Below are 104803 nucleotides of genomic sequence, written 5' to 3'. Positions count from 1 at the left end.
CCGTTGGTTCTCCAAATTGTTTCGTCAACCTTTTTATAAAGGCATATGCTGCTTGATGATCTCGTGTTTTTCGAAGTTGAAAATCAAGTGTATATCCATCACTATCAATCGCACGATACAGATAAGACCACTCCCCTTTCACTTTGATGTACGTCTCATCTACATGGCCTCACCATACATGCCCATCAACTTAAGAATTTTCACTACCCCCAAGTACCAAAAAACGTTATTCTTTCTTACATAATATAAATGAGAAAGGGTGACGTTTTTTTATGAATCTCTCGATTCAAGAGGAGTTACAACCATTTGTAGAAGAATTACAGCGCTATATCACACCTGAATTTTTGGAAGAACTGGCAAGAGAGATGAAGTTTGTAAAGAGAAAACGCAAATTTTCGGGATCAGATTTAGCTACCATTTGTATTTGGATTAGCCAAAGAGTGGCCAGTGATCCTTTAGTACGATTATGTAGTAGGCTTCACGCAGTTACAGGTACTGTACTTAGCCCGGAGGGCTTAAATAAACGATTTAATGAAAAATCAGTGTTATTTTTAAAACATGTCTTTTCTTTGTTGTTACAACAAAAAATCTGTGAGCAAACTTACATTTCTAATCAACTTCTTTCCCATTTTAAACGCATTCGTATCATGGATGCCACCATGTTTCAGGTACCTCATACTTTGGAACATATATATCCTGGTTCAGGTGGTTGTGCGCAAACAGCTGGAATCAAAATTCAATTAGAATATGATTTACATAGTGGCCAATTTTTCAATTTTCAAGTGGGCCCTGGAAAAAATAATGATAAAACATTTGGAACAGAATGTTTAGATACGTTACGACCAGGCGATTTATGTATTCGTGATTTAGGGTATTTCTCATTAGAAGATTTAGATCAAATGGATCAACGGGGGACATATTATATTTCGAGGTTAAAGTTAAATACGAACGTATATGTAAAAAATCCAAGTCCGGAATATTTTAAAAATGGTGCCATTAAAAAACAATCAGAATACATACAAATCAATGTCATACAAATTTTGAATCAACTCCAACCAGGTGAAACAATAGAATACCAGCAAGCTTATATTGGAGATAAACAGCAGTTATTTTCACGTCTCGTTTTTCATCGTTTAACAGCAGCACAATTACAAAAACGCCTGAAAAAAATTGCAGAAAAAGAAAAGTCGAAACACAGAACCTATTCAGAGAAAAGTAAATTAGTAGCAGGATTAAATGTGTATGTGACAAATGCACCTTGGGAATGGGTTCCGATGGAACAAGTACATGAATTGTATACATTACGCTGGCAGATAGAAATTGTTTTTAAAACGTGGAAATCATTATTTGATATAGATCATTGTCGCACTGTCAAACAAGAAAGAATAGAGTGCCATTTATACGGGAAACTGATCGCTATTTTCTTATGTTCTTCTACTATGTTTAAAATGCGTCAACTTTTATTACAGAAGAAGAAAAAAGAATTAAGTGAATATAAAGCAATTGGAATGATTCAGGACCATCTATTTCTCCTCTATCAATCCATACAAAACACCCAAGAGATAACAAAGCTTCTAACCCGCCTGTTCCACCTTCTACAACAAAACGGACGGAAATCTCATCGATACGAGAAGAAAACAGTCTTTGATATCATGGGTGTTATCTATGAGTATAGTGGATGCAGCAAGCAAAAGAAAGCTGCATAAGAAAAAAATGAAACCCGTTAGGGTTTATTTTGCGTGCTTATTTTTAATAAATCCCTCCATTTGGGGAGATTTTAGTTCAAATGAACAATATTTGGTTTTGTATCCATCCTTAAGTTGATGGGCATGGGNTTGCGTGCTTATTTTTAATAAATCCCTCCATTTGGGGAGATTTTAGTTCAAATGAACAATATTTGGTTTTGTATCCATCCTTAAGTTGATGGGCATGGGGTCACCATACCAAAAAAAGAAAATTGTACGTTTAGACACATTTTGGGCACAATTTAAGGGGCTTACTGTACGTTTAGACTATTTTTCTGTGAAATAGGAGTTAATTTAGTGCTTGGAATTTGATATTTCTTTAAATGTTACCCCTTTGTTACATTGCTTGTTTATTTGTTTATTAATTGGTAGTTTCTGTCTTATTCCCCTTTTTCGGGGGGATGGGCAAAGTTACCCTTATACGATAAAAGAGGGAGTTTGATGGAAAATCAATAACAAGTAATTTTTTTATTGTTATTGATTTTCCATTCCCTATTGCAGAATCCTTATGATAAGGATTCTTTTTTCGTATCAAAGATCCACAAATAAAAATAGATAAGATTGGCGTTATCTCCTAAAGTTACATAATAATTTATATTCGTATCTCCTTATTTTAGTTTTGTAAGTGGCTCCAAAAAGAAGGAATCGTTGCCGTACCTCATTTAAAAAGAACTTATTTTGGTAAATAAATCCTTTTAAAATATTGTCTTGATTTCTCGTGATTACAAGTGTAATATCATTATCAGGATTACAATTGTAATCACGAGAAGGGAGGTCAATATGAATAGTTTACCTAAGATATCAGAAGCAGAATTAGAGGTCATGAAAGTTCTTTGGGATACAGCATCCCCACTTACTGCAAATGAAGTAATCCAAGCTCTTGAGAAGACAAATGATTGGAGTCCTAAAACTGTTCGAACATTGCTCAACAGATTAGTACGCAAAAAAGCCATTTCTTCTCATCAAGAAAAAGGAAAAATGTATACATACATTCCTTTAATTTCTCAAGATAAGTATTTACAAGTAGAAACACAGTCTTTTCTAAAACGTTTTTACGGCGCAGCATTAAAACCATTACTTGTAAATTTTATAAAAGAAGAAAAGTTTTCTTCAGAAGATATTGATGAATTGAAACAACTTTTAAATGATAAAGTCGAATCAAATCACAGAAAGGATAGATAATTATGTTTCATCCGTTATGGAATAGTTACCTTTCTTCTATCTTTGATTGGGTAATAGAAACTTCTATCCTTGCGAGCGTGTTAGTTGGTTTTATTTTATGCATAAAAATTGTATTAAAAAATTGGCTAACTCCTCGATGGAAATACGCATTATGGCTTATCCTTATTGTAAGACTTATACTACCTTGGCTTCCTGAAAGTTCTTTTAGCATATATTCAATACTTTCAAAAGGTTATGAGTCTTCCCAGTTCTTTATTCAGGAAAATACAAGCATTTGGCATGTAAAAGAAAACATACATGAACCAAAAACATCAATTTCAACTCAAAAAATAACTAAGGAAGTTCCTACGGGAGGCAAAAACAACAACTGGAACCTATCCGTATATAATATCCTGTTGTTGTTTTGGATTCTAGGAGTCTTGGTATCTGTATTTTTCATGATACTGATAAATAGACGGTTATACATTTATGTAGGCAAACAACCAGCTATAACAGAGAAAAGAGTTTTGGACATTTTTGAAAAATGTAAAAAAGATATGTTAATAAAGAAGGACATCTCTTTATCTCTTTCTGGAAAGATTTCAAGTCCTACACTTTTTGGGATTAGAAACCCTAGAATTTTACTTGATGAAAACCACGTGAAATACTTAAATGATAACCAACTAAGATATATTTTTTATCATGAATTATCTCATTTTAAGAGAAAAGATATAATTATTAATTTACTTATGCATTGCTTACTTATTTTAAATTGGTTCAATCCTATTCTTTGGTATGCATATTATGCAATGCGTGAAGACCAAGAAATAGCATGTGATAATTTGGCTCTCACTTTTATTAATCCTGAAGAAAAAATTGCATATGGACAAACCATTATTACACTATTAGAACAATATTCTACTTATTATCGAACACCTACATTAGCTAATTTCAGTAGAAATAAAGCAATATTGAAAAGGAGAATTATAATGATTAAAAAATTTAATAAAAACTCGTACCGTTGGTCTGCAGTAGGATTGGCTACTATTTTAGGATTATCTACATTATCTTTAGTGAATATAAACGCTGAAGAAACTTCTTATAAGAAAAACATAGTAGAACAGCCTAAAAAAGAAGTAGAACAACCTAAAGAAATATAAAATTACAGATAAAATGAAAATGTTATGAATTAAAAACTTAATGGGGCCACTATACATGCCCATCACCTTAAAAATATTAACTCTCCCCAAAAGTAAAAAAAAGATGATGTATTTTCATATAGGTGATTATTTGTGGAGGTTAAACCCAAAAAACAAATTTCAATAATCTAAAAGAATTACGAGACAAAAATTATATAAATAAGCTATAAAATCAATAACCGGTTAATTTGTATCTAAAATGTGTCTAAACGTACAATTTTCTTTTTTTGATATGCTGAGGCCATCCCGGTGGACAATATTTTTCTAGCAATCTATCAATTCTGATGAAATTGATAGATTGCCGGAAAGTGGAAAATGATTATCCGCATATTCCGAAGCAGATGTAACAGAGTATTCTTCCATAATTAAGTGTAAAACCAAAATACGTTGTTTTAAAAAGTTATTTGTTAGAATTGGTTATAAGTAATAAAACAGAAAAGAGGATTACATGTTAGATAATTTAAAGAGAAGCGAGAATTTTTTTTTTTATTATGTCTTATTTTTTTAGTGCTTTTAACCGCTTGTGGTAATACAGATGTTAAGACATCTAAAGCTTCATTACCACCAGCTCAATCAAATACAGATAAATCATTAAAAGCACCAAATTGGGTAGATAAAAGTCCTATTCAACAGTCTCCTAATTTTATTGAAGATAAAAAAGTAAAATCGGTTGTGAATTTAATAGCAACGGGTGATAATTTATATCATGACGCAGTAATTAAAGATGGCAAACAAAAAGACGGTTCATATGATTATCACTATATTTATGAAAATATAAAAAAAGCTGTTCAATCAAGTGATCTTGCTATAGTGAATCAGGAGACTCCAATTGCAGGGAATAATCTAAAAGTACAGGGATATCCGACTTTCAATACACCTGAAGAAGTAGGCCAATCTTTAGTGGACACTGGATTCAATATAGTGACTCAAGCGACAAATCACGCTATGGATATGGGGATTAAAGGTGTTGCGAATACAAGAGAATACTGGAAGAAATATCCGGATGTTATCTCATTAGGCATTAATGAGAGTCAAAACGAGCGTAATGAAATAAAAATGATTACAAAAAATGGTATTCGCTTTGCGTTACTCAATTATACATATGGTACGAATGGAATTAAAATTCCAGCTGATAAGTCTTGGGCTTTAAATTTAATTGATAAAAAAGCGATACAAAATGATGTGGAAAAGGCAAAGAGTAGCTCTGATATGGTGATTGTTATGGTGCATTGGGGAGTAGAATATACCTTTACACCTGCAAATCAACAAAAAGAAGTTGCTCAATATTTAACAGATTTAGGTGTAGATGTAGTAATTGGAAATCATCCACATGTAATTCAACCAATTGAGTGGAAACAAAACAAAGATGGACATCAAACGCTAATCTATTATTCTCTTGGAAATCTTATTTCTGCTCAAGAGAAATTAGAAACATTGGTTGGAGGACTATCCTATATACAATTTGTCAAATATGAAGATGAAACTTTTGGTATACGACAAGCTGCAGTCGTACCGACAGTAACCGACTATGCTGATGGTAAGAAACATTTTAAAATTCAATTTTTAAAAGATTATTCGGATGAAAATTCTAAAAATCATGGAATTAAAGAATTTGTTGGCCCCGTTTCTTTGAAGAATTTCAAGGATATTCCTAGAGATGTGTTGGGAAATTGGTATAAAGACTAATAAACAAGAAGGGAGTAAGATATAATTAAAAAAATCATAATTATAGCATTGGTATTGGCATTGGGATGGAGTTTTGCTGCTTGTAGTGGAAAACAAATATCTCAGGAAACTACTAATAATAACAATAAAAATAAAATTGAGATAAATGCGAATAAAAACGATGTTTTACCTATCACTGATCTTAATGATTGGAGAATTCTTCTTGTAAATAGAGAGCATATGTTACCAAAGGAACTAGGGATTGAATTAACAAGTATCAACCAAAATGCTAAGCCCAATATGAAAATAGATAGCAGAATTTCAACTTCCTATCAGGATATGGTAACAGCTGCAAAAAAAGAGGGGATCAACCTTTATTTAAGATCAGGTTATCGAGCTATAAAATTACAACAAACTTATTATGATGCCTCAATTAAAAGCTATAAATCTCAGGGTTTGTCGGATAAAGAGGCTAGTGCTAAGGCATTGGAATATCTTCAGTATCCTGGTGCAAGTGAACATCACACTGGATTAGCGTTAGACATTATTTCAGTTGAATGGCAGAATACTGTAGAAGATTTAAATGCAAACTTTGATACTACCGATGCATTCAAATGGCTAGATAAGAATGCTGCAGAGTATGGGTTTATTCTCCGCTATCCAAAAGATAAAGAGAATATTACAGGCATTAAGTATGAGCCATGGCACTATCGTTATGTAGGAAAAGAAATTGCTATTTATCTAAAAGAAAAGGGGTTAACTTTAGAAGAGTATTGTCAAAAAATTAAGCCTAACAAGTAAAAATACAATTTGCTTCTATTCTTTCCTGTGAGTAATTGTAACTATTCACAGGAAAGACGGTTAAATAGAAAAGCTATCCTAATTTATAAACTAAGATAGCTTTTTTGTTTTTGGGGAACAATAGATATCTTAACTTGATAGCGATGGGGTACCACCCACATTTTTACGAAAATATACGCTAAGCAAATTTCAACAAAAAAGAAGCCGATTTTTCTACTCTAAGAAGCTTTCGGCCCTAATTCGTTATAAGTTAGTTGCTACTTTGTTTTCTTCATACTCTTTCACTATTTTATAAAAAGTATTTTTCTTCAGTTCTAATAGCACCATAAACTTAACTCCTGTTATTTCTCTGTTTTTCCACTTTGGGTAAGTTTCTTCTATTATAAATAGTTGCTTTTTGCTTAATGTCGAAAGGTTAAGTTGAGGACGTCCTAAGTGCTTTCCTTGAGATTTAGCTACAGCAAGCCCTTCCGCTTGTCGCTGATGAATTGTTAACCCCTTTTTCATGTCGGAATAATCTTTACATTGTTCAGGAAGGAAAAATAAATATGTTCTAAATTATGACTCTGCTGTTCTAGATAATGTTTTAAAGATACGTCAGGTAAATAATTTTCCATGCGATAGTATTTAAAATTAAAAAGATGGTGGGGTTACTCCAAATATAACAGTGACTTTGTGTAAAGAAGTGTTTTCCCATTTATGTTTTGCATATGGGGGTATTTTAACACTATCACCTTGATTAAGAAGTAAAACCTCATCATTTACATATAGTTTTACTTGTCCTTCCATAATAAATGCTATTTCTTCCCCTTTATGTGCCACAGGCTCCATAGATGAAGCGGTTTGAGGTAGCAGATTCATTAAAGCCAATTCCAGTGATCCATCTAAATTAGGAGATAATAACTCATACGAAACATTACCGCTTTCAGGGAAAGTCATTTTTTTTCTTTGATTCGCTCTTACAACTAATTCTTCTGTATTGGTATCTTCCAAGAAAAAATTAAATAAAGGAATATTTAATGCTACAGAAATTAACTTTAGTGTTTGTAAGGATGGATTCGTAATCCCTTTCTCAATCTGACTTAACATGGAAGGTGTTATATCAGCTAATTCAGCTAAACGTTTACTAGTTAATCCTGCATCTTTTCTAAATGCCATAATCTTTTGACCAACATTAATATTGTTCATATACATAATCCCCTTTAAATTAGTAAAAATAATTAAATTAAAATTAATTTTATTTACTTATACTTAAAAAATTGTTAATATATACTTAATTATAATTAATTATAATTAATTTTCAAACGTTTATGTCGTTGTAAGAATATTAAATACGACGAAAATAATTGAAATAGGTCAATTATATTTTGAAGGGGGATTATGAATAAGTGAAATTTCTATAGAAACAAAAGAGAAGTTGAAAAAGAGATTTCCATTGATTCAAAAATTAATTGAAACTGCGGAATTTATTTTGTTTAATCTAAATAAAACGATTTGCTCCATAATAATGCAAAAGTTTTTTCTGAAACACAAGAGGCGGAGTATATGAGGTATTAAAACACGCCAAAGATTTAGCTTTGAAAGATTATTTATTAACTAAACAAGATGATTATTCCGTATTAGATAGTGACATGTTTAGAACATTCTTTTCAAATTATTCAATTGCAGTAGGTTCGACCGGAAATTTAGGGTTAAGCATTGGAATTATGACTGTAAAGTTAGGATTCAATGTAACTGTCCATATGTCAACTGATGCGAAAACGTGGAAAAAGAATCTACTTAGAAGTAAAGGGATTACTGTTATTGAATATACAACAGACTATAGTAAAGCGGTAGAAAAAAAGAATATAAGCTAATAATGTATTCTTAAGTTTTTAAAGGATGTGAAATGAACATGAAACCAGTTTTAAAAAATATAATTATTTCCCTTGTTTTTTCAATAGTAGGGGTGTGTTGGTCGCTGTTTGTCTTCTTTATGCTAGATGCAGACTGGTTATTGACTTGGATAGGTGTATTAATGGCCTATATATCGTTGTACATTGTGATAGGTCTATATAGCAGAAAAACGTACGACTCAAAATTCGCTAAAGTGCTTGTAAAAACAATAATTACAACCTTTAGTTTTGGGGCATTAGGAATCATGGTATTGGTTTATAATGCTATTTTTATATTTAATACCCATAATATTATTAGTGATTTTAGTATTGGTAAATTGTAAAAATCATAATTTCCCTGGGATATATAGTATACTTATACTTGCAAATATACTTCTTACGTTATGGCCGTTATTATGGCCGTTATTTATTACTTTTGTGGGAGCTGGTATGAATGCAAGTGCAGGATGGTAGCAGCTCCACAGATTATAAAAGGGTTAAAAGAAAAAGGTTATGAACTTGAAGCTTATAACCAGAATAATCATTTTCCAATAAACTTCTGGCTTGATAACCGAATATAAAAAATTATGTATTAGTTAAATGAATGGAATAAGAAATTAATGCAGGGTTTAAATATTTGTAAGAGCGTTTTTAGCTAAATATATAACAACACGCTCTTTTAACCGGCTATTTTTTATTATTTAAATTTAAAGAAATATAATTGATTAAATGAAAAAGAGGGTTTTACTCTCTTTTTTTGCATTTCGGCAAAAACTAATTAAATGTGAAGTGAAAATTCATTTGGAATTTATATTAGTAACGAAAGATATTCATGAAGTATCTACTTTCATGTCTTTCTACATCAGTGAATTCTTTTAAACCAACGAGAGTGGGAATTACTCCCACAGTTCATCGCTCCATATTTGATAAAAGCCGCCACCAACCGTTTCAAGCACATCATCATCTTGTTGCGGGAATACTCCATACCAATATGCAGTTTTGATAACTTCACCATCTAAAGTTTCGATTGTAATTTTTTCTTACTTGTAGGCAATACCTTCTTCAAAAGGTACCCCTTTTAGAGCATATTTAATATTTGTAAATCGAAAATGAATTTTACAAAACATACAAAATGTTAAACTCAAAAAAACCAGCGATATTATACTCATGTACTGATATCACTAGTTTTTTATATGGATATTTGATGGTCAATTTTACAAATTATAAAAAATTACAAGCTCAGTTTTACATTTTCATAACAATATTTTTGTAATATTATCTTTCTTTTCCCTCTGTTTGATTGGCTTGGAACTCCATTTTTAGCGCAATACTATCCCCTTGGAAAACGTTTTGATCTGTTCCGTTGTCCTCAAATATAAACTTTATCCAAAACCAATCCATTTTCCCAGGTTTTAATCCCCCTGTTTCAGTCCACTTAGAATGAAATACTTTTTTGGAGACAATCTCTGAACTTTGTGATTTTAGTTCTGCAAGGGTTGTCTCGTATGCAGGGCTTTTTGCAGGATCCCAATCCCAAAGAAATTGTACTTTAATATGTTTACCGAAATCTTCTGTAGTATTATTTTGTTTTAAGTCGTTTACAGTATAGTCTATTTTCATCATTAAATCTTTAATATCTAATGTACCACTATTTTTTAAATTGAATTTCTTTAATATTTTGTCCCCAGGTTTTAAATTTTCTAAGTTAAGTGAAGTAGTTGGTTGCATAGCTAAATCCAATGTACCTGCAGCAAATGAATTATTTGTTACAACTTGATCGCTAAAATATGCATATGTTCCCCCACCAATTAAAGATAAACCCAGAGCGGCTGAAACCACTCCAACACCTAATTTCTTTTTCAATGACATTTTTTGTTCCTCCCATATCATTTTTATAATCTTTCTCCCTAATCAACCGAAAAGGTCCCCTTAATTCAGATATACCATGAATTGTTAAAAAATCATATTAAAAGAATAAAATCCCTTATTGAGAAAATTATGTTATTTCTATCTTCTATAAATGAAACGTCCCAAAAATAGGAAAGTTGAATTTGTAATTACCGAAAATTCTGCCAAAAACAAATTAATATTAACTCGCTTTTATGATTAGAATTATTTATTTCTTCAGGAGTATTCTAACGCTTCAAAAGATACACAATTCGTGTATAGATAGAGTTTACTTGAACCATGTGAGATATAAAGTCTTGCCAGCCTACATGTACATGGTCATAGTGTCCTGTTTTATCTGAACTGTGTGGGATATAAACTTATGTAACAGGACATCAATGTAGATTTGTTTCCTGTTTTGTCTAAACGTAGTGGGATTTAAAGTATTGTTACAGCGATATAACTTATGTTAACAAGGGATTTTATCTGAACTATGCGGGATATAAAACGGGGAATAAATCCTAAAGACATCAAAAAAGGAAGTATTATTTGAACTTTGCAGGATATAATTGCAAAAGTTCATAATGAAACCATAGAAATAAAGTCCTAATTAAAAGGGGCTCTATTTCTATGGTTGATACATTCAAATGTTTTATCTATCATTAGATCTATTTCACATTCGAGTTCTTTAGTGTTTATATTTCAAAAAATCATTTTTATTGCAAGAACTTTTCCATCGTTCTCTCTCTTAGATTCCCATACTTTGCGAAGGAGCTTAATTTCCCATGACTTTTTTGAAACATCTTCGTATGACCACATTGCAATTCTAGAATTTGAATGTTCACTTTCCACATCTAGAGCCACCTTTGGAAGAAATAAGTTAGGTGCAATTCCAATAGATGCGGTTATACCCGTTATATCATATATCTCTTTTTGAATTATTTTAGGAATTACAATTGGATCATGTCCGAAAAGATGCGCTGTTTGTTGTATGTCTAGAAAGCACACATCTATTGAGTAAACGTGTAAATCTTCAATTGCTACATATTTTGTATAAATTTCCGTAATTTAATTGAAATTTCAACGAACCTTCTCATTGTAGCATTCACAATTGCAACTAGATAGAAAATTAATCAAATAAAAAAAGTACCTATGGAATAAAATGTACCCTATAGAATAGACACTTGAAAAAAGTCTATTCTATAGGGTATTTCTTGTATAATAAAAGGAAAATCGGGATCGGAGAATGTTAAAAATGACAAAAAAGCTATTTACAGAAAGAGAAATTCAAATTCTATCAAATAACCTATACGTAAAATCTGTAAGTCAGAAAGGTATCACTTATACAGAGGAATTTAAGCATATTTTTATTGAGGAAAATGAAAAAGGAAAGCTACCTCGAAATATTTTTGAAGAATGTGGTTTTGATATAGATATGATTGGAATGAAACGGGTTATGTCATCGGGAAGTAGATGGCGTGCTGCTTATAGAAAAAATGGTGTTTTGGGTTTAAGGGATACACGTATCGAAAACGCTGGAAGAACTCTTGAGAGAGAGCTTACGTTAGAAGAAAAGTATGCCCGTTTAGAAGCCGAACGAAACTTACTAAAGGCGGAAAATGAATTGCTAAAAAAAATCAAACTTATGGAAGGGAGGGTGAAAAGGAAATAACACTACCACCTAGTCAGAAATTCATCTTGATTCGTTCTGTCATCATGAAATACAACTTAAGGAATATGGTCAGTTATTTGTGTAAAGTAGCTGGTGTATCCCGTTCGGGATACTATAATTACTTTTCAATTTCAGCTCAAGAACAACGGAAACAAAAGAATGATCGAGATGAAATATTGAAGAAAACCATATTAAAAGCACTTCGATTTAGAAATAGAAAGAAGGGGGCTCGTCAGATAAAGATGACATTGGCGGGTCAGTTTCAAGTTGTCTACAATTCAAAGCGTATCCGTAGAATCATGAAAAAATATGAGATTGTCTGTCCGATTCGGAAAGCAAATCCTTATAAAAGAATGCTGAAAGCTTCAAAAGAACATCGAGTAGTGCCGAATCAATTAAATCGAGAATTTAAACAAAATATCCCAGGAAAAACGCTTCTTACAGATATCACTTATTTAATTTACGGTAAGAATAAAAGAGCTTATTTATCTACAATTTTAGATGGCTCAACCAATGAAATTTTAGCTTACCATGTTTCAGAACAGATGACATTAGACCTCGTAACAACAACTCTTCATAAACTACAACGGAATAAGAGGATTCCATTGACTGAAGGCGCATATATTCATTCAGATCAAGGAGCCCACTACACAAGCCCTACCTACCAAAAATTAGTCAAAAAGCTAAAGCTCGGACAATCTATGTCAAGAAGAGGGAACTGTTGGGATAACGCTCCACAAGAATCATTTTTTGGTCATCTGAAAGATGAAGCACATATAAAACCTTGCGAGTCTTTTACTGAGTTGAAACAAGAGATTAAGAAATATATGAAGTACTATAATCACTATAGATATCAATGGAACTTAAAAAAGATGACTCCTGTTGGATACAGAAATCATCTTCTTGATGTTGCCTAACTTTTTTCAAAATGTCCTTTACAAAGGGTACAGATTAGAAATAGGTGCTTTTTTTATTGTATATAAATTACACATTAATTTATATTTGAAACAATATAAAAAGAACCTGCAAACCCGCAGATTCTCCTGATAATGATTTATATAAGTAAGACCTGAAAATATAATACAATAATTTGAAAATGGGTTTAAGTAAATAAAAAGGACCCACTGGAGTTTGGGTCCTTTCAGAAGTGATGATGTTTTCTCGGTTTAGGAACTGAGAAAATACAAAAATATAATACATCGAGATTTAGAGGATTTCAAGACCTAAATTAAAAATTACCGTGGGGTGGATGAACATGGATAGTGGCTATCGTGGAGCGGTTGGAGGTGTTGGTAGATAACACTGAAAGACCAATAAGTTTAAATATGAAAGCTCATGTAATCAAAAAAGGTACACGCATCGCTCAAGGCGTCATAGCGTCAGTAGTAACAGCTCATTTTGTTGAGGTGGACGAGCTATTGGTTAGTGAACGAGGTGTTGGCGGATTTGAATCTACGGGAACGAAGTAAGACAAAATTTGAATTTTATTAAAAAGAAGGAACAGAGGAATTTGTAAATGAGTTTGAAAGGTCCATAAAAAAAGAATTCAGTAAAACTCTGTATTCTTCTACACGTATTTTTATTTGTTAATCCATTTAGAAATAATAGGATAATGAAAGTCTTTTTCCTGTAGCACATATAAAATTCCTTTTATAGGTCCGAAAATTAACAAAAGAAACAGTATTAGATATAAAGGAGGTATACCGAAAATAATCAAAGCGTTATTTGGCGTTAAGTCTAAATTAGACAAAGATAACATTAAGATTCTTATTATGAATAGATTCCAAATCATTGTAATTACCCAAATGAATAGTTGGTAAAAAACAGCTTCAAGGATATTTTTTCGAATGTCTTGTGATTTGCATATGAAATAAAAAATCAATGGTATATAAAAAATTGTGACGCTAAAGAAAATAAGAAGACAAAAAGATAATAGGGTAAGAAAATGCATAATTAATTTTATGTTCTTTTCTTGAGTTAGGATTATTAAGGTCCTCCTATATGTATGAGATTTGTTGTGCTTATTAATATATATGCTATAGATAACTATAACATAAAAATTAATTGTAATAGAATACCGCATCGAAAAGAACACGTATTAAATTAAACAAAAGCGTTATTTGAAACTGTTCATGAAAAAAGAGCACTACCGAAAGTGCTCTTAGAAAATACATTTTATATTCTGTTTTGAGCTACGATTTTAATGTTCTCTGGTGGAATGATATCTCGAATTTTTTCTTTTAAATCTACTTGGACCATTTCTTCAAGATGTTCAAGTGAAACTTCAAAGTTTATGCATTCCGCAGTTGCGATGCTTAATAAAGAATAATTTTCATTCTTTTTAACAACAAGATATTTCGATTGATCTGTTATTACTATACACCCTTGTTGAATGCCTAATTTACGATTGTCTTCAAAAGTCATAAATGTTTCTCCTTTTATATGTATTGCCGATAAATAGTTTACTACATAAATATATTGGTTCATATTGAGAAACCTTACATTAGTATTACAAGTTTATAAGGTTTCTGAATATCTTGTGGCCTAGTAACAGGGAGAGTGTAAAAAGGTTTAATTGAATATTTAACAAAATCCTTATTTGAAAACAAGAGGCCCTAGAGTTAGGGCTCTAGGGCTTCTTATTTTGGTATTCTCACATGGTTTTTCAAAAAGAATAGAACATATTGAAGATACCATGTGAATGTTTCATAAATGTATCAAAAAAGTGAACAAAATTGCTATTGCAGAAGAATCAGAAATGAAGTTTCTAATACGTAAGTACGTGAAAGATATTATTTCTAGTGGATAAAATGGGCATGGGACACCTAATCATTATTTTATCGGGGGAAAAGAATATGTTACGAACTTGGTTGAATGAAAAAATGAAAATTTTACTTTAAGCGAAGTTAATGAAATATATTTTTGGGGTTATATCAATGATTGTTATCTTGATGGACAATTTAACTTTATAAAAGTCATAGAAGAAAACACAACTATGAGGAATAGTAAGCTTTGAACTACCCCCACTTTTACTTTGTTTAGAAGTGAGGGATTCCTAAGTAAAGAGTTCTATCGAACTCTAATTGATTAGGCTAACCCCGCAGTCCTTGCGGTTAGAAGCCTTATCGCTTCATAGGGATTCCTAAGTAAAGAGTTCTATCGAACTCTAATTGATTAGGCTAACCCCGCAGTCCTTGCGGTTAGAAGCCTTATCGCTTCATTCTTTAGATTGATGCTTGCGTTAATATCCCTATCATGGTGTGTACGACAAGAAGGACAGTCCCATTCACGTAGGTTTAGATTTTTAACGTCTTTATTTTGATATCCACAGCAAGAACATAATTGGCTGGAAGCAAATGTTTTCGATACGACAATGACTTGTTTGCCATACCATTTTGCTTTGTATTCTAACATGGATCGAAATTGCAACCAAGATACCTCACTAATTGCTTTTGCTAACTTATAATTCTTTAACATATTCGATACTTGCAAATCCTCTATACCGATAACATCGTGGTTTTTGATGATTTCAGTTGAAATTTTGTCCAAGTAATCTTTTCTAGTATTTGATATGTATTCATGAATTCTAGCTACCTTTACTCGTTGTTTATTCCAGCGAGAAGATCCTTTCATTCTTCTAGAAAGAACACGCTGTGCCTTCGCCAACTTATCTTCTAATGATCGGAAAAATTTCGGATTTTCATAGTGTGTTCCATCTGACAAAATAGCGAAATCTTTTAGTCCTACATCTATTCCAATGTAAGAATGTGTTTTCGGAAGTTTTTGTACTTCTGTTTCAACTAATAGTGACACAAAATATCTACCAGAAGGGTTCTGTCTAACTGTAGCATTTACAATACGCCCCTCTACTTCGTGACTTTTGGCAAATCGAACAAGGCCTAGTTTCGGCAACTTTATTTTGTTCCCTACAACGGCAATATTTTCATTTGTTTGTTTTGTGGTATAAGATTGTACGTTGTTCTTCTTAGATTTAAAGCGCGTATAAGCATCCGCAAGGTTGCGAACAGACGACTGAATCGCAATACTATCCACTTCTTTTAGCCAAACAAGCTCTTTCTTCATGGCAGGTAGTTTGGCAGAGCATATACCATAGGTCAAGCCTTTTCCTGTCTCTTTGTATGCGTGATTCCATAAGGATAGGAAATGATTGAATACAAAGCGAGAACACCCAATCGTTTTGTTGATTAGAATTGCTTGTGCTTGATTTGGATAGATACGAAACTTATAGGCTTTATTCATCATTATTTGATTCACCTCCATTTCGGTATATGACTATTATACACCAAACGTATATTCGATAGGTAGTGGAGTAATACTTTCTATATGTCGAACAATTAAGATGGCTTCCTGCTATCCCTTGTTCGAAGCCAATTCATCTCCCACCTACTCACTGGACTGTGACCCTTCACGCTCCTTGAGGAAGGAGTCTTCTTGGCTAAAATGATAAAAATGAAAAAAGCCTCTCATTGAGAGACTTTTGAAAATGTTTATATTTTCAACTATCTTAAAAATCTTTTCTTGATATCCGGAGTAGGAATAAGACATTGGTTTTGTTTGCCAAACCATTTGTATCTATTTTCTGCAACTTTTTTGTAATAAAAGTTTCGAATAGGTTTTGGAATTATTAAAAGGATAAATAATAATTTACAACTTCCTTTTAAGTATTTACAAATATTCAGTATGTCATCGGATTCTGTATAAGCCCTATTATTATCAATTAAAATCACACTATCTATTGTTTCGCTAATGTTGTATTGATTTAATAACTGAATGCCAATACTACTTTGGCGTGATGCAAATTTAAAATATTCTTTAGGATCTCTTTTAATAATAAACTGAACACTTTGATTACATAAGTTGCAGTCCCCATCAAAAAGTATAATTCGTGTCATTAATAATCCCTTCTAAAACGTTTATTTAATCTTTTTTATTTTAACGGAAAAGAGAATTTAAATACACTCATTTTAAATTATTGAATTCCAAAGAACTTTTAATAAAAACGCTATTTTATTAGAAAAGGGGAATGGATATAAATTTATTAGAGCAATACATTGAAGAAGTGATCAGTGAGGAACCGTACACTGAGGAATGGACAAAAGATTTTGATAAAAAATTTGTAAAGGTAAAGTTGGTTACCAATTGCTATGTTCGGAAACGCAATGAAGACCCAATTTTTGATGTTGATAAATGGGAAAAGGTAAAAGAACAAGGTTATTACATGGGATAAGTAAAAAAGCAGCTAGCAATAGCTAACTGCTCATATAAGGGAATCGGAGAAAGATAACCATGTGTCCATATTATTAACGGAATATTAAGTTTTTATTCAAAGGGTAGAGGGAAATAGAAGAAAGAAAGGAACCAAAAATGTATCTATGGCATGTTACGGGTGGAACAAAGAAAAACGATGTGTAGAGTTCCAACTATTAAGAAATGAAGAGATATTTGTAATGCCAATGTATAAGAAGGATGTAAGAAGCATGGAACAATTTTTTCTGATTAATGAAAAATAACTGAACAAAATAATCTTTTTAACAGAAAATGAGGAATAAAGATGAGACAAGGAAACCGCGGAATGGCGTTTGAAAAGCTTATTAACCTATCGAATGAATGGAATAGTGTTTATGGAATCGATTTCTATAATTTTTCACAGAAATATATCTTTGATTTTTTTGCATAATTTTACAACATATATTGTGAATTAGCTAATATCTATATACACGTATACATGACATAAGTATGAGAAGAACACACCTTATTTTTCAAAGGGGATACAGAAGATATGAGTAAGTTGTTTAAAAAGAAATCTGTTACACAATTATTAGAACCTAGTAAGAGTAAAACCTTAATGAAAACATTGGGTTCATTTGATTTAGTTATGTTAGGATTAGGTTCAATAATTGGAACGGGAGTTCTTGTATTAGCAGGATTAGTAGCAGCAAGAGACGCCGGACCAGCAGTTGTTTTTTCATTTGTATTGGCGGCAATTGTGTGTGGATTTATAGCTTTATGTTACGCAGAGATTGCTTCTATACTTCCGGTTTCAGGAAGTGTATATACGTATGCCTATGCAACAATTGGTGAATTAGTTGCACATTTAGTAGGTTGGATGCTACTTTCAATATATATTTTAGCAACAGCAGCGGTTGCTAGTGGTTGGACAGGTTATTTTCACACTTTAATAAGTGGATTGGGTTTGGAGATGCCCAAATCACTGTTAATGATTCCATCTCAAGGTGGTATGATGAATCTACCAGCGATAGTCATTACATTGATTATTACATTGATTATTACATGGATGTTATCGCGTGGTACAAAAGAAAGTAAACGTATCACTAATATAATGGTGTTAATTAAAATTGGAATGGTTATATTGTTTATTATAGTCGGTGTATTCTATATAAAGCCGGGGAACTGGGTACCGTTTACACCATATGGTGTAAGTGGCCTTTCAGCTAGTTGGGCAGCTGCATTCTTTACTTTTATGAGATTTGATATATTAGTAACTTCGGCAGAAGAAGTAAAAGATCCACAACGCAAACTTCCTATTGGTATTATTGTATCGTTAATCATAGTTACAGCAAATTCAACGGTTAGGATATTTCATATTTCAAAATAAAAAATGTAACAAAATATAACTAAATAAACATGTTTTGTTACGTTGGTTAGCGTGTTATAATGAGTTAGCGTTAACTTTAAGAGAACCAAATCTATATATAGGAGGGGTTTAAGTGAGTTTATCTCAGGAAAAAAAACTAAAATTAATGATGCATACTATTACTTTACTATCTTTCATCATTCTCACTTTTTTTAGCATTACAATTTTTTATATACCCTTAATTTTTTATTTGATATTTAAATCAAAAGAACTTCGTATCATTGCTATTGAAACAGCTGTTTATCAGCTATTCACTTGGATTATTGTATTGATATGGAATACTTTTGTAATGAGGACTTTAATGCTTTCTATGTTCCATTCTGATATGAATGTGAGTAATATGTCCATGATATTGTGGACAGCCCCAATTTATATAATCCTAACTATTTTATTAGGTTTCGGGCCCCTTAAAGGAATTTTATATGTATTACAAGGAAAAGATTTTCATTATCCTATTATCTCCAAATGGATTAGCAAGTAAAAAAATAATAAAAAGAAACAATTCCGACTACATAACTAGAATATGTGTTATAATCCTATTGAACATATGAATAGGATAACAACTACCTGCTGTAGGTAAGTAGCAATTTATCTAACGAAAAGATCACTTGTCAGAAGACAAGTGATCTTTTTATATACATTATCTATACTATTTGTGAGATCCATTAGATATTTTAGTTCTCTTATTTATATTGTGTACTCATTTCCCCACTCCTTTGATTTAAATACTATATCCCGTTTTCAGCAGCATCGAGTTATAATATCGACTCGATATATAATAAATATTGTTTAATCTAAAAGCCTCTGTTATATTCACCATCTATAAATCCTTCTTCACAAGAGTCAAATGAATATCGCTCTTTATATCCAACTTCATATTCTTCCAAGTAATTTCGTTCTTAATGTGTAAAAGTGTAAACGTGGACATTTACACTTTTACACAAGTTCACAAAAATAATACAACAATAAATTTTTATATTGTAATATAATTAAATAGACTTCGTTAGTTACAAACAGGAGGGATTTCATTGGAAGATTTTGATGATGAGCTATGCCAAATTGATATAGATCAAAAAGACGCAATACTAGTTGTGAGGGCTTACAAGAGGTATTTAGCAAAAACAGATGAGGATAGGGAATATGGAACAGAAGTAATTGAACGTATTAGCAATAGTGATACTACTCGTGAGGATGCGGATTTTATTATAAGATGCACGGAAGTTATTGATAATCTTATCGATAAAGTTTTCGAGGAGAAAGTAGCAAATAAAAGCTAACCTATTACTATAGGATAACCCTCCTAAAAAACATCTAGCATATAGGCTACGGATTATCTATTCCTGAACTAGTGACCCAAGATATCACAGCGATAATTCACTCTTTGTTTTTTGCCACTGTAGGCTCGGAACCTATCTTTGGAGTAATTATGAAGATGTACCAAGATTTCTAACGGAAATCTCTATTCAGAAAAATTATTAGTTTGGAGATAAAGCGGGCAAATTTGAAGAAAGGGATATCTACATAACATTTTCGAAATACTTTTATTTTAAAGATGATTCAGAAGCTATGCATAGCTGAACATATTGTGAAGCAATTAGGATTTAAAACTCATATATAATTTTTTAGTCGAAAAGGAATAAAAAACTAGTTTGTTAGACAAACCGCTTTTTCTTTTTATATTTTTTTCTTTTTGGTAAGTCAGGAGACTTCTTCATTATGTCAACAGCATGCATGAGCGTGAAATATGGATGTCTTAAAATCATTTTTGGTCCACTCTTTTTCATAACTTCCTTAACTAAACCTTTCATATCTGGTTTATAACAATGAATTTTGCAATTCTGGCATGCTGGTTTCTTTTCTTGAAATGGACATTTTGATAAACGGAAATAAGCATAATCTTTTAATTTTTGACATTCTTCACATATAGTATCTTGTTTATGTTCGTTTTTACAATACATATCAATCATAATGCTAATTGTTTTCTCTTCACGTTCAATTCGATTCATAAATTGGTGCCTCCTGTTTCAAAGTCTCTCTGCTTTGATTGTAAAACTTTTTTAGAGAGTTTATGTGAATTTTTATTGCCATTTTTTCTAATGTTTATCTCTTTCCTAAGACTTAAAGATGCATCCTCGTTTTTCTTATAAGCTTCCGGTATCTAAACAACTTGAACAGCAAGAGTTTACTTGGTTTTTCCGCGTTATTGATTAATTCTATTGGAAGGTGGGGAGTGTTTGATGCTTACTGCTATATCAAATAATTCAGCCTTAGAGCACGCAATCTGCGTTTTGTTTCAGGAGCACTATACAATTTTTAAATGAATGAATATATGGTGGTACCGCTTTTTATAAAATTGGATTTTTAGCGGAATAAATGTTAAGTTCATTTTACATTTTGTTAATTATGGTATACATTTAAGGGAAGAGGTGGTGAACTTGACTATTTTTAACAAAGTAAAGGAAATTAGAGCTCGTTTTAATTTCACACAAAGTGTATTAGCTGAAAAAGTTGGAGTGACGAGGCAAACGATCGCAGCAATTGAAAAAGGGGATTACGTCCCTTCATTATTACTAGCATTGTCAATTTGTGATGTGTTTGATTTGAAGATGGAAGAAGTGTTTGTATTAAATAAGGAGGAAGAAGAGGATGAATAGATTGATGATTTCTTATATGATTAATGTAATTATTATGGCATTAGCGTGTTGGGTATTCATTGAACTTTATTACGGCATTATAGAACTTGCCAATATTATTGACGCTAAGAAAGTAACTTTTGAAGTATCATTAAATATTACACCAGTCTTATTTTTATTAGTTATAGGTATTGTAATAACAATTTTTTATAAAATACAGAAAAAGAAATATAACGCCCTTTCATATCTGATGTATCCACTATTGTTTCCCCTAGAAGACGAACGTGAAAAGTTAATTACTGAAAGAGCTTGTCGTACAGCATTTGTTTCACTGTGGTATGTGTTAATCATTGCAATTGGATTTTTAGTGCTTTCTCCTATTTTTAATATATATATTCCAGAATATCCCTTATACATTGTATTTAGTGTTTTCTTTATTCAAATGACAGTTTTTTATTTATCTTTATACCGAAATAAAATAATGTAAAGTGAGCCCCTCGTGTAAAAGCAAGAGGGGCCCTTTATATGAATGATTTATAGTGATTCCCTTAATAATTTTCTATTTTCTAACATATCATTTAATAGAATCTGTCCCATCATCATTGCAAAGTTATCCCTGGTTTTTGTATAGTAGTCATTAAGTTTTAAAAGATAGTCTTTCCTGGGGACATAGGTGATTACAAATCCACGGTTTATTTCTTTAGGAAAAGGAATATATATATTTTTAACATCCTGGTTTGTAGTGTTGGGATTTTTAAATAATAAATCATTTAGATTACTAAAAAATTCTTTTCCATTAGAGATAGGTTGAATTTTTTTAGCTTTGTGAACAACATTATTAGTTTTATTTGAAGCTATTCCCCATATAATTACACCACCAGAAGCATGAGAAAAAAACGATATACTTTTTTCGTAATTCTTTTTATCATCTATTGAAAGGGCACTATTTGTACAATTTTTTTTGCATTGAAATGTAAGGAATATATTCTCTTCTTGCTGTGTAATGATCATTTTTTGAATGTATGAAAATCCTTCTTGTTGAAACTTTATAAAAATCTTCTTCGCATTCGCCAAATTAAACATTCTCCTTTTCTGCTTTTTAGCAAAATATTTAAAAGAGTAAATCAGAACAAGTAAACTTTGTATAGGAAATATATTTTTTAAAATTCTAATGCTTTTGATTTATTTTTTATTTTATTAATATCCTGGCATTGTTGGGAGAGCTGGGCACATTCATGAAAAGCAAAATGTTTACACCCTACACATTTCGCTTTATTCAAATGTCTTAAAGCACAGTTAATTGCTTCTCCTGTATGATCAAAAAAGTTCTCTTTTCCAATCTCAGCGTATAATCCATTTTTAATTAGAGTTGTTTTCAACTCTGATTGAGCCCCTGAAATGAGAAGTACGCCACCTTGGTTTTTAAAATGTTGGCCAATATTCCTAAAGTAGGCTTCGCCTGTTGTGTCAATAAAAGGAACCTTGCCCATACGTAAGATTAGAATTTTGGGTCTATAATGAATTGTCGCTAAAATGTTTTGTTCGAATGTTTGCGCAGCTCCAAAAAATAATGGACCTTCTATTGTGTAAATACTAATTTGAGGGCAATCATGAGCATTATTTACCACATGCGGTAATAATTTTTCATTCTTTGTTGTATGATCAGGAAGCACTTTTGACATCACAAGCATATTACTCATACGTTTTGTAAACAAAATAATAGCTAAAATAAGACCGATTTCCACAGCCGTTGTCAAACTTGTAAATACAGTAAGGGAAAATGTTACTAGTAATACAAGAGAATCTCCGGTCTTCATTTTAAGTATATGAACAAAATGCTGTTGCTCACTCATATTCCACGCTACAACCATTAAAATAGGAGCCATACTAGCAAGTGGGATGTGCGAGGCGTATGGAGCTAGCAGTAGAAGCGTAAATAACACAAATACTCCGTGAATCACACCGGACATGGGTGAAACAGCGCCACTTTTAATATTCGTTGCTGTTCGAGCAATCGCTCCAGTCGCCGGAATTCCTCCAAATAACGGGGTAACAATATTAGCAATTCCTTGACCAATAAGTTCTTTATTACTGTGGTGTTTACTATTTGTCATACCATCCGCGACGACAGCAGATAAAAGAGACTCAATACCACCTAACATAGCAATAACAAATGCAGGGCCAATTAAATGTTGGATACGCTCTATTGTGATCTCTGGTATATCAAACTGAGGTAGTGTATTTGGAATCGTACCATATGCTGTACCAATAGTAGGTACATGACCTGAGAAAAATATAGTTGCAATTATAGTTGAAATCAAAACACCTACTAATGAACCCGGTACTTTTGGCAAAATTTTTGGTGTTACGAGTATAACGAAAAAGCAAATCAAAGCAGTTACTACATTATAAAAATTAGTGGTACCGATATGAGTAAATATTTCTTTCAAATTTGCTATAAAGTCCTCATGTTTTTTTATGCCTGTTAAACCTAAAAAACTAGCAATTTGTCCAGTGAATATAATAACAGCAATACCTGAAGTAAAACCAATTGTTACAGGACGTGGGATGAACTTAATCAGCGAACCTAATTTGAAAATTCCCATAAGGCATAAGATAATTCCAGCAAGTAAACCAGCAAGTAGTAAATCTTCATACCCATAAGTAATGACAATTCCTAAAAGTATGGGAACAAAAGCACCTGTAGGTCCTCCAATTTGATACCTTGAACCACCAAATAGAGAAATAAGTATTCCTGCAATACATGTTGTATATATTCCATACTCTGGTTTTACACCAGAAGCTATAGCAAAAGACATAGCAAGAGGAATCGCAACAACTCCAACAATCAGTCCTGAAAGAAGATCTTTTTGAAAATGCCCTAAGGAATATCCTTCAAACCTTCCCGTAAATAAACCTCTCATTACAAACCCTTCTTTTCTCTTTTTAATACATCTAGATTACAAATGTGTTTTCAATTTGCTTATACAGGAGATTTTTATTTTCATAAAAGAGAACGAACTCCTAATATTTACTATAGGTTTTGCTTAAATGACGTTCTAGTTTCCCTATATCTCCACCTTGTTGTACATGGAATTGTAATTTTTCCGCTAGAAGTTCTCCAGCCCGACTATCTAGCTTTTTCGTATCAATAAATGATGTGACTTTTACTTTATCTGGGGTAATATCTCTACGAAACATCTGTCCTGGAATATCAGCCCAAAAACTATTCCATTCTTCTAATAAACCTATTTGATCAAACAAAAAGTTCTGAATGCCGCATAACCATGCTGTACAAGCTGTATTCCTTTTTTGACATCCAATACCATCTTGTAAATGTTGACATGAAAAGCAACAAGAATATCCACTTTTAATGCAAACATTACAAACGTGATGAGCTCCTATAGAGTGAAATATCTCAATTCCATGTTGGATGATATCTTCTCTTTTAGCCTCATTGCTCAATTTATTCCTCCTTTATCATTTCACTTTCTGCTTCATCTAGCTCTTCTAACATAGAAATAGTATCAATTAAATGATTGTTAAAAATTTTCCGCGCAACCACCAATAAATTCATAATCATAGGATCTCGAAGGGAGTATAATACTCGTTTTCCATCTTTAGTGCCAACAACAATATTTTTAGCGCGTAATACACTTAATTGTTGAGAAACTGCAGAACCTTCTTTTTTAAGAATGCTTTGAATTTCATTTACACTTTTTTCACCTTCTGATAGAACTTCCAAAATACCTATTCGTAAAGGATGAGATAAAGCTTTAAAGAAATCTGCTTTAAATTGTTGCATTTCGGTCCCCATTAAAACACCTCTAGTATTTATTTACATTTAACATTTCAGAAGTATCCTATACATCTTCAAATGTTTGAATATGTATAGGATACTTCTAAAGCCAAGAATTATCAATACAAATTTAGAAACTTAAAATAGGTAAATAAATGGTTTTTGGTTGAAATTACGATTCTTTCTTTCGTACACAAAAATCCTATGTGTCCTAGACTATATTTCTAGATAAACCTTATACCCACAGGTTCAGAGGCTATTGAATAAGGGAGAAATAATGAATTTACATGAATAGACTCAAATAACATAAAAGCATTAAAGGAAAGAGGATTTACGGATTTATAAGAACGGAATATTTATGCAAGTAAAGGTGAGCTGTAAAAAAATGTAACAATCTAGTTATAGTATGACGAATAAAGAAAAGAACCCGTTAGTAAAAAACGGATTCTTTTCACTAGGTGTGCAAGAAATTCAAGGTGACTCCAATAAAATCACTTGTATTTTTTTAGGGCATGCACAAGTTTGAACAAAATATTTATTTGAACGTAAAAAGGATTTATTCAAGATAAAGAAGCTTTTTGAAAAAGTAGGTGGACACCTAAAGGGAATTATTGAAAGACAAATTAATTTTGGTGGGTTACTTGAAGATTCGAGGGCAATTGTTATGCTACACATTGATAAATAGTAGGTTACTTATAAATTTTCTGAATTAGTAATTTTAGAAATTAAAGAAGGTGTATAGACTTCATATCCCTAATTCAGATTCACTATATTTGATAGATTACCTGTATTTGTAAAAGAAATATTAAATACAAAGAGGTATCGAAACTGCAAAAAGAGAATATGTAAATTTAAGGATGAACAAATCCATTAAAAGGTGATAATTTAGTATGTTTAGAAAAAATCAGTAGAAATTAATAGTAATGTTTTGTTTGTTGATGTGTATAAGTGGAATTAATGTTAAGAATATTCAATATTAATAATATCAATTTACTATAGTTTACAATTATGTAAAACTATAACCAGGGTGGATTTTCTTTAAAACTTATCACTAATAAAGATTTAAAGAAGTTTTTGTTTCATTTTCCATCAAGAAAAAAGCCAATTTTTATATTCATTGGCTTCTTTTAAATCCATACTCTTTTTCATTTATAATTTTACCACATCATCAGCTTTTGTATAGATAAATAATTTAAAAATTCAGACTGAAATACCCGTTGTTTTGAATGGGATTGTAGGATTGTTTGGAGTTGGGTTCAAAAATGGATAGACTTGTTCAAATGGGATGAATCAAATCTATTAGAATTAGAAAACGCTGTCATTAGTGGTGTAATATTGGCAACTATTATACCCCAGAGACTGGAATTATGAATAATAGAGAAACGAGAATTTGTATTTTAGATTTGCAAGGCCATCATACTAGTAGGGTACATAAATATTATATTGATGATTGTAAATTTGGAAAAGCAGTATGTCGAATAGGAACGGAATTGATTTTTGATGAAAAGGCCGCTAAAAGAAAAATAAAATTGAAGTGGGATTACATTTTCTAGCAAGCGCTGGTGTTAATAAGGAATGGATATTTATAAGAAATGTACATCAATTTGAATTTCACATAAGTAGTTTGCGTAAACAGCAAAATCAATGTGGCTTGTAAATAATTAATTAAAAGTTGTAATAGAAGTGATAAGGATAGAAATATTAATGGCCTTCTTATAAGTATTAACTGAGAAACTGGCAAGAATTGTAGATAACGTAGTAGGATGCGAGAATTTATCAAACAAAATGAGGTGAATGAAACATGAAAGTAATTACGAAAAAAGCACAAATGATACGCTCAGAGGGAGGGGAATATTGTAATCGTCAAGCGGACGCAGACCAGTATAATGTGGAGAAGTGTAATATAGAAAGCGAGTGTATCAAGCTAGAAAAAAAATCAGTTAAAAATCGAACGACAGAAGAAAAATGGGATGAAAGATGCAAACAAGCAGTTCAATTATTTAATCAAGGGACCGAATATCCAGATATTGCGAAAATAGTAGGGTGCAAAGTGAGTAGTTTGTATAGAGAGCTCAAGAAACGTGGAGTATTAGAAATGCCAAAGCAAGCAGCACCCGCTAAAACATTAAGATCACCCATAATAAAAGCAAAAACAAAAAAATCGAGGTTTGAACGATATAAAGAGTATTATATGTATAAATAGAAGGATTAAAGGCTATATAGTTGTTTATCTGAATAATAACTGTATCTAAGATTCTCTATTTTTCGATTTATCACAAAGTACACATTTAGACATTACATCTAAAATTCTTATCAACTCAGCTTTGGGGGATTAGTAAAGATGCCAAAATATCAAAAAGATACATTTGAATAAATATTTAAGGGATTTTTGAGCACTTGCTCCTTAATGGTCGCTAATATGTTTAGTGCTACACACTCTTATGAAATGTATTAATCAAGCTGTACGCCACATATAATTAATAGTCTTAATATATAGGTAAATATATATGATTTCTGCAAATGGAGGAGATATATAATGTTAACTGAATTACAAAAAAAGTTTTTCTCAAAATTAAAAATGCCCCCAAGAGAAAATGTGAAATTTGAAGATTTATATACAATTCTTTTGCAGATGGGGCACTTATTACCTTATGAAAACATAGACATCATGGAAGGAAATACGAAAGAATTTTCTAGAGAAAATATTGAAGAAAAGCTGCTTTTAAAGAATCGTGGCGGATTATGCTATGAAATTAATTCTTTATTATATTATTTTTTGTGTGATTGTGGATTTAATGTGTATCGAATAGCTGGAACTCTATATGATCCAAAAACAAGAAAGTGGAACCCTGATGATGGCCACGCACTTATCGTTTTACAACACAAATATGAAAACTATATTATAGACGCCGGTTTTGCATCCTATCTCCCTTTACATCCTGTTCCTTTTCACGGTGACAGTGTGACTTCTGTAACGGGCGAATATCGTGTTCGCAAACAAAATACGGAGAAAGGAACGCATGTATTAGAAATGAAAAAAGGGGAAAATGGAGAAACTTCACATTTTTTTGATTCTGATCTTAGTGATACCTGGTCTATCGGTTATGCTTTTTATTTAAATGCCATTAATGAAAAGAAAGTGAATGCTATACAAAACATGGTTATAGAGCATCCAGAATCACCAGTAAATAAGGCGAATATTATTTGCAAATTAATTGAACACGGGCATATTGCACTTACTAAGCAAAGTTTTACAGAAACCCGGCATGGAAAGAAAATTAAAAAAGAAATAACAGAGAAACAATATCATCAAATACTTAAAAATGAATTCAATATTTTTTAGACAAGCAAGATGTAGAAAGTAAACTATAAGATTTTCAACGCATTACGCCCTCATTTGTAGAAAAATGGGGGTTTTTAATTAATAAGTGCTTAAAAAGTTCTGGAATATTTTTATTTTTATGAATTTTTATATTGTTAATAGGATAAATTCAGCGATATATAACTTAAATTTATAACGAAATACTATAAATGCTTATGGAATAACAGTGAAAATAACATCAAATATATCCATTTTATTAAAATAGTACTACATTCATGGGAAATTTGTTCAATTGTATATAGAGAGATATTATTTTAAATAGTTATTAATAACGAAAGAGGAGAGGGAAAATTATGTTCAATCAAAGAACAAGAAATGGCGTCAAAAAAATCCTAGCAATTACAGCAGCTAGTACGGTGTTTTCGATGTTTGGATCATCAATTTCTATCATAGAGGCGGCGTCTGCTCCAGGAGTTTATGTTACACCTAAAAATAGTGTTTCTTCAGATATTATTAGTATAGACTGGTCTCCTGTTCAAACAGCACCTTATACATATTGGGCTGTACATAACTGGAACCAGGGGGGAGAAGCTGGTGGGTATGCTGGATTCCAACAACAAAGCGGTTTTGATGAAAATGGAAAGCGTACTTTACACTTTGCAGTTTGGGATCCTATTTCTTCTAAGGAAGCAATAAAAGCAGAATATGTATCCCCTACATCAGTTGCAAGTAATTTTGGTGGAGAAGGAACAGGTCTTAAAATTCAGACGACATATGATTGGAAGAATTATAATTGGTATCGCATGACAATGCGTTCTTGGCAAGAGAATGGACACACAAAATTTGGACAGTGGTTAAAAGATGTTTCAAAAAACCAATGGAAGCTTATTGGGATTATGGACTTTCCAGTTCCTAACGTTACATTTAACTATGGACAAACGCTGTTTCAAGAAGACTGGCTTGGTAATGGACAAGATGTAAGAGAGGCACGTGTAAAAAATGGATATGGAAGAAATATCTCAGATAAAAAATGGACATCTTGGAATACTCAATCAATAGAGGGGCAAGAGCCATTGAATAATAATTGGGATGGGGGAGCTACTTCAGAATATCTTTGGTTTAAGGCTGGGGGAGACTCTCGATCAACTATTGGAACAGGAAAAACATTTACGTTAAATCAACCTAGCCAACCTGAAATAGGAAAACTAGATTATGATGTAAAGTCTATGTATTATGAAAATGAAAAATTAAATATAACTTGGCAATTAAAAGATAGTAGTACCCCTCAATTTAAGGGGAAAATTGAAATTTATAATAATGAAAATATGACGGGCCAACCGATTAACGTAATTAATGATATTAAATCTTACCAAAATGGAATCAGTCAATCTATATCATTACCAACAAATACTTATGCAAAAATTGTATTAACAGATATATTTGATCAAACTGTGGAAAAAAAGGTGAAAATCAAAAATGAATCTCCAAACATTTTAGAAGGGGATCGTTTTGCATGGTCGATGAAGGGTATAGGAGATTTTGAATTTGCAAAACTTGATTTAAATAAATCAACAGAAGAATTGCAAGTTAGTTTAATAGCAGGTACACCACACAATTATTTTGATAGTACGTATGCAAGTATTAAAGTACAAGATACATCAGGTAAAGTGGTATATAGCAAAGAGGTTTATGGGAATACCCAACAAAAAGCTGAATCAAAAACAGTCCCAGTAAAAGTGGGCAATTTTATTGAACTTACACACCTAGAAGGTGAAGAGAGAGCAATATTAACAAATTTAGATAATAATAAACGCGAAAGTTTTGATAAAAAAGTAATATATGAAGTTACAAAGGATGGTCTGAAGAAAGTAAATCAAATTGTTATTCCTAAACCGGACACAGAAGCTCCTACACAGCCATTAGGATTATATGCAAGTGATGTTACAACAAACAGTGTAGAGTTAAAATGGAATCCTTCTACAGACAATGTGGGTGTAAAAGAATATCAAGTGTTACGTGATGGACAATTGATTCAAACTGTACAAGAAACACAGTTTACTGATCAAAACCTTACAGCTAATAAAGAATATAAATATACTGTAAAGGCTGTAGATGCGGCTGGAAATATCTCAGTTCAAAGCGATATCCTTCCAGTAACAACAAAGAGTCAAAATGTAACGTATGAAAAATGGGATCCCAAAAAGGCATATACAAAAGGAGATAAAGTAGAGTATCAAGGGAAATTTTATGAAGCGGTTCAAAGCTATCAAGGAAATGGAGATCCTACTTGGATATTTGCCCTATCTTTATGGCAACCATTTAAAATGATATAAAAGTCTTTTACTTAATTTTTATATATTCGTTTAGTGGTCGCAAAAATATGTTTAGATTTTAGCAGAAGATTTCAAAAGTGTAAGGGGAAAACTTAAAAACTTAAAATCTGTATATAAAGTAAATGGTAGTAAAAATACCAAATCTGAATTTTATTAAGAAAGTGTACTAAAAAATTTGATTATATAAAGGGGGAAATAATTTTATCACTGAAAGAAAAAGCCCTGCACACAGGGCATCTAAAAAGATACCTTAGCAATAACGACAATTAGGGAGAAGTATTAACTTAAGGTATCTGGGTGGATGGTTGCATAGTAAATATGCAATTTTGAGCATTGTTGAATGTATTGGGATATTCAACAAGTTCAGAGTAACACAAAGTTTCTGTTAATTCAGCCGGTAAATTTGTCCAAAAATACGGATCTATAAATCCACTTTTTACCTCTAGTGTGGATTTATAGATCCTAACAAACGTGTGATTCGAATTTAAAGTAATACCTTTAGAGACTTTTACTGGTCTATTATGAAAATTATACGATTTAGGGAAGTTCCTGAGCATTTCGTTAAGACTAGACCGCAGGATATATATATAATACTTAAATCATGAGAATCGACAATATCTATGCATATCTTGTCATAACAACAAGACTTTTTGTAACTCTTTATTAATTAGGGGAGAGGTCATGTTTGATGAGAATGATAATCTGATTAGGAGGAATAGAGGTGGAACTAACTAAATTGGAAAAGGTAATTGTTATTAGTACATTTGTTCAAGGGTTAGGTGAAGAATTCCTGGAAAATAGCAAGGAAAACCATTCTTTAAAACAACTACTTAGGGAGATAGAAAAGGTGTTTAATGATTCAACACCGGATCAAATGCGAGAAGCAGCTGAAAGTGTATTAGAAAAATTCATTTATGATTTAATAAAAGAAAACAATCTTCCACTACTAAAAAATTAATTAAGGCTTAGTGCGAGAACGAGAGGGCAGTAAGGAAATGCCTATAAGGAATCGTTACCGTATCCCTATAAAAATTAATATCAAGCTTGCATAAGGAATGATATATAAAGAGTTTATTCTCTTTATATATGCCAAAAGTCAGTTACTTGTTTTCGAGAATCATGTTTTCTAACAATCTTCATTATTTTTTGCATTGTATTTGGTGATGGTACATAATCCTTGTCATTACACAGTTGGCCTAATGTATTTCTGTTTACTTTACTAGCTTTAGAAAAATCCTGAATTGAGTAATCGTAGCTAGCTAAAAATTTAGCTAGCTTTGTTCTATGTCTCCCAATACCTCTACCCCACACGCTAATCTCCTCCATAATCTTTTTTAATCATCCTTGTCCAAAATGCAAAAAACTATACGCAATTGCAAAGAAAAATTTGCATATTGTACAAGCTATTCACAATAAGATGTATCAAGGTTGCTACCAAATTAGCTATCAAGGTAACTCTACCAAATTTCTAAGTTTGTAAGCCCATGTATCATCAACATTCAAAATTCTGTTTATAAAGGGGAGATTTATATGTTAACTACATTTATCTCTTTAGGAGCTTTAGGAGTAACGACAATTGGAGGGGCGTTGTTAGAAAAGCATCTTGTGAAAAATGATCATGTTGCAGCAGCGAAACTTTTAAGTGATGGAATATATTATGGAATGAGGATAGGTGGAGTTTGTTTCATTGGTTATGTATTCATTCAAATTGTGGAGATGTTTTAGGGAGGAAATTACATGGGGATTTTAAAGGATTGGCTTCATAAACAAAGTTTGAAGAATCGACTTATAGAGGTATTTGTAAAGGCAGGTTTATATGTAGACCATCAAACAAGAGGTGGAAAAGTACCCATTTACCCGAAGATACATGACATTTTTTCCTCGAAAGAAAAGGTTCGATACATATTTACCATTCCAAACGGATTAGATCCGAAAAACATTGAAAAGAAGTGGTTTTGCTTTCAACAAATATTAGGGCGTAATGTAGCAATTGAAGGTGATATTAAAAGGTTTGTACTTAATGTGTTTCATTCGGATGCTGGGCTACAAGCATACAATTACAGTTATAAGAAGTGGCAACCATTACTTATACAACATCATCTTCCCGTAATTGTAGGGCGTGACCAATTTGGAAATATGATTACGTATGACATGATTGCTTCAAACACGCCGCATCTTCTAATTGCAGGAGAGACAGGGAGCGGAAAAAGTAGTATGGTACGCGTTGTACTGTCCACACTCATTCAATATATGTCTCCTGATAAATTACATTTGTACCTGGGTGATTTGAAGAATTCCGAATTTCATTTCTTGCGAAGGGTGAAACACGTAAAAGAGGTTTGCATGGAAGAAATAGAAATGAAGATTATGCTGCAGAAAGTGTGGAAGGAAATACGCGAACGTAGAAAATTGATGGAAGAGTATGAAGTAGATCATATTGACGAATACAACAAATTAAATCCTGATAATCAGAAACCATATATCTTACTTGCTATCGACGAAGTGGTCATGTTGCAAGATGAAAAAGAATGTATGTCTATAGTTGAAAAAATATCGGCAGTCGGAAGGGCACTTGGAGTTTTTTTAATGCTAAGTATGCAACGCCCTGATGCAAAAGTACTGGATGGTAAGTTAAAGCTCAATATGACGGTTAGAATGGGCTTTAAATGTGATAGTACAATTAACAGTAATATTATGGGTACTCCTGGTTCAGAACGCTTGGAGCAATCTGGCCAAATGATATTAAAGTTAAATGGATTAAAGAAAGTACAATCTCCTTATTTAGAATTAAGTAAAGCCAAGAAGATAGTTGAACCTTATCGCGTTCCGAAAGAGAATATAAAGTTGCAAAACCTACCACAAGAAGAAAATCAATTATTCGGGGTGTTAGATTATGAGGAATAGAGACAAAGCCATACTAAACAATTTGAAGCTTTTTAGATGTATGTCTCGTGATGACATTATTGATTTGCATTTTCAAGGATTAAAGAACGCGGTTACATGCTGTAATACGGTGATGAAGCGATTAAGAAGAGATGGTCATGTGGATGCCAATATCTCGCAACAGCCATACATTTACTTCCCTCAATCCAGCACACTTCGCAAAACTAGCCAAAAGATTCCCCACTTTCTAGGCATATTAGATGTATATAAACAGCTTATCTATTATGAAAAACCTAAACTGTTTAAAGTGGAGCCAAAGTACGGTAAAGAATTCATGGAACCTGATGCATTTACAATTTGGCGTAGATCTCCATTCTTCATTGAAGTCCAGAGGTCAGTTTACAGCAAAAAAGTTATGCAAGATAAAATAAATAGGTATGAATTATACTTCCACAGTCAGGAATGGCATAACGAATCTTGGCAGCCAAAAGAATCTAAATACTTTCCATCAATACTTATAATTACTGAAAAGTATTATAATATCAGCTCTTTTAGCCTACGTATTTTTCAAGCTTCTTCAATTAGTAATTTCTTGAATAGCCTTGTTGTAAAAGCACAGTAACAGCCCCTAATTAGGGGTTTTTTCTCTAAAGAGGTTTCTTAATTTAAATCTACGTTTATGAGGTCATCATTGACTGAATTAGTTAATATATTATTTTGCCAATGTGAATTCTAATACAGTTTCTGTTATTAATACAAGTAGCAATGCTGTTTTCGCGACAATTTCAGTACATACATTCTTTCAGTGCATCGTCTCTTTAGTCGCCGAATCAATTCCACATACTTTTGGAAGGAGGAATATTACCTAGGATTTCAAAAATGTTTACATATCCATATAACAATAATTGATATTGAATGTTTTCTACCTTAAAAGCTAGTTAGGCGATAAAAATAACATGAATGGACATAATAAGTTTGGTAAATTCGCGTATTACTTTTTTAATCCTAGGTATTATATTGCTTATAAAAGGATGTGTTAGAAGTGAGAATTGGAGTAGTTAAAGAGATAAAAAAGGGAGAAGCACGTGTAGGAATGACCCCTGAAAATGTTCGGAAGTTAGTTGAAGAAGGGCATCAAATCTTAGTAGAAAAAGATGCAGGTATTGGATCAGGATATACAAATGATGAATATACAGGCGCAGGTGCAAATTTAGTAGCACAAGGAGAAGCTTGGGAAGTTGATATGGTAGTTAAAGTAAAAGAACCATTACCTGAAGAATATCGTTACTTTAAAAAAGATCTTATAATCTGGGGTTTTTTACATTTGGCTGCGTCGAAAGAATGCGTAGAAGCAATGAGAAATGCTGGTACTACTGCAATTGCAGGAGAAACAATTAGCGAAGATGGTGTTTTGACATTATTAAAGCCAATGAGTGCAATTGCTGGGCGTCGTGCTGTATTTATGGGAGCATATTATTTAGAAAAACAACATCAAGGAGAAGGGATCTTATTATCAGGTATTGAGGGAATCCCTGCCGGAGATGTAGTTATTTTAGGTGGAGGAAATGCTGCAACTAATGCCTGTGATATGGCAATTGGAATTGGATGTAGTGTTACAATCCTAGAGGTTAATCAAGAAAGAATTGCATATTTAAGAAAGCAATNATTTATTTCAACAATTTTAATACCAGGATCTCGCCCTCCTAAAATTGTTAAAGAGTATATGGTTCAATCTATGAAGCCAGGAAGTGTCATTGTGGATATTGCAATAGATCAAGGTGGTACGGTAGAGACAGTCGATCATTATACAACTCATGATAATCCTGTATTTATTAAACATGATGTAATCCATTATGCAGTACCAAATATGCCTGGTGCTACTCCACGTACTTCTACTATGGCCTTAGCAAATGGAAATATTGAGTATTTACTAGAAATAGCTAAAAATGGATTAGAGAATGCAATCCAAAATAAACCGGCTTTAGCAACGGGGATAAATATTTACAAGGGTACGATAACTTATGAGAATTTAGGCGCAACACTAGAGTTAGATTATAAGCCATTGAAAGAAGTGTTAATATGAGTAATGAAATTTTACCACTCAACATTGGGAATATAAAAAATGCACAAAAAATTTTAGATGGAAATGCTAGAAAAACGCCTTTGGTTAAATCTTTCTATTTAACCAGTAAAACCGGTGGAGAAATTTATTTAAAGTTGGAAAACATGCAGTTAACAGGTTCGTTCAAGTTTCGTGGTGCATTTAATAAAATTTCTCAACTTACAAATGAAGAAAAAGAACGTGGTGTAATCGCCTGCTCAGCTGGAAATCATGCACAAGGTGTCGCATTATCTTCTCATTTACTTGGTATCAAAAGTAAAATTGTGATGCCAACCTCTGCACCGCAAGCTAAAGTGGATGCGACGAGAGGATATGGTTCTGAAGTTATTTTATACGGTGATACATTTGATGATGCAAAAGCAAAATGTGAAGAGATTATAAAAGAAACAGGCGAAACATACCTACATCCATATGATGATGTAGAAGTAATGGCTGGCCAAGGGACAATTGGGTTAGATATTCTGGATGATATGTGGGATGTTGATACTGTTATTGTACCTATTGGTGGAGGAGGAATTATTTCAGGANATGTGAAGAGATTATAAAAGAAACAGGCGAAACATACCTACATCCATATGATGATGTAGAAGTAATGGCTGGCCAAGGGACAATTGGGTTAGATATTCTGGATGATATGTGGGATGTTGATACTGTTATTGTACCTATTGGTGGAGGAGGAATTATTTCAGGGATTGCTGTAGCACTGAAATCATTTAATCCCTCCATTAATATTATTGGAGTTCAAGCTGAAAACGTACACGGTATGAAAGCTTCTTATGATGCTGGAGAAATTGTATCACATTATAAAGCTCCAACAATAGCGGATGGTTGTGCAGTTAAAATACCTGGAAATTTAACCTTTGAAATTGTAAAAAACCTAGTAGATGAAATTGTAACTGTATCGGAAGAAGAATTAGAAGTAGCGATGAAAGACTTATTGCAACGCGGAAAGGCTGTCGTAGAAGGAGCAGGAGCGTTAGCCACAGCCGCTCTTCTTGCAGGCAAGGTTGATAAATATGTACAGGGTAAAAAAGTAGTAGCGGTTATTTCAGGTGGCAATGTGGATTTAAAACGTATTTCAAGTGTATGTGAGCATTTCTTTATTGCCAATGAAGTAAAATAATGATTGAGGAATGTATATAATAAGTTGATATTGCTAAAAAAGAGCTAGGATGAAACATCTTAGTTCTTTTTTGTAATATCAGGATACTCTTATACAAGGGGTACAGCCAAATGCCCATCAAGCTAAAAATGGATTTTCTATGAAATTCCATTTTTTTAGTTATGCCACTATTATCGTTTCTGTTTCATTATCAGATAAGCTCAAATTTCTTTCTCATCTTAAAGTGGAACAAATGTATTACTTAAATTGTCTATTTAGTACACTTTTTAAATATGAATATATTTAAAAAGTGGCTTCAATAATTTTAAGTAAATCAACAGGAGAATTGAAAGGCAGGAGAAAGTAGCATGTCAGAAAATTATCGTTCTCGAGAGGAGCGACGACAAGTTAAAAAGAAAAAACAGCCTGCTGCTAAGAAACAAAAAGCAAAAGGTAAAACATCGTTTTTTCGTAAGTTTTTAGTTAGTTGTTTATTACTTGGTATTGTGGGGTTAGTCGCAGGGGTTACTACCTTTTTCGTTATGATCAAAGATGCTCCAAAACTTGAGAAAGCAAAACTTGTTAATCCGTTATCCTCAAAAATTTATGATAAAGATGGTAAATTGATATATGAATATGGAAAAGAAAAACGAACGAATATTATGTATGATCAGATTCCTAAGTTAGTAGAAAATGCGTTTTTAGCAACAGAAGATGCACGTTTTTACGAGCACAGTGGCGTAGACTATAAAGGTACTGCACGTGCAGCCTTAGTCAGCCTAAAAGGGGATTACGGCTCTCAAGGTGGAAGTACGATTACACAACAAGTTATAAAAAATTACTTCTTATCAATGGAAAAAACGTCAAAGAGAAAGGCGCAAGAAATATATTTAGCATATAAACTAGAACAACAGTATTCAAAACATGAAATTTTAGAAATGTATTTAAATAAAGTTTACTTAGGTAACCGTTCATACGGAATCGCAACTGCAGTCCAAAATTACTATGGTAAGGAATTAAAAGATTTAACACTACCAGAAGTTGCAATGCTTGCTGGTTTAATGAAAGCTCCTAATAATTATGATCCAACGAAAGAACAAAATATCAAAAAAGTAACAGAAAGAAGAAATGTTGTACTTAAATTAATGAATCGACATGGTTATATTACAAAAAAAGAAATGGAAGAAGCATCAAAAGTTCCAGTAACAGAAGGACTTAAGAAAGCAACTGAACAAAAAGAAATGCCCTATCCAGCTTTTATGGATGCGGTTGTGAAAGAAGTTGAAAAAGAGTTGCCAGATGTTAATATTGGATCTGACGGTTTAGAAATTTATACAACATTAGATCCAAAGGCACAGGATTTTGCGGACAAGCTTCTAAATAAAGATATTATTAATTATCCAAATGAGAAATTCCAAGGGGCTTTCACATTTATGGATACGAAAACAGGAGAAGTACGTGCAATTGGTAGTGGGCGTGGTGAAAATAAAGCTGTTTTTAAAGGACATAATATTGCAATTGAATTAAATCGCTCAGCAGGTTCAACGATGAAACCAATTTTTGATTACGCTCCTGCAATTGAATATTTAAAATGGGCTACTTACCATCAAATTGATGATTCTCCATTTAAGTACTCAACGGGACAAGAAGTTAGAAATGCTGATAGAAAGCATTTAGGACTAATTACAATGCGTGATGCATTGAAGACGTCGCGAAATATCCCGGCAATAAAAACTGCAAAAGAAGTAGGAATTAATAGATCAAAAGGTTTCTCTGAAAAGCTAGGTATTACATTTAATGTAGCACCGACCGAATCAACAGCGATTGGTACAAATGAAGCGTCACCGACTGAAATTGCAGGTGCTTATGCGGCATTTGGTAATGATGGTAAGTATACGAGGCCACATTTTGTTAAGAAAGTCATTTATTCAGATGGTAAATCAAAAAGCTTTGAGCAAAAGTCAAAACGAGTTATGAAGGATTCTACAGCATATATGATTACTGATATGCTTCGTACTTTTGTTTCATCTGGATTAGGTACAACAGCTAATATAAGTTCTTTAGATATAGCGGGTAAAACAGGTACAACAAACTATTCTTTAGAACAAATAGCACAATATAATCTACCAGAAAGTGCAACTCGTGATAGTTGGTTTGCTGGTTATACACCACAATATACGATGGCAGTATGGACCGGATATACAAAGGATAGTAAAGATGATTATATTAGTAGTAAAAATACGAAAATAGCTCAATTGATTTTTAAAGAAATGATGAGTAAGTTTGCTACAGATAAGTCACAATTTAAAATGCCGAACAGTGTAGTTCAAGAAGGTAGCGAATTACGTATTAAAGGTGAGAAGCGTGATTCTTCTCCAAATACGAAAATAGAAAATACGACTGAACAGCCGAGTGAAAATAAGCAAAAAGAAAAGCAAAAGAAACAAGAAGAATTAAAAAAACTAGAAGAGAAAAAGCAAAGTGAACCAAAAAGTGGTAGTGACCAAGGAAATACAACACCACCAAACAATGGTAATGGCCAAGGAAATACAACGCCGCCAAAAAGTGGTAGTGACCGGGGAAATACAACACCACCAAACAATGGTAATGGCCAAGGAAATACAACGCCGCCAAAAAGTGGTAGTGACCAAGGGAATACAACGCCGCCAAAAAGTGGTAGTGACCAGGGAGATACAACACCACCAAACAATGGTAATAGCCAAGGAAATACAACGCCGCCAAAAAGTGGTAGTGACCAGGGAAAAACAACACCACCAAACAATGGGGATGACCATGGTACGCCACCGCCACCAAGTGATGATGGGAATATAGGAGAGGATCCAGCTAATAATGAATAATAAATAATCATATAATCAAAAAAACGCTATTCTCTTTGTAGAAAAATACAGAAAGGATGGCGTTTTTTATGACACTATCGATTCAATATGAGTTTCATTTATTCGCTAAAGAACTCCAGCGATATCTATCTCCAAGTATCCTTCAACAGCTCGCACAGGAGAAGAGTTTCGTAAAACGTAAAAGTAAGTATGAAACAAGAGATTTGGCCGATTTATGCATTTGGATTAGTTAACACGTAGCATTTCTTCGAGAAATCTTTATTTCTCTTCTCACACAAAAACTCTGTTCAAATCACTCACTTTCTGCATATATAATCTCTACTTTCAATCGTATACGTATTCTAGATGCAAGAGTGTTTCAACTACCTGGTCAATTCGCCACCGACTATCAAGGCTTAGGTGGGAGTAGTAATAAGGCAGACATGAAAATTCAATTGGAATATGATTTATTTAGCGGTCAATTCATTAACGTGCAGCTTGGACCAGGAAAGAATAATGATAAAACATATGGTACCATCTGTCTTGAAACCATAGAAGCAGGCGATTTGTGTTTACGTGATCTCGGTTACTTCGATTTAGTAGACTTACAAACCATTCAGGATAAAAAGGTTTACTATATCTCACGGTTGAAGTTGAATACACACATTTATATCAAGAACTCTGACCCAGAATACTTCAATAATGGTACGTTAAAAAAGTAAACAGAATACATCCAGCTTGATATGACACAAATGATGTAGGATCTTATCCCTGGTGAAACGATAGAAATCCACGAGGCATACATTGGCCAAAATCAGAAGCTTCCAGCATGTGTCATTATCCATCATTTAACCGATGATCAAACGCAAACACGCCTGAAAAACCAAGCGATACGTGAAAAGAAAAAAGGCATTGTCATAAAGGATAAAAGTAAACGTTTAATAGGCATGTGGCGGTACCCCTACAATTAAATTTAAGAAGATATTGCAAGGTTAATAATTTATCTACAATGAGTTATTAATGTGGATTTAGCTCATTTTTTACATGTAGCGGGTTATTTTTTGATTGTTGTCGTACTTCGATTTGAATTACAGTGAGTTGCATTCATCCAAAAAACACCCCTGATTTCCTATAAATAATGGAGGTCATCAGCGGTGTTTATCGGTGTATAAAACTTCAACATTATTAATAAGTCTTCTTTTAAAATATAAATGGTTAAACATATGAAAAAACTTCGATTGTTATTTCATCTTTTATTTTTGAAATACAGGCGCTATTTTATCAATGCGGTTTGTCCAAATTCCACCTGTATAATCGTCAGGAAGACGTTTTATATCTTCAAGCGAGTCAAATCCACTTGAAAATCCAAATCCATTTCCTCCTACAACGATAACTCGAGTATCAGCTTTATCCATTCGATTAAGAAAACGATTTGGCCATCCCCAAAGCCAAGGAGCTACTTTGTCTGGTATATGTAACTCCCCATGCTTCAGGCTTGAAGGCATGTAACCAGTCCATCCTAACGCCATATAAGTAAGAAGATCCTTTTTCATGGTCGCTTTAGACATTAATCGTAAACTAGGGATGCGCTCTTTTATCGCAGCAATTGGTTTATCGCCACCATATACAGTTAGTTGCTCAAGACGTTTTGCTGGTAGTTTCTTAAGGTAAGCAGCCAATTGGATTCCTTCATTTTCATCATCACTTTTAATATGAATAAGAAAAGAGCGATCTGAAAAATGGTTAAGTACTTCATCAAGTGTTGGCATAAGATTAATCCCTTGACCACGAAATGGGAATGTTTTACCCCCATCAGCTGTATAACCGTAACCAATATCAAGTGCTTGTAATTCTTTTGTTGTAAAATCTCTTGTAACACCTTTACCATTAGTACGGCAATCAAGAGTCCAGTCATGAAAAATAACAAAATTATTATCTTTAGTTGGTTGAACATCAAACTCTACTAGATCAGCCCCAGCTTTAAATGCTGCTTCCATAGATGGAATTGTATTTTCTAAATAAGGATATTCAGGTTTATTTATACGTTCAGCTGTACATGTATCACCCTCAATCCCTTCCATGCTAAATGTTTGCGAAAGCCCTCGGTGAGCAAGAAGAAGAGGAGTCCCATCGGCCCTCTCAGCAAAAAAAGAACTGTTATTTACATAAACAAATGCGAATAGGATAAGAATTATCCAAGTCGTTTTACGTTTTAGTAACCTTTTTATTTTATTCATTGTATGCCCCTCTTAAATATTAGTTGAAATGATTTAAACAATGTTCGTTAATTAAATACTGGTAGATTTTACAACCTATCATATTTTATTGCAATGGATAGGATTGGTAATTGAAGGTTAGTACTTATATATCAATATAGCTCTTCAGCCAATAAAGATATTTCTTTTTTTATCCAGATTCATAAAAAGCAGTTCACATCCTTAAGTTGATGGATGTGTGGTGTGCTCCTATAGGTGCGTAAAGTACTCAAAACTATGAACGTTTCCGCAACATTCTCCTTTGCCTCTTTCGAATAAAATTTATGCCAAGATATAATAAAAGTATAACGATATAAGGGGCGTCTTTTATGAGAAAAGAGAAAAGACAAAGGCTAATTAAACAAGCGGTGAGAGAGCATGAAATAGATACACAAGAAAAGTTAGTAGAGCTGTTAGCAAAAAAGGGGGAAATTGTAACACAAGCTACTATTTCGCGAGATATTCGCGAATTAAATATAATAAAGACAGTTTCTTCAAACGGTTTAACTATATATAAAAACTTCACAGGAGATAATATACAAACTGATATGATGTTAAAGAAAAAGTTTGGAGAAGTTGTCGTAAAGATTGATTATATAAATCAATTAACCATTATTAAAACTTTACCGGGTAATGCACATGTTATAGGTGTGTTATTAGACTCTGTAGACTGGAAAGAAAAAGTAGGGTGTATTTGTGGGAATGATACATGTCTTGTAATTTCAAAATCACAATCAGATAGGGAGATTCTAGAAGAGAGATTAAAATTAATTATGTAGATAAAAAAACTACTAATACAGGATTTTATTAAAGAGTTTCGTTATTACTAAAGTCTTCGTAAATTGAAATAGTTAGCATTATATGAGTTTTACGTATTTAAGCAAATAAGGATAAGTTATGTATAGTGCAAGTACTTTGCTATCAGAATTTGTATCATTATAATAAATGAATGAATTATTCGGCCTGTTGATTTATAGAATTTCAGCAAAAAAGCATTATTCTATTTTCGATTGTCGCTCCCATAGCTAGTTTTAACTAATTTTATTGCGTTACAGAAATAAAGCAGCTTTTCCGGAGCCTTGGTAATAAATTAAACTTTTAATGGGGATACTTTACGGTATATTGAAATTAATTGTCTTCTTAGTTGCTGAAGATACTTAATATAGAAATGATGTTGGAGTATCGAGAAAAATAATTAATTCTAAATAAGAATTTTTAACGTAAGGTAGCTAAAATTTGAAAGTGAGTATAACTAATCGAAATTGCTAGTTATAAGAGAGGGTAAAAGTATCTTGTAAAGTAATGCATATAAAATAGAAAGATATAAGAGATAGGTGAAATTTATGAATACAAGACAAAAAGAAATTTTATTTCTACTATTATCTGAATCTAACGACTATTCATTAGTACAAGACCTTGCCGATAAGGTGAATTGCTCTGAAAAAACAATTCGTAATGACTTTAAAATAATTGAGGAGCATCTTGCGAATTATTCAAGTGCGATTCTTGTTAGAAAACCGGGATTAGGCGTGTACTTAGAGATTGAGGAATATGAAAAGGTGGACTTGTTTAATAAACTTTATTGTATTAATAATCGCACAAAGTATGAATCAGATGAAGAAAGGATTCTACAAATTGCATACAACTTATTAATGAATGTAAAGGCAGTTACTGCACAGGATATGGCATCCCAACATTTTGTAAGTCGAACGACTATAAAAAAAGATCTAGATAGAATTGAAAAATGGTTACATCAATTTGATTTAACCATTGTTTCAAAACAGCGAGTTGGACTTATTATTGATGGAAATGAAAAGAAAAAAAGAAGAGCATTGGCTAGATTATCAGATTTGATTCGTAATTCTGATCTTACGAATCAATTTATTAAAGAACAATTTCAATATCATGAGGTTGAATTTGTTACGAACGAATTGAAAGCGTTACAAAAACGAAATGCATTGTTTTTTACAGATGATACATTTGAAAGTTTATTAGTGCATACATTGCTCATGGTACGGAGAATGAAACTTAAACAACCTATTTTAAATGCTGAAAAGGAAATTAAAATACTGAAAGAAACAAAAGAATATATATGGACATTGGAATTTTTAAAACAGTTGGAATGTGTTTTTTCAGTTCATTTTACAGAAGAAGAAGTTACGTATTTAACAGCTCATATTTTAGGTGGGAAAATCCGTTATCAAGATAAACCAATGCAGGATAGCACGCTTACTGAAAGTAATCCAATCCTTTCTATGGTTATTCAGCAATTAGTTAAACGTATGTCGCAGTTGTATGAAATTGATTTCAGTAAAGACAAAATTTTAATTGAAGGGTTAACGATTCATCTATATACCGCATTGAATCGCTTAAGCTATGATCTTTCTGTCTCTAATCCGATGTTACACGATATAAAGAGAATGTATCCCTATGTGTTTAATGTATTGATACAAGTATTAGAAGAGATAAACGAATCTCTAAATATATATATTCCAGAAGAAGAAGCGGCTTATCTTACTCTACACTTTGAAGCATCTGTTGAACGGTTAAATCACCAGGAAAAATCTAAAAATGTAATTATTGTTTGCCATATGGGCATTGGCATGTCGCAGTTGTTACGTACAAAAATTGAGCGTAAATTTCGTCATATCCATGTGATGGACTGTATTTCAAAAGCTGATTTAAAAAGTTATATAATGAAACATCGTGATGTGAATCTCGTTATTTCAACTACTAGTCTTTCAAGATTAGACATTCCTCATATAGTAGTATCCCCATTATTAGAGGGACCAGAAGAAAAGAAGCTAGGGAACTTTATACAAAATTATGATGAGCCAAGTTATAAAGAACAAAAAGACTTTGTTATGCTCAATTATACATCTCCATTTTTAGTGTTTTTACAACAAGATATACAACATCCATATGAGTTAATTGAAAAATTAGCATATGCTTTGCATAGTAAGGGTTATGTAGATAAAGAGTATGCAGAAAATGCAATTATAAGAGAAAAAATGTCAGCAACAACAATTGGGGGAGGAATTGCAATTCCTCATGGAAACCCGAAATTTATTCAAGAGTCAGTAATTGCAATCGCTACATTAAAAGAACCAGTTGATTGGGGAGCAGAGAAGGTATCACTTGTATTTATGCTAGCAGTTAAAAGTGATGGACAAGAGGTAACGAAACAATTGTTTCGGGAACTATCCTTTATAAGTGAGCAACCATCCTTTATTCAAAAACTTACGAAAGAAACAAACGTAATGAAATTTTTGTCCTTTTTACATACTTAACCGAAAAGTAGAGGCCCAAATAACTGTTATTTGCTTAGGTAAAAGATTTATTTTCCGGAAGTTACGGTAAAAAATGAAACTTTTGACGTTTTAATATTAATTTATAGTAAATGTAGGCGCTTAGTAAAAAGTGTGAGGAGGATTAAGAATGAAATTGTTAGCGGTTACATCATGTCCGAATGGGATTGCCCATACCTATATGGCAGCTGAAAATTTACAAAAAACAGCGGATAAATTAGGAGTCCAAATGAAAGTTGAAACCCAAGGTGGAATAGGGGTAGAAAATGAGTTAACTGAACAAGATATTCGCGAGGCGGACGGCATTATTATAGCTGCGGATAGAGTCGTAAATAAAGATAGATTTGTAGGGAAAAAATTGTTGGTTGTTGGAGTGCAGGATGGTATTCGTAAACCAGGAGAATTAATTGAGAAAGTAATCAGCGGGAATGTATCTATTTATCATTCACAGTCAAAAAAAGTAGAAAGTAACCAACAGGAAAAAAAGCAAAATCCGATATATCGTCATTTAATGAATGGTGTATCTTTTATGGTCCCATTTATCGTAGTTGGAGGATTATTAATTGCAATTGCGTTAACACTTGGGGGAGAAAAAACTCCTGGGGGGCTAGTGATTCCAGAGGGTTCTTTTTGGAAAACCATTGAACAAATTGGTGGTGCATCATTTACGTTCATGGTTCCAATACTTGCTGGATATATTGCATATAGTATAGCGGATAAACCTGGACTTGTTCCTGGAATGATTGGTGGATATATTGCAGCAACAGGAAGATTTTACGGAAGTGAAAGTGGTGCTGGTTTTCTCGGTGGAATTATCGCTGGTTTCTTAGCTGGTTACATAGCATTAGGAATCAAAAAATTAAAAGTTCCAAAAGCGATTCAACCAATTATGCCGATTATTATTATTCCGGTATTTACTTCCCTTATTGTAGGTTTAGCATTTGTATTTATTATTGGTGCCCCTGTCGCACAAGTTTTCGTATCATTAACAGCTTGGTTAGCAGGTATGCAAGGGTCAAGTTCAATTCTCTTAGCATTAATTTTAGGTGCAATGATTTCATTTGATATGGGTGGTCCAGTCAATAAAGTAGCATTCTTATTTGGTTCAGCAATGATTGGAGAAGGAAACTATGAAATTATGGGTCCAATTGCTGCAGCAATTTGTATACCACCAATTGGAATGGGACTGGCTACTTTCATAGGTAAGGGGAAATTTCAAGATTCAGAGAGAGAAATGGGTAAAGCATCATTTACAATGGGGCTATTTGGTATTACGGAAGGTGCGATTCCCTTTGCAGCACAAGATCCACTTCGGGTTATTCCAAGTATAATGGCTGGTTCGATGACGGGTGCTGTGATTGCGATGATTGGTCATGTAGGAGACAGAGTAGCACATGGTGGTCCAATTGTTGCTGTGTTAGGAGCAGTAGATAATGTATTTATGTTTTTTGTGGCTGTAATTGTAGGCTCTATTGTGACAGCTGTTGTAGTAAATGTATTGAAAAAAGACGTTTCAAAGTTAGAAAAACAAGAAAATGAACAAATAAAAGAAGTTTCAGCAACAATAGAAGTGCAACAACTGGAACAAGAAACTCAAGCAAGAGGCGAACAAGTAGATAAGGTAGAGATAAAAAAATTAACAGATATTACAAGTTTAGAATTAATTGAAACGGACTTAAAAGGGGAAACAAGAGATGACATCATTGATGAAATGATTCAAAAATTAAAGCATGTAGGTGCATTACATTCAGTGACAGAATTTAAACAGGCTATTATGAACCGTGAGCAAGAAAGTACTACAGGTATTGGCATAAACATTGCGATTCCACATGGGAAATCAGCTGCCGTAAGGAAACCGAGTGTGGTATTTGGAATTAAACAATCGGGCATAGATTGGAAAAGCCTTGATGGAACGGAAGCGAAGTTAATATTTATGATTGCGGTACCAAAAGGAAATGAAGGGAATGAACATTTAAAAATCCTTCAAATGCTTTCTCGAAAACTTATGGATGACAGTTTTAGAGAGCGGTTATTATCTGTTCGAACAAAAGCAGAAGCATACAAACTACTAGATGAAATAGCATAGAATGGGGGATTTAAATCATGACTGAACCATTATTTTTTGCACCTGTTTTTAAAGAAAGAATTTGGGGTGGAACACATTTAACTTCTTTTGGATATGAGATTCCATCAAATCAAACTGGAGAGTGTTGGGCTTTTGCTGCACATCAACATGGACAAAGTATTGTTAAGAACGGAAAGTATAAAGGGCTATCTTTGGGTGAATTGTGGGATAACCATCGAGATTTATTTGGAAATATGGAGGGGGAGCGTTTCCCTCTTCTTACAAAAATTTTGGATGCCAATCAAGATTTATCTGTTCAAGTTCATCCCAACGATGAGTATGCCAGCGTACATGAAAATGGAGAACTAGGAAAAACAGAATGCTGGTATGTAATCGATTCCATAAAAGACGCGGAAATTATTTATGGACATCATGCGAAAACAAAAGAAGAATTCATGGCTATGATTGAAAAGAAAGAGTGGAACCAACTGTTGCATCGCGTGAAGGTGAAACCTGGAGATTTCTTCTATGTGCCGAGTGGAACTGTTCATGCAATTGGTAAAGGGATTTTGATATTAGAAACGCAGCAAAACTCTGATACAACCTATAGATTGTATGATTATGATAGAAGAGATTCAGAAGGTAATTTACGGGATCTTCATCTTGAAAGCAGTATTGATGTAATAGAAACTCCATGTATTTCGAATCAGTTAACATTTAAAAATGAAAAAGTAGATGATTTGAGTATAACTAATTTTATTAAATGTCCGTATTTTTTAGTGGAAAAATGGGAGTTAGATGGATCAGCTAGTTTGGAACAACAAAAAGCCTTCCTTCTTGTTAGTGTAATACATGGTGAAGGTGAGTTAATTAAAGAAGGGGAGCACTATTTCTTTAAAAAAGGAGACCACTTTATAATACCTAATTACTTTGGAAGATACGATTTGGTAGGTAACTCTATATGTATTGTTTCAAGTAAATATTAAATTTAATAATTTTTATATACTTATTATTTAATTTAATATTTACAAACAAATTAACAAGTTCTTGATTTTGAGGAGCTGGTTAATTTGTTTGTAGAGTATTGGTCTTATAATCTTTTTATATTACCTGTAACATTTAGTATTCATTTTCTTGTTCTTTGTTACTTGAAACATAATCTTGCCAAAAGGGTAAAGTTATGGTTCAAATTGTGAAAGATGTATGCTACAACTCACATTTATAGAAAGACGTGAAAATAGTAATTAATTTTATAATGTAAGGGGTCTCGTCACACGTCTTTAAGTTGATGGATATGTGACGAGACCCCTTGACCATTAAGTTAAGTTCCTATAATAATCTAAAAACGAAAAATTTATCTCTCCACAGTCATTCTTCTTTTTTCAACGCTAATTAACTTTTAAAAATTATACTCAAAATTTTGGATGTTAAAAAAATTTAATGGCTCTTAATACTTCATAAAAGTTATTGTAAACTTTGTGAATGAATGTTTTTGGCTTTCTACTTTAATAAATCCATGATGAGCTTCGATAATTGATTTTGCTAGTGCTAAGCCAATTCCAATTGATCCTTCTTTTTTAGAATTTTTTGCCTTGTAAAATCTATCGAATATATATGGCAAATCTTCTGATGCAATACCTTCACCAAAATCTTGAATTATAATTTCAGTATGAATAGGAGAGTTTGTGACTTCAATATATATAGAACTATTATCATTTGAATGTTCAATGGAATTCTTTAAAATATTTAATAAAGCTTCTTGCATCCAAATACTGTCATGTAAAAGTGATATTTTTTCATTGGTTTTTAAATGTATGTTCATATTTTTTTTATCTAATTTACTGTTCAAACTAGCAATGACCTCATAAATTGTATCAATAATATCAGAGTTTTCTTTTTCAAATAGTATTGCCCTAGCATCTATTTTTGAAACTTTTAATAAATTCTGTATTAAAAAGCTGATTCTTGAAATTTGAACCTCATTATTGTGTAAAAAATGATATTGCTGTTCATTTAATTTATCTTGTAATAAGATATCGTTGTTCACTGTTAGTGTGGAGAGTGGTGTTTTTAGTTGATGAGAAATATCTTGTAAAGTTTGAATTAAAAATTGTTTCTCTTCCATTAAATTATGCATACTTTTTCTAATAACATTTTTCAGTTTATGAAAAGAATTAGCAAGTTTAGCTAGATCTCCTTCTCTATTTTCCTTGATATCAATTGTGTAATTACCTTCAATAATTTTATTCGCTGCAGCTGTTACATTTCTAATTTTTAAGAAAAAAGATTTATATTGTAAGTAATTTAGAAAAATTAGGATTAAACTGAACCCTATTGCTCCAAGGAACATGTTTATGTTGTTTTGGGATATATGTTTATTTAAATAAGGAAAAAGTCTTGAATCCAATTCAGCAGATAGACCATATTGATTTAATAGCATTTCTCCATCACTGGAATAATCTTTTTTATTCGCTGTATCATTTGTAAGTGCTTGTATAATTTCGTATTCATTTTCTGGGTTTTGTGCAACTAGTTTTCCGGTAATTTCACTCCAAATAGTAATATAATCATTTTTTAAATGGTCATATAGAATATGAACTGTGATAACTTGATATATAATAAATAAAAAAGAGATTAATGCTAATGTAAGTATATTAATTTTTATTTCTCTATTTATCATCAAATTACTCCTTACTGACGTCTTTATTCCAGAAATATCCGACACCTCTTTGTGTGATTATACAGTTAGGATTTTGTGGAGTATCCTCAATTTTACTTCTTAATCTTTTTACATAAACAGAAAGAGTATTTTCATCGAAAAACACTTCACTTTCATCTACTATTTTTTTCAATATCTCATTTCTTTTTAACACTTTATGAGGATTTAGCATTAACGTTAATAAGAGTTTGTATTCTAAATGTGTTAAATTTATACTTTTCTCATGCTTAAAAGCTCTGGCCGCTTCAACTTCAAGCTGTATATTTCCAGACCTCAATATAGTATTAGAAGCTGTTTTAATTTTTTTTCTTAATTGTACCTTTACTCTAGATAATAGCTCTTTTACCCTGAAGGGTTTTGTTATATAATCATCTCCACCAATTTCAAGGCCCATTACTACATTTGCCTCCTCATCTAGTGCGGTAAGAAAAATAATAGGTATATCACCTTTTCTTTTAAGATAGGTACATAAATCATACCCATTTCCATCTGGGAGTCCAACATCCAATATAGCTAAGTCAAATTGATTATTTTCGTATTGGTCTTTTGCATCTTGTACAGTAGAAACTCTTATAACCTCAAGTCCTTCTCCTTTTAGAGTAAACTCAATAGCCATTCCTAGATCGTTATCGTCTTCAACGAATAATACTTTATCCACAGTATCTCTCCTCATTTGTCTTTGATTATGACAGTTATTTTACACGTTGATTGGCTAATTTAAAATAGTTTAGTATGGAAATGAAATGGACTTTTAGAGGCTTTTCTGAGTATAAGCATAATACTCAAATCGGCTTGCAGCTTTTCAGCACATAATGAGATACAACAATTACTTAAAGCAGAATACTTACGTAATTCATGCATGCACTTGCTTATATTTTGAAAAACCTTGTAATAGTGTCTTGTTGAATTTGTACGTTTTTATAAAATCAGTAATGTTTTATTTAAGTTATCTTATACAAAAATGTTAAATGAAAATTGGATTCGCATTAATTATGTAAATGAATTTTAAAAAACACTTCATTGAGAATAAGAGCCGAATGGGAGCGGATTTTTGAGAATTTGAAAAGTATGTGTGTACTTAAATAAGTGTATAAAAGCCATTTAAGTGTACAACTTTAAAATATATCTTGAGCAGAGTTACGAGTATATAAAAAGTTAGATTTAGTAATCTTACTAAACTGTAAGATTAAAGTATATATAGTAAGACAAGAGTTATTCAATTAACAATTAAAGACGTCTATACTGAAGGTAATGATTCTTTATTAAGACTTGTAGCATTTTAGCCACTGTTTATATAAAGAAAAAACTACTGTTCTAATCCCAGATTAAACATAGTATATGAGGAGGAATAAAATGAAAAAGATAATAGGATTTCTAGTAGTAACAGCAATTTTTATAGGTATAGGGTTTGCTGTAAATAGGTATATAAATGGTCCCTCACAACCAGTAAACGGTATCATAGTATCTGGAACAAAAGAAAATATATCAGCTGTTAAAAATCTGTATAAAGATCAAAACGTACGAACAGCAGATTATAGTTATAAATTGGTCACAGAAATAATAAAACAAGAACTCACTACCGAACAGAAAGAAGATATTAAGAAATAATGGAAAGAAAAAGGAGAAAATATGACTGAAGAAGAGATAGACAAGGAACTTGATAAACCATCTGTTAGAAAGAAACAATATGTGGTTATTACAAAATCAACAGCTGAAAAATTCTTAAAAAAAGGAATTGTAAGAACACCCTTATCAAAAGAAGATAGTTCAATGACTTCAACCCCAGTAAAAGAAATAAAAGAATTAACGAGTGAAAAAAACTTATTTTATAGAAAAAATGCAGAAGATGAGGAAGTTAAGGATGGAAATTTAAATTTAAATGGACAAATGATACCTGTTCAACATATTGAACAAAATAATTGGATTGGCTATTTTTCATCACCGATAGTAATTGTTAATGAGGAAACATATAAACAATTAGAAGAAAAAGAAGTAAGCCTTTCTTTAATTCAGTTTGCAAAAGAAAATTTTGATTATAAAAATAAAAACAAGGTAAAAAAGGTGGTCGAATACGTTTCGAAAGTGTATGCAGTGAAAGACGAGAATGGTGAGTACGATAAGGATAAAATCTATTTTGTAGAGGTTCAAAATTAATCGGTGAAAAGGATGAGTTGTATGGAGGTTGTTAGATTAGAAAATGTAGTAAAAACATATGGAGAGGGAGAAACCCAAGTACAGGCGTTAAAAGGAATTAATCTTTCCATTCATAGGGGGGAATTCGTAACCATAGTTGGAGCATCAGGTTCTGGTAAAAGTACCTTATTGCATATTTTAGGAGGGCTGGATCGTCCGAGTTCGGGAAATGTGTTTATAGGTGATGAAAATATCTACAATTATAAAGATAATGAACTCTCTATTTTTCGCCGAAGAAAAGTTGGCTTTATATTTCAGTTTTTTAATTTAATTCCTGTCTTGAATGTACAAGAAAATATTGCTTTGCCAGCTCTATTGGACGAAGAACAGGTAGATGATCATTACCTGGATGAAATTATAAAAACCCTTGGGTTAAATGAAAGACGAGATCATTTGCCTTCTGAATTATCGGGTGGTCAACAACAAAGGGTATCTATTGGTAGATCTCTTATAAATAAACCCGATATTATCTTAGCGGATGAACCAACCGGAAATCTAGATACAAAAAATACAAAAGAAGTTCTGAATTTATTAAAAGTAACAGCTAAAAAATATAATCAGACGGTGATTTTAATTACCCATGACCCTGCTATCGCATCAAACTCTGATCGAATTATAACCATTACAGATGGCATGATTATTTCAGATAAACAATTAGTGCAAAATCAAGAAAAATGTGGAGGGGAGGAGTATTGATTCATAGTTACAAACAGTTAAGCCAAAAATATCTCAGAAGTAATATAAAACGTACTTTGCTAACATTAACAGGTATTATTCTAGCATTGGCGCTAATAACAACGATTGGACTGTTTTTTAATAGTGGATACACTTCGGGAATTGAAAATGCTAAAAAAGGTTCTATGGGTTCCGCAAATATTTCAGTTGAAAATTATAATCAAAAGCTTTTCAATATGATAAAAAGTAATCCAAATATATCTTCTTATGGCATTATAACTCCAGGAGAGGTGCTCCATATTCATGAGATAGCTGTCTCTTATATGTATGCAGATCATCAAGCATTGAAGCTGTTAAAGTCTAGTATTCCTGTACATGGTAAGCTACCTTCAAATGAAAACGAGGCTGTTTTGGAAAAATGGATGCTACCTTACTTCGGGCCCAATCTTAAATTAGGCGATATGTTTATTATTCATGAAAAGAAATATAAACTTGTTGGTGTGTTAAATAAGTCTAGTGGTACTCAGGAAAATAAAACAGGTCAATTATTAACATATAAAAATAAGTTTAAAGTTGGAGAAGGTAGCGTATTAATTGAATTGCATAAGTACGCAAACTTTGATGAAGTTGAAAATCAATTTAAATTATTGACGAATAAAGAAAATATAAGAGTGAATAACGAATTAAAGAGAGCCTTAAAGCCTAGTGTGGAGATAATGGTGGCAGCCGCTATTAGTATTGGGATTGTTGTGATTTCTACAATTGTTATTATTTACAATGCATTTCAAATTAGTATAGTAGAGCGAATGAAACAGTTTGGTTTATTGAGGAGTATAGTAGCTACAAAAAAACAAATCAGAAAAATTGTGATAAGAGAAGCAACATTTCTTTCTATTATTGCTATATTCTTTGGGATTTTGTGCAGTGTATTAGTAGTCTTTTTACTTAATCAAGTACTGATAAACGTACTTAAAAACTCTATGGGATATACAATTAAATTAGATTGGTTAATTATATGTGTAAGTTCTTTAATTACGTTGATAACTGTCTATATTTCAAGCTATTTTCCTGCTTTTTTTGCAGGTAGAATTTCACCGTTACTGGCCGTAAGTAGCCGATTAGCTATAAAAAAAGAAAAAATAAAGAAAAAAAAGAGAACAAAACTAAAGAAACCACTATCTTTTCCGTTAAGTATGGCATTAAAAAATATCCAAAGGAATCCAAATAGATATACAGTTACAATCTTGTCTATTATTATAAGTAGTGTACTGTATATCACGTTTACGTTTCTCATAGATACTGTCATTCAGCGTAAACAACCGGAAATTCAAGCTCTAAAATCGGATATATCAGTTACGGTTAATTCAAATTTAGACAAGACTAGCATAGATCATATGAGTCGAAATATTTATAAAGTTAATAACGTAGAAAAGCTGTACAAGCAATATCAGGCAAATGATTTTTATACGAAAGTACCAAAAAATAAACAAATTAAAGAATTACAAGGAAATGAATCGCTGTATCAAAAAGTAAAATATAATAATCAAACTGTAGAAATTGTGAAAACACAAATAAAAGCATACGATGAGAATAGTTTAAAGAAACTAGCTGAAAATGTAACTAGTGGAAGAATTGATATTTCAAAATTAAATCGTGAAAAAGAGGTTATTTTAGTAAAACAAGCTGCATCAAATGATATGAATACAAGTAAAAAATATATAGGTTCTCTAAGCACTTTTCAGGTAGGGGATGAAATCCAAATAACAAGTCAGCAGGAAAGAAAATCTACAGAGGAAATCTCCTACAATGAAGAAAAACTAGAAACTTTAAAAATAGCTGCAATTGTAGAATTGGATATTTTTAATATGAGCAGAGTGATGGATACCATAACTTTTATTACTAGTGAACAAATAGCCGAATATATTACACCATCTCCACAAAAATTAACAAGTTTTGAAATTGATTTAGAGAATCAATCTCAGGCTGATGCTACAATTTTAGATATACAAAAGAAACTCGGTGGAGATGCATCTATAGATGTAAAAAATAATATCGTTCAAAGTAATTTCCATACAGATAATATAATTTATATAAAAATATTAGGGTACGGATTTATAGCTGTTATTACACTGATTGGTTGTGTGAATATTTTAAATACCATTACAGTCAGCATCATTATGAGAAGAAAAGAATTAGCTGCTTTAAAATCGATTGGTATGTCGCAAAAGGATTTGAAAAAGATGATTACTTATGAAGGGCTCCTGTACGGTCTCTTTGGAAGTATACAAGGAATCTTTTTCGGCTGTATGCTTTCATATATTCTTTATGTAGCACTTTCGAATATGGTGTCTTTTGAATGGATTATTCCTTATCAATCTATCTTTATCACATTTATAACTGCACTGTTGATTAGTTATGTAGCGGTACTAATACCACTTCGGAAAATTCAAAAGGATAATGTTATAGATGTAATTAGAGAAGAATAACAGCAGTCATAACAATATGTTATTCGTGAAATACAATGCCTGCAATTCTTGTAGAACTTGCCGTCATTGATAATAAAGAGGAAAATGAAAAGTTAGGTTCAGAATATTGGAGACAGCGTTTGCCTGAAGCGACTTATTCAGGAATATTAGTTTATTATGATTGGCAAGGCATTAATGTCTTATCTTATCGATTATAATATTAGATTACCTGTAATTTTTAGAGTGAAATATAAAGGGATTGTAAAAGAAGGTTATACAAAGTTAAAGCTTTATCAAGAGAAAGTAATTTCTTCTCTTGGTAAGCTTTTTTTAATGAGATAAAGGATAGTTTTGAAATGTATAAAATAGAAAAAGCTTCAGTAAAAGATAAAGAATAGTTAAATGAAAAGAATTAGAACTAAATGAAAGGTGAAAGTGGACACTTGTTAATGATAGTAGGATCACCACATGTCTATCAAGCTAATATTTTAAGGTGTCTCCAAAATAAAAATTTTCTTCTTTTTGAGGAACTACCAAATTCTTAAGTTGATAGATGTGGGTTAACACCAACAAAACGTGAATTTCGTACGCTAAGAAAAATTTTATAAAGAAAAAGCCGATCTCCTCGTATGTTAAGGAATTAACTTTTTAGAGAGTATCTATTTGATACATATTCTTTGTGATTAACTTTAAAAAGCTAATCTATAATTTTTAAAAATGAAGAGATATATAAGAGCTATCGAAACAGCTCTTAAGATTAACATGTTACAGTTTTTTATTATGTAATGAGGTTATCTAATTATCTCCATCCTCTTTGTTATATAATTCATCTTGAATCGAGAGATTCATAAGAAAACATCATCCTTTCTAATTTAGCTTGTTTTGAAAGGATAACGTTTTTTGACATTTGGGGATATTAAAATCTCCTGAGTTGATGGTTATGTATGGTGAACCTATAGTCAAAGAAGTAAGAAGATATTTAGAAATGCATCAAATTTTGAGGAAGTGCTTGTGAACCGTATCATAAATAAATGAGGTTTTGTATGTTCGATTTTTAAATAATACCCAAGAAGGAGTGGATTGCAGTTATAGTAATACTCTATTTTTTGTATTTCTATAATAGATAATTTTTTAAAAAAACAGAATTATCTTGACAGTTATTGAATGGATTGATAAGGTTATAAAAAAATATTTCTTATCCAGAGAGGTGGAGGGACTGGCCTTATGAAACCTCAGCAACAGGTCTGCTTAAGTAGACACTGTGCTAATTCCAGCGGGTGATAATCCTGATAGATGAGAGCTTCCGTTTTTATTTGTCAGTAGCGCCCTCTTTTTTAGAGTGCGCTTTTGTTTTTTCTGGATAGTAACTAAAGGAGAGTAGAAATGGAGAACAAAAATGGGCAAGAATTTCAAAGGAAAATGCAAGCACGTCATTTAGTCATGCTATCACTTGGTGGGGTGATTGGAACTGGCTTATTCTTAAGTTCGGGTTACACTATTCAACAAGCTGGCCCATTTGGAACAATTCTATCCTATCTGATTGGTGCGCTAGTGGTTTATCTAGTTATGCTATGTTTAGGAGAGCTTTCCGTACATATGCCTGAAACGGGTGCATTTCATAGTTATGCAGTTAAATACATTGGACCGGGTACAGGGTATACAGTAGCCTGGTTGTATTGGTTAACTTGGACTGTTGCTTTAGGTTCTGAATTTACAGCCGCAGGATTACTTATGAAGCCATGGTTTCCATCGATTAATGTTTGGGTATGGAGTGCTCTTTTTGCCATTTTGATCTTTTTATTAAATGTCCTGACTGTTAAATTTTTTGCCGAATCCGAATTTTGGTTTTCATTGATAAAGGTTATAGCTATTGTAATTTTTATTGTTTTAGGAGTAGCCGCAATGTTAGGGTTTCTTCCGATGACTCATTCAAAACCAGCACCATTCTTTTCTAATTTTACAAGTGGAGGTTTATTTCCTCATGGTGCTACGGCCATTATGATGACCATGCTTGCGGTTAATTTTGCTTTTTCGGGAACAGAATTAATAGGCATTGCAGCTGGAGAAACAGCGAACCCGGAAAAAATGATACCGAAGGCCATTCGAACTACTCTGTGGAGATTGATCATCTTTTTTGTAGGAACGATTGTTGTTTTATCTGCGTTATTGCCTATTTCCGATGCAGGGGTATTAGAGAGCCCTTTTGTTGCAGTTCTAGAACGAATTGGGGTGCCATATTCAGCTGACATAATGAATTTTGTTATCTTAACAGCCATTTTATCTGCGGCAAACTCAGGCCTTTATGCCTCTTCTAGAATGCTTTGGTCGCTTGCTAATAAGAATACGATATCCCCGATTTTTGGGAAAATGACGAAGCAAGGTGTTCCAATCAACGCCGTCATTTTCAGTATGGTGGGTGGAGCTTTGGCTTTGCTCTCAAGTATTGTGGCACCAGATACTGTCTATATCGTACTTGTTTCCATTTCCGGTCTAGCAGTAGTTATAGTTTGGATGAGTATTAGTGCTTCCCAGTTCCTATTTCGCAGACAATTTTTGAAAGAAGGAAATTCTGAAAAGGATTTGATTTATCGCACACCACTATATCCATTAGTACCAATTGCTTCTTTTAGCCTTTGTCTGGCATCGTGTATTGGAATTGCATTCGATCCAACACAGAGAATTGCCTTATATTGCGGCATACCGTTTATTTTGTTTTGCTATGGAAGTTATTATCTAACAAAAAATCTAAAAAAGAGGGGCTTAGATTATGTCGAACAAAATCAATCCAATTGATGATATTTTATCCCAACAATCCATTATGCTTCTTGACGGAGCATTAGCTACAGAATTGGAGGCGCATGGATGTAATTTGGACGATCCTCTTTGGTCGGCACGTGTGTTACTAGAAAATCCGGAACTAATTTATCAGGTTCATTCAGACTATTTTCGTGCTGGAGCGGACTGTGCCATAACAGCAAGCTATCAAGCTACTATTAGTGGTTTTTCCACGCGTGGAATACAAGAACAGGAAGCTTTGGAGTTAATTAAGAAAACGGTGTTACTTGCAAGAAGGGCAAGAGATGATTTTTGGAAGGAAAATACGCAAACGAATAGGCCTAAACCTTTGGTTGTTGCATCAGTTGGGCCGTACGGCGCTTACCTTGCAGATGGTTCAGAGTATGTAGGCAACTATGGTGTGACAGATAAAACATTAGCAGACTTTCACCGTTCGAGAATGTCTGCGTTAATCGAAGCAGGTGCAGATCTATTGGCATTTGAAACGATCCCTTCCCTGCAAGAAGCAAGAGTATTAGATACATTATTGCGTGAGTTTCCAGAAACATATGCGTGGCTTTCCTTTTCACTAAAAAATGAGAAAGAGATTAGTGAAGGTATGAAACTCGTGGAGTGTGCACGAGTTTTTGAGAAAAGTGAACAAATTGTAGCGATAGGCATCAATTGTGCGCCAGTAACCGTTGTGACTGGTGCAATCCAAGAGTTGAGGGCAAACACCAAAAAACCGATTATTGTTTATCCAAACTCTGGTGAAACTTATAATCCAGAAACAAAAACATGGCATGGTCATGAACAATGTAACGCGTTGAATATTCAATCTGAAGAATGGTACCAAGCAGGTGCACGTTTAATAGGTGGATGCTGCAGAACGACACCTTATCACATTGAGGAGATATCTAACAAGTGGCGTTCTTCCGAGTTTTTCTATTCAAACGAAGCAAAACAGTAATGTAATGGAAGATAATTTATCTTTGTGTGTATTTTCATGATTTAGCTTGTTTGGAATCTACAGTTAGGTTTAGTGGCACAAAATGTCTTTTCAGAGACACAAATGTGGATGGTAGCCTCGGGAATCCAGTGGACTTTTGGGTACCTTAGGTATGGAGAGGAATCAGGGAAAATAAAAACAGCTAGTTTAATAGAAATGGTAGATAACATGCTGAATCTTTTAATGAAGATGTAGTTGATCTAATTGAAGGTGAAGGGGACCAATTATTCGTAATTAAAGTTAACGAAGAGGTTAATTTAGTTATTTAAAAAATAGTTCAATAACTATATGAAAATTTGTTTTGGTAAAAATCCTTGTTGTAGTAGTTAATATGGTCATATTTTTTGTAAAAAAGGATAGATGTAAACAGGTATACTCTCTTGTTCATCTATCCTTTTCTTTTTACCTTATAAAATGTGTGACATTATATTCAATCGTATAAATATAGGATTTCATTACTGTTTCCTTGACTTTTAATAAAATGATAAGAGTTATTTGGTATGCGTATTATTAAGAGTATTCTTCTATTTTAGGAATGCTTTACCCCGCAAAATGAAAGTACACTTTGTTTCCAATCTTAAGTTGATAGATGTGTGGTGCTCCCCTATAAAAACGTAATTATATTGTAGAAAAATAAAATAGAAGGATTACTTACCTTTAGTAAATATGAGAACTTTCTATTTTTGTTATTTACAATTATGCAATATCAGACCTCAGATACACATTCGTTTAGTTGCACATTAGAATATACAAAAATCATGAAAACTCCAGATGAACTTCACACTCTAATAGAAAATCCGGTATATAATAACTATAGAATTTATTAATGTTACATTGATTTTTATCTATTAAGATATATAAAATTTTGATACGGAATACTAGGGTAAATAACTTCTCATAAGAAAGTAATAAAGGAGAATAACTATGACAAGCACTGTACTCGAATCAAAAAAAACTAATATTACAGAAGAAGATGTTGAAATTTTAAAAATAATGGCGCATCCAATTCGTTTACGTATTGTAAACGAGCTAAGCAAGCATAATACTTTTAATGTTTCTCAGCTAACAAAAATTTTAGAGATACCCCAATCATCTGTTTCACAACATTTATCGAAAATGAAGGGTAAAGTACTAAAAGCTGAACGTAAAGGCTTAGAAATTTATTATTCCATTCGTAATAACAAAGCAACTCAAATTGTCGGCATACTTGGATATTAAGCCATATATACAATTGCGTAAAGATAGAGTAGTACCTGAAAAGGGTGCTACTCTTTTTGGACTCTATAAACACAACATGACAAATGTTACTTTTCCATAAAAGAACAAGAACAAGAACAAACTAGGAATTATGTTTTCCTACATCGAATATAAACGCACCTGTCAGCATATAACTAAACGCAACTCATCAAACCGCTGGAGGGATACAATGTCTTATAGAACGGTTCATACCGATTTTCATAAATAAGTGTAAATGAATAACTTTAACGAAAATGTATAATGTTTACACGAAAAAACAGTATAAGTTAATTTTGTTTACCTAAATTTAATAATTGTTGACATATTAATGCATACTTAATTATAATAAATTTATATTAATTTTCAAGTAAAACTAATGGAGAAAAATACTGGGCATTAAAAGTAATTTAAGTATGTAATTAGGATGTTCTCTCTCACTTCTCTTAATCTTTTAGATTTTAATCTCATATAATTATGAGACTATTTTTTTTATCTTTTTAAAAATATAGTTATGTATACATAAAAGTTAGAGAATTATTTTCTCTAACTTTTATGCGCTAGTATTTAAAATTAAAAAGATGGTGGGGTTACTCCAAATATAACAGTGACTTTGTGTAGAGAAGTGTTTTCCCATTTATGTTTTGCGTATGATGGTATTTTAACACTATCACCTTGATTGAGAAGTAAAACCTCATCATTTAGATATAGTTTTACTTGTCCTTCCATAATAAATGCTATTTCTTCACCTTTATGTGCCACAGGCTCCATAGATGAAGCGGTTTGAGGTAGCAGATTCATTAAAGCCAATTCCAGTGATCCATCTAAATTAGGAGATAATAACTCATACGAAACATTACCGCTTTCAGGGAAAGTCATTTTTTTTCTTTGATNCCCTTTATGTGCCACAGGCTCCATAGATGAAGCGGTTTGAGGTAGCAGATTCATTAAAGCCAATTCCAGTGATCCATCTAAATTAGGAGATAATAACTCATACGAAACATTACCGCTTTCAGGGAAAGTCATTTTTTTTCTTTGATCCGCTCTTACAACTAATTCTTCTGTATTGGTATCTTCCAAGAAAAAATTAAATAAAGGAATATTTAATGCTACAGAAATTAACTTTAGTGTTTGTAATGATGGATTCGTGATCCCTTTCTCAATCTGACTTAACATGGAAGGTGTTATATCAGCCAATTCAGCTAAACGTTTACTAGTTAATCCTGCACCTTTTCTAAATGCCATAATTTTTTGACCAACATTAATATTGTTCATATACACAATCCCCTTTAAATTAGTGAAATTTATTAAATTAAAATTGATTTTATTTACTTATACTTAACAAATTGTTAATATATACTTAATTATAATAAATTATGATTAATTTTCAAACGTTTATGTCGTTGTAAGAATATTAAATAAGACGAAAATAGTTGAAATAGGTTAATTATATTTTGAAGGGGGTTTATAAATAAGTGAAAGTTCAATAGAAACAAAAGAGAAGTTGAAAAAGAGGTTTCCATTGATTCAAAAATTAATTGAAACCGAGGAATTTATTTTGCTTAATTTAAATAAAACGAATTTTGAATATTTTATTCAAAATAGTACTTTAACTAAAGTTGATGTTATAGATGCAGAAGATTGATTAAAACGATTTGTTCCATAATAATGCAAAAGTTTTTCTTGAAACACAAGAGGCCAGTGGCATTATTGAATCGTCACTAGTAAATATTAATTCCATGAAACAATATCTGCAAAGAGAATATAAAGAAGCAATACCAGGAAAATTATTATTAAAATGTGATAGTCATCTTCCAATTTCTTAATCTATTAAAGCAAGAGGCGGAGTATATGAGGTATTAAAACAAGCCAAATATTTAGCTTTGAAACATCATTTATTAACTAAACAAGATGATTATTTCGTATTAGATAGTGACAGGTTTAGAGCATTCTTTTCAAATTATTCAATTGCAGTAGGTTTGACTAGAAATTTAGGGTTAAGCATTGGAATTATGAGTGTAAAGTTAGGATTCAATATAACTGCCCATATGTCAACTGATGCGAAAACGTGGAAAAAGAATCTACTTACAAGTAAAGGGATTACTGTTATTGAATATACAACAGGCTATAGTAAAGCGGTAGAAAAAAAGGATACAAGCTAATAATGTATTCTTAAGTTTTTAAAGGACGTGAAATGAACATGAAACCAGTTTTAAAATATATAATTATTTCCCTTGTTTTTTCAATAGTAGGGGCGTGTTGGGCGCTGTTTGACATCTTTATGTTAGATGCAGACTGGCTATTGATTTGGATAGGTGTATTAATGGCGTATCTATCGTTGTATATTGTGATAGGTCTATATAGTAGAAATACATACGACACAAAATTGGCTAAAGTGCTTCTAAAAACAATAATTACAACCTTTAGTTTTGGACATGGTATTGGTTTATAATGCTATTTTTATATTTAATACCCATAATATTATTAGTGATTTTAGTATTGGTAAATTGTAAAAATCATAATTTCCCTGGGGTATATAGTATACTTATACTTGTAAATATACTTCTTACGTTATGGCCGTTATTATGGCCGTTATTTATTACTTTTATGGGATCTGGTATGAATGCAAGTGCAGGATGGTAGCAGCTCACAGATTATAAAAGGATTAAAAGAAAAAGGCTATAAATTTGAAGCTTACAACCGAATATAAAAAAGTATGAATAAGTTAAATGAATGGAATAAGAAATTAATATAGGGTTTAAATATTTAAAAGAGCGTGTTTAGCTAAACACGCTCTTTTAACAAGCTATTTTTTATTATTTAAATTTAAAGAAATAATATTAATTAAATGTGAAGTGAAAATTCATTTGGAATTTATATTAGTAATGAAAGATATTCAATAATGATCTACTTATGTGTCTAAAAAGTATCCATTTTCATGTCTTTCTACATTTGTACAAAGACATGAAAATAGGAACTAATTCTATAGATCTAACATCGGTGATAAGTAGAGCTTCTCGCCGCATAATTTAAATTCTGTTATGTCTGTAACTCATTTTTCGTTCGGCTTTTCAGCTTTAAAATTACGTTCTAAAATATTTGGCGCAATCTTGCCTACTTTTCCTTTATAGGAGCGATATTTTTTCATTTTATGGTTGATTTTGTGTCCTTGGTTCATTAACTCATCGCGAATACGGCGATATCCATAACGACCTTGGTGTTCATCGTAAATGTTTTGAATTAAGATCTTTAGCTCTTTATCTTTATCTGGCCGATTAGAATTTTGTATCCAGTAATAATATGTACTTCGTAGGAGTTCTGCTAATTTTAAAAGTGCCTTCACCGTAAATGCTTTCCTTAGTTCATAAATTACTTGCGCCTTATCTTGTTTGGTGATTTTTCCTTGTTTTGAACTAAGGCATTCAACTTTTTTAGATAAGCATTCTCCAGACGTAAACGCTCTAATTCAGCTTATAATTCTTCTACTGATTCTCCTGTTTGTGTTTGTTCCTTTGGGCTTTTGATTGCCCTTAGTCATAGGTAGACGCCCTTTTTCTTCGATTTAAGGGCGTCTACTCCTTTTTAATGTAGCTAAATGCGCCATTTTCTAATAAGTCCAGGTGAAGAAATATTAAAAATAACTGCCGCTTCGTTTGGAGACGTTCCATGTTCGATCATATAATTTAGTACGTCTAGTTTATACTGTGAAGAATACGTTGTATAGCCTTTTTCAAATGCTTGGATTTCATGGTATTCAAATTGTTTTATCCACATACGTACTACTTCATGATTTGCTCTCAATGATTTAGCAATATCTTTTATACTTTCACTTCCATCCTGATAACGTATAACTGCATTCATTTTGTCACCTGAAGTAAATTTAGTCATAAAAAAACTACACCTCCAATTGTTAGACTGTGTCTAACAATTGGGGTGCAGTTCAAAAAGTACAGCTAGTCTTCTTCACAAACTTATATGGCCTCGATGACAAATTGGGATTGAGGTATATATAGTAATTGGGCTGCTAAGGAAGTTGTTGTATTAGCAAATGGGTATGCTTCCTTATAAAGAAAATTACTATACACTATTTCATTCATTTCATAGGTCGTACACAGTTTTTTTAGGATTTTTTGAGAAATTTTATTTGTACAAGCGGCAATAAAATCATAATCTCTTTTACTTATTTCTTGAATGGCATGTGAAAGAAGGGTAGTGACTATACCACTTCCCATCCAATCTGGATGACAAGCGCCCATATCTAGATAGACCAGTTTTTCTTTATCTAAATGAGAAAACTCAATAGATTCTGTCTCTAATGTATCTAAAAGTTGAAAAATAGGTTCCATTTGTGGGCATAGTTCAATCGCTTTATCTGTATCTATTAGTGGCTGGGTTACTTTTTTTGTTAAAAGAACTCCAACAATTTGAAAATTTTCTATTGCTACAAATGACATAGCTTGAGATACAGCTTGTTTCATCATTTCTTCGCACATTTTGTGAAAAGGAGCAAAAGGAATTTGTAAACTGCTTACAAGAGGTTCATTATTCACAAAAGAATGTGCAAGTAAATGTGCTGCATCTTTCACGTGGTGTGTATCAAGTAGCTCTATATTCATATGTTTTTCCTCTTTCCTGATATAGTGAATAGTAATTAAAAGGATTAAAAATTTTATTTCATCTAGTAAAGTTTAACTATTAAAGCGCTAACAAATATGGTTATGAAACATATGAATGAATCTGTTTAGTAGCAATCGAAATATGTTTATAAAGAAATTCTACGATCTCATCTATACATTCAACAGTTGTATATGGAGAGATAGAAAAGAATTTTAATGTAGAAATCGGATTTCTATCATAACTGTTTATTACATCTACTACACAAGAACGAGTTGTATCACCAAAAAATACTTGATCGCGATTTTTTCCTAGGTAATTAAATAGTTCTATATTTAATCGGTTTGTATCCTCAATTTCTTCTTTTGTTGCAAGGCCTATTCGTTCTTTTTCCCAATTTTCTTGGCCATCTCCATTCAGATAGAAGCGGAAAGTTGTAATTGGTCCATATGTAAAATCATTTGTGATTGCGACTTGGGGTAGGGCCTTGCGCAACTTCTCTCTAAATAATAGATTTACACGAATATAATTTGCTAATATTTTTTGATAACCTTCAATTCCGAAGGCTAATAGATTGATATACATTGGAATAGCACTGCCAGATCGTGAACATTCTAAGGTATAGCCTGTATGATAACTTCCATATGACCTATTACCAAGATAAGGTGTGTCATCTTGTTCAATGTCCATCAGTTGTAAATCAGTATGATTTTTTACGATTAAAATACTTGAAGCATAAGGTGTTTGTCCTAATTTATGAAAATCAAAACATACACTATCTGCAAGGGACATATATTGCATTTTATCTTGTACGTATTGTAAGGCATTTTTCACATTAGGTTCAAATGAGAGTGAATTTTCTTCAAAACTATAATTATTAAAGAAACTATAGAATCCGCCCATTGCAGAATCAGCATGGATATAAATCGGTTTTAATTTATATTTTTTCTGTATTGCTTCAGCGCTCTCTTTAATTTTTCTTATATCATCAATAGTAAATGTGTCTGTTGATCCCATGGTAGCTAGAATATAAAGGGGGATACCGCCATTGTTAATAACTTGTATCATTTTAGCCTCTAAATCTTCTATATCCATAGAACTTGTATAAGGATCAGTTTTCACTTTTATTAAGTGATTTGACCCAATACCAGTTGCTTCAGCTGACTTTAATAAACTATAATGTGCATTTTCAGAAGCAAAGCAATATACATTTTGTGGAGCACCATGTTCTTTTGCCGATGGAAATTGTTTAGAAATTGCTAAGCGCAGGCTAGAAAACACGCATCCTTGTCCACCCCATGTTGTATAGCCGCCGCTATTATGTGGATTATAACCTATCAGTTTTGAAAGCATGGATACCACTTTCACTTCTGCTTCAGCTGCCCCTGGACCATATACATCCCAAACACCATTACCATTTAAAAGTGCCATTGTCATTACCCCTAATAGTGAAGGTATACTTGGTAGTGGTACAGCGTTAGACAAGTAATATTTATTTGGATACGGATGTCCATTCATAAATTGGTTTAGCTCTTCTATAACCTCAGACATAGTGATTCCAGCTAGTGGAATATGACTTTGGTGAATTAAGCCATTGTAGTATCCTTCTGATTTTTCCTCACATTTACCTAAAGTAGCTCGCTCTTCATTTTTTAATTGGTCAAGATTTTTAATTATTTTCTGCATAGATTCTAATAAAAGTTGTTGTTTTTCTTCATTTCCGTCAACGCTCGGAAATAGTTTTAAAATATCTTGCATGCAGTCACTTCTCCTTGTGAAAAACTGGATTTTTATTTTACTTGGTTAAACATAAAGGTATAATAATTTGTAATTGCCCTTTTGAATACTTAGAAATGAGGAGCTATTTAGAAAAAAATGTAATTCCATAGAAGATTATATGAATTATGGAATTTAAAGTAAAGAAAAATTTTTTGATTTATTTTAAAAAAAGTAATTGTGAGATAATGAAGTTTCTAAAAATATTTCTGAATTAATTGTTTATTCGGTTTGCATGTTGCCTTAGCATGTATTCAACTAGTGTAGTAGATATTTTAATATAATGTAGAACGTATTATAAGGTAGTTGAATAAAAGGGTTCAACTACCTTATAAAATGTAGATATTGTTGGGAAAAGATAAAAAAATAGGGTGGAAGTGCTAAAGATATGTTCTAGTGGAGAAGAAGTAGTAGTATGGATTTGGTAGAAAAATCAGCATAATTTTTTATGGAAGAATAATTATTTGATCAAAGTTGTTTAATGAATTCAATTTCATTATCTAATAATAATGGACGAGTTAAGTGGGAAGAGTTCTCTTCAACCTGGGTAGAATTTTTTGCACCAGGAATAGCAACTGAAACGGCAGGATGACTTAAAACATAACGTAAAGCAACTTGCGCTAAACTTCGATTTGAGCGTACAAGTGAACGTAATTTCTCTACTTTGTTTAAGCTATCTTTAAACCACTTTTCTTTTGGCCAATCTTTTCTTAAATCATCGTCTGGAAATTGAGTTTTATGTTTAAATTTTCCAGTTAAAATCCCCATCTTAAGTGGACCTCTTATCACAGCACCTAAATTATGTTTTTCAATATAAGGAAGGATGTCTTTCTCAGGCTCTTTATTCAAAATACTATAATCGAATTGTACGACATCTAAATCATTATCTTGATTAAAATGTTTTATATAATCTAAATCATTAGTAGAAACACCAACGGCTCTCACTTTGCCAGATTTTTTTAAGGTTTGGAAAGCTTGTAGAAAGGCTTCTGTTTCTTCATGTTTATCCCACCAAATATGACAAAAGTACACATCTATATAATCCGTTTTAAGGCGCAGTAAACTAGCCTCAAACGCATCAATGATCTTTTGAGGATCTCCATAAATAGCTGGTTGATTTGGGTCATAATGATGACCAATTAATCCACCTTTTGTAGAAAGAATGATATCCTGCCTGCGATTATTTATAGCTTTTGCAACGAGTGTTTCACTATGACCTAATCCATAAACATCAGCAGTGTCAATAAAATTGACCCCTAGGTCAATTGCTTTCTCAATTGCATCAAGTGATTCATTATCTTTTACTGCTCCCCATTCATCTCCACCAATCGCCCACGAACCGAATCCTATCTCTGAAACTATTAACCCGGTGTTACCTAATAATCTATATTCCATTATGTACGGACTCCTCCTTTACAGTTTATGTTATTAGAAGTATATATAGTGACCAGTTGGAATATTCTTGAATTTATTTTGGGAGTATAAATTAGACTATTTCCTTTAATAAAATATGTAAGATTACTGTATAAAAAGAAATTAGAATTATTAGTGAAATGGTTTTTTATGCTCAAATTGAATAAAAGTATGAACTGTTACAGTATAAATATGAGTTTTATTCATAATTTTAATAACTATGCAATAAGCGAAATAAATGTTGAATTTAGTCGGAAAATATAGATTTACAAATTGCAGAATATGTACATATAGTTGTAACTGTAAATATTATCCGTTTTTAAATATTTATAAAAGGAGAAATTCATATGAAGGAAATACAAAAGAAATATGAAATTGTAGAAGAATTGGATGCAACGGTAGGTCAAGAAGCATTATGGATAGCTCATCAAATGGAAATAGAAAAAGGAATGAACAATGAACCGATTATAATAAAGTTAAAAGGAAAACTTCAAATAGAGGTCTTGAAGAAAGCGCTTACATTAATGGTGCAATCACATCCGGCGCTACGTACAATATTTAAGAAGAGGGATGAAAAAATAAAGCAATTAATTCAAAAGAATGTAGAATTTGATGTACCAATTAAGGATTTAACGGCTTTTAAAAACACAGAACAAAAATCTATTTTAAAAAATTTCTTAGAATCTATAGTGAATGAGAAATTTAGTTTAGAAGAGGGACCTTTGTTTAAATTCCACATCATTAAATTCAGTGAAGATACATTTATTTTACATTTAATGTTTCATCACATTATTTACGATGGATGGAGTTTAGGAATTTTCATCCGACAATTATCCAATACGTATGGTGAATTACTTCAAGAGAAGACGAATGTAGAATTTGAATCTCCTTATAAGAACCTTGTAGAGTATGAGGAGGGTTTTATTGATAGTGCAATATATAAAGAAGGATCATCGTATTGGAAAGATTATTTACAAGGTGAATTAGCCTCTACAGAGTTTCCTATTGATTTTAATAAAATGAATGAAAAGAGATATACAGATAAAAATATAAGCAAGAATATTAATTCGGATCTATTTTATCGAATACAATGTTTTGCTAAAAAAAATAATATAAGTATTTATCGAGTAATGTTAAGTACTTATTGTACCTTACTTCATCAAATGACAAATGCTGAAGAGATAATTGTTGGTATTCCAATTAATACTAGACCACATACAGAAGAACGAAATACTTTTGGTTATTTTGTTAATACATTACCTATACGTATAACAATAGAAAAGGGAGAGACATTTAAAGGGATACTTAATAAAGTGAATAAATCTATTCATCTAGCTATTACGTATAAACATAATCCTTACTCACATATAGTAAAAGATTTAAATCTAAATAAAAATACAAATGATAATATGGTATATTCCACAGCATTTAATACAATGAAGATACCGGAATTAAAAATTCCTGATATTGATTCAACAGTTTTAACAGATTGTAAAAGAGTAAATCCTTTTAATATGACTTGGAGAATAATGAGATATGAAGGGGAAACAGAGAATAAAATTGAGGTTGACTATAACTCAGCATTATATAAACCAGAGAGTATTAGTGATTTAGTAGAAAGGTATATATATTTGTTACAAAAATTAATGAAGAATGTGAATGAACCTATTCATTCATTGGATTTGCTTTTAGAAAAAGATCATCGTCTATACAAAGAGATGAACTCAAATGCTCTTACATATCCTAATTCAAAAACACTAGATCAATTAATTGATTTACAAGCATTAAAATCGCCAAATCAAATAGCAATTTCAATGGGGGACAAATCTATTACCAATTATGAATTACAGCAAAGGTCCAACCAAATTGCGAATTATTTACGTAAAAATGATATAAAAAAGGGACAACGTGTAAGTATTACTATGGAAAGAGAGATTGATACCATTGTATGGATTCTAGGTATCCTAAAATCAGGTGGAGTTTATGTACCAATCGATCCAAAGTTTCCTGAAAAAAGAATAAAATACATCTTAAAAGATAGCGAAAGTCAAATGATTATTACGAAGAAAGAATACAGGGGATTGGTTGAAAGTTTTGCGATTCATACAATTTATCTAGAAGATTTTCATTACGCTAATTCTATAGAAAATATTGCGCCTACACATACCATAGAAGATGCAGCTTATATTATCTACACGTCAGGTTCAACAGGTTTGCCAAAAGGAGTCGTTGTACCACATAAAGGCGTAATTAATTTATCATATTCAGTAATTAATACATTTCATTTAGGAAAAGAAGATGTGTTTTTACAATTTGCAACGATTATTTTTGACGCCTCCATTATGGAAATATTTCCGATTTTGCTATGTGGAGGAAGAATGCATTTAATTTCTGAAATCGAAAAACGTTCAACAGAGGAATTTATAAATGTAATTCAAAAGAATGGTATTACATATGTGGTTTTACCAACTGCATTTTTTAAATTAATAGCTGATATGCCAAAAGAAATGTTACTTAAATTAAAATCTGTAAAACGTTTATTTGTGGGAGGGGAAACCTTACCTGCTGAATCAGTTCGTAAATGGCAAAGTAAATTAGGTTTAAAGATTCCAGTTCTTAATGCATATGGTCCTACTGAAACTACTGTGTGTGCAACCATGTATGAAGTAAATGGTGAGATACAAAAAGAAATTTCTAGTATCCCAATAGGTAAACCAATTGCTAATAGTGAAGTTTTCGTGGTTAGCCCGTTCAGTACGTTATGTCCGTCAGGTGTAGTAGGTGAGTTATTTATTGGCGGTGATGGAGTTGCTAACGGATATTTAAATCAAAAGGAAAAAACAGAAGAGGCGTTCATTTCTTTCTGTAAATCCTATAATCGTGATAAAAGGATGTATTGTACTGGGGATTTAGTTCGTCTTTTACCAAATGGAAATTTAGAATTTATCGGAAGGAAAGATAATCAAGTAAAAATACGTGGATATCGCATTGAGCTTGATGAAATCGAAGGAACATTATTTAAACATCCAGAAGTGAGAGATGCTGTAGTATTCACTTACCAAAACGATAAAATCGTTAGTTTTTATTTATCAAAAGACAATAGAGAACTTAAACAAGAGGAATTAAAAACATTCTTAAGTGAAAGTTTACCAGATTTTATGATACCGAATTATATATTTCATCTTAAAAGTTTTCCTTTATCACCAAGTGGGAAACTTGATAGAAAAAAATTAGAATTACAAATCCCATCTTTACTTGAAAACATGCAGAAGCAATATGTATCACCGATAAGTGAAACGGAAAAAAGGTTGGCAAAAACATGGGCAGAGATTTTAAATTTAGGGAAATATAGAATCAGCAGAGAGGATGACTTTTTTAAACTTGGGGGACATTCATTAATTGCTGTGCAAGTTTTAAATCAAATTCAAAAAGAGTTTCATCTAAAAATTGAAATTAGAGATATTTTTGAGCATACAACGATTGCTAGTCTATCTGCTTACATCGACAAATCAATGACAGTAAATCATGATAGGGAAGAACAGGAGATGCAAGTATTAAAAGTTGCAGATAAGGAAAGTTATCAGTTATCAAGTGCTCAAAAAAGAATCTGGTTTTTAAATAAGTATAACGCCATTAATAGAGTGTATGATACACCACTACACATATATATTGAGCCGAGTTTAAATAAGGATATTTTACAAGACACCATAAGATTTTTAGTTGAACGACACGAGATGCTACGAACAGTGTTTATTGAAAGAAATGGAGAGCCTAGACAAGTCATTTTAAACTCAATAGCGATTGACCTGATTCACGATGAGATTGAATACATGTCTAAAAAAGAACAACAAGAATATATACGTACAACAATAAATCAAACGGATCATACACCATTTGATTTAGAAAAGGGCCCTCTTTTTAGGATTAGAATTTTTAATCTGGATAAGAAAAAGTCTTATTTCTATATCAATTTACATCACATTATTACAGATGAGTGGAGTGTAAGGAATTTATTAGATGAATTAATGAAGGTATATAGTGCCTTTGCTAAACGTAGAAATCCTGTGTTTCCAACTATTTCTAATCGATATGTAGATTATGCAGAGTGGGAACAGGCGCAGTTAAATTTAGGTCGATGGGATACAGAAAAATCTTATTGGATGGCCGAACTTGCAGCACCTCTTCCTATATTAAATCTTCCTTTAGATTTTAGTAGGAATCGTCAAAGTACAAATAAAACAAATAAAGGTACAGTATTTGAAATGAAGTTAGATAATGAAATGAAAGAGTCTTTAAAACAAGTATGTGAACAAGAGAATGTTTCTATGTATATGCTATTTTTGGCAGCGTATATTCAATTGTTACATTATCTAACGGATCAAAAAGATATTATTGTAGGTACACCGGTTGTTGGAAGGAATCATCAAGAATTTGAAAAAATACAAGGATTTTTTGTAAATACTTTAGCGATTAGAACACAATTGAATGATGTGAAAAATTTAACACAGCTATTAAAAATAGTAAGAGAGAAATGTTTGAATTCATTCCAAAACCAATCGTACCCATTTGATAAAGTAATTGAACAAATAAATCCTGATAGAAGCTTTGGAAATAACCCGATTTTTTCTACTATGTTTAGTTATCAAAAAGATATTCTGCAGCAACATGATGCATACAAGCTTCAGTTGTTACCTAATAAACAAGATATTAGTAAGTTTGACATTTCTTTAGCTGTTGAAGAAGGATTGGATTATGTAGGGGTTTCATTTGAATATGATATTAATCTTTTCAAGGAAGAGTCAATTAATGGGTTTACTCAAAATTTACTTAATATACTGGACGCCTTTATTCATCGACGAACGGTGGCATATGAAAATCTTTCATTTCTATCACAGGAAGAAGAATCTTTATATAAAAACGTAAATCATACAGAAAGACCATATCCTTATTTTCAAAATATACAAGAGCAATTCTATATGCAAGTAGATAGACAACCCGATCGGATTGCTATAGCGACTGCAACGGAATCTTTAACATATAGACAATCAAATATGAGCTCTAATCAAGTAGCTCAACATTTACTCGAAAAAGGTATAAAAAGAGGTGATAAGGTAGCCATATTTTTAGATAGAAGTATAAATAGTATTGTTTCTATGCTTGGAATATTAAAAGCCGGCGCTGCCTATATACCAATAGATGTAAAATACCCTGAGGATAGAATAAATTATATAGTTCGTGACAGTGAGGCATGTAGAATTATAACGAGTAACAAATTTAAAAGTCATTTGAATGTAAGTGATTATAAGGTTTCAATAATAGAGGATATATATCGTACGACTATAAATGATGATGTAAAAATTTTAAATAAACCAGATGACTTGGCATATGTAATTTATACTTCAGGCTCAACAGGAAAACCAAAAGGTACATTATTAACGCATAAAGGAGTATTAAATTTAGTTGAATGGAGACATGAAGTGTTTCAGATCTCTCCAAATGATAAAGTAACACAGTTTTATTCCCATAGTTTTGATTCTTCAGTATCAGAAATTTTTTCTACCTTGTTAAATGGGGCAGAACTATATTTATTAAGTGATGAACAGCGCTATTCAACTGTCGCATATGCTCAAGCCATTCAAGAAACTCAAGCAACTATTTCGGACTTACCAACAGTATTTTTCAATGAATTATCGACTTCATTAACAAAACTGGATAGCGAAAAGATACGTTCTTTAAGATTTATAATAATGGGAGGGGAAGCTGCATCAACAAATGCTATTAGAAGTTGGCAAAGTACTTTTAAAAACCAAGTACAACTGGTAAATGAGTATGGCCCTACTGAAGCAACCGTTTCAGCAATGTATTATTTCATACCAGTTTTAGAAGGCGAAAATAACCTTTTAGTAAGCGTACCGATTGGTATACCAATTTCTAATACAAAAGTTCATATATTGAATTCATATATGCAACATTGTCCGGTAGGGTGCATGGGTGAATTATATATTGAAAGTTTAGGATTGGCCCAAGGGTATTGGAAGCAGGAAGAGAAAGTAAAACAGGCATTTATTTCAAACCCATTTTCAGAAGACAATAGTAAAAGATTATATCGAACAGGTGATTTAGCAAGATGGTTACCAAATGGAAATATAGAATTTATGGGAAGAAAAGATAAGCAGGTTAAAATTAGAGGGCACAGAATTGAATTAGGAGAAATAGAAGATGCAATGTTACAACTTGAGGGGATAAGTCAGGCTGTAGTAACACAAACGGAAGATGGAATGTTATTGCAAGCTTATTATAAAACAGTGGCAGGTATAGGGATAGAGAAAAATAAGTTAGCAATACATTTATCAAATGTATTGCCAGAATATATGGTCCCTAAATATTACTCTCATGTGTTAGAAATACCAAAAACGGCGAACGGTAAAATTGATTTTGAAAAGCTGCCAAAAATAGAGTTTGGTCATGAGCAAAAAGATGAGTGTAAACCTAAACCTCAAACTAAAGTGCAAAAAGACATTGCAAAGGTATGGTCTGAAGTTCTAAACGTAAAATCTATAGGGTTAAAAGATGATTTCTTTAATTTGGGTGGACATTCTTTAAAAGTTATGCCGGCATTAGTCAAATTAAAACCGTTATACCCTAACTTGAAAATTCAAGATTTCTTTAAGTATAGAACAATAGAAAAATTAGCCTCTCATATTGAAGAGATGGAAGATATGTTGTTCAAGAAAGAGAAAAATATGAATGTAGCATGTATGGAAAATGAAACGAAAACGACTCCTGTTTATGAAACAACTAAATTAGAAGAATATGAGTTAGATATGGTGAATTATCCAAAAACAGTTTTCCTTACAGGGGCAACAGGATATTTAGGAGCACATATTTTAGAACGGTTATTACAGTTGCCATCTACGACTATTTACTGTTTAGTAAGAAAAAATGAGAATCAAGTAATTGGTGCAAAGTTAAAAGAAAGAATGGAGTTTTATTTCGGTAAAGAAATCCTCCAAAAGTTGAAGGAGAGAGTAGAATTAATTGAAGGAGATTTATCTTTGATGAATCTAGGTCTAGATTTAAAGCAATTGGACCATTTAAAGAATAGGATAGAGTCAATCATACATTGTGGTGGAGAAGTTAGACACTATGGAGAACGTGAGCATTTTCAAAAGGTAAATGTTCAGTCTACAAAATACTTATTGGAATTAGCTAAGAACACAAATGCACGTTTTCATTATATATCGACTTTAAGTGTAGTAGGTCAGGCTGAAAGCGATCCAAAAGAATTTGAATTCTGTGAGTCTAATTTTGATAGAGGGCAAAATTTAGATAATCTGTACCTAGAAAGTAAGTTTCAAGGCGAGAAAATGGTCAGAGAAGCAATGGAAAAAGGAGTTCGTGCCACAATATACCGTGTGGGGAATTTAGTGGGTAACTCTAAAACAGGTAAATTTCAATACAATATTAATGAAAACGCATTTTATAGATTATTAAAAGGGATATGCCTATCTAGCATAGCTCCTGACGTCAATACGTATGTAGATTTAACGCCTGTAGACTATGGAAGTTTAGCTATTACTGAATTATCTTATAAGGCCAATACAGTAAATAAAACCATGCATATCTGTAATCCAAATCAGCTTAAATGGGATCAATTTATTAATAGTTTACAAGCTTTTGGATACGATATCCTGTTAATGAAACAAGAGAAGTATATAGAGAAGTTTTTTAATACAAATCTAACTACTGATGAACAGAAAGCTTTAGAGCTCATAATGCCTTTATTAGAATCTGTAGAAGAGCTATCAGTAGCTATACCATCTTGTTTATACACGCAAGGATATTTGAAGAATGTACATTGTTTAGAGCCAAATCAAGAGTATATCAATTTGTTACTAAATTATGCTATGAGTATCGAGTTTTTACCAGCCATTAAAGAACCAATATTGCTATAGAATATACCATCGATTTTGAACAGATTGGTTAATAAATATGAAGTTTTGAATATTTGTTTACTTTCTCTTATTATTTGGAAAAGTAAAAAGAACTTGTAGTTTTGTCTACAAGTTCTTTTCGATTAAAAGGTTTATACATTTAGTTGGTTGGATAATATTTCAATTCTTCATATTACTAACAGAAGAAATTAACCAAGACAAATAATTCTTTTCAATAAGAGAAAAAATACAATTTTATATTAAGACCAAATCCATCGATCATCAGTTAATGCTTGAGAATCATTAACTTTTTCAATCTCATCTGTTATCGACCACTCATTACTTCTTTCAGCGTTCGCCATATGAACTTTGACCTTTTCACCTACATTAAATTTCTGCCCGTGTGTTAAATAAACTGTAACATTACGTTTACTTCCGTCATTTCCAGTATATTGAACAATTACATAATTATATTCTTCTATTCCAGATTTAAACTTATCTACTTTTGTAACATGTCCTATTTCATATTCGTATGCAAAAACATGTTTTAAATAACTTCCCTGGTGTAATGTATCAGTACCTTGAACCTTTTCAATTGACTCTGCAATCATATAGTCCGTAAAATTACGCATCATTGCACCAGTAGCTTTTATTTGATCACCAACTTTTACATTTGGTGTAGAGTTTAAATAGATACTAATAGGTTCTGAATACTTTGTTGACTCAACAGAGATAACATTATCAGTAACCTCAACTACACGCCCTTCAATTGTTGATAAATTTGACTCGATAGAAGCTGCACTTGCTTTTGTTACTTCTAATCCTGGTAGATTTGTGCCTGCAAGAGCTGCAATTCCTAATGCACCAGCTAAAATGATTTTTTTCATACCTTATAACATCTCCATTCCGATTGTATTTAAATGTGCAGTTAGGTTTAATTCGTAAATAACTTTCTTATATCACCCAACATGTAATCATTATAGTTACATCAAGAATGATTATCAACTACAATTGAAATGTAATTTTGCATAATAATAAATCTTAATATAATAATTTATCATTAAAACGGAAAGGAAGATGTGTATGTATGAAATTGTTACCGTAGAGCAAAAAGGAACCTTCGTGCGAAATGGGGAAAGAAAAATCCTAGGCGTAAATGGTCAACAAATGAATTTCCTAATCAAACAGTGGAAAATTATAACTGTGATAAAATTATACAAGGTTAGATTATCTCTTCGAGAGGATATTAAGGAGAAGTGTAAGGAAATCGAAGGATTAAGAGAGAAATACAAGCCATTTAATACATCTAAAAAAGAAGAAATAGGCTACCATGACTGACTATTTCTATTTTTTATTGCAAATTAATCCGCTGAATCCACCTGTTTTTGTAGAGCTCTAAAAGATGGGGAAACAGATTTTAAAACAATTAGGGATTATATTATTAGGAACCGTAACACTTGTGTTTAGTAGTACAAATTTTGTGGACGCTGCTAGAAAACAGAAAGAATTTAGAGATACGGAGCCAAATAATACTCTTGAAACAGCCAATAGACTAGATTTAGGGTATGATTGTGTGGTTTATGGCAATTTAAATTTAGACGATAAAGACGGTATAGATATCTTTAAATTTTCTCCAAGTGATACCATGAAAGTTGAAGTTACTTTGCAGGGAATGCATAATGATTTTGATCTATTTGTACGAAATTCGAAAGGTAAAATAATAAAAAAATCTTTGAACCTTTCTAATGATATGGAAAAAATTGTTTTTGGAGCGGAAGAATGGGAAGACTATTATATTGAAGTAAGTTCATCGGTAAGAGGGAATGAAGATAATAACTTTGATTATATTTTAGTAGCAGAAAAATATTAAAACTAGTAAATTTAGAGGCCATCCAAATGGGTGGTTTCTTGTTTTTTATGAAATATTTGCCCAAAGTAGAAACTCATACGAACTAGTAAGGTATAAGTGGGAAATGTAAATATGGAAGGTGTTTGAGGTAATTTTACATAAGAAAACAATATTTTTTTCATTATGAGAAAATACACCATATACAGGTTGATTACATATCTAGGACTTCCATTTACATAGAGATCCTATTTTGAAAAAAGAAGTGCAACTAGCAATGAAGGAAGTTAAATCAAATCCTCAAGATAAGGAAATACAGATCCTAAATGGTCTAAGGAAGACGAATGGGTCAAAATGGCCCATAATGTAAATGGTGTGGAAATGCATTATGTTAAGAATACAAAAACTGGTGAATTTGATGATTTTAAATTTAAAGATAAAAAATAAGGGGCGTTTATTATGAAAGTAACTTGTTTGTACAACACTGGAGATTATCTAACAAAGGAAACCGAGGAAATATTTAACTTAGTTATTAAAAAGAAGTATATTGTTTATGGCATATGCAAGTTACAAAGTGGTGAGTTGACATATTTAATTTTAGGAGAACGTGAAAATATGCCATCATGGTATCCAGCAGAATTATTTAAAATATCCGATGCGTTACAACCTATAGAATGGTATTGTGGAGAACACAGACATGTCAAAGATACAACTATAGATTATATATGGGGATATAAAGAGTTAGCCTTGGATGATACACATGCTCTTGGTTTAATAGAAAGAGAGAATAAAGATATGGAACTATTTTTAAAGCGTAAAGCTGAAATTAATGAATTTGAAGAATTGTAATAGTAAATGAATTGTTTAACTTATAAAAAGCGTAGAAATTAAAAATTTCTACGCTTTTTTGTACATAACATTTAGATAAACAGCTTGTTTTTTGAAAAAGTTGAAAGATGATATTTATATTGGCGAGAATATCTATTACAATGGACCCTATATAAAAAAAGGTAGTTGCAAGTGCAACTACCTTTTCACAAAAATATTATTATGCAAATAACACCTTTAGCGTAGACTTGCGCTTAATGGTACTTGGGAATAAACTGTGAAATTGTTACCATAAGTACCGTGTTTAGAAAATGAGGAAGAAATTGAACCGTTCCAACTTTTGTAGGTAGATCCTGATGTATCTGCTCTTAGAAGTACGTTTGAAAAGCTAGCCTGGCTAAAAGAATTACGTCCAGCATCTTCAACACCCTGAACCATTTTTATTGGTTCGTATTGAGAAAATGAGCCATATACAGGCTGATTTGCATATCTAGGGCTTCCATTTACATACATAGTAACCGTACCATTTCCGTTATTAATTATTTTAAGGTTTACCCGATCACCATCTTTAATTGATGTATCATATTGTGTGTTCCAATACTTACTGTTTTGACCTGATTCATTATATCCTGAATTAAGAAATACTTTATATCCACTTGGTGTTTTTGAAATACCACCCTCAACTTTAGATGCTCCAATACCTAAATACCAATTCACATATCCATCTTTAACAACAACTGATTGTGGTAGATTTATATCAGCTGCAATCCCGGTATAACTACTATTTGTAACACTTTTTACAGCACCTTCTGTAGCTGCAAAACTAGTAGTTGAAAACATTGATAGTGAAATTAGAAGTGAACCAACTAGATACATCATTTTTTTCTTACTTTTTCTAAATACTTGATTCATTTTAGATCCTCCATATTTTAAATTATTAAATTGTATGGAAAGTTGGCCAACTAACTACAACTTACAAATTAAAGATATATCAGGTTTCATTTAATGTATATATTTTCCTGTTACGAGTCATTGAAATGTCAAATAGATTTGATTTTTTATATTTTTCAATATAGATGGAGTTGACAGAATAAAGTGGTATTTCTATTTAAATGTAAGAAGATTTTGTTAAAAATCCTATAAAAACCTATAAATGTATTGAGGATAATATGTACTACGATTCATTTAGGAGTGAGGAATATGGAATGAATATAGGGGGATTTTTCAATGGGTTGATCTGAAATATTTAGAAATAGATTAAAAACAAAGGAAATAAATGAATAGTTTTTGTTAAGGAATTCATTGAAATAGTTCGTAGATGAAGGGGAATATATGATTTAAAAGACATGGATTTCCTATATAAAAGAAGAAAGAGGATCCAACTATGGGAAATACAAAATCAAAGTTAGTTAATGCATCTATTGAAGGGATGATAGAGGCATTAAAAGATGAAAATGAATGTTTACGTATGGAAGTCGATTATTTAAAGAAGTTAAAGGACTTCGTTCAAAAAGAGATGGAATTACAGAACAAGACAAAGCAAAAGTAACTTATCTTACAAAATTCGAAGGTATGGAACATATTAAGATAGTATTAGATAAGTATANCAAAAAGAGATGGAATTACAGAACAAGACAAAGCAAAAGTAACTTATCTTACAAAATTCGAAGGTATGGAACATATTAAGATAGTATTAGATAAGTATAATGTTCATTACAATCGCAAAAAAATCAAAGTACAGTTAAAAGGAATGAGTCCAGTACAATACCGGACTCACATTCAAACAGCCGCTTAATTTTTTGTTTAATTCTTCAGGTCCAATTCATTATAGGCAATCGAAAGTTGGCTTGCTACAATCAGTGATTGTTATTCTTTAACTTATCTCATATTACGTTAGTTTAAGTATTGAGAGTAAAAGAATAGGAATAGAAAAATTAATGTTTTGCTAAATAATCTATTAAAGAAACTTAAAGGAATAANNNNATCTCATATTACGTTAGTTTAAGTATTGAGAGTAAAAGAATAGGAATAGAAAAATTAATGTTTTGCTAAATAATCTATTAAAGAAACTTAAAGGAATAACAAGTTCTCCTATTGTAAGGATTTTAAGTTTATCCTTATTTAGTCCTTTTATTAATTCTTTTAATGTTTGGAARTTTATTTTATTAACGAAAGACCAACTTGGCACAGCTTTTGTATCTGAACCTATTTTGAAAATGATATGAATACTATGTGCATGAAAACCGCTTATTATTAAAATAAGCATAAACCCTAAAATAATGAACCAAGTCATTTTTCAACATCTCCTTTACCATAAGCTTTTATTCAGTNCTATTAAAGAAACTTAAAGGAATAACAAGTTCTCCTATTGTAAGGATTTTAAGTTTATCCTTATTTAGTCCTTTTATTAATTCTTTTAATGTTTGGAAATTTATTTTATTAACGAAAGACCAACTTGGCACAGCTTTTGTATCTGAACCTATTTTGAAAATGATATGAATACTATGTGCATGAAAACCGCTTATTATTAAAATAAGCATAAACCCTAAAATAATGAACCAAGTCATTTTTCAACATCTCCTTTCAGTATTTAATATTAAGATATTAAAACTGTTGAGAAAGTGTGCTGTTGTCCATGAAAAATATTGAGAATTTGTTGAGGAAATATTGAGAATGTTGCAATGCTATTGATTGTAGCGGAGTTAATAATGCTTTTCATATTATATGTGTGAAAAAAGGAAATAGGAAAGAGAACAGTTGCGTAGACTGTTCTCTAAGGAGCGGAAGTGCTGAACATTTTCAATGACAATGATTCAAGCATTCCGTTAATAGTATGTGTAAATATTTATAATTCATACAAGAAAGGCAGCTATAAAAAATAGCCGCCTTGCCTCAGGGAGAATTCAAGAAAATTAGAGATTCATTATGGATACAGATTGGCAGTTACCAATTGATTTATATTATTAGCAAAGGTTCAATTAATTATTCATAAGTTAAGATCTTGATTCATCGTAGGGTGAGTGACATACAAAGTAAAAAGAGCACTTTTTAAAAGTGCTCTTTTTAAGATGTGCATTAGGACTTGAAAGAAGCATCAATGACAATTTAGAAAGAAATATCTCTATACAACATATGGAGGTACTATGGAAGGGTGATGATAAAAAAATAAAAAGAGCAGTTAGAATGAACTAACTGCTCAGCTCCAGGGGAAATGGATAGTTTCAATTATCAAGACAATAAAAAGACAAGCAAAAAGGATTAAATTTGAAGAAAGTGTGTTGTTTTAATTGTATTAGGAGTTTTAATCATCGTATAACTACCTCCCCTATATGAATGGATAAATTGGAAATATCCTATAGGCTTAATTTTATGTATGATATTTGGACATTTTAGGTTACTAGAGTTTTAAATGAACTGTCATATCTTTACTAAATGCCTTTATGCTATTGCCATAATCTTCATTCAGTTTGTATTTTACATTGAAAGAATAGAGGGAGGAAGTGTAAAAAGACATGAAACTCCAAACTAAAATCACATGAACAATTGCTGATAAATGACCATTACCTTAAATTTTGTAGGTACTTTCATGTCTCAATAACAGGACATGAAAGTCTAAACTTTTTGAACATAGGACAAAAAACTCTAAACTACTTAACCAGTAATGTTCGAGGGCTTTTTTTGCAAAGTACGAAAGATTAGAACGCGAACTTAAAGAATTTGTTTCAGAAGAAGATAAAAACACATCTTGGCTATATTCAAGACATGAAGACTTCATTGAAGAAATGAAAAGTATAAATGAATTAGTTGCTGTATTAAAACAAGCTTTTTAATGAACGTGTTTATCTTTGTAACAAAGATAAACACGTTCATTAATATAATATGTTTTTAAAATTCATGTAATGTTTTCTGCTTATTATTAAAGCAGGGGGTGTTAATATGACTGTAAGCATGTTTTTTGTTAAACTTATTTCTGCAATTGTAGCGTGAGCATGCGTAGTACCTGCTATCAATGGCATCTTTAGTAAAATTGAAGAATATGTAGGCTAAAGCATCCATAGCGGTGCTTTTTTGTTATATAGGGTAATATCATATAGGAGTAGAAGCCATGCATATGATAAAAAAGAACAATTTCAGTAGGAATCCTGATTGTCCTTTGAAATGCGTCCTATATTTGCACCAGAACCGACTAAAATTAAGGTGGTTCAGTTGGAGGAGATTACTATTAATGCTATAGGAGAAAATATCGGATATAGATCGGCTTCAGCTAGTATATTTATTGATTTAAAAAGTCTATCAATAAAGCTATTCAAGATTAATATATAGTATATATTAATCATCCTATAGAGGTGCTTTTTACTTCTTTTATAGAATTTACACATAAAACATATATTTATACGCATTGCATTGTTACTACACGCTAAGGAATAGTAATAAAAAGATGTTACCAATAAAACTGTATAAAAACAAAAAGAATCCTAATAGGGTTAATTCTTTATGAAAGTTGAGCATGACAAACCTCCCTGGATAAATAGAATATCTTAATATGTTGTTTGTATATTTAAAAGAAAAAACATAATTTGGTACATTGGATTGGAGGATATCTATATAAATAGGTAGAATCTAATTATTTGGTTCACATTTTAATCCAAGGGGTACAAATTCGATGCGACATGAAAAGGATTTGTTGAAACAATGGAAGACGGATTTGCAAGCTATTCAAGAAGAAAAAAGGCTGAAGAAGAAGGCTAAGAAAAAGAATAAGAATAGGAAATATAGCATTCCGGGTAATACGGCTGACTTCATGGATGGTAAGAATACTTATCGTAAAGATAATGGGGTATGGAAGCAAAGAAATAAATAATGTGAGAATAAATAAGTTTGATCAAGATTATACAATTATCGCAGTCGCTTCCTTGATCTAGGAGGCGTCTTGTTTGTTGTTAATATTACTAAACAAATGAACACAAAATTAAGATACGCTAACAAGAAGGGATATACCTTGTTAAACAACGTGGCGTATAATAGATCATGCTTTAGAGCTGCTTGCTAATCGTGAAGAAAATGGATATACAGTTAAGAAGATATGTGAAGTTACTGGTGTAAGTCGTAAAGTTCTTTATAAGAGGACAAAAGAAAAAGGAGTTATGTAGAAATTAAAGTAGTGAATCCACTGCTATTCTGATATTGTATATTTTTTTATGTTAATATCATGTTAAGAAAAGGATGTATGAATTTTGGGCATATAATTAATTGATATAGGGATATTTATTATTTGTTTGACCTTGATTTATGAAATCAGGGAAGTAGAAGGTGGCAGTTCGAAAGAAAAAGTTAGCTTAGCTTTTGAAAATCTTGTCGACCTTATTTCCTTAGATTTTAATTTTTCCACAACTGTTCATATTATTAGGGGGAGGCCGCATCGTGTTTGGTATTGTTATTATATAGAAAAAAGAGAATGGCGAGCATCTAAATAGGATGCTTTTTTACTTTACAAAAAAACCTGCAGAACTGCAGATTCTCCTGATGATGCTTTAATTAAGTAAGTCCCGAAAATATAATGTAAAGACTAGAAATGAGTTCAAGAATTTTCGTTGATTCATGCCGCTCTATAATCTTTGTTTTTAAGCTTCTTTCTAATATCAATAAATCCTATAATCATTATTATCATGCATATTAACTTGAGCCAACGAACCTCCTGGTGGAACATTAGACCAGAGAAGAATTCATAAGCGTATAATAAACCGACAATCGGGAATAGCCAAGTCATAAATTTCAAATCTTTTAGATGAAACTTATAATTATTAATTTTTTTCCACATATGTATCAACTCCTATTTTCCTGATGTTCTGTAGTTCTGCTTGATAATATCTCGCGTGTTTAGGATAAATAATAGAAGGAAAACCAAGGCTATGATTCCGTTAACCCAGTAGTATGTATGTCCTGTTGTGAATCCAGTATAGAAAGAAAAGAAATTCCAAACTAAAAGGATTGTTGAACAGATAGTAGAGATCAATAATGAACCAAAACTCCTCATGATTGTCACCTCGATTCAAAATGTTAGTGGTTATTTATAATTATACATTCAATAAATGGATTTAAAAGGGTAGGATATAATAAAATAATATAAAGGAATTACTGTGAGGCGAGAAATATAGATAGGTAGCAAATCCGCTTCTTTTTATTTTAAATTGAAAAAGGAATCTCGAAAGATCCCTTTTTCTAATTCCGATATATCTTAATCGCATATAAGTAAAGACATAAAATATTATATAATAATAAAAAAATATAAACAATAAGTATTTTAGTTAACATAAGAAGGAGTTATAAAAATTACTCCCTTAAAAGTACAAACAATGAACTAGAGCTAGCCTTTGCAAATACGAAGGAAAATGGTTGAGGGATAACTCAGATTGAGCAGGGTTTATCATTCTTTACCCAAAAGGTAAGGAATGTAAAACAGGTTATGCATATGAACCTTGGCATATTCGTTATGTAGGAGAGATCGCTGACAATATATATCAAGAAAAGCTAACTTTAGAAGAATATACGAATCTGAAAAAATAAAGAATTGAATTAGCGTATATCATAATAAATACAAATACGGATGTACGGATTTGTACTTACATGATGAGGTTACATCGAGTGGTAAAGTAGGGTAGGAATGTGACTTGAAAAACAGCTATATAAAGGTAGTTACAATACCTTACTTTTAATCAGTTTACATAACATATCTAATAGAGATTAATAAAAAACAAGTGAATGAATCTCAAAATGAAAAGAATACTTATATCATTGAGACAGAAAGAGAAATTTAGTAGTTACATATTGAAATCTGCATTTAAATAATATTTAGCGGAATGCTCAGCTAAACCAAGTACAATAAAAAGAATCAAAGGAAATGCTCTATTTCGGCATCACAACAATTAAATTTTGCAAAATACACCATCTATTTAGTCTTAAGGAGTTAAAGTAAACTATTTTGCATTAAAATGTTATAGATTGGATAAGTTATATAATCAACCATTTAATCAATATTAATATGTATAGCTGAAGGTACCCGAAACTAAAAGATATTTATACTGATGAAAGGTAAGGTATATGATACCTTTATAAAAGGGGGAAAATTAAACACTTACAACTTCGCGCGAAATACCAATTTTACGAACAATAGATGTATAAATAAAAATCTAATACGGTATTTAGGGATTTCGAGCTCGTTATCATGTAGCTCTGTATATTGGTATGTATCTATATAATTCATGCTTTATATAGAAATCATTAAATGCTAAGTTAGTCATTAATATTTTTTATAGTAAATTACATTTTAATTTATAAGATTATTTCTTAAGTTCATCTAATTAACCCCTCATAATCATGCTTAAATTAGCCAATTCATGTTAGATACCGAATTTTAAACTGTTTTCATATATTGATTATTTGTATGAATTTATATATAAAAATTGTTTTATTTTACATACATTTATATGTAGTTTTTACACTAATTTTTATAGCTTAATACAGATTTATCACGTGCTTATCTATAATTTTATTAGAATGACTACACTATCCTTATTTAATTTCGATTATATTCTAGCATCCCATAATTTAATTATGTAAATAATTATGTGTAAAAATTGAATTTAACGCGAACTTGTGTTCGTAGCTCTTTTCTGTTATAGTATATATGAGGTGATTTTTATGGATTACAGCAAGCAACGTCAAAAATCCGTACATCGGAAAAAATTATACGAAAATTTAAATGAAATGCCCTTTTACATAGAAGAATTTGTGGAGTATAAAGAATTGCATGATGCCTCTCCCTCCACCCTACTGAATTATGTATATGATTTTAGAGTCTTCTTTAATTGGCTATTATCTGAACAAATTATTGAATTTAAGCCCATTAAAGACGTATCTTTCTCTGATTTGGAGAATTTAAAGAAAAAAGATGTTGAGAACTTTATGAGGTTTCTAAAACTACAACAAAACATGCAGAATTCCTCTGTTAACAGAAAAATTTCAGCCTTAAAATCTTTATTTAAGTACCTCACCTCCCTATCAGAGAATGAAGATGGAGAATGCTATTTTTATAGAAATGTAATGGCTAAAATTGAAATACATAAAGATAAAGAAACATTAAATGCTCGTGCAAAACGTATGAGGTCTAAAATATTCCATAATGATGATGATCAAGAATTTCTGAATTATATTAAGTACGAACATGAAAAATCTTTAACAAGACATCAGTTATTCTATTTCTTAAGAGATAAGGAGCGTGATGTAGCTATTCTTTCCCTCTTTCTTGGTAGTGGTATTCGTGTAAGTGAATTGGCCGATCTCCGCATGGAAGATATAAACTTAAAAGAAAGACTAATTGACGTAATACGAAAAGGAAACAAAGAAGATTCCGTTTGGATTACCCCCATTGCATTAAATGATCTTGAAAAATATATGGAGATTAGAGGTAACAAATATGCTCCAGGGAAAGAATTACAAAATGTATTCTTATCGAAGTATAAACATACTGCACAGCCTCTTTCCGTTAGGGCTATCCAAGATATAGTAGAAAAATATACTAAGGCCTACGGTAAAAGAATGTCTCCCCATAAATTAAGACATACATTGGCAAACAAATTATATATGGAAGAAAAGGATTCATTACAAGTGATGCAGCAACTTGGGCATACCAGTCAAGATACAGCTTTGCTATATACACAACTTGGGGAAACAACTATTAAAGATAGTTTAGGCAGAATAGGAAAGAATAAAGAATAAGGGTTTAGCAATTTTGTATTGCTGAACCCTTATTCTTTTCCCTATCCAAAAACACAAGGGTTTAAATATTATATATATTCCTCTTAAAATGTAGTTTTATTATATAAAAAATACATAATATAAATTTTACATTAATTGGTTTATAAAAACATTTCATATTTACTTTGCTTCTTTTTACTATTTAATTAGATATAATATTTGTATCAAATTTATCAAATGTTTCGGAATTTACTTTTTCTCCATCTATCGTCATATTTATTTTCTGTTTCGGATTTGCTGTTACCACCCAAGCATTCGGTAAATAACGATCTTCATGTGATAATGTAGAAGGTGAATTTATAACCTTTCCTCCTAAATATAGCGTAGCAGAAGAACCTCCATCCATAGCCATTGCATTTACTGCTCCTTTTTCATATAGAATATCTTGACACTCTTTTAACGTAGCCCCTATACTATGCGTCTGTCTACCGTCAATGACTAGAAACATAATTGTACCATCTTCTTTTTGGGCCATAATACTTCGCGGAGCAGAACCCCAACCACCGTCTCCTTCTGTAATCATTTTTTCTCCATTTACAATTAACTGTGGCATAAATCCTGCTGCTGAAACGATTTGTTTATCCAGAAGTTGTTGGGTAGAATAATTTCCTGTTATCATTTGCCCAAACTTTGTTAAACCCGTAATAATTGTAGGGGTATTTCTATCCATATTCGTATCAATAGCTTTCCCATTTTCTATTACTATGCCAGTTGCAACATTTCCTCCACCCCTTCCTGTTTCATCAGCAAATCCACTTGCATTCACAGCAACAAGTGCATGATTACGTTTTGCCATTACACTAATTTTTTCTCCCCTGTTAGCACCCTGTGTTCCTTGATGGCTAACAAGTTTAACATTGAAAGGATTACTAATAGTGACTAACTTTCCTTCGAATAGAAAGCGACTATCTTTATTACTTTTAATTGTTTCTACATCAATTTCTAATGGCTGACTTTTTAATTCTTCTAATCTTTTTCCTACTATTTTTTTATAAATATGCTCATCACTGTTTGACCATTTCGGATGATTAATTCTATCTTGCAGTTTATCTAGTTCCTTTTGGGATAGGAATGTATATTTCGCATATTGTGGATGCTGAGAAGTTAGTATACTCCCAGCGATTGTTATACGAAGCTCTCGGCCATAGCTAGTACCAAATAATATTCCTATGCCAATAATCATTAAAATAGAAAATAGAAGCAAGATTCTTTTGAAGATTTTCCTTAGATGTTTCATAGTTTTATCCTCCAGCATTCATTACATTCATTACATTCAATAAATCCATTAAAATATTATTTATCTAAAGACAAAAGTGTTTGATTTTCTCATTACTAAATTTCCCACTATATTTTAGTAATCAAGGCAAAATACTTATTCCAAATTTGTTTTTTTTAGTGTATATTTACAAATTTAATAACGTTTTTGCAACCATGAAATAAATTACTAATCCTGTTCCGTCAACAAATGTTGTAATAAATGGACCTGAAACAACTGCAGGATCCAGTTTTAATTTTCTTAGAATTAAAGGTAAAACAGCTGCAACAAGAGAGGCCCAAATAACAATAAATAATAAAGTGATTGCTACAACTTGTGCAACTTCTGTTCCAACACCTAACATATAAGCACGAGTGAGCCCAGCTACCGCAAGTGCAAGTCCAAGAAGCATACCAATTGCAAGTTCCTTTTTCATTACACGGAAAATGTCTTTAAATTTCATCTCTCCAATACCAATTGCACGAGTAATTGTTGCTACAACCTGTGTTCCTGTATTCCCTCCAGTACCTACTAATAATGGAACAAAGAAAGCAAGGGCAACTACAGTTTCAATTTCGTCCTCAAAATACTTTAATACTGTACCTGTATATGCCTCAGCAACAAAAAGAAGTAATAACCATGGTAGACGTTTTAAGAAAATGCTCCAAATGCTAGCTTCAAAGTAAGATTGATTTAATGGTTCACTTCCGCCTAACTTTTGAATATCTTCTGTAGCTTCTGCTTCCATAACATTCATTACGTCATCAAATGTTATAATACCAATCATTTTATTATTTGCTGTTGTGACAGGTATTGCTGCTAAATTATAATTGAGTAGCTTTTTTACAACTTCTTGCTGATCAATTTCAGCTTGTACTGAAATTACCTCTTGAATCATGATAGTAGATAATATCTCTTCATCTGGTGCTAGTAATAACTCATGTATGGAAACGATTCCCTTAAGATAACCGTGATTATCAAGAACATAACTATAAGATATTGATTCTACATTTTTAGAATTTTCCCTAATGTACTTTAATGTCATTTTTACTGACCAATTTCCTCTAACTGCAACAAAATCACTTGTTACAAGACTTCCCGCCGTTTCAGGTTTGAAAGTCATCAATTTTTTCACGTTATGTTTTGTAATTTTATCTAGATACGCCATTAATTTAGCCTGTTTTTCCGGATGAACCGCTAGAAGTAAATCTACTAATTCATCAATCGGTTGTAAATTTAGCAACTTTTTGGCTTTATTTTCAGATAAGTGAATTAAGATATTATATTTTTCTTCTGCACTCATATATTGAAGAATTTTAGAGCTTTTTAATACAGGTATTGTATTTAGTAATATGACTTGATCTTCAATTGAAAACCGTTTTACTTCTTGCGCAACATCATACGAAGGAAGACGTAAAACCTTCTCTGCATCTAAATTTTTTGGGGTTACAAGTAATTCATTTAATAATTTCTTCATGTTAACTCCTCCTCATATTGCTAAGGGAGACTCTAGAGTTTCATGAGTGGTTTTGTTTTATTTTATCTGTCTTAGATTTTTTATTAGAGCAATAATAGTTACATTGCAATCAATTCATTAGTTAGAATTACCTCCTTTTTGAATATAGACAAGATAAAAATAAATAAAATTAAACAGAAAAACCTTTACTCAAAAAGGAGTAAAGGTTTTTTCACAATACAAATAAATGATTATTAAGACCGCCCTGCCAAAATCACAGAGGTGCCTTTCTATCAAATCGTATACCACTCCCTCGTTGAGTTTTAGCACTGTATAGCATAGGTTTTTATAACCAGCTACATTAAGAAGGGCCTTAATCCGACCGTTCCTGTTGACCCATTGGCGTCTCTCGACATTTTTGGGCAGCAGCGTTTCTCTATACAGGAGCCTCACCTAACAAAGATTATTGAATTACTTCAAAATTTAAACCAGAATTTAATATTTGTCAACTCACTTTCAATTCCATTCTTAAAAAAATCTTCTTTTATGATTAAAATCTGCTTTACTGTTTATCAAATTTATATGGTTAAACTACTTAATCAAACTATACGCTACAAGTCTAAAATATGTACTTATACGGAATGATTACATACGTTTTCTCACAACATTTTTCAAAGGATCATAACGCTATAAAACATATAATTTTAGCAATACGGTTACTTGACAAGAAAAAAATATATATTTATGCTTGCTACACGAAACAAATACATAAAATTTATATTGCTGAACCTGTTAGGTGAGGCTCCTATACAAACACAGGCTATTGCCCAAAAATGTCGAAAGACGCCAATGGGTAGAACAGGAATTGTCGGGTTAAGGCTCTTCTTAAGATAGCTAAGTGATGAATTTTCATTACTTTACGTTGTATAGTGCCAAAGCTCTACTAGGGGGAAAAGCCTTATTTAGTCATGCCATTTTAAATCCCCCTAGTTACATACTAGGGGGATTTTTGCGTAAGAAAATAGGTTGTAAGCAATAAAATCTGCCTAAACAAAATCCTATTTAGTAATTGACGAGAACAAGATTTTATTCATTAGCAAATGTAATATTATGTTTTGTTTTAAATTAGGAGGATATTAAAATGAAAAAAATATTAAAACTCGATTATCTATTGCTCCTCCCTCTATTCATAACATGTACTTTAGGTATTATCATGATGTATAGTGCGAGTTCCATTGTAGCTGTCCAGCATTACGGTTATAAAAGTAGACACTTTGTTGATTCTCAATTAACAAAGCTACTTTTAGGAACAATAGGGTTAGTAGTTTGTGCTATACTCCCATATGAAATATGGAAAAAACGAATAGTCTCAATCTTTATTATGGTTGGGGGGATTTTTTTATTAATTATGGTTTTATGGAAAGGAAAAGTGGTAAATAATGCTCAATCATGGATCTTTGGAATACAGCCAGCTGAATTTCTTAAATTAGGAACAATACTCGTAACAGCCCGTTTTTTTGCATTACGACAAGAACAAGCTAAAAATAGCTGGAGTGGTAGCGGAAAACTTTTATTTTTTTTAGCTACAATTTTTTTTCTTATCTTTAAACAACCAAATTTAGGATCAGCACTTTTAATATTAGGTATAGGTTTTAGCATATTTCTTTGCTCAGGAATAAATATAAATCTACTAATCAAAAGAACTTCCATCGGTTCTATTTTGTGGTTACCTATTTTATATTTTTTAATTCAATATAGTTTGTCAGAAGTTCAAAAGACACGTATTACTACGATTTTCAATCCCTTTTTTGATGCACAAGGAAATGGATACCAGCTTGTAAATTCTTTTATTGCCATTGGCTCTGGAGGAATTACTGGTCGTGGATTTGGAAATAGCATACAAAAAACAGGTTATCTTCCGGAACCACATACTGATTTTATAATGGCAATAGTTTCTGAAGAACTAGGATTTATTGGTGTATTTATTCTATTGGCTGGAGTTTTGACTATAGTACTTCGCTCTTTAAAAATTGCACAATTATGTGTAGATCCATTCGGCAGTTTTATAGCAATTGGTATAGGATGTATGATTGGTATGCAATCTGTTGTAAATTTAGGTGGTATTACGGGACTATTTCCTCTTACAGGTACTCCATTTCCATTTGTAAGTTTTGGTGGAAGTTCTTTAATGGTCAATTTAATAGCAATAGGTATATTACTTAATATTTCAATTTTCAATAAAATTGAGTTTGATAATTAGAATATTTAGTTTTAAAATGTAACGTTAATTAATCTATATTCAAAGAATTTCTAATTAATTTTTTAACTGTATGAATATTAACATCTATATTCATTTTAATACCTAAAAAGGCAGGCATAAATTTATGCTTGCCTTCCGTTCTCAAAATTAATTACACCTAAAACAACGTGGGATAAAGCAAATCTAAATACTGACTTCTACCCTCTATTTTTTACTTTTCTAAAACAATTCCTGCTATTTCATTAGCATATTTTTTAGAATCAAATCCATCATAGTTACTTAGGACTACAACAGACAAATATTCTTGTGGAAACCGCATGAAGTGTGAACGATAACCCGCCCAACTTCCTGAATGTTCCAAGTACCGACAGTTAAAACCTTCAGCAAGCCTTAGTCCAAAAGCATAATCTTCATTGTCAATAATCGTCTTCCCAGTTGGAGAAATTTTCGGACCTATTTCGCTCATTCTTTTAACAAGTTCTTTTCCACCAACGGTACCTGTAGTTAAATTCTCCCCCCATTTTACCAGGTCTTCAACTGTTGCATGAACTGCCCCATCCCCTGTGTGTTCCCAAGGGCTTTCATAGATTTTATATGTTCCTTGCTCATTCTTCGAATACCCACTAGTAATTGGTACAGTAGTTGGGTAGTAATCTATAATTGTTGTGTCTCTCATATTTAAAGGGTCAAAAATACAATCCTTTGTAAACTGACGTAGAGACTTGCCGCTTACCTTCTCTACCACTTGTGATAATAAAAAATATCCTGTATTGCTATACTCAAATTTTGTACTAGCTGCGAACCTTGCAATTTGATGACTATTAAGGTGGTTTAGCGATTCTTCCACAGTTAATGAATCAGTAAATTTAATATTTGCTGCTTCAGCTAATGCCATATAATCAACTAGTCCACCAGTATGATGAATTAGATGTTTCAATGTTACTGGTTCAGCATATGTTCCTATAGAAGGGACGAACCTTACAATTGAATCATCTAAACTCAATCTTCCCTCTTGTTCTAAGAGTAATATAGAAAATGCTGTGAATTGCTTAGAAACTGAAGCAATATTAAAAATATTTTTTGTGTTTATAGGTGAATTTTTCTCTATAGAAGCTAAGCCAACCGCACCTTTATATGTTACCCCGCTATCAAAACTAGCAATATATGCAAAGCCAGGAGCTTTTGTGGAAAACTTGTTCAATAATTGTTTAATTAATGTATGTGTCTTTTCATTATATGCATTATTCATCTCAATCACGTACCCCTTCCATTAAATAATTAAAAATAGACTACCCTATTATCTTTCTCATATTGAATCCAATTAACCTTCATATCGAATTTTTGATATAGGGTATATCTCAAGTTATTCTATTTGCACAATAGATACCGTTTATAAATCCCTTGTGCAAATTCTTGTATTAGCTCTTAATTACGTAAAAAATGGAGGGTATGACATGGAAAATTATTATGATGTAGCGGTAGTTGGTGGTGGTCAGGTTGGACTTATGACAGCATGTGAATTAGCTATTCAAAGTGTAAAAGTTGTCGTTTTAGAGAGAAGATTAAATCGGATAAGAAATTCTAGAGCACTCACACTTCACCCTCGCTCCTTAGAATTAATGGCTATGAGAGGTATTGAAAATCGCTTTTTATCTAGAGGTAAGAAATCAGATACAAGCCTTTTGCTGCCTTAGATACAAGATTAAACTTTAAAAATTTAGATACTGATTTTCCATATACGCTTTTTATCCCCCAATCTATTACAGAAGAAATATTAGAAGAGCGTGCGCTAGAATTAGGTGTAGACATTAAACGTGGTCATACTTTAAAAGATTTAAAATAATTTTGTACTATACAGTAATGAAACCGAATTCATTTTTATTTAATCAAGAGATTTCGATTTATTATTGGGGTAGCACCACATACCCATCAACCTAAGAATTCCGAAATACCCCAAAATAAAAAAGCGTAGAAATAAAACCCTTCTACACTTTTTTATTACTTAACTAAATATAATTTCTCTTATTGAAATTTCTAATTACCTTATTCAAAATTACAAAAGAAACAATATATTTCATCTTTTATTATGAATAAAATCAACTTTTAGTTTACCTTAATTTTATTATGGATAATAATTTAACTGCATAGTTTATATACTATTCATTCTTTATGATGAAATCATTTTCTTATTTTAGGTTTTCTTGTTTTGGTACAATTTTAATAGATCTCTTACTAATCCGTATAAGCATACCAAAAGAGAGAAAGATACAAAATCCGCCAAAAAGAGCAAATACAATTGTAGGCTTGAAATGTGCTAATAATACCCCCGAAACAATAGGTCCTACAGCCATTCCCATATATCTAATAAAGTTAAACATTCCCATTGCACTTCCTCTATTATGTTCAAATTCATTTGCAATCATAGTAGCAAATAAAGGAGTAAGGATACCAATTGATATTCCGTGAAGAATTAAAGCAACTGTTACGCCAATTAAAGTATTCGAGTGTGTCACAGCAAATAATATAACGCTCAAAGCTAAGACTACATTTCCAGTTATAAAAAACTTTTTTTGTGAAATTCTTGATTGAATTGTTTTAAAAGTCATGCTGCCAATCATTAAACTAACAGCCATTGGTAAGTAAAGTAAACCCACTACCTGTAAACTTAATTGATAATGATCAGTTAATAAAATTGGTAAGTAAACAATGAAGGAGAAATAAAGAAAAAATGCAAAGAAACTTAATATTAATATGGAACTGCCCACTTTGCTTTTAAATATAGAAGCATAGTGAGACATAAGTGTTTTCCCACTCAATTCTTTTTTACTTCCTACACGATCCTTAGGGAAATATATCCAATTAGTTACAAATAGAATTAAAGATACTGCCACAAGTAGCCAGAAAACACCTGGGTAATTATATTTTTCCCCAATAAAACCTCCTAGCACAGGTGCAACAGCAGGTGCAATGGATAACATGGTTTGATATGTACCCATTGCACTTCCTCGTTGTTCTCCTTGAAATACAGTACCAATTGTAGTTGCAGCAATAAGTGGTATTGCAGCTGTCCCTACAGCCTGTAAAATTCTACATATTAAAAATACTGTAAAGTTACTTGTAATTGCACAACCAATACTCGCTATAATTGTTAAAATAATACTCGGAATGAGAATAGTCCTAGCACCTTTAAAATCAATTATAGAACCAAAAACAATTTGCATAATTGCCGTAATAAAAATAAATATGGAAACGGAAAGGTTAACCATTGTTATAGATACTTGGAATGAATCCCGAATTATGGGGATTATTGGAGAATATATATTTTGATTTAAAGAAGCGAAAAAAGCACTAATACACAACAAATATAAAAGAAAAGAAGCACTTGATTTAACACGGTTCATGCTATCCCTCCTAAAAGATTATTAATAATTAGCTAATTTATTTAAGTTATAATAAATTTATTTCTCCAACATTTTATCGTTTATATTTTGTAAAAACTTCAATATTGCGTTTTGTTCAATTTCAGAAAATGAATCAACGAACTGATAAAATTCATTTTCTTTCTGGTCATGAATTTTCTGATGTAATTCACAAAGTGATTGTCCTGCCGGAGTAAGTTGATAATATACCTCCTTTTTGTTATCAACTGACTGAAAACGAGTGATTAAATTTTCTTTTATTAATTTGGTGTTAATTTTTGTGATATTCGCTTTAGATAAATTCATTTTCCTTGCAATTGTAATATTATTTATTGGCTGATTTTCACCAATACAGGCAATTACGTGTATACTTGTCATATTTGTCGGTACATGTTCTATTTCTTCCATTTTTGCTTGCTTAAAAAAAGTCTCAATATCCTTATCTGCCTTTTGTTCATTGAGATGTAACAAATGTAGATAATTATCGTAAATTTTCTGTTTTATGCCCTTATTCATTTAAATGTTTCTACCCTTCTTTGTCTATTTTATTTTTTGTTTACCGGTAAACTATTTTGATTTTATATCCTCATTTAGCAATTGTCAATTGCTAAATTGAAATTTAACTAATTATGTAAGAACCTTTAATGTATCTATTTTTCACAATTTACCCTAATAAAGTCCTATTATATTAAAGAGTTAGTTTCAATGCATAAAAATCCTTTTTTTAAATTGTTGACCTGATTATTGTTTACTGGTAAACTTTATATTGTTAACCGGTAAACAATAATTCTAGATAGGGGAAATTATTATGACAAATTTTGTCCATGAACAAACCTTAAAAGCTATTGAAGACTTTGTCATAACAAGAGAAAAGAAAAAATATGCATCTCAAGAGATGATAAAAGAATTAGTTAGTGAATATGAAAATATAAATAAAAATTGGACTCTAACGCAACTACATATTGTTTCGGTTATTCATGAGAGTAAACAACAAATGAATAACACTCTACTATCTATGGAACTTAATATTTCTAAAGCAACCATCTCTAAAGCTATTCGCGTTCTTATTGATAATAAAATTTTATTGACGCATCAAAATACAGATAATAAGAAGGAAATCTTTTATACTTTAACTGATAAGGGAATACAGTTAGCCATTGTTCATAAAAAGTTACACAAAATTGCACATGAGCGTTACAGTGAGTTATTCCAACAATTTAATGATTCCGAGTTACAAATTGTAACAAAATTTTTAGAAGCATGGAAACAATGTATTTAATTTTTTGTTATATCAGCTTAGAAGGTATATATGTTGACCTTCTCATAAAAATAGAAAAACTAAGGGGTTTTAGCCCCTTAGTAAAAATTGAATTATATTAATAACTAAAATAGCCATGTTTTTTTAAACTAACTTATCAAAAAGAATAGGCATGGAAATAGGTCCACGTGTATAAAGTCCTTTTTCAACATATTGAAAATCTTCTTCTAATTTAATATTTTTCATATTATCTAAGACTACATTTACAACTATTTCAATTTCTGATTTTGCAAACGCTGCTCCTACGCAATTATGAATACCTGATCCGAATGCAAGATGTCTTGCAGCACCACTAAATGCCTTTTTAATATCAAGATCCGGACGATAAATGTTGAATTCATCAGGTCTTTCAAATGCATTAGGGTCACGATTCGCTGCACCAATCATACAAAATACCGTAGTTCCTTTGGATAGTTGGATACCACTTATGTCCGTATCTTTTGACAATTGACGTGGGATCAATTGCACTGGTGGATTGTAACGTAAAGTTTCTGCAATAGCTAATGGTACTAATGAACGATCACTTAATACATCTTGCAGTTGTTTCGGTTGGTTAATTAAATTATAGATTAATAAAGCAAGAGTCTTATCACCAGGTTCTGTTGCAGCTAATAATATATTTAAAATCAATGCTAGAATATCAGTATTAGTCATAGCTATTCCTTCATATTTTGCACTGCATAATTTAGAAATTAAGTCTTCCTGTGGGTTTAATCTTCGCTCTTTAATAATTGGTTCTAAATAATTAGCTAACTGTTCACTGCACCAAAGAGAATGTTTTTTTGCCTCTGGTGGTTGATTTATACTGGTAATAAAGTCAGCTACACCGCTATGCCATTCTCCTATCTTCTTATGATCTTTCTTATCTAATCCAATCATATCCATTGTTACATAAACAGCAAATGTTCTGCCAAAATCATTAATTAAATCTATCTTTCCATTTGGAAGGTGTGGAAATAGTAAATCTTCTGCATTCTTTTTAATTAAAGGCATTAATTTTTGTAAAGCATCTCCCATAAAACTTCTTAGAACAATTTTTCTTTTCGCAACATGCTCTTTTCCACGCATTTGTGCTAATACTGGTCCACGCATTACTGGCTCAGCACGTTCAGCTAATGATTTTGTTGTAAATGTTTCAGTATCATTCAATATATTACGGACATCTTGATATCTGCTAATAAAATAACTATCAATCTCAGGTTCATAATGTACTGGGTCATTCTGACGTAGGTATGAAAAATACTTATATGGATTTTCTTGAAATTCCTCTGTTAATATATTTACCGTTTGTATAGTATTTGACATATTTCTTCCCCCTTGTATTGGATACTTACTATTTGCTAAGATAAATTTTCCATTTCTTGTACCATTAAATATCCTTGATTTGGTTTCATCCTGATAGAAAAATCATTTCTAACTATCTGTTCACCAAGCTCCCATGGTTTATGATAAATAAGTACAGCTTCTTGAGTTCCTAAAATTTCAGCTCCACCAATGAAAAATGGGAGTTCTGCAATTACATATTCTACTGCAATATTTAGCATGTCATTTGATATTTGATCAATATCTATATTAGTACCCCTTGCCCTACCTAAAATGGCTGCATGTGACATTTCTAAGCAAGCATTTCGAAAAACAGTTTCGCTTAAAAAAATATGTTCTGCTTCTGCCCTCATGCAGCTATATGCATTGTTGTCATTAAAATCAGAAAAAGTATGGATAGCATTTACATTACCACCATGCTCTTTAAGTGCCTTTTCAGCTGATCTTCTATTTCGAGATACTTCTTTCCTAACTTTTCTTTCCGCTTTACCTTTTGGTGTTCCTAGAGCCTCAAGTAAATTTGCAGCTTCTTTTCCAGCTAATAAAACACTAACATCATCAAAAGTATGTAATGCCCATTCAATGAGTCTATTAATATATTCATCAGAAAATCTACTATTAAACGGACTAATACCTATTATTGCATGCTTACTACGTTTTAATATTTCAGCACAATTAGTAGATAAGGGTTGAGAACTAAACTTTCGTACATTTCTTACCGCTATAGCATTCGTCATACAATCATCCCTTTAAATAATTTTATCAATATAAACCGTTTTATTGATTTTAAATAGCCAATAATCTTTCAAACTACATAAAAAAGAGATAGAATATCTTGATGTTAGAAATAATGAATAAAAATAATACTAAACAAAAACCTCACATAATGTTCACCGGTGAACAAAACCAATTCTATATCGCTACTATTGTTTTGTCAATATGTATTATTCAGAAAAAATAAATAAAACAAAAAATTAAAATTCTGTTCACAATTGTTTACAAAATAGAAATTTATTTCACAACTTACAGTTAGTCATAATAAAGAAGTACAGGTCCTTAATTAAGGACCTGTACTTCTTTATATATATTTTATTTCTCGTTTTTTTGCTCTTCAATAATAAATTTAGAAAGCAATTCTGTTAATGCATTCACCTTTTCTTTCATCTTGTTAGATTGATTTGAAATTTCTTGAATTGAAACTGCTTGTAATTGAATTGATTGTACTGTTTGAATTGTTTCTCTTTCTATTTGTGTTGAAGTATCAGATACTAGTGAAAGAGACGCATTTACTTCTTCTGTACCGGCAGACATCTCTTCTGTTGCTGCAGAGACTTCTTGAATTTGACTTGTGATTTTGTCAATATCTCTCATAATAGATGAGAATGTTTGATCTGCTTGGTGGGCTGCTTCCTTTCCTTCTGCTGCCTTTTGTTCTCCTTTTTGCATGACATGAACTGTGTCTTGAGTATCTTGTTGAATAGATTTGACTAAATGGTTAATTTCATTCGCGGATTCTTTAGACTTTTCAGCTAAATCCCTCACTTCTGCTGCAACCACTGCAAACCCTTTCCCATTCTCTCCAGCACGTGCTGCTTCAATAGCAGCATTTAAGGCAAGAAGGTTAGTGTTTGCTCGGCAATATTAGTAATTGCATCCAAAGCTGTATCAATCTGTTGTGTACGTGTAACAAGTCTATCTATTACTTTTGATGTTTCCTCCACCACATCATGAACACTGTTCATTTGAAGAATTGAGTGCTTTATTACATCACTACCAATGTGTATTTTTTCTGTAGTAGTTACTGCTACCTCAGCAACTACAGCTGAAGACTCAGCTACTGTTTGCACACCAATTGTTATTTCATCCATTGAAGATGAACTCTCTTGAATGCGAGTTACCTGTCCTGCTATTTTTTCTTTTACTTCAGAAATCGTCTGAACAACCTCATTCGAAATATTAGATGCTCGCTTTGTATCTTGTAAAACACCATCTGTAGAAGAAATAACTTCATGTGTTGTCGATTTAACACTTGCAATTAATTATTGTAGATTATCTAACATACTATTAAAAGACTGTACAATATTTCCTATCTCATTATTTGCTTTATAAGAAGTACGTATTGTTAAATTACCTGCAGCTACTTTCTTCATATCATTTTGCAATAATAATAGTGCTTGTCGTATGGTTAACTTAATAAGATATCCGATGAATATTACTATGATAATCGCTAAAATTGAAAGGACTACAAACATTATCATTGTATTTTGAGCATTGTTATTATTAACTTGTTGTAACTGCTCTGCATTATTACTGTTATATACCATTAGTTCACGAATGGACTGAATTGTTTTTTGCATATTAGGTTCGATTTCTTTTAGATAATAAGTGTAGGATTCTTCATTATTAGCTTTCCCTAATTCTTGTGCCTTTTTCATCTTTTTTCTTAATTCATGAAACTCTTCCTAAAATTTGCTAAATAGCTCTTTTTCTTTATTGGGGTAGCACCACATCGCTATCAAGCTAAGCTCATACAACGTCAATTATAGTAGAGAGTGTTTCTTTTTTCTAAAGGTTATGTGTAAGGAATTTAAAGATTTGCATACGAAATAAACCCTAACGGGTTTCATTTTTTTGAATTAAGCCGCTTGATTATCAGACATGGTACAATTGTAAACGACACCTAATATATCAAAGACTGTTTTCTTCTCATATCGATGAGATTTTCTCCCGTTTTGCTGTAGGAGGTTGAACAGGCGAATTAGAATCTTTGATAGCTCTTGGGTGTCTTTCTGTATAGCTTGGAAAAGAAGAAGAAAGTAATCTTTAATCATATATATGGCCTTATATTCACTCAGTTCTCGTTTCTTTTTCATAAGAAGTAATTGCCGCATTTGAAACATGGTAGAAGAACAGAGTAGAATGGCAATCAGTTTTCCATACAAATGGCATTCCAATCGTTCTCGTTTTATCTTTTTACAATGATGAATATGAAAGAATGATTTCCACGTTTTAAATAAAATCTCGATTTGCCAACGTAAAGAATACCAATCATGCACCTGCCCCATCGGGACAATATCTGTAGGGGTATTTGTCATATATACATTGATACCGCTAAGTCGTTTACTACGAGCAGAATACTTCATTCCTTTCTTTTTTTCTCTTACCGTTTGATCTTGTAATCGTTTTTGTTGTTGTTCTTTTGTTAGTCGATGAATAATCACACGAGTTGGGACTTTATCCGTCATTCCTACATAAGCGTTGGATATTTCATATGTTTGTCCTGGTTGAAGAGAGTTCATTACAACCTCCATATCTATTTGGATATACTCTGTACCTTTCTTGATTCTGCCATCTTGAAAATAATCAGGATTGGGATTTTTTTGATAAATACGTGTATTCGATTTGATACGAGAGATATAGTAAGCCTTTTTATCTTGTATATATTGAAGATCTTTCAAATGAAAATACCCTAAATCTCGGATACATAGATCATTCGCTGCCACAGTTGGGACACACAAAGAACCGTAGGTTCGATCATGTTGTTTACCTGGACCTGTATGAATATGAAGGAATTGTCCACTTAATAAATCATACTCAAGCTGTATCTTTACTCCCGCTGTATGGCTGCATCCTCCTGCACCTGGATAAACAAAAGAAAAAAGATCTGGAAGTTGAAATGCAGTTGAATCTAAAATACGAATACGCTTGAAAACAGAGGTGTATGGAGAAGAAATTCGCATAGATGAAGTTAGTTTTTTATTTAGAAGGTTAGTCAATATGTGTTGTAAAAATTGAACGGCTGATCTATTAAACCTTTGATTCAGTCCTTCCGGACTGATGAGTACTTCTGTTGATGCCTCTAAACAGCTAGATAACTGAGCTAAAGAGGTTGTAGCGATATTTTGACTCATCCATATACATAAAGCGACTAAATCTTTTGCTCGGTACTTACTGGTTCGTTGTACAAAGCCAACATCTCTAGCAAGATTTCGTAAGGCATTTGGAGATAGGGCACTTTGAATCTCTTGAGCAAATAGTTGTAATTCGTTAGACACAGAAACAGACATAAAAAACGCCATCCTTTCCTATGATTCTACAGAAAGAATAGCGTATTTTTTCATTATTTTATAGTAAAATAGGTCTCATGGTATGAATGTACAATTTAGATATTTGCCCAATGAACCATATGCTTTTAGAACTGAGAAAGACCTTGAAACAAATAAGTTATATATTTAAGACAGTAATGTTCCAAGCAGTATAGATGGGAACGTCAAGAACTTAAATGATTTAAGATTCACACTATATAAAAGTTGAAGTATACGACTAAGGAAAGAGTGCTTTGCAGTGTGCTGCATATTCAATAATTAACCTTACGTAGGGAGTGCTTATATGAAAAGCATGAAAAATGTAATATTGCTAGTAGTATGTTTCATATTTTTAAGTGGTTGTAATCAAGTTAATGAAGATGAGGTACAAAAATATATAAAAGAAAAACACGGAATCGATGTTGTTGTAACACATATGAGCCCTTTAAATGAAAATAATATGGGACATGCATACCATACTGTGCAAGTAAAGAATAATAAAAATATTCAATTTCGAGTAGAGGTAGATGGTCTCTTCTATTCATCCATAAAAAGTGATGAATACAAATATGGAAAAAAAACATATGAGGCATATCAGAAATTCCAACCAACTCTAGAAGAAATAAAAAAGTTAGGGTACGTGGAAACTAAAACTGATAACACTCTTCAATATTTGTCAGAGGATAGAAGGTCAGATGAAGGAAAACCAACTAATGAATTATTATTAACTTTGCAAATGAGTAACGAGATTGACTTTAGCCAATTTGAATCAGTAGAATTAGATCGTTTATATACTCTATTTCAACTCATCCAGAAAAATAATAAAAAGATAACAGAACTTGAAATTAAGGATTATAATGGAAAATCTTTAGGTGGACCTTTTAAAAATGTGCAAAAAATGATAACAAAAGAAGAGCTGTTATTAACAATGAAAAAAACGATGAACAATACGATAGACATTTATTTGGAAAATTGGATTAAAAATCATACAAAAATAGAAGAGAGATTAATTGCAATCCAAAACAATCGTTTTGAATTACAAGGTATTACTTATGCGAATTTGGAATATATGGATGTTCGAGGATATAAGGTGAATTTAATTATTAATACCGGTAGTAATGAATTTGAAAATAATCCCCTTGTAATTAAAGATTTAATCAAGATAACCACAATCCTTAAAGAAGAACTATATAATAAAAAATTTCAGATATACTTACAAACTAAGAATGGAACAAGATATACACCTTGGTTATCATCAGAAGAAATTAAAAAAACTATTAACATCGAAGAACTTGTAAAAGAGCGATATCCTAAGAATTAAATTTAAAGTACTGTTGCTGTTTGTTATTTGATGGGAAAGCATGATATTTCGATTTGTTCCGCCAGCTTGCAAATTAGGGTTCTGTTGTAAAGTTTATTAACAGGTAGAAAGTTAGAATAAGTATAGTCGGATCTGATTTAAGAGGAAGTACGACATCATCTTAAATTAGGGGCACAGACACATGCCCATCAACCCAAAGTTTTATTACACCCCCAGAACGAAATTTTTAGGATTTCTTGTAACGAAAAAGCTTATTTATCGTTTTGGGGGTGAACTGTTTTCTTAGGTTGATGGCAATGGGGTAGCACCACATGCCCATCAAGCTAATCAAGTAATTTACTAGATATGAAATGATCCTTGGTTCAAAACTAACAATTGATAGAAAAGTAGGCATACTAAAGAAGCCTATTAAAATCTGATTTTTTCGCTAGGCAGTTTGTCTATGCTTCACCGTCGTTTTATACACAATCCCTAGAATATCAAAGACGGTCATTTTCTTATACCGATGACATTTACGACCGTTCTTTTTGAGCAATAGATAAAGACGATGCAAAATTTTTAAAAGTTGTTCTGTGCCAATGGCTATCGCTTGAAAAAGTAACGGAAAGTAATCTTTAATCATATAAATCGCTTTGTATTCACTTAGCTCCTGATTTGTTTTTTCAAGCAGAAACTGTCGCATTTGAAACATCGTAGAAGAACAGAGGAGAATACCAATTAGTTGTCCATATAA

General features: G+C 31.8%; 74 protein-coding genes, 23 pseudogenes and 3 riboswitches (1 of these 100 only partly in view). Of the genes and pseudogenes, 57 read left to right on the top strand and 40 right to left on the bottom strand.

Translation table 11 applies throughout. The annotated features are described in order from the left end of the window. Nucleotides 1-163: pseudogene (locus ASE54_RS16705) on the bottom strand (DDE-type integrase/transposase/recombinase); the annotation flags it as partial. A 109-nt stretch (nucleotides 164-272) separates the two neighbouring features. Between ASE54_RS16705 and ASE54_RS16700 the strand changes: the two are divergent. The 5 genes from ASE54_RS16700 (at nucleotide 273) to ASE54_RS16680 (ending at nucleotide 6571) form a co-directional block, all read left to right on the top strand. Continuing rightward, on the top strand, nucleotides 273-1706 hold the full coding sequence (locus tag ASE54_RS16700; RefSeq protein WP_001053998.1) for an IS4-like element IS231F family transposase: 1434 nt from the start codon (nucleotides 273-275) through the stop codon (nucleotides 1704-1706). Between the two features lie 819 nt (nucleotides 1707-2525). Beyond that, nucleotides 2526-2927, top strand: a complete 402-nt coding sequence (locus ASE54_RS16695) for a BlaI/MecI/CopY family transcriptional regulator (protein WP_001086889.1) — start codon at nucleotides 2526-2528, stop codon at nucleotides 2925-2927. A 2-nt stretch (nucleotides 2928-2929) separates the two neighbouring features. Further along, nucleotides 2930-4066, top strand: a complete 1137-nt coding sequence (locus tag ASE54_RS16690; RefSeq protein ID WP_000468909.1) for a M56 family metallopeptidase — start codon at nucleotides 2930-2932, stop codon at nucleotides 4064-4066. 546 nt (nucleotides 4067-4612) lie between these two features. Next, on the top strand, nucleotides 4613-5791 hold the full coding sequence (locus ASE54_RS16685) for a CapA family protein (protein ID WP_003254688.1): 1179 nt from the start codon (nucleotides 4613-4615) through the stop codon (nucleotides 5789-5791). A gap of 48 nt (nucleotides 5792-5839) precedes the next feature. Further along, nucleotides 5840-6571 carry a M15 family metallopeptidase gene (locus ASE54_RS16680; protein WP_000241959.1) on the top strand — a complete coding sequence of 244 codons (732 nt, stop codon included), beginning with the start codon at nucleotides 5840-5842 and terminating at the stop codon, nucleotides 6569-6571. A gap of 243 nt (nucleotides 6572-6814) precedes the next feature. Here the strand turns inward: ASE54_RS16680 and ASE54_RS16675 are convergent. Both ASE54_RS16675 and ASE54_RS16670 read right to left on the bottom strand, forming a co-directional pair. Next, nucleotides 6815-7198: pseudogene (locus tag ASE54_RS16675) on the bottom strand (recombinase family protein); the annotation flags it as partial. A 6-nt stretch (nucleotides 7199-7204) separates the two neighbouring features. Continuing rightward, nucleotides 7205-7759: a helix-turn-helix domain-containing protein gene (locus tag ASE54_RS16670; protein WP_043333210.1), complete on the bottom strand. Its 555-nt coding sequence runs from the start codon at nucleotides 7757-7759 to the stop codon at nucleotides 7205-7207. A gap of 196 nt (nucleotides 7760-7955) precedes the next feature. Between ASE54_RS16670 and ASE54_RS37105 the strand changes: the two are divergent. From ASE54_RS37105 to ASE54_RS35825, 3 pseudogenes are all read left to right on the top strand, one after another. Next, nucleotides 7956-8412, top strand: a pseudogene (locus ASE54_RS37105) (hypothetical protein); the annotation flags it as partial. A 53-nt stretch (nucleotides 8413-8465) separates the two neighbouring features. Next, nucleotides 8466-8919 (top strand): annotated as a pseudogene (locus ASE54_RS16660) (DUF3902 family protein). Then, nucleotides 8913-9026 (top strand): annotated as a pseudogene (locus tag ASE54_RS35825) (polysaccharide deacetylase); the annotation flags it as partial. The pseudogenes ASE54_RS16660 and ASE54_RS35825, both read left to right, overlap by 7 nt. Nucleotides 9027-9720: 694 nt before the next feature. On the opposite strand, the gene ASE54_RS16655 reads toward ASE54_RS35825, so the two are convergent. Together ASE54_RS16655 and ASE54_RS37580 are read right to left on the bottom strand one after the other, a co-directional pair. After that, nucleotides 9721-10314, bottom strand: coding sequence for a TasA family protein (locus ASE54_RS16655; RefSeq protein ID WP_000053755.1), 594 nt, complete (start codon nucleotides 10312-10314; stop codon nucleotides 9721-9723). A 774-nt stretch (nucleotides 10315-11088) separates the two neighbouring features. Continuing rightward, a pseudogene (locus ASE54_RS37580) lies at nucleotides 11089-11444 on the bottom strand (damage repair protein); the annotation flags it as partial. Between the two features lie 134 nt (nucleotides 11445-11578). Between ASE54_RS37580 and ASE54_RS34565 the strand changes: the two are divergent. Both ASE54_RS34565 and ASE54_RS16635 read left to right on the top strand, forming a co-directional pair. After that, nucleotides 11579-12921, top strand: a protein-coding gene (locus ASE54_RS34565) for an IS3 family transposase (RefSeq protein ID WP_085961348.1) whose coding sequence is annotated in 2 segments (ribosomal slippage) — nucleotides 11579-11960 and nucleotides 11960-12921 — 1344 coding nt in all. Because the reading frame shifts where the segments join, the coding sequence is not laid out codon by codon here. Nucleotides 12922-13229: 308 nt separating this feature from the next. Further along, nucleotides 13230-13473 (top strand): annotated as a pseudogene (locus ASE54_RS16635) (deoxyuridine 5'-triphosphate nucleotidohydrolase); the annotation flags it as partial. 110 nt (nucleotides 13474-13583) lie between these two features. Here the strand turns inward: ASE54_RS16635 and ASE54_RS37090 are convergent. From ASE54_RS37090 to ASE54_RS16620, 4 genes are all read right to left on the bottom strand, one after another. Continuing rightward, the gene (locus ASE54_RS37090; protein ID WP_080548811.1) at nucleotides 13584-13991 is read right to left on the bottom strand and encodes a DUF4870 domain-containing protein; all 408 of its coding nucleotides are present in this window, start codon (nucleotides 13989-13991) and stop codon (nucleotides 13584-13586) included. 188 nt (nucleotides 13992-14179) lie between these two features. Further along, the gene (locus ASE54_RS16630) at nucleotides 14180-14428 is read right to left on the bottom strand and encodes a hypothetical protein (protein WP_000141883.1); all 249 of its coding nucleotides are present in this window, start codon (nucleotides 14426-14428) and stop codon (nucleotides 14180-14182) included. A 750-nt stretch (nucleotides 14429-15178) separates the two neighbouring features. Beyond that, nucleotides 15179-16267 carry an IS200/IS605 family element RNA-guided endonuclease TnpB gene (tnpB, locus tag ASE54_RS16625; protein ID WP_000981141.1) on the bottom strand — a complete coding sequence of 363 codons (1089 nt, stop codon included), beginning with the start codon at nucleotides 16265-16267 and terminating at the stop codon, nucleotides 15179-15181. A 257-nt stretch (nucleotides 16268-16524) separates the two neighbouring features. Continuing rightward, nucleotides 16525-16917, bottom strand: coding sequence for a DCC1-like thiol-disulfide oxidoreductase family protein (locus tag ASE54_RS16620; protein WP_000196759.1), 393 nt, complete (start codon nucleotides 16915-16917; stop codon nucleotides 16525-16527). A gap of 131 nt (nucleotides 16918-17048) precedes the next feature. On the opposite strand from ASE54_RS16620, the gene ASE54_RS16615 reads away from it, so the two are divergent. The 6 genes and pseudogenes from ASE54_RS16615 to ASE54_RS37085 form a co-directional block, all read left to right on the top strand. Continuing rightward, on the top strand, nucleotides 17049-17252 hold the full coding sequence (locus ASE54_RS16615) for a hypothetical protein (protein WP_000354041.1): 204 nt from the start codon (nucleotides 17049-17051) through the stop codon (nucleotides 17250-17252). A gap of 324 nt (nucleotides 17253-17576) precedes the next feature. Continuing rightward, on the top strand, nucleotides 17577-17702 hold the full coding sequence (locus ASE54_RS37400) for a hypothetical protein (RefSeq protein WP_003310252.1): 126 nt from the start codon (nucleotides 17577-17579) through the stop codon (nucleotides 17700-17702). A 102-nt stretch (nucleotides 17703-17804) separates the two neighbouring features. Continuing rightward, nucleotides 17805-18602, top strand: a pseudogene (locus ASE54_RS16610) (amino acid permease); the annotation flags it as partial. Between the two features lie 151 nt (nucleotides 18603-18753). After that, on the top strand, nucleotides 18754-19161 hold the full coding sequence (locus ASE54_RS16605; RefSeq protein WP_000059259.1) for a hypothetical protein: 408 nt from the start codon (nucleotides 18754-18756) through the stop codon (nucleotides 19159-19161). A 547-nt stretch (nucleotides 19162-19708) separates the two neighbouring features. After that, entirely contained in the window at nucleotides 19709-19957 is a 249-nt protein-coding gene (locus ASE54_RS16600) for a hypothetical protein (RefSeq protein ID WP_000389273.1), read from the top strand. Between the two features lie 76 nt (nucleotides 19958-20033). After that, nucleotides 20034-20298, top strand: a pseudogene (locus ASE54_RS37085) (integrase); the annotation flags it as partial. A gap of 34 nt (nucleotides 20299-20332) precedes the next feature. Here the strand turns inward: ASE54_RS37085 and ASE54_RS16595 are convergent. After that, nucleotides 20333-20686, bottom strand: a complete 354-nt coding sequence (locus tag ASE54_RS16595) for a nitrous oxide-stimulated promoter family protein (RefSeq protein ID WP_001079532.1) — start codon at nucleotides 20684-20686, stop codon at nucleotides 20333-20335. A gap of 429 nt (nucleotides 20687-21115) precedes the next feature. On the opposite strand from ASE54_RS16595, the gene ASE54_RS16590 reads away from it, so the two are divergent. Together ASE54_RS16590 and ASE54_RS16585 are read left to right on the top strand one after the other, a co-directional pair. Next, the gene (locus ASE54_RS16590) at nucleotides 21116-21334 is read left to right on the top strand and encodes a helix-turn-helix transcriptional regulator (RefSeq protein ID WP_000151822.1); all 219 of its coding nucleotides are present in this window, start codon (nucleotides 21116-21118) and stop codon (nucleotides 21332-21334) included. Next, nucleotides 21327-21800 carry a hypothetical protein gene (locus tag ASE54_RS16585; protein ID WP_001080993.1) on the top strand — a complete coding sequence of 158 codons (474 nt, stop codon included), beginning with the start codon at nucleotides 21327-21329 and terminating at the stop codon, nucleotides 21798-21800. Before ASE54_RS16590 ends, ASE54_RS16585 begins: the two co-directional genes overlap by 8 nt. Before the next feature lie 47 nt (nucleotides 21801-21847). Here ASE54_RS16585 and ASE54_RS16580 read toward each other — a convergent pair whose 3' ends face one another. The 4 genes from ASE54_RS16580 to ASE54_RS16565 form a co-directional block, all read right to left on the bottom strand. Continuing rightward, nucleotides 21848-22387: a hypothetical protein gene (locus ASE54_RS16580; protein ID WP_001262251.1), complete on the bottom strand. Its 540-nt coding sequence runs from the start codon at nucleotides 22385-22387 to the stop codon at nucleotides 21848-21850. A gap of 86 nt (nucleotides 22388-22473) precedes the next feature. Beyond that, entirely contained in the window at nucleotides 22474-24237 is a 1764-nt protein-coding gene (gene sulP, locus ASE54_RS16575; protein WP_001214614.1) for a sulfate permease, read from the bottom strand. Between the two features lie 100 nt (nucleotides 24238-24337). After that, on the bottom strand, nucleotides 24338-24778 hold the full coding sequence (locus ASE54_RS16570) for a hypothetical protein (RefSeq protein WP_000064032.1): 441 nt from the start codon (nucleotides 24776-24778) through the stop codon (nucleotides 24338-24340). A gap of 1 nt (nucleotide 24779) precedes the next feature. Continuing rightward, nucleotides 24780-25130 carry a metalloregulator ArsR/SmtB family transcription factor gene (locus ASE54_RS16565; protein WP_000536399.1) on the bottom strand — a complete coding sequence of 117 codons (351 nt, stop codon included), beginning with the start codon at nucleotides 25128-25130 and terminating at the stop codon, nucleotides 24780-24782. A gap of 1783 nt (nucleotides 25131-26913) precedes the next feature. On the opposite strand from ASE54_RS16565, the gene ASE54_RS16555 reads away from it, so the two are divergent. The 4 genes from ASE54_RS16555 (at nucleotide 26914) to ASE54_RS16540 (ending at nucleotide 31725) form a co-directional block, all read left to right on the top strand. After that, complete coding sequence (locus ASE54_RS16555) at nucleotides 26914-27315, top strand: hypothetical protein (RefSeq protein ID WP_000864837.1); 402 nt, start codon at nucleotides 26914-26916, stop codon at nucleotides 27313-27315. 333 nt (nucleotides 27316-27648) lie between these two features. After that, a complete protein-coding gene (locus ASE54_RS16550) occupies nucleotides 27649-28455 on the top strand; it encodes an arylamine N-acetyltransferase (protein WP_000954710.1) in 807 nt (268 codons plus the stop codon). A 332-nt stretch (nucleotides 28456-28787) separates the two neighbouring features. Further along, entirely contained in the window at nucleotides 28788-30767 is a 1980-nt protein-coding gene (locus ASE54_RS16545) for a DUF3472 domain-containing protein (protein ID WP_000483139.1), read from the top strand. Between the two features lie 721 nt (nucleotides 30768-31488). Further along, entirely contained in the window at nucleotides 31489-31725 is a 237-nt protein-coding gene (locus ASE54_RS16540) for a hypothetical protein (RefSeq protein WP_000424048.1), read from the top strand. Between the two features lie 122 nt (nucleotides 31726-31847). Here ASE54_RS16540 and ASE54_RS16535 read toward each other — a convergent pair whose 3' ends face one another. Beyond that, on the bottom strand, nucleotides 31848-32078 hold the full coding sequence (locus tag ASE54_RS16535; protein WP_000264559.1) for a helix-turn-helix transcriptional regulator: 231 nt from the start codon (nucleotides 32076-32078) through the stop codon (nucleotides 31848-31850). Nucleotides 32079-32297: 219 nt separating this feature from the next. On the opposite strand from ASE54_RS16535, the gene ASE54_RS16530 reads away from it, so the two are divergent. The 9 genes and pseudogenes from ASE54_RS16530 to ASE54_RS16495 form a co-directional block, all read left to right on the top strand. Further along, nucleotides 32298-32492 (top strand): hypothetical protein, encoded by a 195-nt coding sequence (locus ASE54_RS16530; RefSeq protein WP_000958230.1) that lies wholly within the window; start codon nucleotides 32298-32300, stop codon nucleotides 32490-32492. Nucleotides 32493-32504: 12 nt separating this feature from the next. Next, on the top strand, nucleotides 32505-33671 hold the full coding sequence (locus ASE54_RS16525) for an FtsK/SpoIIIE domain-containing protein (RefSeq protein WP_000511835.1): 1167 nt from the start codon (nucleotides 32505-32507) through the stop codon (nucleotides 33669-33671). Further along, nucleotides 33661-34272 (top strand): replication-relaxation family protein, encoded by a 612-nt coding sequence (locus ASE54_RS16520; RefSeq protein WP_001245886.1) that lies wholly within the window; start codon nucleotides 33661-33663, stop codon nucleotides 34270-34272. The genes ASE54_RS16525 and ASE54_RS16520 overlap by 11 nt, the downstream gene beginning before the upstream one ends. 420 nt (nucleotides 34273-34692) lie before the next feature. Beyond that, a pseudogene (locus tag ASE54_RS37080) lies at nucleotides 34693-35314 on the top strand (alanine dehydrogenase); the annotation flags it as partial. Nucleotide 35315: 1 nt separating this feature from the next. Then, nucleotides 35316-35733: pseudogene (locus tag ASE54_RS37075) on the top strand (alanine dehydrogenase); the annotation flags it as partial. Continuing rightward, a pseudogene (locus ASE54_RS16510) lies at nucleotides 35730-36299 on the top strand (pyridoxal-phosphate dependent enzyme); the annotation flags it as partial. The pseudogenes ASE54_RS37075 and ASE54_RS16510, both read left to right, overlap by 4 nt. 1 nt (nucleotide 36300) lies before the next feature. Continuing rightward, nucleotides 36301-36895, top strand: a 595-nt coding sequence (locus ASE54_RS16505; RefSeq protein WP_157449594.1) for a pyridoxal-phosphate dependent enzyme, incomplete at its 5' end; no start/stop codon positions are given. A gap of 347 nt (nucleotides 36896-37242) precedes the next feature. Then, nucleotides 37243-39732 carry a PBP1A family penicillin-binding protein gene (locus ASE54_RS16500; protein ID WP_001293931.1) on the top strand — a complete coding sequence of 830 codons (2490 nt, stop codon included), beginning with the start codon at nucleotides 37243-37245 and terminating at the stop codon, nucleotides 39730-39732. Between the two features lie 68 nt (nucleotides 39733-39800). Beyond that, nucleotides 39801-40661, top strand: a pseudogene (locus ASE54_RS16495) (IS4 family transposase); the annotation flags it as partial. A 303-nt stretch (nucleotides 40662-40964) separates the two neighbouring features. On the opposite strand, the gene ASE54_RS16490 reads toward ASE54_RS16495, so the two are convergent. Further along, nucleotides 40965-41948 carry a glycerophosphodiester phosphodiesterase family protein gene (locus ASE54_RS16490; protein ID WP_001033628.1) on the bottom strand — a complete coding sequence of 328 codons (984 nt, stop codon included), beginning with the start codon at nucleotides 41946-41948 and terminating at the stop codon, nucleotides 40965-40967. A 347-nt stretch (nucleotides 41949-42295) separates the two neighbouring features. Between ASE54_RS16490 and ASE54_RS16485 the strand changes: the two genes are divergently transcribed. From ASE54_RS16485 to manA, 4 genes are all read left to right on the top strand, one after another. Next, nucleotides 42296-42745, top strand: coding sequence for an ArgR family transcriptional regulator (locus ASE54_RS16485; protein WP_001224400.1), 450 nt, complete (start codon nucleotides 42296-42298; stop codon nucleotides 42743-42745). Between the two features lie 564 nt (nucleotides 42746-43309). Continuing rightward, the gene (locus tag ASE54_RS16480; RefSeq protein WP_001097425.1) at nucleotides 43310-45256 is read left to right on the top strand and encodes a BglG family transcription antiterminator; all 1947 of its coding nucleotides are present in this window, start codon (nucleotides 43310-43312) and stop codon (nucleotides 45254-45256) included. Between the two features lie 148 nt (nucleotides 45257-45404). Further along, nucleotides 45405-47360 (top strand): PTS fructose transporter subunit IIABC, encoded by a 1956-nt coding sequence (locus ASE54_RS16475; protein WP_000770306.1) that lies wholly within the window; start codon nucleotides 45405-45407, stop codon nucleotides 47358-47360. 17 nt (nucleotides 47361-47377) lie between these two features. Beyond that, nucleotides 47378-48325 carry a mannose-6-phosphate isomerase, class I gene (manA, locus tag ASE54_RS16470; RefSeq protein ID WP_000138688.1) on the top strand — a complete coding sequence of 316 codons (948 nt, stop codon included), beginning with the start codon at nucleotides 47378-47380 and terminating at the stop codon, nucleotides 48323-48325. A gap of 461 nt (nucleotides 48326-48786) precedes the next feature. Here the strand turns inward: manA and ASE54_RS16465 are convergent, their stop codons facing one another. Further along, a complete protein-coding gene (locus ASE54_RS16465) occupies nucleotides 48787-50019 on the bottom strand; it encodes a HAMP domain-containing sensor histidine kinase (protein WP_000610358.1) in 1233 nt (410 codons plus the stop codon). Between the two features lie 4 nt (nucleotides 50020-50023). Further along, complete coding sequence (locus ASE54_RS16460; protein ID WP_000362061.1) at nucleotides 50024-50716, bottom strand: response regulator transcription factor; 693 nt, start codon at nucleotides 50714-50716, stop codon at nucleotides 50024-50026. Nucleotides 50717-51411: 695 nt separating this feature from the next. Between ASE54_RS16460 and ASE54_RS16455 the strand changes: the two are divergent. The 7 genes and pseudogenes from ASE54_RS16455 to ASE54_RS16430 all read left to right on the top strand — a co-directional run bounded on the left by ASE54_RS16455 (nucleotide 51412) and on the right by ASE54_RS16430 (nucleotide 60393). Further along, nucleotides 51412-52212: pseudogene (locus ASE54_RS16455) on the top strand (lipoprotein BA_5634 family protein). 21 nt (nucleotides 52213-52233) lie between these two features. Beyond that, nucleotides 52234-52947, top strand: coding sequence for an ABC transporter ATP-binding protein (locus ASE54_RS16450; RefSeq protein ID WP_000454406.1), 714 nt, complete (start codon nucleotides 52234-52236; stop codon nucleotides 52945-52947). Continuing rightward, a complete protein-coding gene (locus ASE54_RS16445) occupies nucleotides 52944-55412 on the top strand; it encodes an ABC transporter permease (protein ID WP_000581945.1) in 2469 nt (822 codons plus the stop codon). Before ASE54_RS16450 ends, ASE54_RS16445 begins: the two co-directional genes overlap by 4 nt. 29 nt (nucleotides 55413-55441) lie before the next feature. Beyond that, a pseudogene (locus ASE54_RS34540) lies at nucleotides 55442-55609 on the top strand (N-acetylmuramoyl-L-alanine amidase); the annotation flags it as partial. A gap of 974 nt (nucleotides 55610-56583) precedes the next feature. Further along, nucleotides 56584-56691, top strand: a riboswitch (SAM riboswitch). 83 nt (nucleotides 56692-56774) lie between these two features. Next, nucleotides 56775-58184 (top strand): S-methylmethionine permease, encoded by a 1410-nt coding sequence (gene mmuP, locus ASE54_RS16440; protein WP_000428522.1) that lies wholly within the window; start codon nucleotides 56775-56777, stop codon nucleotides 58182-58184. Then, nucleotides 58159-59136, top strand: coding sequence for a homocysteine S-methyltransferase (gene mmuM, locus ASE54_RS16435; RefSeq protein WP_000066234.1), 978 nt, complete (start codon nucleotides 58159-58161; stop codon nucleotides 59134-59136). The genes mmuP and mmuM overlap by 26 nt, the downstream gene beginning before the upstream one ends. 963 nt (nucleotides 59137-60099) lie before the next feature. Continuing rightward, nucleotides 60100-60393, top strand: a complete 294-nt coding sequence (locus ASE54_RS16430; protein ID WP_000204906.1) for a metalloregulator ArsR/SmtB family transcription factor — start codon at nucleotides 60100-60102, stop codon at nucleotides 60391-60393. Nucleotides 60394-60981: 588 nt separating this feature from the next. On the opposite strand, the pseudogene ASE54_RS37575 reads toward ASE54_RS16430, so the two are convergent. Next, nucleotides 60982-61301 (bottom strand): annotated as a pseudogene (locus ASE54_RS37575) (cupin domain-containing protein); the annotation flags it as partial. Between the two features lies 1 nt (nucleotide 61302). Then, the coding region (locus ASE54_RS37060) for a helix-turn-helix transcriptional regulator (RefSeq protein WP_235567839.1) at nucleotides 61303-61683 on the bottom strand (381 nt) is incomplete at its 3' end. A gap of 211 nt (nucleotides 61684-61894) precedes the next feature. Here ASE54_RS37060 and ASE54_RS37055 point away from each other — a divergent pair. Further along, nucleotides 61895-62552, top strand: a pseudogene (locus ASE54_RS37055) (D-serine ammonia-lyase); the annotation flags it as partial. 56 nt (nucleotides 62553-62608) lie between these two features. Beyond that, nucleotides 62609-63051: pseudogene (locus ASE54_RS16415) on the top strand (DUF3902 family protein). Between the two features lie 343 nt (nucleotides 63052-63394). Here ASE54_RS16415 and ASE54_RS37050 read toward each other — a convergent pair. From ASE54_RS37050 to ASE54_RS16390, 4 genes and pseudogenes are all read right to left on the bottom strand, one after another. Next, nucleotides 63395-64296 (bottom strand): annotated as a pseudogene (locus ASE54_RS37050) (IS3 family transposase); the annotation flags it as partial. 83 nt (nucleotides 64297-64379) lie between these two features. Beyond that, nucleotides 64380-65024, bottom strand: a complete 645-nt coding sequence (locus tag ASE54_RS16400; protein WP_001019437.1) for a hypothetical protein — start codon at nucleotides 65022-65024, stop codon at nucleotides 64380-64382. Nucleotides 65025-65124: 100 nt separating this feature from the next. After that, on the bottom strand, nucleotides 65125-66780 hold the full coding sequence (locus ASE54_RS16395) for a pyridoxal-dependent decarboxylase (protein WP_001152303.1): 1656 nt from the start codon (nucleotides 66778-66780) through the stop codon (nucleotides 65125-65127). Nucleotides 66781-67266: 486 nt separating this feature from the next. Beyond that, nucleotides 67267-68193 carry an aldo/keto reductase gene (locus ASE54_RS16390; protein WP_000456654.1) on the bottom strand — a complete coding sequence of 309 codons (927 nt, stop codon included), beginning with the start codon at nucleotides 68191-68193 and terminating at the stop codon, nucleotides 67267-67269. A gap of 365 nt (nucleotides 68194-68558) precedes the next feature. Between ASE54_RS16390 and ASE54_RS16385 the strand changes: the two genes are divergently transcribed. Next, the gene (locus tag ASE54_RS16385; RefSeq protein WP_000659072.1) at nucleotides 68559-76166 is read left to right on the top strand and encodes a non-ribosomal peptide synthetase; all 7608 of its coding nucleotides are present in this window, start codon (nucleotides 68559-68561) and stop codon (nucleotides 76164-76166) included. A gap of 239 nt (nucleotides 76167-76405) precedes the next feature. Here the strand turns inward: ASE54_RS16385 and ASE54_RS16380 are convergent, their stop codons facing one another. Then, nucleotides 76406-77032, bottom strand: a complete 627-nt coding sequence (locus ASE54_RS16380; protein ID WP_000720470.1) for a F0F1 ATP synthase subunit alpha — start codon at nucleotides 77030-77032, stop codon at nucleotides 76406-76408. Between the two features lie 196 nt (nucleotides 77033-77228). Here ASE54_RS16380 and ASE54_RS16375 point away from each other — a divergent pair, with 196 nt between their 5' ends. The 3 genes from ASE54_RS16375 (at nucleotide 77229) to ASE54_RS16365 (ending at nucleotide 78840) form a co-directional block, all read left to right on the top strand. Beyond that, on the top strand, nucleotides 77229-77483 hold the full coding sequence (locus ASE54_RS16375; RefSeq protein WP_000273030.1) for a hypothetical protein: 255 nt from the start codon (nucleotides 77229-77231) through the stop codon (nucleotides 77481-77483). A gap of 64 nt (nucleotides 77484-77547) precedes the next feature. Next, complete coding sequence (locus ASE54_RS16370) at nucleotides 77548-78015, top strand: hypothetical protein (RefSeq protein WP_000517954.1); 468 nt, start codon at nucleotides 77548-77550, stop codon at nucleotides 78013-78015. 435 nt (nucleotides 78016-78450) lie between these two features. Continuing rightward, on the top strand, nucleotides 78451-78840 hold the full coding sequence (locus ASE54_RS16365) for a hypothetical protein (RefSeq protein WP_000868981.1): 390 nt from the start codon (nucleotides 78451-78453) through the stop codon (nucleotides 78838-78840). Nucleotides 78841-79056: 216 nt separating this feature from the next. Here the strand turns inward: ASE54_RS16365 and ASE54_RS16360 are convergent, their stop codons facing one another. Further along, complete coding sequence (locus ASE54_RS16360) at nucleotides 79057-79731, bottom strand: hypothetical protein (protein WP_001077538.1); 675 nt, start codon at nucleotides 79729-79731, stop codon at nucleotides 79057-79059. 472 nt (nucleotides 79732-80203) lie between these two features. On the opposite strand from ASE54_RS16360, the gene ASE54_RS36375 reads away from it, so the two are divergent. Beyond that, on the top strand, nucleotides 80204-80368 hold the full coding sequence (locus tag ASE54_RS36375) for a hypothetical protein (protein ID WP_000528554.1): 165 nt from the start codon (nucleotides 80204-80206) through the stop codon (nucleotides 80366-80368). A 447-nt stretch (nucleotides 80369-80815) separates the two neighbouring features. Here the strand turns inward: ASE54_RS36375 and ASE54_RS16350 are convergent, their stop codons facing one another. Continuing rightward, entirely contained in the window at nucleotides 80816-81112 is a 297-nt protein-coding gene (locus tag ASE54_RS16350; RefSeq protein WP_000219733.1) for a hypothetical protein, read from the bottom strand. Between the two features lie 38 nt (nucleotides 81113-81150). Next, on the bottom strand, nucleotides 81151-81386 hold a 236-nt coding region (locus tag ASE54_RS16345; RefSeq protein ID WP_235567836.1), incomplete at its 3' end, for a hypothetical protein. A 2096-nt stretch (nucleotides 81387-83482) separates the two neighbouring features. Here ASE54_RS16345 and ASE54_RS16340 point away from each other — a divergent pair. Both ASE54_RS16340 and ASE54_RS37045 read left to right on the top strand, forming a co-directional pair. Next, complete coding sequence (locus ASE54_RS16340; RefSeq protein ID WP_001215521.1) at nucleotides 83483-83680, top strand: hypothetical protein; 198 nt, start codon at nucleotides 83483-83485, stop codon at nucleotides 83678-83680. A 107-nt stretch (nucleotides 83681-83787) separates the two neighbouring features. Beyond that, nucleotides 83788-83969: pseudogene (locus ASE54_RS37045) on the top strand (recombinase family protein); the annotation flags it as partial. A 446-nt stretch (nucleotides 83970-84415) separates the two neighbouring features. On the opposite strand, the gene ASE54_RS16335 reads toward ASE54_RS37045, so the two are convergent. Both ASE54_RS16335 and ASE54_RS37040 read right to left on the bottom strand, forming a co-directional pair. Next, complete coding sequence (locus tag ASE54_RS16335) at nucleotides 84416-84637, bottom strand: hypothetical protein (protein WP_000265599.1); 222 nt, start codon at nucleotides 84635-84637, stop codon at nucleotides 84416-84418. Between the two features lie 12 nt (nucleotides 84638-84649). Beyond that, nucleotides 84650-84853, bottom strand: a complete 204-nt coding sequence (locus ASE54_RS37040) for a hypothetical protein (RefSeq protein WP_080548775.1) — start codon at nucleotides 84851-84853, stop codon at nucleotides 84650-84652. Nucleotides 84854-85153: 300 nt separating this feature from the next. Here ASE54_RS37040 and ASE54_RS34515 point away from each other — a divergent pair. After that, nucleotides 85154-85383, top strand: a pseudogene (locus ASE54_RS34515) (D-alanyl-D-alanine carboxypeptidase family protein); the annotation flags it as partial. Between the two features lie 1134 nt (nucleotides 85384-86517). Beyond that, entirely contained in the window at nucleotides 86518-87594 is a 1077-nt protein-coding gene (xerS, locus tag ASE54_RS16330; protein WP_000386602.1) for a tyrosine recombinase XerS, read from the top strand. A 181-nt stretch (nucleotides 87595-87775) separates the two neighbouring features. Here the strand turns inward: xerS and ASE54_RS16325 are convergent, their stop codons facing one another. Together ASE54_RS16325 and mgtE are read right to left on the bottom strand one after the other, a co-directional pair. Further along, a complete protein-coding gene (locus ASE54_RS16325; RefSeq protein ID WP_000681821.1) occupies nucleotides 87776-88870 on the bottom strand; it encodes a phosphodiester glycosidase family protein in 1095 nt (364 codons plus the stop codon). A gap of 166 nt (nucleotides 88871-89036) precedes the next feature. Continuing rightward, nucleotides 89037-90365, bottom strand: coding sequence for a magnesium transporter (gene mgtE, locus ASE54_RS16320; RefSeq protein ID WP_000735189.1), 1329 nt, complete (start codon nucleotides 90363-90365; stop codon nucleotides 89037-89039). A 279-nt stretch (nucleotides 90366-90644) separates the two neighbouring features. Continuing rightward, nucleotides 90645-90812, bottom strand: a riboswitch (M-box (ykoK) riboswitch). Nucleotides 90813-91125: 313 nt separating this feature from the next. Continuing rightward, a riboswitch (M-box (ykoK) riboswitch) is annotated at nucleotides 91126-91302 on the top strand. 183 nt (nucleotides 91303-91485) lie between these two features. On the opposite strand from mgtE, the gene ASE54_RS16315 reads away from it, so the two are divergent. After that, the gene (locus tag ASE54_RS16315) at nucleotides 91486-92604 is read left to right on the top strand and encodes an FtsW/RodA/SpoVE family cell cycle protein (RefSeq protein ID WP_000722107.1); all 1119 of its coding nucleotides are present in this window, start codon (nucleotides 91486-91488) and stop codon (nucleotides 92602-92604) included. Nucleotides 92605-92815: 211 nt separating this feature from the next. Here the strand turns inward: ASE54_RS16315 and ASE54_RS16310 are convergent, their stop codons facing one another. Next, on the bottom strand, nucleotides 92816-93853 hold the full coding sequence (locus tag ASE54_RS16310; RefSeq protein ID WP_001057951.1) for a serine hydrolase: 1038 nt from the start codon (nucleotides 93851-93853) through the stop codon (nucleotides 92816-92818). A 205-nt stretch (nucleotides 93854-94058) separates the two neighbouring features. Here ASE54_RS16310 and ASE54_RS34505 point away from each other — a divergent pair. Continuing rightward, nucleotides 94059-94444 (top strand): annotated as a pseudogene (locus ASE54_RS34505) (FAD-dependent oxidoreductase); the annotation flags it as partial. Nucleotides 94445-94790: 346 nt separating this feature from the next. On the opposite strand, the gene ASE54_RS16300 reads toward ASE54_RS34505, so the two are convergent. Both ASE54_RS16300 and ASE54_RS16295 read right to left on the bottom strand, forming a co-directional pair. Continuing rightward, nucleotides 94791-96005 carry an MFS transporter gene (locus tag ASE54_RS16300; protein WP_001082481.1) on the bottom strand — a complete coding sequence of 405 codons (1215 nt, stop codon included), beginning with the start codon at nucleotides 96003-96005 and terminating at the stop codon, nucleotides 94791-94793. Nucleotides 96006-96062: 57 nt separating this feature from the next. Next, entirely contained in the window at nucleotides 96063-96539 is a 477-nt protein-coding gene (locus ASE54_RS16295; protein WP_001032351.1) for a MarR family transcriptional regulator, read from the bottom strand. Between the two features lie 292 nt (nucleotides 96540-96831). On the opposite strand from ASE54_RS16295, the gene ASE54_RS16290 reads away from it, so the two are divergent. After that, nucleotides 96832-97302, top strand: a complete 471-nt coding sequence (locus ASE54_RS16290) for a MarR family transcriptional regulator (RefSeq protein ID WP_000181215.1) — start codon at nucleotides 96832-96834, stop codon at nucleotides 97300-97302. Between the two features lie 123 nt (nucleotides 97303-97425). Here the strand turns inward: ASE54_RS16290 and ASE54_RS16285 are convergent, their stop codons facing one another. The 4 genes and pseudogenes from ASE54_RS16285 to ASE54_RS16270 form a co-directional block, all read right to left on the bottom strand. Continuing rightward, on the bottom strand, nucleotides 97426-98646 hold the full coding sequence (locus ASE54_RS16285) for a cytochrome P450, cyclodipeptide synthase-associated (RefSeq protein ID WP_000072386.1): 1221 nt from the start codon (nucleotides 98644-98646) through the stop codon (nucleotides 97426-97428). Between the two features lie 35 nt (nucleotides 98647-98681). Beyond that, nucleotides 98682-99401, bottom strand: a complete 720-nt coding sequence (locus ASE54_RS16280) for a tRNA-dependent cyclodipeptide synthase (protein ID WP_000180151.1) — start codon at nucleotides 99399-99401, stop codon at nucleotides 98682-98684. 352 nt (nucleotides 99402-99753) lie between these two features. Further along, nucleotides 99754-101159: pseudogene (locus ASE54_RS35805) on the bottom strand (methyl-accepting chemotaxis protein); the annotation flags it as partial. Nucleotides 101160-101300: 141 nt separating this feature from the next. Next, nucleotides 101301-102731 carry an IS4 family transposase gene (locus tag ASE54_RS16270; RefSeq protein WP_043333220.1) on the bottom strand — a complete coding sequence of 477 codons (1431 nt, stop codon included), beginning with the start codon at nucleotides 102729-102731 and terminating at the stop codon, nucleotides 101301-101303. Between the two features lie 322 nt (nucleotides 102732-103053). On the opposite strand from ASE54_RS16270, the gene ASE54_RS16265 reads away from it, so the two are divergent. After that, entirely contained in the window at nucleotides 103054-104070 is a 1017-nt protein-coding gene (locus ASE54_RS16265) for a hypothetical protein (RefSeq protein WP_000839700.1), read from the top strand. Nucleotides 104071-104497: 427 nt separating this feature from the next. Here the strand turns inward: ASE54_RS16265 and ASE54_RS16260 are convergent, their stop codons facing one another. After that, nucleotides 104498-104803: the final stretch of an IS4 family transposase gene (locus tag ASE54_RS16260; protein ID WP_001068151.1), read on the bottom strand. The gene runs 1125 nt beyond the window's last position; only the last 306 of its 1431 coding nucleotides appear in the window; its start codon lies off the right edge, out of view — the gene reads right to left on this strand; its stop codon occupies nucleotides 104498-104500.

The sequence above is a fragment of the Bacillus sp. Root131 genome (genome assembly GCF_001429475.1).
Taxonomy (GTDB): domain Bacteria; phylum Bacillota; class Bacilli; order Bacillales; family Bacillaceae_G; genus Bacillus_A; species Bacillus_A thuringiensis_S.
Note: the sequence above shows the minus strand (reverse complement) of the source record. Positions and strands in the feature narration are given on the sequence as shown.

Coding starts and splice junctions, on each gene's coding strand:
- ASE54_RS16700 (WP_001053998.1), top strand. CDS start 273: ATGAATCTCTCGATTCAAGAGGAGTTACAACCATTTGTAGAAGAATTA.
- ASE54_RS16695 (WP_001086889.1), top strand. CDS start 2,526: ATGAATAGTTTACCTAAGATATCAGAAGCAGAATTAGAGGTCATGAAA.
- ASE54_RS16690 (WP_000468909.1), top strand. CDS start 2,930: ATGTTTCATCCGTTATGGAATAGTTACCTTTCTTCTATCTTTGATTGG.
- ASE54_RS16670 (WP_043333210.1), bottom strand. CDS start 7,759: ATGAACAATATTAATGTTGGTCAAAAGATTATGGCATTTAGAAAAGAT.
- ASE54_RS16655 (WP_000053755.1), bottom strand. CDS start 10,314: ATGTCATTGAAAAAGAAATTAGGTGTTGGAGTGGTTTCAGCCGCTCTG.
- ASE54_RS16630 (WP_000141883.1), bottom strand. CDS start 14,428: ATGACTTTTGAAGACAATCGTAAATTAGGCATTCAACAAGGGTGTATA.
- tnpB (WP_000981141.1), bottom strand. CDS start 16,267: ATGATGAATAAAGCCTATAAGTTTCGTATCTATCCAAATCAAGCACAA.
- ASE54_RS16620 (WP_000196759.1), bottom strand. CDS start 16,917: ATGACACGAATTATACTTTTTGATGGGGACTGCAACTTATGTAATCAA.
- ASE54_RS16615 (WP_000354041.1), top strand. CDS start 17,049: ATGGATATAAATTTATTAGAGCAATACATTGAAGAAGTGATCAGTGAG.
- ASE54_RS37400 (WP_003310252.1), top strand. CDS start 17,577: ATGAGACAAGGAAACCGCGGAATGGCGTTTGAAAAGCTTATTAACCTA.
- ASE54_RS16595 (WP_001079532.1), bottom strand. CDS start 20,686: ATGAATCGAATTGAACGTGAAGAGAAAACAATTAGCATTATGATTGAT.
- ASE54_RS16585 (WP_001080993.1), top strand. CDS start 21,327: ATGAATAGATTGATGATTTCTTATATGATTAATGTAATTATTATGGCA.
- sulP (WP_001214614.1), bottom strand. CDS start 24,237: ATGAGAGGTTTATTTACGGGAAGGTTTGAAGGATATTCCTTAGGGCAT.
- ASE54_RS16565 (WP_000536399.1), bottom strand. CDS start 25,130: ATGGGGACCGAAATGCAACAATTTAAAGCAGATTTCTTTAAAGCTTTA.
- ASE54_RS16555 (WP_000864837.1), top strand. CDS start 26,914: ATGAAAGTAATTACGAAAAAAGCACAAATGATACGCTCAGAGGGAGGG.
- ASE54_RS16550 (WP_000954710.1), top strand. CDS start 27,649: ATGTTAACTGAATTACAAAAAAAGTTTTTCTCAAAATTAAAAATGCCC.
- ASE54_RS16545 (WP_000483139.1), top strand. CDS start 28,788: ATGTTCAATCAAAGAACAAGAAATGGCGTCAAAAAAATCCTAGCAATT.
- ASE54_RS16530 (WP_000958230.1), top strand. CDS start 32,298: ATGTTAACTACATTTATCTCTTTAGGAGCTTTAGGAGTAACGACAATT.
- ASE54_RS16525 (WP_000511835.1), top strand. CDS start 32,505: ATGGGGATTTTAAAGGATTGGCTTCATAAACAAAGTTTGAAGAATCGA.
- ASE54_RS16520 (WP_001245886.1), top strand. CDS start 33,661: ATGAGGAATAGAGACAAAGCCATACTAAACAATTTGAAGCTTTTTAGA.
- ASE54_RS16500 (WP_001293931.1), top strand. CDS start 37,243: ATGTCAGAAAATTATCGTTCTCGAGAGGAGCGACGACAAGTTAAAAAG.
- ASE54_RS16490 (WP_001033628.1), bottom strand. CDS start 41,948: ATGAATAAAATAAAAAGGTTACTAAAACGTAAAACGACTTGGATAATT.
- ASE54_RS16485 (WP_001224400.1), top strand. CDS start 42,296: ATGAGAAAAGAGAAAAGACAAAGGCTAATTAAACAAGCGGTGAGAGAG.
- ASE54_RS16480 (WP_001097425.1), top strand. CDS start 43,310: ATGAATACAAGACAAAAAGAAATTTTATTTCTACTATTATCTGAATCT.
- ASE54_RS16475 (WP_000770306.1), top strand. CDS start 45,405: ATGAAATTGTTAGCGGTTACATCATGTCCGAATGGGATTGCCCATACC.
- manA (WP_000138688.1), top strand. CDS start 47,378: ATGACTGAACCATTATTTTTTGCACCTGTTTTTAAAGAAAGAATTTGG.
- ASE54_RS16465 (WP_000610358.1), bottom strand. CDS start 50,019: ATGATAAATAGAGAAATAAAAATTAATATACTTACATTAGCATTAATC.
- ASE54_RS16450 (WP_000454406.1), top strand. CDS start 52,234: ATGGAGGTTGTTAGATTAGAAAATGTAGTAAAAACATATGGAGAGGGA.
- mmuP (WP_000428522.1), top strand. CDS start 56,775: ATGGAGAACAAAAATGGGCAAGAATTTCAAAGGAAAATGCAAGCACGT.
- mmuM (WP_000066234.1), top strand. CDS start 58,159: ATGTCGAACAAAATCAATCCAATTGATGATATTTTATCCCAACAATCC.
- ASE54_RS16430 (WP_000204906.1), top strand. CDS start 60,100: ATGACAAGCACTGTACTCGAATCAAAAAAAACTAATATTACAGAAGAA.
- ASE54_RS16400 (WP_001019437.1), bottom strand. CDS start 65,024: ATGAATATAGAGCTACTTGATACACACCACGTGAAAGATGCAGCACAT.
- ASE54_RS16395 (WP_001152303.1), bottom strand. CDS start 66,780: ATGCAAGATATTTTAAAACTATTTCCGAGCGTTGACGGAAATGAAGAA.
- ASE54_RS16390 (WP_000456654.1), bottom strand. CDS start 68,193: ATGGAATATAGATTATTAGGTAACACCGGGTTAATAGTTTCAGAGATA.
- ASE54_RS16385 (WP_000659072.1), top strand. CDS start 68,559: ATGAAGGAAATACAAAAGAAATATGAAATTGTAGAAGAATTGGATGCA.
- ASE54_RS16380 (WP_000720470.1), bottom strand. CDS start 77,032: ATGAAAAAAATCATTTTAGCTGGTGCATTAGGAATTGCAGCTCTTGCA.
- ASE54_RS16375 (WP_000273030.1), top strand. CDS start 77,229: ATGTATGAAATTGTTACCGTAGAGCAAAAAGGAACCTTCGTGCGAAAT.
- ASE54_RS16370 (WP_000517954.1), top strand. CDS start 77,548: ATGGGGAAACAGATTTTAAAACAATTAGGGATTATATTATTAGGAACC.
- ASE54_RS16365 (WP_000868981.1), top strand. CDS start 78,451: ATGAAAGTAACTTGTTTGTACAACACTGGAGATTATCTAACAAAGGAA.
- ASE54_RS16360 (WP_001077538.1), bottom strand. CDS start 79,731: ATGAATCAAGTATTTAGAAAAAGTAAGAAAAAAATGATGTATCTAGTT.
- ASE54_RS36375 (WP_000528554.1), top strand. CDS start 80,204: ATGGGAAATACAAAATCAAAGTTAGTTAATGCATCTATTGAAGGGATG.
- ASE54_RS16340 (WP_001215521.1), top strand. CDS start 83,483: ATGCGACATGAAAAGGATTTGTTGAAACAATGGAAGACGGATTTGCAA.
- ASE54_RS16335 (WP_000265599.1), bottom strand. CDS start 84,637: ATGTGGAAAAAAATTAATAATTATAAGTTTCATCTAAAAGATTTGAAA.
- ASE54_RS37040 (WP_080548775.1), bottom strand. CDS start 84,853: ATGAGGAGTTTTGGTTCATTATTGATCTCTACTATCTGTTCAACAATC.
- xerS (WP_000386602.1), top strand. CDS start 86,518: ATGGATTACAGCAAGCAACGTCAAAAATCCGTACATCGGAAAAAATTA.
- ASE54_RS16325 (WP_000681821.1), bottom strand. CDS start 88,870: ATGAAACATCTAAGGAAAATCTTCAAAAGAATCTTGCTTCTATTTTCT.
- mgtE (WP_000735189.1), bottom strand. CDS start 90,365: ATGAAGAAATTATTAAATGAATTACTTGTAACCCCAAAAAATTTAGAT.
- ASE54_RS16315 (WP_000722107.1), top strand. CDS start 91,486: ATGAAAAAAATATTAAAACTCGATTATCTATTGCTCCTCCCTCTATTC.
- ASE54_RS16310 (WP_001057951.1), bottom strand. CDS start 93,853: ATGAATAATGCATATAATGAAAAGACACATACATTAATTAAACAATTA.
- ASE54_RS16300 (WP_001082481.1), bottom strand. CDS start 96,005: ATGAACCGTGTTAAATCAAGTGCTTCTTTTCTTTTATATTTGTTGTGT.
- ASE54_RS16295 (WP_001032351.1), bottom strand. CDS start 96,539: ATGAATAAGGGCATAAAACAGAAAATTTACGATAATTATCTACATTTG.
- ASE54_RS16290 (WP_000181215.1), top strand. CDS start 96,832: ATGACAAATTTTGTCCATGAACAAACCTTAAAAGCTATTGAAGACTTT.
- ASE54_RS16285 (WP_000072386.1), bottom strand. CDS start 98,646: ATGTCAAATACTATACAAACGGTAAATATATTAACAGAGGAATTTCAA.
- ASE54_RS16280 (WP_000180151.1), bottom strand. CDS start 99,401: ATGACGAATGCTATAGCGGTAAGAAATGTACGAAAGTTTAGTTCTCAA.
- ASE54_RS16270 (WP_043333220.1), bottom strand. CDS start 102,731: ATGTCTGTTTCTGTGTCTAACGAATTACAACTATTTGCTCAAGAGATT.
- ASE54_RS16265 (WP_000839700.1), top strand. CDS start 103,054: ATGAAAAGCATGAAAAATGTAATATTGCTAGTAGTATGTTTCATATTT.